This is a genomic window from Streptomyces sp. NPDC107575 (genome assembly GCF_055657265.1).
The window spans coordinates 225,675-339,316 of record NZ_JBVKBG010000006.1 but is presented as its reverse complement, the minus strand read 5'-3'; the positions used below and the strand labels follow the sequence as shown (position 1 = coordinate 339,316).

The following is a 113,642-nucleotide window of genomic DNA, read 5'->3' as shown; positions in this document are numbered from 1 at the left end:
CGGGCTCGTCCAGTACGCCCTGCAGATGCTGTACGAGCAGGGTGGCCACACCGGCACCTGGAACACCGGCCCCATCGACGCGCACGAGGGCGGCTCCACGCCCGCGATGGGCGTCGCCGCGACCACGGCGATGCAGCACCCCGGCGACTCGGGCACGGCCCAGCAGCCGATGCTGCGCCCGCCGGGCGGCGACGACGGCGGCTTCGACGGGAACGGCAACGGGGGCGGCGGAGGCGGCCGCGGCAAGCTGTGGATCGTCGCCGTGCTCGCGGTCATCGCGATCGCGGTGGGCGTCGCCTGGGCGCTCAGCAGCGGCGGCGACGGCGACAAGGACCCCGGCAACAAGAAGTCGCCGAGCGCCACCAAGTCCGAGAAGTCCTCGGAGCCGAGCAAGTCGGCCGACGACGACGCGTCGCAGGGCGCGACGGAGGAGCCGGGCACGAGCACGGGTGGCGACACCGGTTACACGCCGACGCAGGAGCCGACGACGACGAATCCGTCGCCGACGCAGTCGGAGGAGCCGACGGACGAGCCGACGGAGCCGACTCCGTCGAAGACCACGCAGCCGACCGACCCGACGGACGAGCCGACGGACGAGCCGACCGGTGAGCCGACCGGTGACCAGAGCGGGGGCGGCGGCACCGGCCAGCCCGCCACCGACGGCGGCGCCAACGGTGAGGTCACCGGCGGCGAGTAACCCGCCCGCCGCACCCCGGGGCTCCGCCCCGGACCCCGCTGCTCAAACGCCGCAGGGGCTTGAATCGCTCGACCCGCCCCGCAGCTCGTGCACCGTCACGAACTGCGGGGCGACGCGCAGGTGGACCGGGTCGAAGGGCTCGCCGTCCGCGGTGTGCGGGGCCGGCCCGAAGAGTTCCAGCTCGGCCGGGGTCGGCTCGATCTGCTCACAGGTGCCGACGCACTGCACCGACCACTGGCCCTCGTCCTCGGGGCGCTCCTGCCCCAGGTTGTCCGCCCCGTAGGCGACGACGCTGCCGATGCACGCCTCGTGGTAGCCGAAACCGCGGTGCATGCGCAGCAGCAGCCGGCCGTCGGCCACGACGTGGCGGGCGGAGGCGAGGAAGGGCAGGGCGCGCATGCTGGTCGCGACGCGGCCGTAGGGCACGCTGGCGAGCAGTTCGAAGGCGCGGTCCTGGTCCTGCGGGTCCTTCTGCGCATCGGAGGGCATGTCCACCACTGTGCGCCGCGGACGCCCCCGGGAAACAGAGGAGCCCGCCCCCAGGGACCCGTGACATAGGTCCTGTGCGGGCGGGCACCCGGGACGCTCCCGGGGGAGCCGTCAGTGCTTCTCGGCCTGCATACGGGCCACGTACGCGGCCGCCTGGGAGCGGCGCTCCATGCCGAGCTTCGAGAGCAGGCTGGAGACGTAGTTCTTGATCGTCTTCTCGGCGAGGTGCAGCCGCTCACCGATGACCCGGTTGGTCAGGCCCTCGCCGATCAGGTCGAGGATCTTGCGCTCCTGGTCGGTGAGGCCGGAGAGCTTGTCGTCGTCCTTGCGGCCGCCGTCGCGCAGCCGCTCAAGGACCCGGGCCGTGGCGACCGGGTCGAGCAGCGACTTGCCGGAGGCGACGTCCCGTACGGCGGTGAGCAGCTCATTGCCGCGGATCGCCTTCAGGACGTAGCCGGAGGCGCCGGCCATGATCGCGTCGAAGAGCGCCTCGTCGTCCGCGAACGACGTCAGCATCAGGCACTTGACCGACTCGTCCATGGAGCGGATCTCCCGGCACACCTCCACCCCGCTGCCGTCCGGCAGGCGCACGTCGAGCACCGCCACGTCCGGCCTGGTCGCGGGGATGCGCACCAGGGCGTCGGCGGCCGTTCCGGCCTCTCCGACCACCTCGATGTCGTCCTCGACCGACAGCAGCTCATGGACGCCGCGGCGGACCACCTCGTGGTCGTCGAGCAGAAATACATGGATTTTTCCGTCTTCGCGCACGGCCTCAGTCTCACACACGAACCTTGGCCGCGCCCTAGATGACCGTGGGGTGACCGGGATAACGTGCCGGTGTTCCGGCCCCCTGCCAGGCTTGGACCCAGGACTCGTCGCACAGCTGTGACCTGCGACGCTTCGTCTTCCCTCGCGATACTAGGAAATCCAACCAACGACTTACTTGGAAATCCAAGCAAAATCGCAGGTCAGATGGGGTTTCGCAGATGTGTGACCCACTGGGTAACGTGCTGGGTGAAGGGTGCTTGCCGGAGCACTTGTCACGCCTGTTGCCGGCACCTCGCACCCACCCCGTGCGTGGACGGATCAGGCGAGCCGAGCCGACTGGCCATCCGGCAATCCCGGGGCCGGACCGACGGAGGAGCACACGTGACCGTAGACAGTGCCGACAGCACTGCCGCAGCGCAGAAGGCACAGCCGCCGCGCAAGCGGGCCGCTGCGAAGAAGTCTGCGAAGAAGTCCCCCGGCAAGACCGCCGCAGCCAAGGCACCCGCGAAGCGGGTGACCAAGAAGGCCGCCGAGGCCGCCGCGCCGCAGAGCGACCTGGTGCAGCTGCTGACCCCCGAGGGCGAGCGGGTCGAGAACCCCGAGTACGACAAGTACGTCGCCGACATCACCGACGACGAGCTGCGCGCCCTGTACCGCGACATGGTCCTCACGCGCCGCTTCGACGCCGAGGCCACCGCCCTGCAGCGCCAGGGCGAGCTGGGCCTGTGGGCGTCGCTGCTCGGCCAGGAGGCGGCCCAGATCGGCTCGGGCCGGGCCACCCGTGAGGACGACTACGTCTTCCCGACCTACCGCGAGCACGGCGTGGCCTGGTGCCGCGGGGTCGACCCGACCAACCTGCTCGGCATGTTCCGCGGCGTGAACCACGGCGGCTGGGACCCGAACAGCAACAACTTCCACCTGTACACGATCGTCATCGGCTCGCAGACCCTGCACGCCACCGGCTACGCGATGGGCGTCGCCAAGGACGGCGTGGACAGCGCGGTGATCGCGTACTTCGGCGACGGCGCCTCCAGCCAGGGCGACGTCCTGGAGGCCTTCAACTTCGGGGCCGTCTACAACGCCCCGGTCGTGTTCTTCTGCCAGAACAACCAGTGGGCGATCTCCGAGCCCACCGAGCGCCAGATGCGCGTGCCGCTCTACCAGCGCGCGCAGGGTTTCGGCTTCCCGGGCGTGCGCGTGGACGGCAACGACGTGCTGGCCTGCCTCGCCGTGACCCGCTGGGCCCTCGACCGGGCCCGGCAGGGCGAGGGACCGGCGCTGATCGAGGCGTTCACGTACCGGATGGGCGCGCACACCACGTCCGACGACCCGTCGAAGTACCGGTCCGACGACGAGCGCGTGGCGTGGGAGGTGAAGGACCCGATCCTGCGCCTGCGCGCGTACCTGGAGTCCCGAACCGACACGGATGAGGGATTCTTCGCGGAACTCGACGCCGAGAGCGAGACGTTGGGCAAGCGAGTACGCGAGGTCGTACGGGCCATGCCGGACCCGGACCTCATGGCGATCTTCGAGAACGTGTACGCGGACGGGCACGCGCTGGTCGACGAGGAGCGCGCACAATTCGCCGCCTACCAGGCGTCGTTCGCTGACGGGGAGGCCTGACGATCATGGCGGTACAGAAGCTTCCGATCGCCAAGGCGATCAACGAGTCGCTGCGCACGGCGCTCGACAACGACCCGAAGGTCCTCGTCATGGGCGAGGACGTCGGCAAGCTCGGCGGCGTCTTCCGCGTCACCGACGGCCTGCAGAAGGACTTCGGCGAGGACCGGGTCATCGACACCCCGCTCGCCGAGTCCGGCATCGTCGGCACCGCGATCGGCCTCGCGCTGCGCGGCTACCGGCCCGTCGTGGAGATCCAGTTCGACGGATTCGTCTTCCCCGCGTACGACCAGATCGTCACGCAGCTCGCGAAGATGCACGCCCGCGCGCTCGGCAAGGTCAAGACGCCCGTCGTCATCCGCATCCCGTACGGCGGCGGCATCGGCGCGGTCGAGCACCACAGCGAGTCGCCCGAGACGCTGTTCGCGCACGTGCCGGGCCTCAAGGTGGTCAGCCCCTCCAACGCGTCGGACGCCTACTGGATGCTCCAGCAGGCCATCCAGAGCGACGACCCGGTGATCTTCTTCGAGCCCAAGCGCCGCTACTGGGACAAGGGCGAGGTCGACACCGAGGCGGTGCCCGGCGATCTGCACAAGGCCGCCGTCGCGCGCGAGGGCAGCGACCTGACGCTCGCCGCGTACGGCCCCATGGTGAAGGTCTGCCTGGAGGCGGCCGCGGCCGCCGAGGAGGAGGGCAAGTCCCTGGAGGTCCTCGACCTGCGCTCCATCTCGCCGATGGACTTCGACGCCGTGCAGAAGTCGGTGGAGAAGACCCGCCGCCTCGTCATCGTGCACGAGGCACCCGTCTTCCTCGGCTCCGGCGCGGAGCTGGCGGCCCGGATCACCGAGCGGTCCTTCTACCACCTGGAGGCGCCCGTGCTGCGGGTCGGCGGGTACCACGCGCCGTATCCGCCGGCGCGCCTGGAGGAGGAGTACCTGCCGGGGCTCGACCGGGTGCTCGATGCCGTCGACCGTTCGCTGGCGTACTGAGAGGGGGCTGAATCATGGCTCGTGAGTTCAAGATGCCCGACGTGGGCGAAGGCCTGACCGAGGCCGAGATCCTCAAGTGGTACGTGCAGCCGGGCGACTCCGTCGAGGACGGCCAGGTCGTCTGCGAGGTCGAGACCGCGAAGGCGGCCGTCGAGCTGCCGATCCCGTACGACGGGGTGGTCAAGGAGCTGCTCTTCCCCGAGGGGACGACGGTCGACGTCGGCCAGGTGATCATTTCGGTGGACGTGGCGGGGGACGAGCCCGCGCCGGCCGCTCCCGCGGCGGAGCCGCCGGCCGCTCCCGCGGCGGAGCCGCAGGCCGAGCCCGAGCCCGAGGCCGAGGCGCCGCAGGGCCGTCAGCCCGTGCTCGTCGGCTACGGGGTCGCCGAGTCCTCCACGAAGCGCCGCGCCCGCAAGGGCGCCGAGTCCGAGGCGGTGACCGCCACCAACGGCACGGCCACGGCCACCCTGACCCGGCCGCTCGCCAAGCCGCCCGTGCGCAAGCTCGCCAAGGACCTCGGCGTGGACCTCGCCGCCGTGATCCCGTCCGGCACCGACGGGATCATCACGCGCGAGGACGTGCACGCGGCCGTCGCGCCCGCGCCCCAGGCACCCGCGCCGGCCGTCGAGGCCACCGAGGTGACGGCCACCGCCACCGCCACCGCCTCGTACGACACCGTCCGCGAGACCCGGATCCCGATCAAGGGCGTCCGGAAGGCGACCGCGCAGGCGATGGTGAACTCGAAGTTCACGGCGCCGCACGTCACGGAGTTCGTGACCATCGACGTGACGCGCACGATGAAGCTGGTCGAGGAGCTCAAGGGCGACAAGGAGATGGCGGGCCTTCGGGTCAACCCGCTGCTGCTCATCTCCAAGGCCCTGCTCGTCGCGATCAAGCGCAACCCCGAGGTCAACGCGGCCTGGGACGAGGCCAACCAGGAGATCGTCCAGAAGCACTACGTGAATCTGGGCATCGCCGCGGCCACCCCGCGCGGCCTGATCGTCCCGAACATCAAGGACGCGCAGGCCAAGACCCTGCCCGAACTGGCGTCCGCGCTGGGCGAGCTGGTCTCCACGGCGCGCGAGGGCAAGACGTCCCCGGGCGCGATGCAGGGCGGGACCGTCACGATCACCAACGTGGGAGTGTTCGGCGTCGACACCGGTACGCCGATCCTGAACCCCGGTGAGTCGGCGATCCTCGCCGTCGGAGCGATCAAGCTTCAGCCGTGGGTCCACAAGGGCAAGGTCAAGCCGCGCCAGGTGACGACCCTGGCGCTCTCCTTCGACCACCGGTTGGTGGACGGGGAGCTGGGCTCCAAGGTGCTCGCCGACGTCGCGGCGATCCTGGAACGCCCGAAGCGGCTCATCACCTGGGCCTGATCGCAAGTCCCTCCGGCGACGGGGTTGCGGCCTGGGGCGCTGCCCCAGACCCCGCTCCTCAATCGCCGGAGGGGCTTCATATACCTGGACCTGCTTGGGCTACCTCTTGAACCCGTAATCCATGAGCTTCTTGGCGTCGGACGTCCGCGCACTGACGGACGTCGACTTCAGCACCGTCCCGATCACGGTCTTCCCGTTCCGCGTCGCCGCGAACACCAGGCAGTAGCCGGCCTGCGGCCCCGACCCGGTCTTGACGCCAATGGTGCCGGAGTACGTACCGAGCAGGTTGTTCGTGTTGGACCACGACATGTACCGGTAGCCGCCGGACTTCGTCGTGACCTTCTGCTTCGTCGACTTCGTCTTCACGACCGAGCGGAACGTCGAGTTCTTCATCGCCGAGGACGCGATCTTCGTCATGTCGCGCGGCGTCGAGTAGTTGGCGCCGTTGCCGATGCCGTCGAACGAGTCGAAGTGGGTGTTCTTCAGGCCCATGTCGGTCGCCGACTTGTTCATCTTGCCGATGAACGACTTCACGCGCGCCGAACGGGTCGAGCCCGAGCCGAACTTGTCCGCGAGCGCGTACGCCGCGTCGCAGCCCGAGGGCAGCATCAGGCCGTACAGCAGCTGGCGGACGGTGACCTTGTCGCCGACGATCAGGCGGGCCGACGACGCGGTGTTCTTGACGATGTAGTCGCTGTACGCCTTCTGGACCGTGACCTTGGAATCCAGGTTCAGGTTCTTCTGGGCCAGCACCACCTTGGCGGTCATGATCTTGGTGGTGGAACCGGTGGACCTGCGGGTGTCCGCGGCCTTCGTGTACAGGCTCGAACCCGTCCCGTTGTTCATGACGTAGCCACCCGCGGCGGCGATGCTCGGCTTGGCCGGTGCGGTGGCGGCCTGGGCGGTGGTGGTCAGCACACCGCTGGTGATCACGGCGCCGGCAAGGACGACGGCAGTGCCCGCTCTGCGAGTTTTCAAGACGAATGCTCCAAATGTCCCTGGAAACGGGCCCCTTGGGGACGGGGCCGCGCTGTGTGAGACACGTGAAGTGCTCGACTGGTTGCGCCCGGGGAGGGGTGAGGGGCATCCCGCATGATGGACGCCGGTCGGCTTGCGTACGTGTTGTATCTATGATGTGCGCATGCCTGCGACCGCCGCCGAGAAGCCCGTGACCGAGAAGCGCCCACCCGCCGCCGAACGCGTATACGACCACGTCAAGCGAGGTGTCCTGGAGCGCCGCTACGAGGGCGGGACGCTGCTCACCGAGGGCGAGCTCGCCGAGGCCGTGGGGGTCTCCCGCACACCTGTGCGCGAGGCGCTGCTCAAGCTGGAGGTCGAGGGGCTGCTCAAGCTCTACCCGAAGAAGGGCGCCCTGGTCCTGCCCGTCTCCGCGCAGGAGATCGCGGACGTCGTGGAGACCCGGCTGCTCGTCGAGGAACACGCGGTGCGCAAGGCCGTCCCCGCCCAGCCGCAGCTCATCGCGCGCCTGGAGGAGCTCCTGGAGGAGCAACGGGCGCAGGCAGCCGCCGGGCAGTTCACCGAGGCCGCCACCACCGACCGCTGCTTCCACGCGGAGATCGTCCGCAGCGGGGGCAACGAGATCCTCTCCCGCATCTACGACCAGCTGCGCGACCGGCAGCTGAGGATGGGCGTCGCCGTGATGCGCTCGCACCCCGACCGCATCGCGAAGACGCTCTCCGAGCACAGCGAGATCCTCGACGCCCTGCGGGCGGGGGACGAGGAGGCCGCCGTCGCCGTCGTGCGCCGGCACGTCAGCTGGGTGCGGAGCCTGGCGCGGGGTGACGAGCGATGAGTTCAGCCGCCTCCCCTTCCTCCCCCTCGATGTCCCTGCCCGGCGATCCGCCCGGCGGGCGGCGGGCCGTCGCCGTCTGGTCGATCGGCGTCGCCGTCTACTTCGTCGCCGTCATCTTCCGTACGTCGCTGGGTGTCGCGGGCCTCGACGCCGTCGAACGCTTCCACATCAACGCCTCGGCCCTGTCGACGTTCTCGATCCTCCAGCTGCTCGTGTACGCGGGCATGCAGATACCCGTCGGCCTGATGGTCGACCGGCTCGGCACCAAGAAGGTCCTGACGCTCGGCGTCGTCCTGTTCACGGTCGGACAGCTCGGCTTCGCGTTCTCCTCCTCGTACTCGATGGCGCTCGTGTCGCGCGCGCTGCTCGGCTGCGGCGACGCCATGACCTTCATCAGCGTGCTGCGGCTCGGCACGCGGTGGTTCCCGGCGCGGCGCGGACCGCTGGTCGCGCAGCTGGCGGGGCTCGTCGGCATGGCGGGCAACCTCGTCTCCACGCTGGTGCTCGCGCGGCTGCTGCACGGCATCGGGTGGACGGCGGCGTTCGCGGGCAGCGCGCTCGCGGGTGTCGTGGTGCTCGTGCTGATGCTGCTGTTCCTCAAGGACCACCCCGAGGGGTTCGAGCCCGCCCCGCCGTCCGGCACGCACAAGGGTGCCGCGTATGTGCGCGGGCAGATCGCGGCGACCTGGCGGGAGCCGGGGACGCGGCTCGGGCTCTGGGTGCACTTCTCGACGCAGTTCCCGGCGATGGTGTTCCTGCTGCTGTGGGGGCTGCCGTTCCTGGTGGAGGCGCAGGGGCTCTCGCGGGGCACGGCCGGTGAGCTGCTGACGCTCGTCGTCCTCTCGAACATGGTCGTCGGGCTGGTGTACGGGCAGATCGTGGCGCGGCACCACGCGGCGCGGCTGCCGCTCGCGCTCGGGACCGTGGCGACGACCGCGGTGATGTGGGCGATGCCGGTGGTGTGGCCGGGGCAGGCGCCGATGTGGCTGCTCGTGCTGATGTGCGTGGTGCTGGGCGCCTGCGGCCCCGCGTCGATGATCGGGTTCGACTTCGCGCGGCCGGCGAATCCGCCGGAGCGGCAGGGGACGGCGTCCGGGATCGTCAACATGGGCGGGTTCATCGCCTCGATGACGACGTTGCTGGCGGTCGGGGTGCTTCTCGATGCCACCGGCGACAACTACCGGGTGGCGTTCTCCGCGGTCTTCGTCCTGGAGGCACTCGGCGTGAGCCAGATCCTCCGGTTGCGCCGCCGCGCGGCCCGCGCCGAGCGTGAGCGCCTGGTGGCTTCCCGGGTGGCATCGGTACACGTCCCGGTGTGATCCGGCGGGGCTGGGGCCGTCGCCATGGGTGCGCGGCACCGGGGGCCGCCTTGCCCACCCTGCCTTCCCCAAGCTCTCCGACAAGCTCCGAGCAGGGGAGACCCCATTAGGCGGCAGATTGCCCAAGGCTCAGCCGACATCCTTGAGCCTCGCTCTCGGCGGGCACTTCGGGATCGGCGGCGGGTGGGCAAAATCAAGCCCCGCCGGCGCTTGAGGCGCGGGGTCCGGGGCGGAGCCCCGAGGCGTAAGGGCGGCGGGCCGGACCGTACGTCAGGGCGTGACCGGCAGCGCCGACAGGATCGCGGACGCGAGATCCGCGTCGCCGTCCGTCTTCACCCGATCCGCCACCGCATCCACCGCCACCCGCCCGCACGACAACCGCACATACGTCTCCCAGTCCAGCGCGATCGTCACCGCAGGACCGAGCGAGGGCGACCCGTCGATCGTGCCCCTGCCGTCCGCGTCCACCCGCACCGTGCGCAGGAACTCCACCGGCCCGTGCACATCGAGCACGACCGCCGAGTCCGCGGGAGCGCCCGCGTCCTTCGTGACGATCTTCGGAAGGATCGACAGGAGCAGGTCCCGGGTGACGTACGCGCCCGGGGAGTCGAGGTTGCCGGGCTTGCCGAGCGCCCAGCGCAGATCCTGCTCGTGCGCCCAGATGTCGAACGCCCGCCTGCGCATGGCGAATTCGAGGGTCTCCTCGATGCCGCGCGGACCGCGCACGATGGTGGAGGGATCGCGGGACTCGTTCCGCAGGTGCCTGTTCCGGCGGATGACCGTGTACTCCAGCTCGGAGACCATTTCGGGTGCCGTGTGGTGCCGGCGGATGTCGACCTGGACCTCTTGGTAGCGCTGCGACTCGGTCTGCACGTGGTAGAGGTCGCGGGGCAGCGTGTGGATGGGTCGCGGGTCGCCGAGCATCTCGCAGTCGACGCCGATCACATGCGACACGAGGTCGCGCACCGACCAGCCCGGGCACGGTGTGGCCCGGTTCCATTCCCCCTCGGCGAGCGGGGTGACCAGCTCGGATATCGCTTCCACGGAGTGGGTCCAGGCGTCGGCGTAGGTCTGAAGGCTGGGGTGGAGACTCACGGAAGGGGACCCCTCGAGCGGTGGTACACGGGCGTTTAGACAGTCGTCGGGCACGGGCGTGGGTGTCTTGAGAGGCTAAGTTACGCTGCCCGTAGGCACCCCGGCAGTGCTTTGGTGTGACGAACGCAGGGCTGTTGTTGACGTAGAGCCGACGGCTCGAATGCCAGGACGGTGGTAGTGTGCGCGCCTCGCTCATCCAGATCGCGGTAAATGACGACAAAGTGGCCGAGTCCGTCAACGCCCGCCGGGAGCGCGTGAGTTCACTGGTACGAGAAGAGGCGGGGCGCGCCGATCTCGTCGTGCTCCCCGAGCTGTGGACGACCGGGGCGTTCGCCTACGAACTGTTCTCCGAGGAGGCCGAGCCCCTGGAGGGCCCGACCTTCGAAGCGATGGCCAAGGCCGCGCGGGACGCGGGCGTCTGGCTGCACGCGGGTTCGATCCCGGAACGGGACCCTGAGGGCCCCCTCTACAACACGTCGCTCGTCTTCTCCCCCGACGGTGAACTCGCCGCCGCCTACCGGAAGATCCACCGGTTCGGCTTCGACAAGGGCGAGGCCGTGCTGATGGGGGCGGGCGATGAGCTGGTGACGGTGCGGCTTCCGGAGACGGTGGCGGGCGTGACCACGTGTTACGACCTGCGGTTCCCGGAGCTGTACCGGGGGTTGGTGGACCGGGGTGCGCAGACGTTGATCGTGTCGGCGGGGTGGCCGGAGCGGCGCCGCTCGCACTGGACGCTGCTCGCGCAGGCGCGGGCCGTGGAGAACCAGTCGTACGTTCTGGCGTGCGGAAGTGCCGGTACGCATGCGGGAGTTCCGCAGGCCGGGCACAGCGTCGTGGTGGACCCGTGGGGTGTGGTGCTCGGGGAGGCGGGGGCCGGGGAAGAGGTGCTGCGGGTGGAGTTCGATCCGGGGGAGGTCGAGGTCACCCGTGAGAAGTTCCCGGCGCTGAAGGACCGCCGACTGGGCCTCGCGGCGCCGACCGGTCGATAGCGGGCTGCACCGGGGGCTCTTGGGCGGTGCCGGGGTCGGCGCCGTCGTCCTGGTTGCGCGGCACCGGGGTGCCGCCTTGCCCACCCTGCCGCCCAAGGCGGCAGATTGCCCAAGGCGGGTGCGGTCGACCGTAACGGGTGGGCAAGATGAAGCCCCGCTCTTGGACGAGAGCCCGCGGGGTTCGGGGCGGAGCCCCGAGGCCGTAACGACGGTGCCGGTACACCAGCGGGGTCAGTCCACCACCCCCCGTTCCTTCTCCGCCAGGTGGATCACGCAGACCGCCACCGAGATCAGGAGCGCCGGATCCGCGTCCTCGCGGACCACGTTGACGCCGTAGGTGTCCCGTACCCGCAGCCACCGCCGCGAGATCTCGGCCAGCAGCTCACCCTCGTACTCGACCGCGAACTCCCGGTCCAGGATCTTGCCGCTGACATCGAGTTCCGTGCTGCCGTCGGCCAGCTGCACACGGTAGTGATTGCGCAGCAGGGACAGCCGCTTGCGCCTGATCCTGGCCAGCTCCTCGTCGCCGCGCTCGATCACCATCGTGTCGCGCAGCGCGAAGACCTTCTTGTGGATGTCGATGAGGACCTGCCCGTCGGGACCCTTGAGCTCGAAGGTGTCCCGCAGCCGCATCGCCTTGCCGTCGACGAGGAACGCCTTGCGGCCCTGCTCGTCCTCGATCCAGTAGTCCTCGCCGATCCCGAGGATCCGCTCTCTCACTTCGTAGCGCATACGTCCATGAGTGCCCGGAAGTCGGGAGGAGGACCCTCGCCGCGGCGACCGTCCGGGGCCGGATGGGGGAACGGCGGCTTCCGGGTGGCCCGAAAAGGCCCACGTAGAAAGCGAATTCAGTGGTACGTGCAACCGTTCGAGGGATTAATGGGTCGTATGAGGTGGACGTGACCTTACGACCAAAGGAACCGTATGTTGCGCGCACGACCCCACAGTGTCCGCAGGAACCGGATCGGCCTGCTGTCCGCGGCCCTCGTCGCGGGCGGCCTGACCGCCGTGTCACTGGCCCCGGCCCAGGCGGCCACGGGGGCGATCTCCACCGGAACCACCACCTCCAAGGCGGCCGCGGGGAAGGCCGACCCTGCCGAGGACTTCAACGGCGACGGCTACGCAGACCTCGTCACCGCCGCGCCCGGCGGCACGATCTCCGGCCAGGCGGGCGCCGGCTACGTCGCGGTGACGTACGGCTCGGCGAACGGGATCGACCCGGCCAACAAGAAGCTGATCTCCCGTTCCACCAGCGGGATCCCGGGCTCCGCCGCGGCCAAGGAGGCGTTCGGCCAGTACCTCACCAAGGGGGACCTGGACGGTGACGGCTACAGCGACCTCGTCATCGGCTCCAAGAGCAAGGACGCCGGCAGCGTCATCGTCTGGGGCTCCGCCTCGGGCCTGACCGGCGGCACGAAGATCGCCACGTACGGACGCTCGCCCCAGATCGGCGACTTCGACGGCGACGGCAAGGCCGACCTGGCCCTCCTCGCCGACATGGGCAGCTACGGCGACGACCCCGAACACCAGGGCGCCGCCCTGTGGAAGGGCCCCGTCTCCAAGGCCGGCGCCCCCGCCCAGAAGCTCGACTTCATGGACAAGTCCGAGTGGTGGGGCTACGGCCAGAACGACGAGACCTGCGTCGACGACGCGTCCGGCTGCGTGGACGGCCCCGACTCGACGACCGGACCCGTGTTCTTCAACGCCGTCGGCGACCTCAACGGCGACGGCCGCGACGACCTGGCCGTCCGCTCGTACAACGGCGACGGCATGTGGAACAACACCGTCCTGTACGGCAGCGGTTCGGGCTTCAAGCGCGGCTGGGCACCGGAGACCCAGGGGGAACTGGCCTCCGGTGACGTGAACGGCGACGGCATCGACGACCTGGTCGTCGGCTCCGACCCCGAGGAGTCCGACATCGGTGAGACGAACCAGAAGGTCACCGTGGCGTTCGGCACCAAGAACGGCCTCGACAACGATGCCACCCAGACCTTCGACCAGTCCCTGCCGGGCTTCTACGGCGCCCAGGAGGACGGCGACAAGCTCGGCTCCTGCGTCTCCGTGGCCGACGTGGACGGCGACGGCATGGCCGAGGTCGCCCTCGGCATCGCCGGCGAGGACTTCAGCGGCCTCAGCGACGCCGGCTCCGTCGCGCTGCTGCACGGCAGCGCGGACGGCGTGACCGGCGAGGGCTCCCAGGTGTTCAACCAGAACACCGCGGGCGTGCCGGGCGTCGCCGAGACGGACGACGCGTTCGGCTCGGGCTGCCGGCTGCTCGACACCAACGGTGACGGCAACCGCGACCTCGCCGTCTCCGCGACCGGCGAGAACGCCTCCTCCGGCGCCGTGTGGTCGTTCCCCGGAACCGCCACCGGCATCACCGCGACCGGCTCGACCGCCGTCAACCCGAAGGACCTCGGCGCCCCTGACGCCAAGGCCCTGTTCGGCAACCCGCTGCGGTAGCCCGACCACCGCACGGACCCGGTAGGGCCGCACCCTCGCAGGGGGTGCGGCCCTATCCCGCTTCAGGCGTCCGCAGCACCCGCGCCACCGGCCGCTCCCGGGCCACGACATGGCCCACCGAGATCCCCACGCACACCACCGTGAACAGCACGATCAGCCACGACAACAGCGTGAACACGAGCCCGAACGGGCCGAACTGCGCGAGCGAACGGTTCAGCACGCGCGGCATGTACAGATGCGAGGCCCACGACAGCGCGACCACACCCACCCCGGTGAGCAGCGCTCCCGGCAGCAGCGGCAGCCACGCCACCCGGCTCCCGAGCAGCAGGTGCTGCGTCCACCACCACAGCAGCACGCTCGACACGTACGACAGCACGATCCCCAGCCACGTCCCCGCACCGAAGCCGTCCCGCAGCACGCCCTGCGCGAGGATCGCCGCCGTCCACACGCCGAGCCACGCGAGCCACCGCCAGGCCACGAGCCGCAAGCCCGCGGGCGGCAGCCCCCATGACCGCTCGCACACCCGCTGCAAGGCCCGGCTGCACGCGGTCGCCGACAGCAGCGTGACGAGGACGCCCACGACGCCCGAGGTGTCGCGCGTACCGGAGTCGTTCGCCCCGTAGACCTGCTTGACCTGGTCGAGCGAGTCCCCGCTGAGCCCCATCGCGGTGCGCGAGGAGTCCAGCAGCTGCTGCCGCACGGCCGACGGCGCGAACGCGGCGACCACGAACAGCATCGGAATCGCCGTCAAAAACGCCTGCGCGGCCAGCCGCGTCGACGAGTCGAGCAACCGCACGGCCCCGAGCTGCCGCACCGTCCGCGTCACGAACGGCACCCGCTCCCGCACCCTCTCGACCTGCCCGTTGGCCCACTGCACGCCACGACCGACACGCCCGCTGCTCTCACTCATAACTGCCCAGCGTCGGCCACGAACCCGTTCGGCGCGCGCCTGCCACACCGGGCCGGGGGCTCTCGCTGCCGGGGCACGCCACGCGTGGCACGCTTGAACCATGAACGACTCCGCGCCCGCCCGCACCGCCCGCCGAGCCCGTGTCCGCGCCCCCGAGCTGGTCGGCAAGGGCGGCTGGCTGAACACGGGAGGCAGCGAGTACTCCCTCGCCGACCTGCGCGGACGCATCGTGATCTTGGATTTCTGGACCTTCTGCTGCATCAACTGCCTGCACGTCCTCGACGAGTTGCGGGAGCTGGAGGAGAAGCACCGGGACACCGTCGTGATCGTCGGGGTGCACTCGCCGAAGTTCGTGCACGAGGCCGAGCACGCGGCGGTCGTCGATGCCGTCGAGCGGTACGGGGTGGAGCACCCGGTGCTCGACGACCCCGAGCTCGCGACGTGGAAGCAGTACGCGGTCCGCGCCTGGCCCACGCTCGTCGTGATCGACCCCGAGGGGTATGTCGTCGCGCAGCACGCCGGTGAGGGGCACGCGCACGCGATCGAGGCGCTGGTCGGGGAGTTGGAGGCGGAGCACGCGGCGAAGGGGACGCTGCGGCGTGGTGAGGGGCCGTACGTGGCGCCCGAGCCGGTCGCGACCGATCTGCGGTTTCCCGGCAAGGCGGTCCTGCTGCCCTCGGGGAACTTCCTGGTCAGTGATACGACGCGGCATCAGTTGGTGGAGCTGGAGGCCGACGGGGAGAGCGTCGTGCGGCGGATCGGCAGCGGGGAGCGCGGCTTCGGGGCCGACTCCTTCAACGAGCCGCAGGGGCTCGCGCTGCTCGACGACGACACCGTCGTGGTCGCGGACACCGTCAATCACGCGCTGCGGGCGCTGGACCTCACCACGGGGACCGTCACCACTCTCGCCGGTACCGGAAAGCAGTGGTGGCAGGGGTCACCGACCAGCGGGCCCGCCCTCGACGTCGATCTGTCCTCCCCCTGGGACGTCGCCGTGTTCGGCGGCAAGGTGTGGATCGCCATGGCGGGTGTGCACCAGTTGTGGACGTACGACCCGCAGGCGCGGACGGTCGCCGTCGCGGCGGGGACGACGAATGAGGGGCTGGTGGACGGGCCGGGTGACGAGGCGTGGTTCGCGCAGCCTTCGGGTCTTGCCGTGTCGGCGGACGGGGTGCGGCTGTGGGTCGCCGATTCCGAGACCAGCGCGCTGCGGTACGTGGACGGGGACGGCGCCGTGCACACCGCCGTCGGCACCGGGCTCTTCGACTTCGGGCACCGCGACGGGGACGCCGGGCAGGCGCTGCTCCAGCATCCGTTGGGCGTCACCGCGCTGCCCGACGGCTCGGTCGCGGTATCGGACACGTACAACCATGCGCTGCGGCGCTACGACCCGGCGACGGGGCAGGTCAGCACGCTGGCCACCGATCTGCGGGAGCCGAGCGACGCGCTCGTCGTGGACGGGGACGTGGTCGTCGTCGAGTCCGCGCGGCACCGGCTGACGCGGCTCCGGCTGCCCGAGGAGGCCGTGCGCGTCGAGTCCGTGGCCCACCGCACGCAGCGCGCGGCGACCGAAGTGGCGGGTGGGCGCCTCCAGTTGGATGTGGTGTTCCAGGCCCCGGCCGGGCAGAAGCTCGACACGCGGTACGGGCCCTCGACCCGGCTGCTCGTTTCGTCGACGCCGCCCGAGCTGCTGGTGGCGGGGGAGGGCGCGGGCACGGATCTGGCCCGCGAGCTGACCCTGAACCCGGACGTCACGGAGGGCGTGCTGCACGTGTCGGCGATGGCCGCCTCGTGCGACGACGACCCCGAGAACGAGTACCCGGCCTGCCATGTGCATCAGCAGGACTGGGGCGTGCCGGTGCGGGTCGCCGAGGGCGGGGCGGAGCGGCTGCCGTTGGTGCTCGCGGGGATGGACGACAGGTCGTAGACGTCAGAAGTGCTTGTCGTGCTCGTCCTCGACGACGGTCGTGCCGCCGGGCGGCACGATGCGCCTGCGCCGTCCGACGCTGCGGAACACGAAGACCCCGATCAGGCCGACGATCATGAAGATCCAGCCGACCAGGTCGAGGTTGACGCTCTCCATGTGCCAGTCGGTCGCGAACGCGAGGATCGCGCCGACGGCGACCAGGATGATGCAACCTCCCAGACTCATGAGGTCCCTCCTCCTGTGGTGTGTGCGGAACTGAGTGAGGGGCCCGGGTACCCCCGAACCCCTCGTCCTCACACAGGAGTTCAGCCTTCCAGGAACGCCGTCAGCGCGTTCGCCAGCAGGTACGGGTCGTCGGCGCCGCACAGTTCGCGCACGCTGTGCATGGAGAGGATCGCGGTGCCGATGTCGACGGTCTTGATGCCGTGCCGGGCCGCGGTGATCGGGCCGATCGTGGTGCCGCACGGCATCGCGTTGTTCGACACGAACGACTGGAAGGGGACGCCCGCCTTCTCGCACGCGGCGGCGAACACCGCGCGGCCCGAACCGTCCGTGGCGTAGCGGTTGTTGACGTTCACCTTGAGGATCGGTCCGCCGTTGGCGCGCGGGTGGTGCGTCGGGTCGTGGCGCTCGCCGTAGTTGGGGTGCACGGCGTGGCCGGTGTCGGAGGAGAGGCAGATCGTGCCGGCGAAGGCGCGCGCCCGGTCCTCGTACGAACCGCCGCGTGCGAACACCGAGCGCTCCAGGACCGTGCCGAGCAGCGGGCCGTCGGCGCCGGTGTCGGACTGCGAGCCGTTCTCCTCGTGGTCGAAGGCGGCGAGCACGGGGATGTACGACAGGTTCTCCTGCTTGCTGACCTCGGCGAGGGCGGCGGTGCAGGCGTGCACGGACAGCAGGTTGTCCATGCGGGGCCCGGCGACGAGTTCCTTGTCGCGGCCCAGGTAGGAGGGGGCCTCGATGGCGTACGTCATGAGGTCCCAGCCGGTGATGTCGCCGCGGCCGAGCCCGTTCTCGTCCTCCAGGAAGGAGAGCAGGTCGCCCTCGTGGACGTCGCCGCCGAGGCCCCAGATGGGCTGCATGTGGCGCTGCTTGTCCAGCTTGAGGCCGTCCGAGCTGACCGATCGGTCCAGGTGGATGGCGAGCTGGGGGACGCGCAGCAGTGCGCGGTCGACGTTCACCAGGCGCTCGGTGCCGTCGCGCAGAGAGAGGCGGCCCGCGAGGCCGAGGTCGCGGTCGAGCCAGGAGTTGAGGAGCGGTCCGCCGTAGATCTCCACGGCGATCTGGCGCCAGCCGTTGCTCGCCATGTCGGGCTGCGGCTTCACGCGCAGGTTCGGGGAGTCGGTGTGCGCGCCGACGATCCGGAACGGCGTGTGGGCGCCGGCGCCCTCCGGCACGTACCAGGCGATGACGGCGCCGCCGCGGGTGACGAACTTTCCGCCGCTCGTCCCGTCCCAGGCGTCGGTCTCCGCGACCTGCTGGAAGCCCGCCTTCTCCAGGCGCGCGGCCACGTTGGCCACGGCGTGGTACGGCGTGGGGCTCGCCGCGAGGAAGGACATCAGGTCGTCGGTGTGCCCACGATCGAAGGGGCGGGAGGCGGTGTTCATGCGGTAAGGGTAGGCCAGGCCTTTCCGGGTGGCGCAGGTGCTTGGGGGCGCGGGGAACTGCGCGCGCAACCGTGAGTAGCCGCGTCGGCGGACGAGCTCCGGCCATGTGGCCAAAGGCAAAGGCCCGTCCGTCCCCACACGGGACGGACGGGCCTCACCACGACAGGGTCAGAAGGACGCCTCGTCGAGATCCATGATGTCGACGCCCGACTCGCTCGTCGTCTGGGCGAGCTTGCGCGCACCCGTCACACCCGGCAGGACGTTCGCGGCGAAGAACTTCGCGGCGGCGATCTTGCCCTGGTAGAACGCGACGTCCTTGCCGGAGGCGCCCGCTGCCAGCTTCTCGGCGGCGACGGCCGCGCCCTTGAGGAGCAGGTAGCCGACGACCACGTCACCGGAGGCCATCAGGAGGCGGGTCGTGTTGAGGCCCACCTTGTAGATGGACTTCACGTCCTGCTCGGTGGCGACCAGGTCGTTGATCATGAGGCCGACGATGGCCTCCAGCTCGCCGGCGGCCTTGCCGAGCGTCTCGCGGGCCGCGGTGAGCTCCTCGCCGCCGGACTCCACGGCGAGGAACTTCTTGATCTCCTCGGAGAGCGCGTTGAGCGCGGCGCCCTGGTTGCGGACGATCTTCCGGAAGAAGAAGTCCTGGCCCTGGATCGCCGTCGTGCCCTCGTAGAGGGTGTCGATCTTCGAGTCCCGGATGTACTGCTCGATCGGGTACTCCTGCAGGAAGCCGGAGCCGCCGAACGTCTGCAGCGACTGGGCGAGCTGCTCGTAGCCCTTCTCGGAGCCGTAGCCCTTGACGATGGGCAGGAGCAGGTCGTTGAGCGCGTGCTCGGCGGCCGCGTCCTCGCCCGCCGCCTCCTTGACCTGGATCGCGTCCTGCACGGAGGCCGTGTAGAGGACGAGCGTGCGCATGCCCTCCGCGTAGGCCTTCTGCGTCATGAGGGAGCGGCGCACGTCCGGGTGGTGCGTGATGGTGACCTTCGGCGCGGTCTTGTCCGTGCTGCGCGCGAGGTCGGAGCCCTGGACGCGCTCCTTGGCGTACTCGAGGGCGTTGAGGTAGCCCGTCGACAGCGTGGAGATCGCCTTCGTGCCGACCATCATGCGGGCGAACTCGATGATGCGGAACATCTGGCGGATGCCGTCGTGCTTGTCGCCGATCAGCCAGCCCTTGGCGGGGTGCTGGTCGCCGAAGGTCATCTCGCACGTGTTGGAGGCCTTGAGGCCCATCTTGTGCTCGACGTTGGTCGCGTACACGCCGTTGCGCTCGCCCAGCTCGCCGGTCTCCCAGTCGAACTCGAACTTCGGGACGAGGAACAGGGAGAGGCCCTTGGTGCCGGGGCCGTGGCCCTCGGGGCGGGCGAGGACGTAGTGGAGGATGTTCTCCGACATGTCGTGCTCACCGGACGTGATGAAGCGCTTCACGCCCTCGATGTGCCAGGAGCCGTCCGCCTGCTCGGTGGCCTTGGTGCGGCCGGCGCCGACGTCCGAACCGGCGTCCGGCTCGGTCAGGACCATCGTCGAGCCCCACTGCTTCTCGACGGCGATCTCGGCGGCCTTCTTCTGCCGCTCGTTGCCCTCCTCGAAGAGGATGCCGGCGAACGCCGGGCCGGAGGAGTACATCCAGATCGCCGGGTTGGCGCCCAGGATCAGCTCCGCGTGGGCCCAGATCAGGGAGCGCGGGGCGGTGGTGCCGCCGATCTCCTCGGGCAGGCCGAGGCGCCAGTACTCGGCGTCCATGAAGGCCTTGTAGGACTTCTTGAAGGAGGCCGGGACCGGAGCCGTGTTGGTCTCCGGGTCGAAGACCGGCGGGTTGCGGTCCGCGTCCGCGAAGGACTCCGCAAGGTCGTTCTCGGAGAGGCGGGCGACCTCTTCGAGGATGCTCTTGGCGGTGTCGACATCCATGTCCCCGAACGGGCCGGTGCCGTACAGCTTGTCGCGGTCGAGTACCTCGAAGAGGTTGAACTCGATGTCGCGGAGATTCGACTTGTAGTGCCCCATGGCGACGGCTCCGTGTCCTCGTACGCATACCAACTAGTAACCAACAGGATGCTACCCGTGGGTAATAAGAATCAACCCCCAGTGGGCCAACTGTGACGAACGCGGCGCCCCTGCCCTTGAGCGGCTCGGTAGCATTCCCTTCATGTACGGCTACGACCAGAGCCCGGGCGCCGGGCAGCAGTACGCGCCGCCGCAGGGCGGGTACGGGCAGCAGGCTCCGCCGCTGTATCCCGAGCCGTCGCCGCCCTCGCTGACGGACGCGGTCCGCGCGTTCACCACGGGCTCGATGTCCGCCGAGGACTTCCAGCAGATCTTCGCCTCGTCGAAGGTCTACTGCCCGCGCGGCGACAACCCGGGCTTCCTCGCGCTGCACAACACCCAGCAGCCGGTGATCCCGATGTTCAGCACCCTCAAGGAGCTGCGCAGATACGCGGGCAAGGAGTCCAAGTACTTCGTCATCACCGGCGCCGAGGTCATCGACCTGCTGCCCACCGGGTACGGCTTCGTGCTCGACATGGAGGGCGAGCACCGGATGGTCTTCGACGCGAAGGCGGTCGAGGAGATGGTCGACTTCGCGATGCGCCGCATGTATGGCTAGGCGCCATTGCTTCGCGGGCGGCTGACCAGCCTGCCTGCCGCCACTGGAGGCCCGGACGCACCCGCGTCCGGGCCTTTCGCATGCCCGGAACCGGGTCTCGGCGCTGCCGGGAATAGTCGGCGACTTGCAGGATGTTCACCGTTCAACTAAATTGATGGCAGACCCCGAGGAGGCCGCCATGCCCGCTGTGACCGTCGAGAACCCGCTGACCCTGCCCCGTGTGGCCGCGCCGGCGGACGCCGTGGCGCGCCCCGTGCTCGCTGTGACGACCGCGCCGAGCGGCTTCGAAGGGGAGGGATTCCCGGTGCGCCGCGCGTTCGCCGGGATCAACTACAAGCACCTCGACCCGTTCATCATGATGGACCAGATGGGTGAGGTGGAGTACGAGGCCGGCGAGCCCAAGGGCACCCCTTGGCACCCGCACCGCGGCTTCGAGACCGTCACGTACATCATCGACGGCACCTTCATCCACCAGGACTCGCACGGCGGTGGCGGCACCATCACCAACGGCGACACCCAGTGGATGACGGCCGGCTCGGGGCTGCTGCACATCGAGACGCCGCCGGAGTCGCTCGTCATGTCCGGCGGTCTGTTCCACGGCCTCCAGCTGTGGGTCAACCTGCCCGCCAAGGACAAGATGAAGAACCCGCGGTACCAGGACATCCGCGGCGGCCAGGTCAAGCTGCTCACGACCGCCGACGGCGGCGCGCTGCTCCGCGTCATCGCCGGTGAGCTGGACGGCAACGAGGGCCCCGGCATCACGCACACCCCGATCACGATGGTGCACGCCACCGTCCGCCCGGGCGCCGAGGCGACGCTGCCCTGGCGCGAGGACTACAACGGGCTGGTGTACGTGCTCGCGGGCAAGGGCTCCGTCGGCGCCGACCGGCGGCCCGTGCACACCGGGCAGACCGCCGTGTTCGGCGCGGGCTCGTCCCTGACCGTGCGCGCCGACGAGTCGCAGGACGCGAACACCCCCGACCTCGAAGTGGTCATCCTGGGCGGGCAGCCGATCCGTGAGCCGATGGCGCACTACGGCCCGTTCGTGATGAACAACAAGGCCGAACTGCAGCAGGCCTTCGACGACTTCCAGGCCGGACGCCTGGGCGTCATCCCCAGCAAGGAGCGGCTGCCGCACACCGGCTGATGCGCCGACAGATGGTGACGCCCCGTCACTCGGCCGGACCCGGCCGGGAGGCGGGGCGTTTCGCACACGTGATCAACTGGCGGGGTGCAGACCGGTAAGCCACTCCTCCCCGACCCCGCCCGCCGCCTCGCCGCCTGGTGCGTCGTCGTCCTGCTCGTCGTGGGCGTCGCCGCCGTCGGGATCGCGCTGGTCATCATCTTCCAGTCGGCCGTCACGCCCGTGCTGCTCGCGCTGCTCGGCACCGCGCTGCTCGGCCCGGTCTTCGAGTGGCTGACGAAGCTGAAGCTGCCGCGCGCGCTGGCCGCCATCCTCACCTGCGTCGCGCTCGTCGCCGTGGTCGGCGGCGCCGGCTACATCGTCGTCACCGCGCTGATCGACACCGGCGAGCAGATCGTCGACTCGCTCCGGCAGGCCGGCGACTGGCTCAGGGACCATGTGGGCATCGTCGGCGCCGACGACCTCGGCAACGTCGCCGACAACGCCAAGGACCAGGTCGGCAAGTGGGGCTCCAACCTGGCGGGCGGGGTGATCGCCGGGCTGTCCGCGCTCGGCTCGCTGCTCGCCACGAGCGTCCTCGCGCTGCTGCTCACCTTCTTCTTCCTGAAGGACTCCAACCGGGCCACGGGGCTCGCGCGCAGCATCGCCCCGCACCACGGCGAGATCCTGGAGGCCATGGGGCGCCGGGCCTTCGAGGCGATCTCCGGATTCATGCGCGGCACGACGTTCATCGCGCTCATCGACGCCATCTGCATCACGATCGGGCTGCTGATCCTTCAGGTGCCGGGCGCGGTCGGGCTCGGCGCGCTGGTCTTCGTCGGCGCGTACATCCCCTACCTGGGCGCGACGCTGTCCGGGGCCGTCGCCGTGCTCGTGGCGCTCGCCGACCGGGGGCTGATCATCGCCCTGTGGACGCTCGGGGTGATCCTCGCCGTGCAGCAGCTGGAGGGGCACATCCTGCAGCCGATGATCCAGTCGCGGACCGTCCAGATGCACCCCGCGATGGTGATGCTGGCGATCACGGCGGGAGCGGCGGTCGCGGGCATTCTCGGGATGCTGCTCGCCGTGCCGCTGGTGGCCGCCGCGTTCGGCGTCCTCGGGGAGCTGAGGAGGCGTTACGCGCCGGAGGACATGGGCGACGACCCGCCTTCTGTTTCACGTGAAACGGGTGACGGGGTGTCCGGGGCGGCCGGGTCCTCCGGGTCCTCCGGGTCCTCCGAGGCTCCCGGGCCCGCCGGGTCCCCCGAAGGTTCGTAGAGCTCGAACCAGATGCTCTTGCCCTCGCCCCGCGGGTCCACGCCCCAGCGGTCGGCGAGCAGCTCCATCAGCACCAGACCGCGCCCCGACGACGCCAGCTCGCCGGGGCGTCGCTTGTGCGGCAGGTCGTCGGAGGCGTCCGCGACCTCCACGCGCAGCCGACGGGGTTCGGCGCCGTGCCGGGTCATCTCGGCGACCAGGAGCGCGTCGCCGTCGGTGTGCACCAGGACGTTGGTGACCATCTCGGAGACGAGCAGCACCGCCGAGTCCATCTGATCCGGGTCGGCCCAGTCGTGCAGCAGCTCCCGCAGCTGCTGGCGGGCGGCCGCGATCCGCTCGGGTTCGGCCTGGGCGATGGTCATCGCGGTGCGCCGGGCGACGGTGGCGGCGGCCGACTGGGTGGTGCGGCGCAGCAGCAACAGCGCGATGTCGTCCTCGCGGCGGTCCGCGAGCGGCCCCGTGGTGTGGTGCGAGGAGGGGCCGTGCACCGCCTGCACCAGGGCGTCGGCCATCTCCTCCAGGCGCTCGCCCGGGCCGGACTCCAGGGCCGCCCGGATCCGCGACCAGCCGGTGTCCAGGTCGTGCCCGCCCGTCTCGATCAGCCCGTCCGTGCAGATGAGCAGCGTCTCGCCGGGTTCGAGGACGAGGCGGGTCGTCGGGTAGTCCGCGTCCGGGTCGACGCCGAGCGGCAGGCCGCCCGCGGTGGGGCGGACGAGGACGGTGCCGTCGGCCATCCGGATCGCGGGGTCCGGATGGCCGGCGCGGGCGATCTCCAGGACGCCGGTGGCCGGGTCGGCCTGGACGTACAGACAGGTCGCGAAGCGCGGGTCGGCCCCCGGCTCGTCGGTGTCGCCGATGCCGTGCAGGAAGCGGGAGGCGCGGGAGAGGACGGCGTCCGGCCTGTGCCCCTCGGAGGCGTACGCGCGCAGGGCCACCCGGAGCTGCCCCATCAGGCCCGCCGCGCGCACGTCGTGGCCCTGTACGTCGCCGATGACCAGGGCGATGCCGCCGCCCGGCAGCGGGATCATGTCGTACCAGTCGCCGCCGACCTGGAGGCCGCCGCCGGTCGGCACGTAGCGGGCGGCGACGGTCATGCCGGGGATCTCGGGGCCGATCGAGGGCAGCATCGTCTTCTGCAGGCCGTCGGTGAGCTCCCGCTCGGACTCGGCGACCCCGGCCCGGGAGAGGGCCTGCGCCAGCATCCGGGCGACCGTGGTGAGGACCGAGCGCTCGTCGGGCGTGAAGGACACCGGGTAGGTGAAGCCCGCCATCCACGCGCCGATCGTGTGGCCCGCGACGACCAGCGGCAGGAACGCCCACGACTTGCGCTCGAAGCGGGCGGCCAGCGGCCAGGCCGCCGGGTAGCGGGCGCGGTACTCCTCCGGCGAGGACAGATAGACGGCGCGGCCGGTGCGGACGACCTCGGCGCCCGGATAGTCCGTGCGCAGGTCCATGTCGGTGAACGGGGACTCGTCGCCGTCCTCCTGACCGTGGTGTCCGATGACGGTGAGCCGGTCGCCCGCGACACCGAACACCGCGAGGCCGTCCGGCGAGAACCCCGGCATGGAGAGCCCCGCGGCGACCCGCAGCACCTCCTCCGTGGACCCCGCCTCGGCGAGCGCCCGCCCCGCGTCCAGCAGGAAAGCCTCCCGCGAGCGCCGCCAGTCGCCGGTCACCGGGGTGCGCGACGCGGCCTCCGGCGGCGGCTCGGAGACCTCCTGGAGCGTGCCGATCAGCTCGTACGAGTCCTGGGCGTCGCCGTGCGCGATCGGCTTGGAGCGGCTGCGTACGGTGCGCAGCACACGGCCCTCGCCGTCCATGACGCGCAGCCGGGCCTCGGCGAGCGTGCCCTCGGCGACGGCGAGCTGCACGATGCCGTCTATCTCGTTCCAGTCGACCGGATGGAAACGGGCGCGGGCGGCGGCCTCCGTCAGGGTGACCGGCTCGCCCGCGGCGGCGGGCAGCCCGATCAGCCGGGCGGCCTCGGCGTCGAACGTGACGAGCCCCGCCCGGTTGTCCCATCGCCACAGCCCGGTGGCCAGAGCGGCGAGAACGTCCTCCACGGGAGGGAGGGGCTCACCAGTGCGCATTGCCCCACTGTAGAAAGAGGTGATCGCCGGGTGCCACCAGAGGCGCGGCCGGGCGGGGCCGACGGGCCGCCCGGAGCGGCCGCTGTGCCCGGTACGCTTGGGGGGATCCCGGTTGTCTCCCGGGGAACCCCAAGTGCAAAGGCTGGATGAACGACGATGCATCGGTACAGGTCCCACACCTGCGGCGAGCTCCGCGCCACTGACGTCGGGTCCGACGTCCGGCTGAGCGGCTGGCTGCACAATCGCCGAGACCTGGGCGGCATCCTCTTCATCGATCTGCGCGACCACTACGGCATCACGCAGCTCGTCGCCCGTCCGGGCACCAAGGCCGCCGAGGTCCTCGACAAGCTGACCAAGGAGACGGTCGTCCGCGTCGACGGCAAGGTCGTCTCCCGCGGCGCGGACAACGTGAACCCGGAGCTGCCCACCGGCGAGGTCGAGATCGAGGCCTCCGACGTCGAGGTGCTCGGCGGCGCCCAGCAGCTGCCGTTCCAGATCAACCAGGACGACGGGGTGGGCGAGGAGCGCCGCCTGGAGTACCGCTTCCTGGACCTGCGCCGCGAGCGCATGCACCGCAACATCATGCTGCGCAGCGAGGTCATCGCCTCGATCCGCTCGAAGATGGTCAACCTCGGCTTCAACGAGATGGCGACGCCGATCCTCGCCGCGACCTCCCCCGAGGGCGCCCGCGACTTCGTCGTCCCGTCCCGCCTGAACCCGGGCAAGTTCTACGCCCTCCCGCAGGCGCCGCAGCAGTTCAAGCAGCTGCTGATGATCTCGGGCTTCGACCGCTACTTCCAGATCGCGCCGTGCTTCCGCGACGAGGACGCGCGCGCGGACCGCTCGCCGGGCGAGTTCTACCAGCTCGACATCGAGATGAGCTTCGTCGAGCAGGAAGACGTCTTCCGCCCGATCGAGAAGCTCATGACGGAGATCTTCACCGAGTTCGGGAACGGCCGTGAGGTCACCAGCCCGTTCCCGCGGATCCCGTTCCGCGAGTCGATGCTGAAGTACGGCAACGACAAGCCGGACCTGCGCGCCAAGCTCGAACTCGTCGACATCACCGACGTGTTCGCGGACTCCGAGTTCAAGGCGTTCGCCGGCAAGCACGTGCGCGCGCTGCCCGTCCCGGACACCGCCTCGCAGTCCCGCAAGTTCTTCGACGGCCTCGGTGACTACGCGGTCGAGCAGGGCGCGAAGGGCCTCGCCTGGATCCGCGTCGGCGAGGACGGCACGTTCGCGGGCCCGATCGCCAAGTTCCTCACCGAGGAGAACGTCAAGGTCCTCACCGAGCGCCTCGGCCTCAAGGCCGGCCACGCCGTGTTCTTCGGCGCGGGCGAGTTCGACGACGTCTCGAAGATCATGGGCGCGGTCCGCGTCGAGGCCGCCAAGCGGGCGGGCCACTTCGAGGAGGGCGTCTTCCGCTTCTGCTGGATCGTCGACTTCCCGATGTACGAGAAGGACGAGGAGACCGGCAAGATCGACTTCTCCCACAACCCGTTCTCCATGCCGCAGGGCGGTATGCAGGACCTGGAGGAGAAGGACCCGCTCGACATCCTGGCCTGGCAGTACGACATCGTCTGCAACGGCACGGAGCTGTCCTCCGGCGCGATCCGGAACCACGAGCCGGAGATCATGCTCAAGGCCTTCGAGATCGCGGGCTACGACCGCGACACCGTCGAGGCCGAGTTCGCGGGCATGCTCCGCGCGTTCCGCTTCGGCGCCCCGCCGCACGGCGGGATCGCCCCGGGCGTCGACCGCATCGTCATGCTCCTCGCCGACGAGCCGAACATCCGGGAGACCATCTCCTTCCCGCTGAACGGCAACGCGCAGGACCTGATGATGGGCGCGCCCACCGAGCTGGACGAGTCGCGCCTGCGCGAACTCAACATCCAGCTGCGCAAGCCGGTCGAGAAGAAGTAGCGACCGCACCGCGACAACGCCGAAGGGCCCGGAACCGAGGATCGGTTCCGGGCCCTTCGGCCTTGTGCGTTACGCCTCCGGCTCGCCGCCGAAGCGCTCCTTGTAGGAGTCCAGGTCCTCGTCGGTGATCTTGGCGAAGAGGACCGGGGGGACCGTGAAGGGGGTGCCGGCGGGGACCGTCGTCAGGGACGAGGCCTCCTCGGGGGTGACCCAGCGGGCGTCGTCGCCGGGCAGGTCGAACGCGGCGCGCATCGCGGCGGCCGAGGCCGGGATGAAGGGCTCGGAGACCACCGCGTAGAGGCGGATGAGGTTCATCGCCGTGCGTAGCGTGAGGGCCGCGGCGTCCTTGTCGGTCTTGATCTCCAGCCAGGGGGCCTTCTCCTCCAGGTAGGAGTTGCCCGCCGACCACAGGGCGCGCAGCGCCGCCGCGGCCTTGCGGAACTGGAGGGCCTCCATCTGGGTCTCGTACTCGGCGAGGAGCGTGGAGATCTCCTCGCCCAGCTTGGCCTCGGCGTCGCCCGGGGTGCCGCCCTCGGGGACGTCGTCGCCGAAGCGCTTGCGGGAGAAGGACAGGACGCGGTTGACGAAGTTGCCGAGGGTGTCGGCCAGGTCCTTGTTGACCGTCGCCGCGAAGTGCTCCCAGGTGAACGACGAGTCGTCGGACTCGGGGGCGTTGGCGATCAGGAAGTAGCGCCAGTAGTCCGCCGGGAGGATCTCCAGGGCCTGGTCGGTGAAGACGCCGCGCTTCTGCGACGTGGAGAACTTGCCGCCGTAGTACGTCAGCCAGTTGAAGGCCTTGAGGTAGTCGACCTTCTTCCACGGCTCCCGGATGCCCATCTCCGTGGCCGGGAACATGACGCTGTGGAACGGGACGTTGTCCTTCGCCATGAACTCCGTGTACCGGACGTCGGAGGCGCCGGCCGGCTCGTACCACCACGACTTCCAGTCGCGGGTCTCACCGGCGGGGGCCTGGTCGGCCCACTCCTTCGTCGCGCCGATGTACTCGATCGGGGCGTCGAACCATACGTAGAAGACCTTGCCCTCGGCCGCCAGCTCCGGCCACGTGTCCGCCGGGACCGGGACGCCCCAGTCCAGGTCGCGGGTGATCGAGCGGTCGTTGAGCCCCTCGGTCAGCCACTTGCGGGCGATGGAGGAGGCGAGGTGCGGCCACTCGCCGGCGACCTCGTCGATCCACGCCTCGACCTCGACCTGGAGCTTCGACTGGAGCAGGAAGAGGTGCTTGGTCTCGCGGATCTCCAGGTCCGTGGAGCCGGAGATGGCGGAGCGCGGGTCGATCAGGTCCGTCGGGTCCAGGACGCGCGTGCAGTTCTCGCACTGGTCGCCGCGGGCCTTGTCGTAGCCGCAGTGCGGGCAGGTGCCCTCGACGTAGCGGTCCGGCAGGAAGCGCTCGTCGGCCGGGCTGTAGACCTGGCGGATGGCGCGCTCTTCGATGAACCCGTTCTCGTTCAGCTTGCGGGCGAAGTGCTGGGTGATCTCCGCGTTCTGCTCCGAGGAGCTGCGGCCGAAGTGGTCGAAGGCGAGACCGAACCCGTCGTAGACCGCCTTCTGCGCGTCGTGCGCCTGCGCGCAGAACTCGGCGACCGGGAGGCCCTGCTCCTTGGCCGCCAGCTCGGCGGGGGTGCCGTGCTCGTCCGTCGCGCAGATGTAGAGCACGTCGTGGCCGCGCTGGCGCAGGTAACGGGAGTACACGTCGGCCGGGAGCATGGACCCCACCATGTTGCCCAGGTGCTTGATCCCGTTGATGTACGGAAGGGCGCTGGTGATGAGGTGTCGAGCCATCGGGGGCTGCTCCCGGGTTGTGACGTGGGTGGAATCTAGAAATCGTAGCCGACATGGGGCGGCCGCCCGTGCGGTGTTTACTGCGCGGACGGCCATGGGGTATCGGGGCCCTGCTGAGCGGGGTTGCCGGGCGGGGTTACGGGCGCCAGGCCTCCAGGAGGCCCTTGTAGAGCTCCGCGTCCGTGAGTTCCAGCGGCGTCTCGCCCGCGTGGAAGACGGCGGTGTTCTCGGCCTTCAGCTTGCGGAGGTAGTCGAAGTTCTTCGAGTCCGGGTCGCCGAACGTCACGAACTGGAAGAAGAGCGGGTGCTTGGCCGCCTCCGCGAGGGCCTCGTTCGCCGGGCGCTGGGTGTCCGGGGGGCCGTCCGTCTGGAAGACGACCAGGGCCGGGGCGGTGGGGTCGTCCGACTTCTCGTGGTGGGCGACGACCTCTTCGATCGCGCGGTGGTAGCTGGTGCGGCCCATGCGGCCCGCCTCCGCGTGCCAGGCGTCGACCTTGCCCTCGTACGCGTCCAGGGTGAGGTCGCCGGTGGCGTCGATGTCCGTCGAGAAGATCACCGTGTGGACGGTGGGGGTCTTGCGGGCGTCGAGGTGGGCGGCGAGGGCGACGGTCTGCTCCGCGAGGGCGGCGGTCGAGCCGTTCTTGTAGTACGGGCGCATGGAGCCGGAGCGGTCCAGGACGAGGTAGACCGTGGCGCGGGTGCCGGTGAGGCCGTTCTTCTTCAGGGCCGTGCCGGCGGCGGAGTGGGCGGCGGTCAGGCCGGGGGCACGCGTCTTGACCTTGGCGGGGGTGTGGGCGGGCTTTCCGGTCTTCTCGGCCTGCGCCGGGGTCTTTGCCGCGACGGGGTCGACCTTCTCGGTCTTGTCGGCCTGCGCCGGGGTGCCGTCTTCGGGGGCCTGCGACGGGGCGGGCTCCGTTGCCTCGACGGGGTCGGCGCCCTTGTCCTCTTCGGCCTGCACCGGGGGCTGTGCCCACCCGTCCCGCCGTGCGGGACGCTTGCCCACAGCGGCGGCGGCCTGACCTTCGGCGTCGTCCGTGGGCTCGCCCGCGGCGGCGGCCTTGGGCTCGGCCGTCTCTTCGGCGGGCGCCGCGGCCTCGGTCTCCGCCGGTGCCTCCGCCTCGGGCGCGGTGGCAGCGGTCTCCTCAGCCTTCGGCTCGACCGGGGCCGACTTCTCGACCGGAGCCTGCTCCTCGACCGGAGCCTGCTCCTCGGCCGAGGCGGGGTTCTCAGCCGCGGCCTTCGGCTCAGCCGGAGCGGACTTCTCAGCCGGAGCGGACTCAGCCGCAGCCTTCGGCTCAACCGGAGTCAGCTCCTCAACCGAAGCGGACCCCTCAGCCTCAGCCTGCTCCTCGACCGGAGCTGACCCCTCAGAAGCAGCCGCGTCCTCAGCCTGAGCCGAGCCCTCAGCCGGAGCCTGTTCCTCAGCCGGAGCGGACTCTGCAACCGGAGCCGAGCCCTCGGCCGGAGTCGACCCCTCGGTCTGAGCCGAGCCCTCAGCCTGAGCCGACCGCTCAACCAGAGCCTGCTCCTCAGCCGAAGCGGACTCCGCAACCGGAGTCGCCCCCTCGGCCGGAGTCGCCCCCTCGGCCTCAGCCGAGCCCTCGGCCTGAGCCGAGTCCTCAGCAGCAGCCGAGTCCTCAGTCGCAGCCGAGCCCTCAACCGGCGCCGAGCCCTCAGCCGGCGCCGACCCCTCAGTCGCAGGCGGTTCCTCGGGCGCGGTCGGTGTCAACCGGTCCCCGCCCACCGGGGGTGACGGCTTGGGGACCGAGATGTTGTCGAAGGCGGCCGAGACCAGGTCGTCCGCTTCGCCCTTGGAGGGGGCGGGGACCGTGGTGGCGGGTGCCGGGTCCGCGGCGGCGGCGGTCTCGTCCTTTTTGCGCGGCCGCCCGAACGCGTTCCGCAGCCGATCCAGAATGCCCATGTGCGCAACCTCCCGCATGAGTTGTCCCCGACGTCCCTGGAACCCCTGGCCAGGACGGACACGTAAGGTTAGCCGCCGCAGGCCGTGATCTTGGGCAGGGTCGGGCCGTTCGACCGAGCGGACAACTGCCGCCCTTTCTGTGCGGTTTCAGTCGATCACGCCCGACTCCATGAGACGTGTCCGATACGCCGGTGACTGGTGTGCCGACTCCCAATAGGCCTCCCGCAGGGCCGGCAGCACCGCGTCCAGGACGGGTTCGGAGCGGGCCGCGAGGAGGAGCCGTACCGTCACCGGGTCGCCCTCAAGGGGGCGGATCGCCATGTCGGGGCGGGCGAGGGACGTCGGCTGGCAGAGCGTCACCACCTCGCCGGTCGCGACGAGGTTGGACGCGGTCAGGTAATCGCCGTGCAGGACGCGCGGGTTGAGCCCCGCCGAGCGGAACGCGCGGAGCAGGCCGTCCCATTCGCCGTCCACCGTCGGGTCGATCATCCAGCGGTCCTCCGCCAGGTCGGCGAGGCGGACGACCGGTCCGCGGGCCGCCGGATGGTCCGCCGGCAGCGATACGTACTGGGGTTCGCGGGCCAGGAGGACCTTGCAGGTCAGGGTCTCCGGGATGCGCAGGGGGCTGCCCTCCACCTCGTGGACGAACGCCACGTCGAGGTGGCCGTCGGCCACCAGGCGGAGCAGCGCGTGCGCCGAGACGTCCATGCGCAGCGACGGCTCGTGCGGCGAACTCGCGCGCAGCCGGCGCAGCCACCCCGGTATCGCGCGGCTGGCCGTGGAGCCGATGCGCAGCAGGCCGTCGACCGAGTCCCGCGCCATCGCGCGCGTCTCGTCGACCAGCGCGCGCAGGTCGTCCACCAGCGGCCGGGCCCGCGTGAGCAGGGTGCGGCCGAGCGGGGTGGGGCGGCAGCCGGTGCGTTCGCGGACGAACAGGTGGCCGCCGAGGTGGTCCTCGATGCGGCGCAGCTGTGTGCTGAGCGCGGGCTGGGTCATGCCCAGGTGCCGGGCCGCCTTGTGCAGGCTGCCGGTGTCCTCGATCGCGCACAGGACGCGCAGGTGCCGCACCTCCAGCTCCATGGGCGTCGAGCGTAGGCGGGTACCGTGCGCCGCACCAGGGTCAACCGTGTGGTGATAGCGCGGAGTTATCGCGTACTGGCATCTATCCCGTGCGTCTCTCCCGCCCCAGACTCTCACGCATGGACATGACACAACCCCCCACGGTCATCCGTCTGTTCGCCTGCGCCCTCGGCGCCGGCCTCACCGTCACCGCCCTCGCCGCGGGCCCGGCGGCCGCCCACCCGGCGCCCGAGTCCTCGTACGCGCGCTACGCCGGTTCCGCCGAGGAGTCCGCCGCCAACAAGGCGTTCTTCGACGCCGTCCTGAAGTCCGTCGCCGAGAAGCGGGCCGCGAACCCCGGTGCCGAGTCCGTCACCGTCTCGTACGACGCCTCGCAGGCCCCCACCTTCCAGCAGCAGATAGCGAGCAGCGCGTCGATCTGGAACTCGTCGGTGTCGAACGTGAAGCTCCAGGCCTCGTCCGGCGGTGGTGACTTCTCGTACCGCGAGGGGAACGACTCGCGCGGTTCGTACGCGTCGACCGACGGGCACGGCAGCGGCTACATCTTCCTGGACTACGCGCAGAACCAGGAGTACGACTCCACGCGCGTGACCGCGCACGAGACGGGCCATGTCCTCGGGCTCCCCGACCACTACGAGGGGCCGTGCAGCGAGCTGATGTCGGGCGGCGGCCCCGGCCCCTCGTGCACCAACCCGAACCCGGACGCGAACGAGAAGGCCCAGGTGGAATCCCTGTGGGCCAACGGGTTCGCGAAGGCCCTGCACAAGGCGGAGGCCGCGCTGCGGTAGGCGGTCCGACGGGCGGGGCGCGCGGCCCGGCCCCCACCTGCGACCTGACCGCAGCGGGCCGCCGTCTTCCGCAGACACCGGGCCACCGTCCGCCTCCCCATGGACGGTGGCCCGGTGCGGCGCGCGCGGCTCAGCCGTGCAGCGTCAGGTCCACCAGGAGCGCCCGGTGGTCGGTGTCCGCGAGGCGGATGAAGCGGGAGCCGTCCGCCGAGAAGTCGTCGGTCACCAGCACGTGGTCGATCTGCGTGCCCAGCGGGCCCGGCGCCCTCGACGGCCAGCTCGGCGTGCGGGCGTGGCCGGTGAGGCGGGCCGCGTCGCGCAGCCCTCCCGCGTCGAGGATCCGGCGGAACGCCGCGTGGTCCTGCGTCGCGTTGAAGTCCCCCGCCGTGATCCCGGGCCCTTCGCCGGCCCGCGCCGCGTCCGCGAGACGGCCGAGTTCCGCCCTCCACACGCCCACCTGGTCGGGCAACGGCGGCATGGGATGCGCCAGTTGGAGCCGGACCGCGTGACCGCGCACATCCGCGACGGCGGCGGGCATGCCCATCGTCCCGGCCACCGTCGGCGCCGCCTTCAGCGGGAACCTGCTCAGGATCGTCGAGCCCTCGGAGCCGTCCGCCGCGACCGCCTGCCGGTGCGGATAGCGGGTGCGCAGCGACTCGCGGTCGAGCGTGTCCCGGCAGGGCCGCCCGCACTCCTCGACGAACACGAGGTCGGGGCGGTGCCGGGTGACCGTGTCGATCAGGGCGTTCGTTCCGCGGCTGAACTGGACGTTGGACGTGAGCACCCGGACGCCGGACACGGGTGCGCCGTCCGGCTCGCTGTCCTGCCCGTACGGCTCCATGTACCAGGCGAGCGCGCCGAGTACGACGACGCCCCAGACCATTCCCGTACGCCAGCGGGACAGCAGAGCGAGGAGCAGCGCGGCGGCCGTCGGAGCGATCAGCCAGGGCAGGAACGCGAGGAGCTGCGGTACGGGCGTCAGCGCGTCGCGGTCCGCGGCCCGGCAGCCGACCACCGCGCTGACCGCCGCGAGCAGCAGCGCCGCCGCCCACGCCCCGGCCCGGTGCACACGGCGGCGCCCGGCGCCCCGCGGCTCGTACCGCGCGGCGCCGGGCGCCTCGTCCGTGATGTGCTGCTGCCTCTGGTCCAAGGCCCGGCCCCCGTCTCCGTACCGCTCTGTTCGGAGTCCTCCAGGTTAGCCGGGGTACGTGGCCGTCAGGCCGGTTTGGCGGCCCCGGGGTTGGGGGCGCGGCCGTGGTCGGAGGCGAGCGCCCAGATGACGAAGACGCCGATGCCGATGGAGATGACCGACCACACGGGCGCGTACGGCAGGAACAGGAAGTACTCGACGACGTAGAGCGCGCCGAAGCCGATGCCCGCGCCGCGCGCCCAGTCCATGCCCTTGAGCACGCCCCAGCCGGTGACCGCGACGAGCGCGCCGATGACGAGGTGGATCCAGCCCCACGTGGTGAGGTCGAAGGCGTAGACGTAGTCGCCGATCCGGCTGTAGACGTCGTCCTTGGCGATGGCCGCGATTCCGTTGAGGACGCCCAGGCAGCCGCTGACCAGCATCAGGACGCCCGCGAACAGGGTGCCGCCGGCCGCCCAGTCGGTGCGGGGGCCCTGGCCCCGGGTGGGGTCAGGGTCGGGGGTGCGGTGGTCCTTGGACCAGGCGGTCGTCGACCCGTTCTCCGGTGGTGTGTTCGTCATGCGGGCGCCTCCTCGTGTCACCGGAATGCTCGCGCCGCAGCAGCGAGGCGGCATTCCGTGCGCGGCCGAACGGGTGTCTGCCGAGCCACACCACGAGCGCCACCACCGCGCCCACGGCGACGATCACCCACGACGCGGTGCGCAGGGGCGAGGTCAGGGCGTCGTAGACCGCGGCCGTGGCCGCCTTGTTGGCGGCGTCCGAGATGTCTTCGAGCGTCAGCGCGCGGGCGAGCGGCAGCGCGATGAGCAGCGCGGCCGCGCCCAGGGCGGCGCCGAGGGCCGTCCACGCGAGCGCGCGGCGGCGGCGCACGGCGAGCGCGAGGCCGACGGCGGCGCACACCACGGCGGCCAACGGCAGCCACGGTCCGGCGAGTTGGAAGGCGTGGAAGCCCTTGCGCAGCCCGGCCAGGTCGCCGGCGGACAGCAGCGTGACCTCGGTGTGGGCGACCGGGATCCGCTCGGCGAACGGCACGCCGTCCGCCTCCAGCTGCTGCTTGACCTGCCGGGTGACGGGGGCGAGGTCGAGCGTGACGGGACCCGAGGTGCCCTCGTCGAGGGCCTGCTGCACGGCGTCGTGGGCGGCCCGGTTGGCGGTGTTCCAGGCGCCGCGGAAGGCGTCGGTGTCCGTGAACGAGACGACCGCGTCGTGCAGGTAGTCCTCGAGGACCGAGGAGAGCGCGCCCACGTCGAGGTTCTTCATGACCCCGGCGGTCACCGCGTCGGCGACCGCGTTCTGCACGTCCGGATCGCCGGCCAGCGGAGCCATCGCCGACACGTACCGGTCGCTGTCGCCGATCTCGTACTTCGCCCAAGTGGAGAGCGTGCCGAGCGGGACGAGCAGGCAGGCGAGGACGAGCAGGACGACGGAGGCGGTTCTTCGGGTCACCGTCCCAGGCAAGTCCCCGCCCGCGCGGCGCGCGAGCGGGGTGCGTGCAGACGGACTACCCGGCCGGCCCTACTTGCGGTTGTACAGCCGCATCGTGACGGGCCCGAACACGGCGACGAGCAGCGCCGCCCAGCCCAGCGACCACAGCACCTCGGCCGTCGGCCAGTCGCCCTCCATCAGGCCGCGCACGGCGGACGCGACGTGCGTGACGGGGTTGTTGTTGACGAAGGCCTGCAGCCAGCCCGGCATGGTCTCGGGCTTCACGAAGATGTCGCTGAGGAACGTCAGCGGGAAGATCACCATCATGCTGACGCCCATCACCGACTTCTCGGTGCGCAGCAGCAGCCCGAACATCGTCCAGATCCACGAGAACGCGAACGAGAAGACGAGCAGGACCGCGACGGCCGCGAGGACGCCGAGCACCCCGCCGTCCGGCCGGAACCCCATGACCAGGCCGACCGCGAGCATCACGACGGACGCGATCGTGTAGCGCAGGGCGTCGCCGAGGAGGTACCCGACCATGACGGACGGGCGCCAGATCGGCAGCGTACGGAAGCGGTCGAAGACGCCCTTCTCGATATCGGTGTTGACCGAGACGCCCGTGTACATCGTGATCATCACGACCGACATCACGAGGATGCCGGGCAGCAGGTACTGGATGTACTCGCCGGGGGAGCCGGCCAGGGCGCCGCCGAACAGGTACGTGTACATCAGCACCATCATCACCGGGAACGCCGTGACGTCGAAGAGCTGCTCCGGCACGTGCTTGATCTTGAGGATCGCGCGCCAGCCGAAGGTGAGCGAAGCGGACAGGGCGCTGGGCCGGGGCGGCCGCTCCTTGGCGATGAGCAGTTCGGCGAGGGACTCGGCGCTGACGGGGGCGAGTTCCTGCGCGTCGGTACTGGGGGTGGTGGCGGTGGTCATGCCGTCGCCTCCTCGGACGTCTGGTCGCGTACGGGGTTCTGGTCCTGGACGGGCCGGTCGGTGAGGGCCAGGAACACCTCGTCGAGGCTGGGCTGGCCGAGGGCGAAGGTGTCCACGGTGATGCGGGCGGCGGCCAGTTCGGCCAGTGCGCGGGAGGCCTGCTCGGCGGCGTCCCGGCCGCTCGCGGCGCCGCCGACGCGGGCGGTGAGCGCCACCGGGTCGGGCTCCAGGACCACCTGCGCGTCGAGCACGGTGTTCAACAGCCGCTCGGCGTCGGGGCGTTGGTGCGCGTCGCGCAGGCGTACGTGGACGGAGCCCGAGCCGACCGACGACTTCAGCTCGCCCTTGGTGCCCTCGGCGATCACCCGGCCCCTGTCGATGACGGCGATCCGGGACGCCAGCTGGTCGGCCTCGTCGAGGTACTGAGTGGTCAACAGGACGGTCGTACCCTGGGCGACGACCGCGCGGACGATCTCCCACACCTGGTTGCGGCTGCGCGGGTCGAGCCCCGTGGTCGGCTCGTCCAGGAACAGCAGGTCGGGGGTGTTGAGGATGGACGCGGCGATGTCGATACGGCGCCGCATGCCGCCCGAGTAGTTCTTCACCTGGCGGCCGGAGGCCTCCAACAGGCCGAAGGCGTCGAGGAGTTGGTCCGCCCTGGCGGCGGCGGACTTCTTTCCGTGGCCGGTCAGGCGGGCGAGCAGCACGAGGTTCTCGTGGCCCGTCAGGTCCTCGTCGACCGACGCGTACTGGCCGGTGAGGCTGACGCGGGAACGCACCGCGTCGGCCTCGCGCACCACGTCGTGGCCGAAGACGTGGGCCTCGCCCGCGTCGGGCCGCAGCAGCGTGGCGAGCATTTTCACGGCGGTGGTCTTGCCCGCGCCGTTCGGTCCGAGCACGCCGTAGACCGTGCCGGCCGGGACGGTCAGGTCGATGCCGTCGACGGCGCGGTTGTCGCCGAAGGTCTTGACGAGGCCCGCGGTCTCGATGGCCAGGCCGGTGGCGGTGGTGCTCATGTCGGATGCCCCTCTCGGTCACGTCACAGAGGCAGACCGGCCCCGCGCCCGGAATTCATCGGCGCTCCACGGCCCGCCGCGGCTCCGGTGGAGCACTGGGCCGAACGGGTGTTTCCTGGACGTGGGGGCGTGAAGATCTTGGGCTCACTTTGGGAGGCCGATCATGCGCCGAACCACTCCGGCCCTGGCTGCCGCCGGGCTTCTGGCGGGCGGTCTGCTCGCCGTCACCGCCGCGGCACCCGCCAGTGCGAACAGCGGCGACGTCGTCTGGGGGACGGTCGTCTCGCCGTCCGATCTCAATCTGCGCTCGGGTCCGAGCACCTCGTCGTCCGTCGTGTACCGGCTCGCGCCGGGCAGCCAGGACCGCATCGAGTGCGCCACCGATGGCTCGTCCGTGCACGGCACCACGACCTGGTACTGGTTCACGGGCGCCCGCGGCTGGGCCACGGCCGCGTACGTCGACACCGGCGGCCGTGCCGTGCCGAGCTGCACGTCCGGGGCGCCGTCCGACGGGCCGCGGCACGACCACGGTCATGACCACGGCCCGAGCAGCTTCTACTACCGCGAGTACCGGGAGTTCGGCGTCACGTTCTAGGACGCCGACCCGGTACAGGCCGCTAGAACGTACGTTCTATACGGGCGCGTACTCGCTCGCCGAGTAGTAGCGGTAGTACGTGCCCACGAACGTGGACGCCCCGATGACCAGGCCGAGCATGATCGACCAGAGGATCGCGGGGTCCGAGAGGCTGTGCAGGAAACCGATCGCGATGCCGGCGAACGCGCCCCAGGCCGAGGCCCGCGCGAGGAAGTGCCGGCCCGCCTGCTGCTTGGACCAGTGGTGGATGCCGAAGCAGAGCGCCGCCACGATGATGCCCGTGACGAAGCCGAGCGCGATGTTGCCCCCGGTGACCTCGCCGCCGAAGCGGTCGATGCTCGCCGCCCAGAACCCGTACGCGATGCCGGTCACGACGGGAACGACGACGGCCGCGCTCGTCGGAGAGATCGCCGCACCACTGGTGCTGCCGCCGGTACTGCCGCGTCCGGGTGCGGGTGCCGCATGCTGAGCCATGACGGGCTCCTTTCTGCCAGGCCCCCTCGGATGCCCCGAGTTTCGCGTCCTTCGTCTTCCATTGACCTCTCGTGGCCCGCCCTTCGCAACATGCGCGCGGTGCCGCACCGTGTTTCGCTGACCCCATGAACATCCTGCTCCTGGGCGCCACCGGCATGGTCGGCAGCCGTATCGCCGCCGAGGCACTGGGCCGCGGCCACAGCGTGACCGCCGTCAGCCGCTCCGGCGACACGCCCGTCGCCGGAGTCACGCCCGCGGCGGCGGACGTCCACGACGTGCAGCGGCTGACCGAACTCGCGGGCGGGCACGACGCCGTGGCCTCCGCCCTGTCCCCGCCCCGCGACGGCTCGGACCCGGTCAAGCCGTTCCTCGCGCTCAACCAGGCCGTGGTCGCCGGGGTGCGCGGGTCAGGCGTCGCACGCCTCGTGGTGGTCGGCGGGGCGGGCAGCCTGGAGGTCGCGCCCGGCGAGGCGCTCGTGGACCAGCCGGGATTCCCCGACGCGTACCGCGGCGAGGCGCTCGCGCACCGGGACGTGCTCGAGTTTCTGCGCACGGTCGACGACCTGGACTGGACGTACATCTCGCCGGCCGCGGAGATCGGCCCCGGCGAGCGCACCGAGGAGTTCCGGATCGGCGGCGACCGGCTGATGAAGGACGCGGACGGCGAGAGCCGGATCAGCGCCGAGGACTACGCGCTGGCCTTCGTCGACGAGATCGAGCGCGACGCGCACTCCAGGAAGCGCATGTCGGTGGCGTACTGAACCGCCGCCCCCCGAACGGCGGTGCCGGCGGGCTCCTTCTCCTTCGGCCGGTACGCGTACAGCTCGGCGTCCGCCTCGTCCCGGTACGGGGTGCGCTCCGCGGTCCTGCGGATCACGGTGATCGCGGCGTCGTCGCTCGGCGGCCCGTACCGGTGCGCGCGCAGATCCTCCGCGAGGCGGCCGAGGAGCGCCTCGGGCGGCTCCTGCGCGCCGTCCAGTGACACCAGGCGCGGCAGCCGCTCCCGTACGGGGTAGAAGGTGCCGCCCGCGTCGCGGCACTCGGTCACGCCGTCGGTGAAGAGCAGCAGCGTGTCCCCGACCCCGAAGGGCAGCCGGGCCACGCTCGGCGCCGCGGCGCCCAGCGTCCCCATGCCGAGGGGGAGCCCGGCCGGGAGCTCGGGGGTGTGCACGCGGCCGTCCGCGGTGACGACCAGCGGCGGCTCGTGCCCGAAGTTGACGACGTCGACGGTTTCGGGGGCCGTCGGCGGGAAGTGCAGCAGCAGGCCCGTGGAGAACGCGTCCGTGAGGCCCTCGCCGTCGGTGAGCCGGGTCCAGGCGCTGTAGCGCTGCATGGCGATCTCCAGGCGCCGGGCCACCTCCTCGATCCGCTCCTCGTGGTACGCCGCCTCCCGGAACGCGCCGAGCAGCCACGCCGAGGCGGACACCGCGGGCAGGCCCTTTCCGCTGACGTCGCCGAGCACGGCGCGCACCCCGTACGGCGAGGGCTGGAAGTCGTACCAGTCGCCGCCGACCCGGGCCGCGCGGGCGGCGGGCTGGTAGTAGTCGGCGATGCGCAGGTCCTCGAAGCGCTCGGGCAGGCCGCGCATCACCGCGCGCTGGGTGGCCTCGGCGATGTCCGTGAGGGCCTGGACGCGGGCCCGCTGCTCCTCCCTGCGGCGCGCGATCAGCACGCCGAGCAGGCCGCCGGTGCCGATCATCAGCGGCCCGAGCACGGCCCAGCTGCCGCCGGTCGGCAGCGGCGCGACGGCCTGCAGCCCGATGTAGACGCAGATCAGCAGCCCGGTGACGACAGCCGTGACGGTCACGGGCGCGAGCAGCGCCACCATGATCGGTACCAGGCCGAGCAGGGCGCGCGCCCGGAAGTCGGCGGGCGTCGCGACGTCGAGGGTGGTGATGATCAGCGCCATCACCGCGACGAGCAGCACGACGGCACGCCAACCGCCCGTGGGGCGGGAGTCGGAGGGTGCCGCGCCACGGATCGAGGAGTGGAAGCCGCTCGAGCCACGAGATGTCATCACGTCGAGAATGCGTGTCATTCGTCGTGCGGAGTAGGGACGAAGGTCCGTACGCCGGTGAGATCCGGGTCTCAGTGCACGGGGACGGTCACGAAGCGCGACGTCACGTGCAGGTCCGCCGCGATGCGCTCCGCGGTCGCGGTGAGCTCCGCCGCCCACTCGGCGTCGTCCCCGCGCCCCTGGTGCGCGGTGACGTCGAGCGCGGACACCACGCGGCCCGCCCGGTCCCGCACCGGCACGGCGACCGAGCGCAGCCCGGCCTCGGGCCCGTCGGCGACGGCGAGCTCCCCGCCGTCCCGCAGCAGCAGCCCGGCGGCCGTGTCCGCGGCGGGCAGCCGGGAGCCGACGCCGATGTCGACGCTCATGACGCGGCGCGGCGTCACCCGCGCGGTGCACCGCACGGCCGCGCCGTCCGGCACCGACAGGCCGACGGACTCGCCGAGCCGCTTCGACAGGGCCGCGAGGTGCGGTGCGGCGATGCGGGGGAGCGTGGTGCGGGACAGCGGCGCGCAGCCGAGGGCGAGGACGCGGGGCGTGAGGCGGTAGGCGCGGTCCTGGTGGGTGACGTAGCCGAGGTGTTCGTAGGTGATGAGGGCGCGGCGGGCCGTTGCACGGGCCAGGCCTGTGGCCTCGGCGATTTCGGTGAGCGTGAGGGCGGGGTGGGCGGCGTTGAAGGCTGTCAGCACGGTGAGGCCTCTGGCCAGCGACTGGATTGTTGCGGGTGACGTGTCCTCGGTCGCGGGGCTCTGCCCCGGGCCCCGCTGCTCAATCGCCGCAGGGGCTTGAATGTGTGGCTGATTTGCCAGCGCTGCTTCCATCTCGCGTACGGACTCTTTCAACGCTCCCCGAACCGCACCGGGCAGTTCCTTCGCCGTATGCCGGCTCGTGTGGCTGACCACGCTCAGGGCGCACACCACCGAACCGTCCGGGCCCCGCACGGGGACCGCCACCGCGACCAGGCCCGGTTCCACGAGCTGGTCGTCCACGGCCAGGGGAAGGTCGTCCCGGAACACCAGCCCCGGCGCGCACCCCTCCATCGGCAGCGCGTCTCCCACCCGGAAGCTGATGGACAGGGCGCGCCTGCGCAGCACCTGGTGGACGAAGCGGATGTCGGTGCCGTCGGGGACCGCGAGGGAGACGGATTCGTCGAGCTCGTCGGCCAGCGCGTCGGCGAGGGGGCCGAGGAGGCCCGGCACCCGCAGCGCGTCCAGGCAGGCGTTGGCGACGGCCATCAGGGGCGGGGCGAGCGCGGCGTCACGCCCGTCGAGGCGTACGAAGCCCAGGTGGGCGAGGGTCGCGCAGATCCGGTCGACCGTGGAGCGGGCCAGGCCCGTGGCCCGGGCGAGGTCGGCGAGCGCGAGCGTGCCGTCCCCCTGCTCGGCGGCCGTGAGGCACCGCAGCACGTCGAGGCCGCGCATCAGCGGGGCGACGGCCTCGGCGGGCGGCTGCGGGGTCACGGTCGTCGACGGCATGGTCGGCACGGTCGGCACTTCGAGCACGGGGCCACGGTAGGCGACCTCGGCGACCGCATGGACGACACGGGCGACTATCGGCCGAGCAGTTCGATGATCCGGTCGAGGGTGGCCGGGGCCAGATGCCGGCGCAGCGCCTCGACCACATCGTCCGGGGTGCCCCGGCTGTCGATCTTGATTACGCCGTAATCGCGGCCGCGCTTCTCCTTGCGGGCGGCCGGGACGGTCGCGGCGGCGTCCGGCTCGCCGGGGAGCACCTGCTCGTCCTTCGGGAGACGGGCGATCCGGCGGGCGTCCTCGATGGAGACGCGGCCGTCGGCGAGCGCCTCCTGGATGTCCTCGCGCAGCTTCATCAGCGACAGGCGCTGCGAGATGAAGCCCTGCGTCTTGCCGATCCGGGCGGCGACCTGGCGCTGCGAGTAGCCGTAGGAGGTGATCAGGCCCTGGATGGCCTGCGCCTGCTCCAGTTCCGTGAGGTCGTCGCGCTGCACGTTCTCGATCAGCGCGTCCTCGTCGGAGCGCGTCGCATCGTCCCTGACCAGGACCGGAACCTCGTCGAGGCCCGCCATCCTGGCCGCCGCGAGCCGCCGGTGGCCGTGCAGGACGACGTACGGGGCCTCGCCCACGGCCTCCTTGTGGTGCGGGCGCGCGGCGAGGAAGACGGCGGCGGAGACGACGCCGAGGGCCTGGAGGACGCCGCGTTCGCGGACCGTCTCGGCGAGGCCGTCGAGGTCGCGCAGCTCGTGGCGCGGGTTGTCCGGGTTCTCGGTGAGGTCGCCGATCGGGACCGTGAGCGGCTTGGTGTCGGGGCGTCTGCGCTGGGCCGGCGCCGCGGCCGAATCCTTCTCCGCGGCCTCCTTCTCGGCCGACAGCAGCGAGGAGAGATCGGTACGACGGCCCATCAGACGTTCACCTTCTTGCCGGCGGCGGAGCGGCCGGAGGTCTTCTTCGTACGGGTGGACTTCTTGCTGCGCGCCGGCGCCGGGATCGCCGCGAGGCCGACCTCCAGGGCGAGCCGGAAGAAGTCCTCCCGGGCCTGCAGGGCGACCCGGTTGGCGCCGTACTGCGTGACGACGAGGCCGTCCGCGCTGGCCCGCGTGTGCAGCTTGTAGTGGCGTACGACGGTGCGCGCGAGCGGCCAGTCCTGCGCCTCGACGAACTTGCGGGTCTGCGCCAGATCGGCCTTCCCGTCGCGCGGGTCCCAGTTGTTGATGACCACGCGGAAGGGCAGCCCGCGCGGCTTCACGACGCGCTCCACGGTGCGCTGCGTGGGCTGGAAGCCGAGCGGCTCCGGCTCGATGGGGACGATGACGTCGGTGGCGTTGGAGAGCACCGCGCGCAGGGCGTCGGCGGCGGCGCCCTTGCCGAGCGGGTCGTCGCCGTCGTCGTCCGCGAGGTCGAGCCAGCCCGGGGTGTCGACGAAGACGTGCTCGGCGGACGGGATCCGGGAGAGCGCGGCGAGCCCGGAGAGGTCGTCGTGGGCCTGCACGAAGTCGAAGGGGAGGCCGTCGCCGACCCGCTCCGACCACCACACGGCCGAGCCCTGCGGGTCGATGGAGACGGCGACGACGGGCGGGCGTTCGGCGTCGGGGGCGCCCGCGCCGAGCACGTCGGCGGTGACGGCCGCGAGGTTCACGGCGAGCGTGGACTTTCCCACGCCGCCCTTCTGATTGAGGATCACGTGTACGTGTGCCACGAAAACTCCCTAACTCCATGAACCGGAACATCCGGCGCATTTGGGGCGGTTGTCCGTGGTCACTCTGGCAGCGTGGGCGCCGCGGGGCGGGGTGTACACGCCGGGGAGCGCAGGCCGCGCAGCAGCAGGGGCGTCCCGAGCAGCAGCACTCCGGCGAGCGCGAGCGCCCCGCGCGTACCAATCAGTGCCGCGAACGCGCCCCACGTCAGCGTCAGTACGGCCGTCACGGCGCGCTGGGTGACCGTCCACGCGGACAGCACCCGCGCCACCCGGTCGTCGTCCGTCAGGCGCAGCCGCTCGGCCGCCATGACCGGGGCGAAGACGGCGCTGCACGTGATGAGGCCGAACTCCACGAGGACCACGACGAGCATCCCCGTGACACCCGGCCCCACGAACGCGAGGCCGATCGGCCAGCACGCCCGGGCCGTCCCGCTGACGAGGAGCACCCGCCGCTCCCCGTACCGCCTCACCAGCGGCCCGGTGAGCCGGGAGCCGGCGAGGCCGCCCAGGCACGGGACCCCGAACACCAGGCCGTACTGCCAGGGCGTCAGGCCCAGGTCGTCGAGGAGCAGCACCGCCATGAGCGGGGCGCCCACCATGATCAGGGCGTTCACCACGGTGTTGTTGAGGAACAGGGCGCGCAGCCGGGGACGCCCCCACAGGTGCCGCCAGCCCTCGGCGATGTCGGCGGCGCTGAACCGGCCGCCGTTCGCACCGCGCGCCGGGGTCGGCTCGGGGGCGCGGATCGCGCGCACGCCGACCGCCGACAGGACGTAGCTCACCGCGTCCAGGAGGACCGTCGTGAGCGGCCCGAACGCGCCGATGAGCGCGCCGCCGAGCGGCGGTCCGACGGCCGTGGCGGTCCACTGCGTCGACTCGAAGCGGGCGTTGGCCGCCAGCAGGCCCTCGTCCGGCACGAGCGCCTTGAGGTGGGCGCCGCTCGCCGCCCGGAACACGATGTCGGCGGCGGCCACCACCACGGAGACCAGGACGAGTTGGGCGAAGGTGAGCGCGTCGAGGACGTACGCGAGCGGCAGCGTGAGCAGGGCCGCGCAGCGCACCAGGTCCGCGAGGACCATCACCGGCCGCTTGCGCCGGAACTCGATCCACGGCCCGAGCGGCACCGCGAGCAGCGCGCCGACCGCGAGCCCGGCCGCCGCCAGGAACGACACCTTCGCGGCGCTGCTGTGCAGCACCAGGACGGCGATCAGCTGGAACGCGTCGAGCGCCAGCCACGAGCCGGCGGTGCTCACCGCGAAGGCGGCCCACAGCCACCCGAAATCCCGTCCGAGCCGCACGCCGCGTCCTCCCCGTCTCCGCCCACTGACCGGGAGATACAAGCCCCGGACGGCGCGCCGCGGCAAACAACCGGCACCCGCATCCGTACAACCAATGGTTGTATGGGCACCGTGCACCCCGTGGACCTCCAGAACGTACGCACCTTCGTCGCCGTCGCCGACGAGGGCCAGATCCAGATCGCCGCGGCCGAGCTCGGCATCACCCAGCAGGCCGCCTCCAAGCGCGTCGCCGCCCTGGAGCGGGAGCTCGGCGCGCGCCTGTTCACCCGCACCCCGCGCGGCGCCCGGCTCACCCTCGACGGCGAGACCTTCCTGCCGCACGCGCGGGAGCTGCTCGCGACCGCCGAGCGCGCCGCCGACTCCGTGCGCGGCGGCCGGCGCCCGCTGCGCGTCGACGTGCTCGGCGCCAACGTGATCACCAACGGCGTCGTGCAGGACTTCCACCAGGCCCACCCGCACCTCCCGCTCGACGTCGTCGCCCTCGGCCAAGGCGGCCCCGCCGCGCTCGCGTCCGTACGGGAAGGGGGCGTCGACGCCGCGTTCTGGACGCGCGCCGTGCCCCCGGACCGGCTGCCGCGCGAGGTGCGCAGCGCCCGCGTCATCGACGAGCCGGCCATCCTCGTCACCGGCGCGGCGCACCCCCTGGCGGACCGGGCCGAGGTCACCCCGGCCGAGCTGGCCGGGCACCGGATCTGGATGCCCGGCATGGCCAAGGGCAGCGAATGGGCCGCGTACTACGAGGAGTTGGAGCGCGCCTTCGGCCTCACCATCGACGTCGGCGGCACCACCTTCGGCGGCGGCCACCTGCTGCGGACGGTCGCGGCGGCGGACGACGTGGCGACCATCATGGGCACCCGCACCCCGCTCACCAGGCCCGCCGACATCGAGCTCCGCTTCATCCCCGTACGCCGTCCCACTCCGCTCTACCCGCTGTCGCTGCTGTGGCGGGACGACAACCGGCACCCCGGTCTCGCGGCGCTGCGGGCGTATCTGACGGACCGGTACGAGCGGCCGGAGGGAGCCGACTTCTGGACACCGGCCTGGGCGCGCTGACGGCGGCGGCGGTAGCCCACACGGCTGGCCACCACATGCGTGAGGCGGCGGGGGCCCGCAGGCTCGGAGCATGCGCATCCGTACACCGCTCGTCGCCGCCACCGTCGCCAGCCTCCTGCTCCTGACCGCCTGCGGGGACGACAGCAAGCCGGACCCCATGCGGAAGGACCAGTGGGCCCTCGACGCGATGAAACTTCCGGACGCCTGGGACACGTCGAAGGGCGACGACACGGTGATCGCCGTCGTCGACTCCGGCGTCGCCACCGACCATCCCGACCTCAAGGGCAGGCTCGTCGACGGCCACGACTTCGTCGACGGCGACGACGACCCCAAGGATCTCAACGGCCACGGCACGCACGTCTCCGGCATCGCCGCCGCCCACACCGACAACGGCGTCGGCGTCGCGGGCGGCGCGCCCGGCGCCAAGATCATGCCGGTGCGGGTGCTCGGCGCGAACGGCTCGGGATCCAACGGCAACATCACCAAGGGCATCGTCTGGGCCGCCGACCACGGCGCCGACGTCATCAACCTCTCGCTCGGCGAGGGCGTCCTGATGACGAAGCTGCTCCAGGGCGGCATCCTCAACCAGGCCATCCAGCACGCCCACGACAAGGGCGCGGTGGTCGTCGCCGCGGCGGGCAACGACGGCGCGGACACCCAGCCGTACAAGGTGCAGACGCCGGTCCTGGTCGTCGGCGCGAGCACCGAGAAGGGCACGGCGGCCGACTTCTCCAACTTCGGCGCGGAGCAGGCCGTCTCGGCCCCGGGCGAGGACATCCTCTCGACGCTGCCGACGTACACGACGAAGGAGACCCTGAAGGACACGTCCGGCTACGGGAAGCTCTCCGGCACGTCGATGGCGGCGCCCTACGTCTCCGCGCTCGCGGCGCTCCTGCACCACCAGGGGCTCGACCCCGACGAGATCATCTCCACGATCCGGGACACGGCCGTCAACCCGAAGAAGAACGACAAGCTGGGCCTCGGCATCGTGGACGCGGAGGCGGCGGTGAAGAAGGCGGACAAGGACTCGTAATTAGTCGGAGTCGGTCTTGCTCGCGCTCTCGTCCTGGCCGTTCCCGTTCCCATTGCGCCGGCGCATCTGGCGCATCCGGAACGCCGCGGCCAGGACGATGAGCCCGACGCCCGCCGCCACCACGGCGATCGCCCCGGACGACACCGACGTCACGTCGACCTCGAAGGTCATCTCCTCGCCCCACGGCTTGCCGTCGCTCGTCGTGTAGAGCTGGGCCGTCAGATGCGCCTTGCCGTTGGCCTTCGCGGTGACGTCGATCTGGGAGGTGTGGCTCGCCGAGCCCTCGGCCGACACGGAGATCTCGTCGTCGTTGACCTTGAGGCGCTCGGAGTCGCTCGACGTGACGCGCAGTTCGAGCCCGGAGACCTCCTGCTGCAGCGCGTTGTCGACCGTGACCGGGATCGAGGCGTCGCCCGACGTGACGGTGACGGTGGTCTTCGGCACCAGGCGCAGCGACGTCACCGACGTCGCCAGGAAGTCCGTCGTACGGTCCTGGAACGTCTGTTGTGCCGAGTCCTCCTCGACCCGCCAGGCCGTGGCCAGGGCGCGGGCCATCGCCGCGTGCACGGACTCCGTGGTGTCCTTCGGGTCGGCGAGCACCTTGCTGAGGGTCGCGAGCCGGTCCAGATCGCCCGCGGCGTCGGTCAGCTGCTCTCTGCTCAACTCGCTGTCGCGCAGCCGCGAGGGGTACGCGGACGGGGACCCGGCCTTCCCCTTCACCGGGTCGTCGTCGGCCGCGCGCAGGTCCTGGAGGTCGAGCCAGCCGTCATCGGTGCCGGAGTCGATGGCCGCACCGAGCGCGTCCGCCGCCGTGCCCGACAGATTGCGGGGCGGTACGAGGACGGGGCGGGCGTTCGCCTTCACGAGCGCGGTGATGTGCTCGACGGTGGCCTTCCCCGCGGTGTCGGGGCTCGCGGAGGCGCTCGGGCTCGGGGACGACGTGGAGTCGCCGGGCGAGGGGGAGGGCGAGGGCGATGCGGAAGCGGTGGGTTCGGGCGCCCGGTCCTTGAGGCGGCCGAGCGCGGCCGTGAGGTCGGCCTCGTAGGGCAGCGCCGTCATCGCGTCGTCGCCGCTGCCCAAGGTCACCGGTTCGGTGTCCGCGGGCGTGAGCCCCTGGCCCGAGGCGAGGACCCGCGTCACACCCAACTTGGCGCCGAGCGAGGTCACGTCGGAGTCGAGCGCGCCGTCGGCGGGCCAGCCGAGCCCGGAGCGGGTCTTGGCGTCGAGGATCCGGTCGACCCGCTTCTTCGCGTCGGCCGCGAGCCCGGACACGACCTCCGTGAGGTCGTCGGTGTCCGTGCCGGGGTGGTGGGCCAGAGAGGCGAGGTCCGTGTCGGCGTAGGGGAGGAGCCAGACCTCGCGGCCCTTCACGGCCTCCCTCAGCGCACTGAGCCAGGCGCGGGCCGCGCTCTGCCCCGTGCCCTCGGTGGTGTCCTGCGGGGAGGCGGAGTCGGCGTTCTTCGCGACGCGGTAGCCGGTCGACATCTCCTGCGCGGCGATCACCACGTCCGGGTCGAGCGCCCAGCTGACGTCGCGGCCCTTGCCCGCCTCGACGACCTCGCGCAGCCGGCCGCCGGGCGCGAACAGGCCGGCGAGCGAGTCGTCGTCGAAGACGGGCTTCGCGTTCGGGCCCGAGCCGAGGGCGGCGGCCGTCATGTGCGGGGTCGTGGTCACCGGCCAGACGACGGCGGTCGGCGCGGGGTCCTCCGCGGCGGTGGCCTCCGGCGTGGTGCCGGGGAGGGCCGTGGCCCCGACCACCATGGCGGTCAGGGCCCAGGCCCGTGCCGTCCCGTATCCCGCCATGTCGTCCTGCCTCCCGCTGGTGCCGATCGCTCTGAGGTAACACGGTGGGGGTGTCGGGGGCGGGGACCGTACCGGCTTGCGGCGCGTCGCTCACGCCTCGGGGCGCTGCCCCGGACCCCGCTGCTCAATCGGCGCAGTGGCTTGAAATGCCCCATCACCAAGGTCTCGAATGTCCCGTCCATCACAGGGCTCAAAAGTCTCGTCGTTGTCGCCCGATAGAGTCGGGCCGACGTTGACGTTCTTGACGCCCCCCACCTGAGGTAATCGGCCGTGACTCCCCCCGACCCCGCCATACCGGCCGTGACCGTCGTCGGAATCGGCGCGGACGGCTGGCCGGGACTGCCGGAGGCGTCCCGCGAGGTCCTCCGTACCGCGGACGTGGTCGTCGGCGGGCCCCGCCAGCTCGACCTGCTCCCGCCGGAGTGCGCGGGCGAACGCGTCCCCTGGCCCTCCCCGCTGCGGCCCGCCGTGCCCGGCCTCCTGGCGCGCCACGCGGGGCGTCGCGTCGCCGTCCTGGCCAGCGGGGACCCGATGTTCTACGGGATCGGCCGCACGCTCGTCGAAACCGTCGGCGCCGCCGCGCTGCACGTCCTGCCGCACCCGTCCTCCGTGTCGTACGCCTGCGCGCGCCTCGGGTGGTCCGTCGAGGAGACCGAGGTGGTCACGCTGGTGGGCCGCCCGGCCGACCGGCTCGCCGCCGCGCTGCACCACGGCCGCCGCGTCCTCGTCCTCTCGGCGGGCGCGGACACCCCCGCCGAGGTCGCGAAGCTGCTGACGGACCGGGGCTTCGGGCCGAGCCGCCTGACGGTCCTCGAACGCCTCGGCGCCGAGGAGGAGTCGTCGTACGAGGGGGTGGCCGAGGCCTGGACGCACGCCCCCGGTGACCCGCTGAACGTCATCGCCGTCGACTGCCGCCGCGCCCCCGACGCCCTGCGCCTCGGCGCGGCGCCGGGCCTGCCCGACGCCGCGTACGAGAACGACGGCCAGCTCACCAAGCGCCACGTGCGCGCCGCGACCCTCGCCGCGCTCGCCCCCGCGCCCGGCGAGCTGCTGTGGGACATCGGCGGCGGCTCCGGCTCGATCGGCATCGAGTGGCTGCGCACGCACCCGTCCTGCCGCGCGTACGCCGTGGAGCGCGACGGGGAACGCGCCGCCCGCATCGGCCGGAACGCGGCGCGGCTCGGGGTGCCGGGCCTGACCGTCGTGACCGGACCGGCCCCGGCAGCCCTCGCCGAACTCCCTTCCCCCGAAGCCGTGTTCATCGGTGGCGGCCTCACGGCCCCCGGACTGCTGGACGCTTGCTGGGCGGCGCTCGCGCCGGGCGGCCGCCTGGTGGCCAACACGGTCACCCTCGAATCCGAGGCGCTCCTCGCCGGCTGGTACCGGAGCCACGGCGGCGAACTGGTGAAGCTGTCCGTCGCGCACGCGGTGCCGGTCGGCGGCTTCACGGGGTGGCGGCAGGCGATGCCGGTCACGCAATGGTCCGTAACGAAGACAGAGGTAGGACAGGCATGACGGTCTATTTCATCGGGGCGGGCCCCGGCGCCGCCGACCTGATCACGGTCCGCGGCGCGCGCACGCTCGCGGACTGCCAGGTGTGCCTGTACGCGGGTTCGCTGGTCCCGGCCGAACTCCTCGCCGAATGCCCGCCGGACGCGCGGCTGATCGACACGGCCAACCTCGACCTCGACGCCATCGAGCGGGAGTTCGCGGCGGCCCACGAGGCCGGTCACGACGTGGCCCGGCTGCACTCCGGGGACCCGTCGGTGTTCTCCGCGGTGGCCGAGCAGATGCGGCGCCTGGACGCGCTCGGCATTCCGTACGAGGTGGTGCCCGGGGTGCCGGCGTTCGCGGCGGCGGCAGCGGCGCTGAAGCGCGAGCTGACGGTGCCCACGGTCGGCCAGACGGTCATCCTGACCCGGATCGCCCAGCAGGCCACGCCGATGCCTGCCGGCGAGGACTTGGCGACGCTCGGGGCGAGCGGGGCGCTGCTCGTCCTGCACCTGGGCGCGCGGTACGTGGACCGGATCGTCGACGACCTGCTCCCGCACTACGGCGCGGACTGCCCTGCGGCGGTCGTCGCCTACGCCAGCCGCGAGAACGAACTGGTGCTGCGCGGCACCCTCGCCGACATCGCGGACCAGGTGAAGGGGTCGGGCGTGCTGCGCACGGCCGTCATCATCGTGGGCCGCACGCTGGGCGCCTCCCAGTTCCGGGACAGCCACCTGTACTCGACGGAGCGCGACCGCGACTGCTCAGAGGTGTGACTCGGTCAGAGGCGCAGCCCGGGGGCGTATCGGGCGTTCAAAACCGGTCAAGATTGCCAAGGGGCCGTTTGGTGGAGGAATTCCCTCCGCTGTGCGATACATGATTATTTAGTCCGTTTCGCGAAGTGGACGCGCGACCGGCGCTCTTCCGGAAATGGTCTGGACCGAGGTCGTTGACGTGCCCTTTCGTGTGCACGGCGGCCTCGCCGGGGTGATCGCCGAGCGCCGGGCAGCCGGTTTCCGGCCACGGGGAAAGTGGATCTCGCTACCGGGGTGCCGGGGGAGTTAGGTTTCGGGCCGAGCCGCGGCGGTCGAAGCGATTCGAAGCGGTCGAACGTACCCAACTTCCCTTTTCCTTCGGTCAGTTGGAGACCGGACCGCGACCGCTGTCGGCTGCTTGTTTCGCGCATTCCAGACACCCTGAAAGGAAGTCCATGCGCCTCAGAAACCTGGCCGTCGCCTCGGCGGTCGCCCTGGCCGGCGTCGGTACGGCCCTCAGCACGTCCGGTACGGCCATGGCGGCGGAGTCCTGCACCAGCGGCTACGCCTGCCTGTACTACAACAGCAACTACTCCGGCGCCTTCTACCGGCAGTACTTCAACATCGCCAACTACTCGGGCTACTACTTCAGCGCGAGTGCCTCGGGCAGTGCGGGCGCCGGTCTCCCGGTCAAGAACAACACCGCCTCCGTCGACAACTGGGACTTCTACAACGGAATCCGCATCTACTACAACAGCAACTACACGGGTGTGTCCCAGTCGATCCCGGCCGGTGGTGCGGCGAACCTGAACACGTCGCTGAAGAACGACAACGCGTCGGGCAAGTTCTACTAGGCCGACCGCTCCGAGCGAGCTGAGCCAAGTCGAGCACATCGAGCAAGAGGTGCGCTGCCCAATGCAGCTGGGCAGCGCACCTCCGCGGCCGGAAGTCTAGCGAGTCCCCTCTTCGTCGAACCTCAAACAGGTCAAGGACGTTCACCATCATGCGCACCAGCAGCCTCCGCCTTCCCCTGGCCCTGCTCGGAGCGACGGTCGCCGTCGCGGTGCTGGCCGGATGCAGCGACGACGCGGACGGATCGGCGAACGCCTCGTCCGAGGGCGGCACGGGCACTCCCAAGGTCGCCTCCGTGCCGAAGCTGACGTCGGTCACGGACAAGTCGCTGCCCATCGACGCGTATCTGATGAGTGACGACCAGCTCGACAAGATGCAGCAGGCCGAGTTCACGCTGCGCGAGAGGTGCATGGAGCGTTTCGGCATCGCGTACCGGGTGCCCGCGGCGGAGCAGGCGTTCCGCCCGAAGAGCCGTACGCAGTTCCGGTACGGCGTGACGGACGCCGACGCCGTCGCCACCCACGGGTACAAGCCGGCCGGTTCGGAGAAGACGGCACGGCGGACCAAGCCGCAAGAGCTGAGCCGGACCGCCAACATGGTGCTGACCGGCACCGACGACCCGAACGTGAAGCCCGGGTCCAGCGCCGCGAAGGGCGGTCAGGACTACCAGGGCAAGAAGGTCCCCGCCGGTGGCTGCATCGGGGAGGCGCGGGCGAAGCTCGGCGCTTCCGGGGAGCAGTCCTACGGCGGCGACGCGACCGCCACCAAGGTCAACACCAACAGCTGGGCCAAGTCCTACGAGGACGAACGCGTCCGCGCCGTCTTCGCGAAGTGGTCGGCCTGCATGAAGAAGCAGGGCTACAGCTACGCCGACCCGATGAAGGCCGGGGACGACCCCGAATGGCAGAAGGCGGCCGTCGCCACCGCCAAGGAGCGCCGGGTCGCGGCGGCGGACGTCGCCTGCAAGGTCGAGAACAACGTCGTCGGGACCTGGTACACCGTCGAGGTCGCCTACCAGAACCAGATGATCGAGCAGGACGCGCAGGCCCTCGCAGAGGCGAAGAAGGCCAAGGAGAAGCAGCTCAAGCTGATGGCCGAGGTCTCGTAACGCCGGGGCGCTCCCGAGGCGTCAAGCAGTCGAAGAGCTCGTCCGGCCTGGAGAGGTGCCGTGTCCCAACCAGCACAACACGTAGGCCAGTTGACACCCGAGGAACCCCTCGCCACCGCGGACCGGGGCCTGTCGCGGAAGCGGAAGTGGGTGGCGGTCGTGGCCGCGGCGGCGGTGCTGCTGACCGGGGCCGGGATCGCCGCCTCGTTCGTCGTGAAGTCCCCTGCGCAGGCCGCGGCGGACGCGAAGGCGCCGGCCGAGGCCGTACTGACTGCTCCGGTGGAGAAGCGGGTGCTGAAGGACTCCGTGATCCTGCGGGGCACGGTGGTGGCCGGGCAGACCGTCGACGTGGCACCGGCAGGCGGCGGCACGGAGGGCACGACCGGTTCCGTGGTCACCAAGGCGCCCAGGCCGGTGGGCACGCGGGTCCGGGCGGGGCAGGTCCTGACCGAGATATCCGGCCGCCCGGTGTTCGCCCTCAAGGGCAGGGTGCCGGTCTACCGCGACCTCAAGCCGGGCTCCAAGGGCGCCGACGTGGCCCAACTCCAGCGCGCGCTCGCGGGGTTGGGGCACGCGACCGGAAGCGACGGCTCGGGGACGTTCGGGGCGGGGACCAAGAGCGCCCTCGCCGCGTTCTACGCGTCGATCGGCTACAGCCCGGTGTCCGCGCAGAGCGACGGCGCCGCGACGGTGCAGGCCGCGCAGGACGCCGTCACCACGGCCGACCGCGCGTGGGAGGACGCCAAGGACGCCCGGGACGAGCACGCCGACGACGAGACCCGCAAGGCCGTGGACCGGGCCGCGGAGGATCTCCAGCTGGCGCGCGACAGGCTGGAGCGCGCGCAGGTGGCGGCGGGGCCGATGCTGCCCGCATCGGAGGTCGTGTATCTGTCCGGCTTCCCCGCCCGCGTCGACAGCGTGAACGCGGTGCTCGGCTCGACGGCCACCGGCAAGGTGATGACGGTCTCCGCGGGCCGCCTCGCCGTCGACGGCTACCTCCAGGAGTCCCAGAAGGGCCTGGTCAGGGCCGGGCAGAAGGTGGAGATCCGCTCGGAGGCGACGGGGTTCACGACGAGCGCGTCGGTCCGCTCGGTGGCGGACACCATGGCCGCCGCGCAGGACGGTGCCGCGGGGCAGGGGGCCGACGCTGGTTCCGGCGAAGGCGCCGGTGCCGGATCGGGTTCGGGTTCCGGCGGCGACAGCGCGGCGCAGGGCTATCTGATGGTGGTCACCCCGGACAAGGCGCTGCCCGGCGACACGGTGGGGCAGGACGTCCGGCTGACCGTCGAGGCGGCGTCCACGAAGGGCGAGGCCCTGGTGGTGCCGGTGACGGCGGTCTCCTCGGCCGGCGACGGCAGCACCGTGGTGACGGTCCGTCAAAAAGGTGGTGCGCAGCGCCGGGTGGAGGTGCGCACGGGCACGTCGGGAGACGGATTCGTGGCGGTGACCCCGGCCGCCGGCGCACGGCTCGCCGAGGGCGACGAGGTGGTCACGGGAGTGAAGTCGGCCGCCACCGGGGCCGGGCGATGACGCCCGCCGGGCGGTCCGGCGCCCCCGTCATCGAGTTCCGTCAGGTGGGTCTCACCTACCCGGGCCCGCCGCCGGTACCGGCCTTCAGGCCCTGCGACATCCGTATCGAGGAGGGCGAGTTCGTCACGGTGATCGGCCCGTCCGGCTCCGGGAAGTCGACCTTCCTGAACATCGTGGGACTGCTCGACGCCCCCACCGAGGGCACGTACCTGCTCGACGGCATCGACATCGGCACGCTCAGGGACGGCGACCGCACCGCGCTGCGCGGCCGCCGCATCGGGTTCGTCTTCCAGTCCTTCCATCTGCTGCCGCACCGCAGCGCGTCCGAGAACGTCCTGCTCGCCATGGTCTACAACGGCACGCCGCGCGCCGAGCGCGCGGACCGCGCCCGGCAGGCACTGGAGCGGGTCGGCCTCGGACACCGCGTCGACTCCCTGCCCACCCGGCTGTCCGGCGGGGAACGCCAGCGCGTCGCGATCGCCCGCGCCCTGGTCTCCCGCCCCTCGCTGCTGCTCTGCGACGAGCCGACCGGCAACCTGGACAGCAGGAACGCGGAATCGGTCCTCGGCCTCCTCGAAGAGCTGCACGGAGCGGGGATGACGGTCCTGGTCATCACCCACGACCCCACCGTCGCCGCGCGGGGCGCCCGCACGGTCGCCATCCGCGACGGGGTCCTCCACGAGCAGGTGGCCGCCACGTGAACCACCGCAGACGGCGCGGACCCTCCGTACGGTGGCCGTGGCGCCGCTCGGGCGGACGCCGCGGCTCGGGTCCCGTCGCCCCCTCCGTCCTCGCCCCGCGCGACCTGCTGGGCGAGTCCGTCGCCGGCATGTTGCAGCGGCCCGCGCGCTCGGCGCTCACCGCGCTCGGCACGGTCCTCGGGGTGGGCACCTTCGTGGCGATCCTCGGCCTCACCGCCACCACGTCCTCCCAGATCGACGCGCGCTTCAACATCCTGACCGCGACCGAGGTCGACATCGAGGACATCGGCATCGAGCAGAACGAGTTCGTCCGCCTCGCGTTCCCGGGCGACTCCGACGCCCGCGTCGAGCGGCTGCCCGGCGTCGAACACGCGGGTGTCTACTGGACGGTCGACACCCGCGGCACCGACGCGACGATCCGCTCCTCGCCGGTCGGCGACGCCGCGTCGGGCGAACGCGCGGACATCGTCGCCGCCTCTCCCGGCGTCATCGAGGCGGCGGTCCCGCACGTGGCGCAGGGCCGGGTGTATGACGCCTACGCGGAGCGCACGGCGCAGCCCGTCGTCATGATCGGCGCCGGGATGGCCTCGCGGCTCGGCATCACGACGCTCGAGACGCACCCCGCGATCTTCATCGGCGACCAGCCGTTCACCGTGGTCGGCATCATCGACGACGTGAAGCGCAAGGCCGATCTGCTGCTTTCGGTCGTCGTCCCCCGTTCCACCGCGGTGAAGCTGTGGGGCGAACCCGGCGCGGGCGGCGCGAAGATGCTCATCGCCACGGAGATCGGCGCCGCGCAGCAGGTGGCGAAGGTGGCGCCGACCGCGCTGCGCCCCGACCACCCCGAGTACTTCAAGGCCGAGCCGCCACCGGACCCCAAGACGCTGCGTTCCCATGTGACCTCGGACCTTCAGCAGCTCTTCCTCCTGCTCGCCGCGATCTGCCTGGTCATCGGGGCCGTCGGCATCGCCAACACCACCCTGGTCGCCGTCCTCGAACGGACCGGTGAGATCGGGCTGCGGCGGGCGCTCGGTGCGCGGGGCGGCCACATCACGCTCCAATTCCTCGCCGAATCAGGGGCGTTGGGCGCGCTCGGCGGGCTGATCGGCACCAGTCTCGGCACCCTGACGGTGGTGGGTGTCGCCGTCGCGCGCGACTGGACGCCCGTGGTCCATCCGACGACGGTGGCGGCGGCCCCCGTCATCGGTCTGGTCACCGGCCTCGTGGCCGGTCTCTACCCGGCGTGGCGGGCCTCCCGCATCCAGCCGGCGGAGGCGTTGCGCCGCTAGTTCGGGCGGGCGCGTAACGCGACGGCAGGCCCGCGGCGTCATGACTGATGTGGGAGCGGACGCGCTGTCGGGAGAGGGAGACCCATGGGTGGATCAGCTCGTAGGGATGCGGAGATCGAGTCCTTCATGCGAGCCGTGAGCCCGCGCCTCTTCCGGTCCGCCCTTCTCGTCTGCGGCGACTGGCATCTGGCCGAGGACCTGGTGCAGACGACCCTGGGCAAGGTCTTCGTGTCCTGGGGGAGGGTCCGCAAGGCGGACAGTCCACAGGCGTACGTGCGCACGATGCTGATGCGCACCTACCTCTCGCATGTCCGGCTGCATCGGACGTACGAGAAGCCCGTGGACCGGATGCCGGACAACCCGTCCGCCTCCCACGATCCCGCCCTGCGGATCGCCCTGGCCGGGGCCCTGGCGCAGCTGACGCCGAAGGACCGGGCCGTGGTCGTGCTGCGCTACTGGGAGGACCGCAGCGTCGCCCAGGCGGCGGCTGACCTGGGGATGAGCGCGGGCAGCGTGCGGATCCGCAGCATGCGTGCGCTGGCGCAGCTCCGCGCGTCGCTGGGCGGCGAGTACGACGCTCTCGTCAGTCACTGATCACCGATCACTGAGGGGAAGGGACCGATCGGCCATGAACTCGCCGATGAACTCACCCATGAACTCACCCATGAACGGGGAAGAGCAGGAGTTCGCGCCCCGCGTGGGGCGGCTCCTTGAGACGTACGGCCGTGAACTCCCGCCCCCCGGAACGGACTTGGTGGCGGGCGGACTGGCCAGGGGGCGACGGATGAGGCGGCGCAGGCGGGCCCTGTGGGCCTCCGCGGGACTGACCGTCGCGGTGGGGCTCACCGCGGGGGCGCTGACGGGCGTGATCCTGCCGGGCGGCGGCGACGGAACGTCCGTGGCCCGGGGCTCCGACCCGGTCGTCACCCTCCCCGACTTCTCGCCGGCCGCCGCGCGGATCTCCGCGCCCGCCGGAAAGGAGGCCCTCACCGGGAAGGCGTCCGTGGCCGTCCTCGAGTCGCTGCTGCCCGGTGACCCCGCCACCGGCGGCTACCAGTGGTGGGACGGTCCGGCGGGCAAGGAGCGGGCAGCGAACGCGGGCGGGCGGCTGCTCGTCACCGGCGAGGGCGGCGGGACGGAGGTGACGGTGAGCGTGGAGGGCGGCTTCCAGCTCGTCACGGTCGACGCGCTGACCAAGGACGCCGCGCGCAAGAACGCGGAAAGCGGGACCGGGACCGGGAAACAGGACAAGAGCGGCGCCACCGCCCCGGACAAGTCGGCGGCGGCGAAGGAGGCGTCGAGGGGCTCGAAGGAGGCATCGGGGGACTCGGGGAAGGGCAAGGCACTCCACCCGGTCACCAAGGCTCAGCTCCGGACCTTCTACTCCTGCGAGGCCCGCCGGGAGAGCGGGGTGCGGCAGACGTCCTGCGACGTACGCAACCTCGCGGACGGCTCGGTGCGGATCAGTTACGAGGAGAGGTCGGGGAAGCTGGTCCGGCGCACCAGCGACGTGCTCCGCAAGGACGGCACCCGCGTCGTCGTCACCGCTTCCAACAGCGCGGACAGCAAGCACGGCCCGGCGGTCGCGGCGGCCCCGCCGCTCAGCGCCGCGCAGGTGGCGACCGTCGCCGCGAGCACGAAGTGGCAGCCGTGGGTGGACCCGTCCGTGAACGAGGACGCTCAGAGCCCGTCGTGACCGGCGGCGTCGCTGCGCCCCACCACGTTCCCCGCCCGGTCGATGCAGATGACGTCCACCGCGACCGGGGCGCCGCGCAGCACCGCGAGGGCCTCGTCGCGGGCCGTCGCCGCCACCAGGTCGCCCAGCGGGACGCCCACCGCCGTGCACAGTTGGAGGGCGGCGAGGCCGGTGTTGGCCTCGGCGATCTCCTGGGCGAGGGCCTCCGACGCACCGCCCCGGCGCGCCAGGTCCGCCAGGAAGGCCTTGTCGACCTGCGACCGCCCCGAGTGCAGATCCAGATGGCCCGCCGCCAGCTTGGACAGCTTGGCGAAGCCGCCGCAGATGGTCAGCCGGTCGACCGGATGGCGGCGGATGTACTTCAGGACCGCGCCCGCGAAATCGCCCATGTCGAGCAACGCGTCCTCGGGCAGCCCGTGTTCACGCACGACCGTCTTCTCGGACGTCGAGCCGGTGCAGCCCGCGACATGCGTACGCCCCGCGGCCCGCGCCACGTCCACGCCGCGCCGGATCGAGTCGATCCACGCCGAGCACGAGTACGGCACGACGATCCCCGTCGTGCCGAGCACCGACAGACCGCCGAGGATCCCGAGCCGCGGGTTCCAGGTCGAGCGGGCGATCTCCTCGCCGTGGTCGATGGAGAGGGTGACCTCCACGTCGCCGGGGGCCCCGTGCGCGGCCGCGACCTCCGCGATGTGCGTGCGGATCATCTCGCGCGGCACCGGATTGACGGCGGGCTCGCCGACCGGCAGCGGAAGCCCGGGCCGGGTGACCGTGCCGACGCCGGGACCGGCCTTGAACACCACTCCCTCGCCGGGCGGGAGGCGCCGCACAGTGGACCGTACGAGCGCGCCGTGCGTGACGTCCGGGTCGTCGCCCGCGTCCTTGACCACGCCCGCCGTCGCGGACTCCCCGTCGTGGGACTCGACGGCCAGGGCGAACGACGGCGTCTGGCCCCTCGGCAGCGTGATCGTCACGGGGTCGGGGAACGCGCCGGTCAGCAGCGCCGTGTACGCGGCCGTGGTCGCGGCGGTCGCGCAGGCACCGGTCGTCCAGCCGGGCCGCAGGCCGGTGTGCTTGAGTTGGGCCCCGCGCCCACCCTTCGCCGCTGTCTCACCGCTCATGGAGTTCCCCGATGCCGCACGTGTTGATTCTCGGCGGGACGACCGAGGCCCGGGGCCTGGCCGAGGCCCTGCACCCGCGGGTCCGCGTGACCAGCTCGCTCGCGGGGCGCGTCGCGGCGCCCCGGCTGCCGGCCGGTGAGGTGCGGATCGGTGGGTTCGGCGGAGCCGAAGGGATGGCGGACTGGATCCGCGAGCACGCGGTGTCTGCGGTCATCGATGCCACCCATCCCTTCGCCGAGACGATCAGTTTCAACGCGGCGCGGGCCGCCGCCACCGCCCATGTTCCCCTGCTCGCGCTGCGCCGGCCCGGCTGGGTGCCGGGTGCGGGCGACGACTGGCGGGAGGTCGGCTCCCTCGCGGAGGCCGCGGAGGCGGTACGGGGGGCGGGCCGGGTCTTCCTCACGACCGGCCGGATGGGCCTCGCCGCGTTCTCCCACGTCGACGACGCGCACTTCCTCGTACGGTCCGTGGACGCGCCGGAGCCGCCGTTCCCGCCGCGAATGGAGGTCCTGCTCGACCGGGGCCCGTTCACGCTGCCCGGCGAACGCGCCGTCCTCGCGGACCACGCCATCGACATCCTGGTGACCAAGGACAGCGGCGGCGCCGCGACCTCCCCGAAACTGGTCGCCGCACGCGAGGCATCCATCCCGGTGGTCGTGGTCCGCCGCCCCCCGGTCCCCGAGGGGGTCCCGGTGGCCAAGACCGTGGCCGAGGCCACCGAGTGGGCAGAATCAAGCCTCTGCGGCGATTGAGCAGCGGGGTCCGGGGCGGAGCCCCGTGGGCGTCACACGGTGTCGGGTTCCGGGTAGCGGCGTGGGGTCCACGTCACCGTGCGGCCGTCCGCACGGACGACCGCCTGGGTCTGGGACGAGCCGACGATCAGAAGCGTACGCATGTCGACGACCTCCGGATCCAGGTCCGCGAGCCGCACGACCCGGACCGACTCCTCCGGCCCGCCCACGTCCCGGGCGAGAACGACCGGCGTGTCCGGCAGGCGCAGTTCGAGGAGCAGCTCCCGTGCCTTGCCCACCTGCCACGTACGGCTGCGCGAACCGGGGTTGTAGAGGGCGAGCACCAGATCCGCCGCGGCAGCGGTCCGCAAGCGCTCCGCGATGACCTCCCACGGCTTGAGCCGGTCCGAGAGGGAGATCGTGGCGTAGTCGTGGCCGAGGGGCGCGCCCGCCTTCGCCGCGGCGGCGTTCGCCGCGGTCACCCCGGGCAGGACCCGCACCGGAATCCCCGCGTACCGCTCCTCCGACGCGACCTCGAGCACCGCCGTGGCCATCGCGAAGACCCCGGGGTCGCCCCCGGAGACCACCGCGACCCGGTGCCCGCGCCGCGCCAGGTCGAGCGCGAACTCGGCGCGCTCGGACTCGACCTTGTTGTCCGAACCGTGCCGCACCTGACCGGGACGCTGCGGCACGCGCGCGAGGTACGTCGTGTAGCCGACGAGGACGTCGGCGTTCGCCAGCGCCCCGCGCGACTCGGGCGTCAGCCAGGGCGCGCCCGCGGGACCCGTGCCGACGACCGCGACCTCGCCGCGCGCCGGGTCGGGGTCCGTGACCGGCTCCGCGTCGATCCGGGAGGGCAGCACGGCGACGGAGAAGTACGGCACGGAGGACGGGTCGATGTCGGCGAGCGCGCCCGTCCGCTCACCCTCCATGAAGGCCCGCTCGACATACCGGGCGTCGTCGAGGCGGCCCGAACTCTCGATCGCCGCCCGCACCTTGGTGAACGTACGCCCCAGCTTCATGACCACAGCGGAGTCCGCCGCGGCGATCCGCGCGGACAGCTCGTCCTCCGGCAGCGTGCCGGGTATGACGGTCAGCGTCTCCTTGTCCTCGCACAGCGGCTGCCCGAGCCGCGCGGCGGCGGCGCTGATGGACGTGACACCGGGGATGACGGTCGTCTCGAAGCGGTCGGCGAGCCGCTTGTGCATGTGCTGGTACGAGCCGTAGAACATCGGGTCGCCCTCGGCGAGCACGGCGACCGTGCGCCCGGCGTAGAGGTGCGCGGCGAGGGTGGCGGCCGCCTCCTCGTAGAAGTCGTCGAGCGCGCCCCGGTAGCCGCCGGGGTGGTCGGTCGTCTCGACGGTGAGCGGGTACATCAGCCGCTCCTCGATCTGCGTCTCGCGGATGTGCTCCGCGGCGATCGAGCGGGCGATGGAACGCCCGTGGCGCGCGCAGTGGTACGCGATGACGTCGGCGGAGGCGATCGCCTTCACGGCCGCGACCGTCATCAGATTCGGATCGCCGGGCCCGAGCCCGACGCCGTACAGCTTGCCCTGCTGGGAAGGGGAGTCGTTCATGCCCGGTCCTCCATGATCTCCGCCTCGGTCGCGAGGGCGTTCAGCGCGGCGGCGGTCATGGCGCTGCCGCCACGCCGGCCGCGTACGACGAGGTGTTCGAGGCCGAGTTCGTTCACGGCCAGGGCCTCCTTGGACTCGGCGGCTCCGACGAAGCCGACGGGTATGCCGAGCACGGCGGCGGGCTTCGGCGCGCCCTTCGCGATCATTTCCAGGAGGTGGAAGAGCGCGGTGGGCGCGTTGCCGATGGCGACGACGGCGCCGTCGAGGCGGTCGCGCCACAGTTCGAGGGCGGCGGCGCTGCGGGTGGTGCCCAACTCGCGGGCGAGGTCCGGGACTTCGGGCTCGCGCAGCGTGCAGATCACGTCGTTGTCGGCGGGGAGACGCTTGCGGGTGACGCCGCTCGCGACCATGTGGGCGTCGCACAGGATGGGCGCCCCGGCACGCAGCGCGGCCCGCGCGTTCGCCACGACGCCGGTCGACCAGCCGATGTCCTGTACGAGATCCACCTGGCCGCAGGCGTGGATCATGCGGACCGCCACCTGGGCGACGTCGGCGGGCAGCGCCGCGAGTCCGTCCGCGGCTTCCGCGCGGATCGTGGCAAAGGACTCGCGGTAGATCGCCGCGCCGTCCTTCTCGTAGTCGAACACGGTTGCTCTCAGCTCTCGGTGTGATGGGGGACGGTTGTCGTGTATCCGCCGTCGGGGCGGGCCACGACGTCGACGTACGGGCCCACGGGGTGGCCGCAGCGGCGTTCGCAGCCGGACCAGTAGGTGGGGAGGGTCGGGTGGGCGTCGTCGATGCGGGCGGCGGCGTCGCGGCGGACGTCGGCGTGGGACTTGGCGCAGCCGGGGTGTCCGATGCAGGTCGCGACGCGGTTCCACGGGGAGTCGGGGTCGACGACGAGGCCGACGCGGGTGAGGTCGTCCGCGTTCCCTCCGGGTACGACGACGCCTCGCCAGGGCGTCAGCCGGATCTCCTGGTCGGCGGTCGCGAGGAGCGCCGCCCACTGGTCGCCGCGCAGCGCCCCGAACGGCACGCCTACCGCGACGAACCCGTGGCTGGCGCCGTCGTCATCGGCGCGCGGCGCCGGGGGCCGCCTTGCCCACCCTGCCGCCCCAGGCGGCAGATTGCCCAAGGCTCGGTCGGCATCATCAAGCCCCGCCGGCGATTGAGGCGCGGGGTCCGGGGCGGAGCCCCGTGGCGTCAACAACAAGTGGGTGGACAGGCGACGGGTCAACTCGTCCGCGGACTCGGCAAGTTCGGCCACCCGCCACACCCGCCCATCCGCCTCACGCGCAACCGCAACGAAAACCTCCGCCGCGGCGACCGCCGCAACCGCCGCCCCGCCGAACGGAACCCGGAACCGCGCGTCGCCGACGGACACCTCCGCGTCGCCCGACGGCACCCCACGAACCAGCACATCCGGGCGGAGGCCCGATACGTCCTCCCGCCCGTCGTCCAACCCGAACAGAAACCTCCCGGACAATTCCGGCGTGACGGAACTCGCACACAGCGCCGCGTCGAGCCCGGTCAACCACTCCCGCACATCCACGAACCCGCGGCCGTCGAGCCCGGACAACGGTGAAGCCACCACGTTCCGCACCCGCTCGTGCGCCGCCGACGGCAGCAGCCCCGCCGCCCCAAGGCGGTCCGCGAGCTCACCCCCGCACCCGTCGCGCAAACCCCGCAACTGCACATTGCCCCGCGAGGTGAGATGCAGCATCCCGTCCCCGAGTCGCTCCGCCGCCTCGCCGAGCGCCCGCGCCTGCACCAGGTCCAGCACCCCGCCGGGGATCCGCACCCGCGCGAGAAACCCGTCATCGGCGCTATGCAGACGCAAAGCACCGGGGCAGGCGTCGCCCGGTCCTGAGGGCGGCACGGATATGGGGGAGGGGGACATGCCGGGGAGCATACCTAGGGACTGATTCCACCACCCCGTACCAGGTCGTCGCCCGGCACCGTACGATGCTCGGTGGCTGCCCGTACCCGGTCGGCCGTCGCCGGCGACGGCGACAGGGGAGGAAGCCCGGTGCGAATCCGGCGCGGTCCCGCCACTGTGAACTCTCCACCCGGAGAGCGAGCCAGGAACTCCCTGCATCAACGACCACCCGGGGCGCGGACACCCCGAGGAAGGCCAGACGACGCATGCCTCAGCAGCTCCTGCTCCTGTCGACGTCGGACACCGACCTGCTCAGCGCGCGTGCGGCCAACGCCGCAGGCGCCCCGGTCGCGTACCGCTTCGAGAACCCCTCCCGCATCGATGTGGAGACGGACCTGCCGGGCCTCCTCGAAGGCGTGGACCTGGTGGTCGTGCGCCTCCTCGGCGGCGTCCGCGCCTGGCAGGACGGCATCGACCGGCTGACCGCCGCCGGGCTTCCGCTGGTCGTCCTCACCGGTGAACAGGCCCCCGACGCCCAGCTGATGGCCTCCTCGACCGTCCCGGTCGGCATCGCGGCCGAGGCCCACAAGTACCTGGCGCACGGCGGCCCGGCCAACCTCGACCACTTGGCCCGCTTCCTCTCCGACACGGTGCTGCTGACCGGACACGGCTTCGAGCCGCCGGTCGCCGCGCCGACCTGGGGCGAGCTGGAGCGCGCGGACTCGGTGCGGCACGACGGCGCCCCCACGGTCGCCGTGCTGTACTACCGCGCCCACCACATGAGCGGGAACACGTCGTTCGTGCACGCCCTCTGCGACGAGATCGAGCGCGCGGGCGCCCGGCCGCTCCCGCTGTACGTCGCCTCCCTCCGCGCGCCCGAGCCGGAGCTGATCGACGCCCTGCGCCCCGTCGACGCGATCGTCACGACGGTCCTCGCGGCGGGCGGCACCCGCCCGGCCGAGGCGAGCGCCGGCGGCGACGACGAGTCGTGGGACGCGGGCGCGCTCACGCAGCTCGACGTGCCGATCCTCCAGGCCCTGTGCCTGACCTCCTCCCGTGCCGACTGGGAGGAGAACGACGAGGGCGTCTCGCCGCTGGACGCCGCGAGCCAGATCGCGGTGCCCGAGTTCGACGGCCGCCTCATCACCGTCCCGTTCTCCTTCAAGGAGCTCGACGAGGACGGGCTCCCGGCGTACGTCGCCGACCCCGAGCGCGCGGCCCGCGTCGCCGGGATCGCCGTGCGGCACGCCCGCCTCAGGCACATCCCCGCGCAGGACAAGAAGCTCGCGCTCGTCCTGTCCGCCTACCCGACGAAGCACTCGCGCATCGGCAACGCGGTGGGCCTCGACACCCCCGCCTCCGCGGTCGCGCTGCTGCGCCGACTCCTCGACGAGGGCTACGACTTCGGGGACCGGGCCGAGATCCCCGGGCTCGCCTCCGGCGACGGCGACGAGCTGATCCGCGCGCTCATCGACGCGGGCGGCCACGACCAGGAGTGGCTGACCGAGGAGCAGCTCGCGAAGAACCCGGTCCGCATCCCGGCCGCCGACTACAAGCGCTGGTACGCGACGCTGCCGCAGGAGCTGCGGGAGAGCGTCGAGCGGCACTGGGGCCCGGCGCCCGGCGAGATGTTCGTGGACCGTTCGCGCAATCCCGAGGGCGACATCGTCCTCGCGGCGCTGCGGCGCGGCAATCTGCTCATCCTCATCCAGCCGCCGCGCGGCTTCGGCGAGAACCCGATCGCGATCTACCACGACCCCGATCTCCCGCCGTCCCACCACTACTTGGCGGCGTACCGCTGGATCGCGGCGTCCTCAGGCGACGGCGGGTTCGGCGCGGACGCGATGATCCACCTCGGCAAGCACGGCAACCTGGAGTGGCTGCCGGGCAAGAACGCGGGGCTCTCGGCGGCGTGCGGCCCGGACGCCGCGCTCGGTGACCTCCCGCTCATCTACCCGTTCCTGGTCAACGACCCGGGCGAGGGCACGCAGGCCAAGCGGCGCGTGCACGCCACGCTCATCGACCACCTGGTGCCGCCGATGGCCCGCGCGGACTCCTACGGCGACATCGCCCGCCTCGAGCAACTCCTCGACGAATACGCCCAGATCAGCTCGATGGACCCGGCGAAGCTGCCGGCCATCCGGGCCCAGATCTGGACGCTGATCCAGGCGGCGAAGCTCGACCACGACCTGGGCCTCGAGGCCCGGCCCGACGACGACGGCTTCGACGACTTCCTCCTGCACGTCGACGGGTGGCTGTGCGAGGTCAAGGACGCGCAGATCCGCGACGGCCTGCACGTCTTGGGCTCCGCCCCGGCCGGGGCGGACCGGGTCAACCTGGTCCTGGCGATCCTGCGGGCCCGCCAGATCTGGGGCGGGTCCCAGGCGCTTCCGGGTCTGCGGGAGGCGTTGGGCCTGGACGAATCCGCGGCGACCCGTACGTCTGCCGACGACGCGGAGGCCGCGGCCCGCGCCCTCGTCGAGGCGATGGAAGCGGCGGACTGGGACCCGGCGGCGGTACCGGACGTTCTCGCCACGTCCGCCCCCACGCCACGGGGCTCCGCCCCGGACCCCGCGGGCTCTCGTCCAAGTGCGGGGCTTGATGGTGTTGCGGCAATCCTGGAGTTCGCGGCTCGCGAGGTGGTTCCCCGGCTGAGCGCCACCACCGACGAGCTCACCAACGCCGTCCGTGCCCTCAACGGCAACTTCGTGCCGGCGGGCCCGTCCGGGTCCCCGCTGCGCGGACTCGTCAACGTGCTGCCGACCGGGCGGAACTTCTACTCCGTCGACCCGAAGGCCGTCCCGAGCCGCCTCGCCTGGGAGACCGGACAGGCCCTCGCCGACAGCCTCCTCACCCGGTACAAGGACGACAACGGCGCGTACCCCACCTCCGTGGGCCTCTCCCTGTGGGGAACCAGCGCCATGCGCACCGCAGGCGACGACATCGCGGAGGCCCTCGCCCTCCTCGGCATCCGCCCCGTCTGGGACGACGCCTCGCGCCGCGTCACCGGCCTGGAGCCGATCCCGTACGAGGAGCTGAACCGCCCCCGCGTCGACGTCACCCTCCGGATCTCCGGCTTCTTCCGCGACGCGTTCCCGCACACCATCGGCCTGCTCGACGACGCGGTGTGCCTCGCCGCGTCGCTCGACGAACCGGCCGAGATCAACCACGTACGGGCCCACACCCAGGCCGACCTCGCCGAGCACGGCGACGAGCGCCGGGCCACGACCCGTATCTTCGGCTCGCGCCCGGGCACGTACGGCGCCGGTCTCCTCCAGCTGATCGACTCCAAGGACTGGCGCACCGACGCCGACCTCGCCGAGGTCTACACGGTGTGGGGCGGTTACGCGTACGGCCGCGGCCTGGAGGGCAGGTCGGCCCGCACCGAGATGGAGACCGCCTACAAGCGGATCGCCGTCGCCGCCAAGAACACCGACACCCGCGAGCACGACATCGCGGACTCCGACGACTACTTCCAGTACCACGGCGGCATGGTCGCCACCGTGCGCGCGCTGCGCGGGACCGCCCCCGAGGCGTACATCGGCGACTCCACACGCCCGGAGACGGTCAAGACCCGCACCCTCGTCGAGGAGACGTCCCGCGTCTTCCGGGCCCGCGTCGTGAACCCCAAGTGGATCGAGGCGATGCGCCGCCACGGCTACAAGGGCGCCTTCGAACTCGCCGCGACGGTGGACTACTTGTTCGGCTACGACGCCACGACCGGCGTCATCGCCGACTGGATGTACGACAAGTTGACCGAGACGTACGTCCTCGACGAGACGAACCGCCAGTTCCTCTCCGAGAACAACCCGTGGGCCCTGCACGGAATCGCCGAGCGGTTGCTCGAAGCCGAGTCGCGCGGCATGTGGGAGAAGCCGGACCCGCAGACGCTGGAGGCCCTCCGCCAGGTGTACCTGGAGACGGAGGGCGACCTGGAGTCCGACGAGTAACCGTCCGTCAGGTTCTCAGCGTCACGCCGAAGCTGCGGCCGTACGCGTGGTGCGTGTCGACGTCGAGCCGGGTTCCGCCCGGCACGGCGGTGACGCGCACCGCGTCGTCGCCGTCGGCCTTGCGCAGTGCCCGGCCGCGCACCACGACCGTGACGGTGTCCCGTTCGGTCGTCGGGTCGGACACCGCGACCATGACCTCACGTCCCCGTCGGCGTACGAGGACGGACGCGGGCCCGTCGACGTCGAGCCCGGCCACCCGGTGCGCGCCGCCGGTGAAGGTGTTCGCGGCGGTGAGCCCGAGCCCGTCGTGGCGGACGGCCTGCGTCCTCGTCGTGTTGGTGAGCACCCGCGCACCGTCGTACGACCGCACCGCCGCCTCCGACGCGTTCGGCAGCAGCGCGTACGCGAAGGAGACCGGCTTCGCCCCGGCCGCCTGCTCGACCGTCAGCGAGAACACCTGCTTCGTGACCGCCGTGTCGGGGTTGGTGACGCGCACGACACGGCGGCTGCGGGTCACGGTGTCGAGCCGCGCCTTCGCCTCGGGCCCGGCAAGCCGTACGTAGCCGACCGCCGCGTCCCGCGTCGCGTCCGCCCAGCGCACCCAGCCGTCGCCCTCGGCCACGGTCACCGCGTCGCCCGCGGGGGCCACGCGCGCGTCGAGGGTCGTCGTCACGGCCCGCCCGCCGCCGGGGGCGTCCCCGACCCCGGCCGCGAGCACCACGATCTCGTCGTCGAGCAGGAACCACGACTTCGTCGCCCGCGCACTGCGGTACGCCACGAAGTCGTCCGGCAGCAGCCCCGCCCGCTTGTCCCGCCACGGCACGTCGTCGGACGCGACCCAGCCGACGGCCCCGTACGTACCGTCCAGCACGGCCCCGCCCGAGTAGGCCTGCGTGGCGGTCGGGAAGTACACGTACTTGTTCTGCGACTCGGACGACGCGGTGAAGTTCAGCGGGTGGTCCGGGTTGTCGTAGAAGAGCTTGCCGTCGTACAACTCCGGCACTGTTCCCCGGTGTTCGACGGGCGCCGTCACTCCCGCGAGCCCGTACGGGGAGACGGTGGTGAAGTAGTCGACGCCGAAGGACTGGGTCTGGTCCTGCCCGGCCAGATACAGATGGTGCGCGCCGTCGCCCTGGAACCAGGGCATCAGGTTCTCGCCGCTCATGTACTCGTACTTGCTGATGCGCGACGAGCTGCGGGAGAGCGTGAAGGCGTACCCCGGGCGGCGGTGCACCGTGCGGTCCATGGCGTTGAAGGCGACGGAGCGGGCGGCCGGGTTGAGGTCGGCGGGGCGGACGCCGGAGTCCGCGAGGATGTCGGCGTACCGGACGATGCTGAGCGGCGAGACGAACGTCGTCGGGTCGAGGTTCGCCTTCGACGTGGCGCGGATGTGCTTCACGTACGCCTTGAGGTCGTTCGCCGTGTCCCCGCTCGACAGGGACGCGAGATCGACGACGGCCTCGACGATCGTGGCGGAGTCGGCGTACCCGCTGCCCGTCCGTGACACGGCCCGCCCCTTCACCGCCTCCATCATCCAGCCCTCGAAGATCAGCGGCGCGAACCCGTCGCGCACCCACTTCTGCACGGTGGGGACGAGCTCCTCGCCGTGGGCGAACCCCGTCCCGTCGAGCAGCTTCAGCGTCTGGACGACCCGCGTGAGCAGGCCCTTTCCGTACGAGCCCGTGTACGCGACGGAGGAGTGCTGGATGAACGATCCGTCGGCGTAGTGGCCGTCCGTCACGCCGTGCTGGAGGTGGTACGGGTCGACCGTCGCGAAGACCGTCAGCTGGTCGGTGAGGGCCTTGCGGATGCGGTCCTCGTCGCCGGTGAGGGCGCCCTGGAGGATGCGGTTGGTGGTGATGTCGGCGAGGTTCGCGCCGGTGTGGAAACGCGAGTCGAGGTCGACGTCGCCGTCCTTGCCGTTGCGCAAGTACGCGTCCATGGAGGCGATGTACGTGGCCGTCAGCTCGGCGGGCGCCGCGTCCCCGAGCAGCACCAGTGTGCGGCTGACGTGCTGGGAGACGCCTATCTCCCAGGTGAACCAGTTGCCGTAATAGCCCTTGGACTGGTCGCCGTAGTACCGCTCGTGCAGCCACTTCAACGCGTCGACGACACGGGTGCGGACGGCCGAACTCCCGTACAAATCACCGGAGATGCCGGGCGTGGTGGTCGCGAGCGCGATCTCGTACACCCGCTGGTACGTGGTGTTGAGGTTCGGGTCGCTGGTGCCGAGCGGCAGGCCCTTGAACAGTTCGCCGTCGCCGGAGGCGGCATCCATCGCCGCGAGGTTCGTGCGGGCGGCCTTCTCGATCGCGGCGAGCTTGCCGGTGGTCTCCTGGCGCCCGTTGGACTCGGCGTTCCCGGCGAACATCTCGGTCGCATTGGCCAGCAACCGGGCCGCCCCGTCCGCGAGTTGAGCCGCGCTCGCCCACTGCGTGGGCACGGCGGCGAGCACCCCGCTCGCGGCGAGGACACTCAGCAGACGTCTACGGGTGATCTCCATCGGTCGTCCGTCCCTCCGTCGTTCCCCCACGATCGGCACGCGCGGCCGGAGTCAAGCAGACGGGAAGATCCTGGGGAAGAGGCGGCGGTTCAGAACGCCAGATCCTCCCAGCCGATGCTCATGGCGAAGGGCTCGGGAAACTCGACACCGAGGCCGTCCGGCTCCCACTCGCCGACGGGCACGTACAGCGCGGGCCGCAACGGCTTGACGGAGAGCCCGGCCCGGTCGAGGGCGGCCAACCCGTACGCCCGCACCGCGGTGACGTCCCAGGATCCGCCGGAGTCGAGCTCGACCTCCCAGTACCAGGGGATGCCGCCCTCCGCGTACCGGTTCATCTTCCACTGCCTGCGCTTGGGGGTGTCCGAACCGGAGAGCACCTCGCCCATGAGCACGGTGTCTCCGACGAAGGTGTCGGCGCCGCGGGGCAGGCAACGGCGGACCAGGAAGTCGGGTGTGAGGAAGGTGGGCTTGTCGGCCGTGAAGAAGACGTTGGTCTCCGTCCCGACCTGCCAGCAGCGCCCCTCCTTGCCGCCGGTCTCGTCCCGCATGGCGTGGCGGGCGTTGGCCTCGAGCGCGTTGCGCATGCGCACGGCGAACTGCTGGTGCTCCATCGGGGGCGCTTGTTGTACACGACCCTGCCCTGCCACAGCTCGATGTCCTTGGCGATGTCGCCCGGAAGCTGCCCGAGCTCCTCCCAGGTCATGGTCTCGGGCAGATCGAATCCCGACGCCTCGGACGCGCTGATCGGCATGCCGTCTCCACGGTTCGTGTTCCGTTGCTCACGGTAGTCGCCGCGGGGTGGCCCCGCCGTCCCCGGAACGGGTGCTGTGTGCCTGACGCCTGATCAGGCCGAACGGGCGAAATATCTGATAGGCCGTCAATCGTTCGGTGTGCCATAACAGGCGCATAAAGAACAAAGCCTTAGCTTCGCCGTCATGTCCACGGTTGGAAGACTTTCGCGCACTCGCCCATGGGTCGTGCTGGCGGCAGTGCTCAGCCTGCTGTTCGGTTCACAGGCCCTCGCGGCGCCCTTCGCCGCTGCCGCCGACCCCATGAGCTCGGTCGGCATCACCAAGACCAACGATGCCGACGGGCCGCTGGAGCCCGGTGACGCGTTCACCTACACCATCAGCGGGCAGTGCTCCGGCCTGGACGTGGACTGCGTGAACTTCACGGTCACCGACACCCTGCCGGAAGGCCTGGAGGTGACCAGCCTTCCGAAGTCGGACAGCACCCGTGACGTCACCTACGACGAGTCGACGCGACAGCTGACGATCGTCTACAAGCAGCCGCTGCAGAACCCGGAGGGCGAGACCGGCCTGCGCGCGGGCCAGGCGGGCTCGGTGGAGATCGGGATGCGGGTGCCGGCCGACACGCAGCTGGAGGACGGCACCACCATCACCAACACCGCGAAGGCCGAGGCCGACAACGCGGACCCGAAGACCTCCGACTCCGACGTCACCATCTCCATCCCGCGGGTGGTCAAGCCGGTGACGACCAAGTCGTGGGAGGACGGCTCGGCGGTCGCGCTGTCCGGCGAAGAGTCCACGATCAAGCTGAACGTGCGCAACAGCTCCTCGTCCTCCGCCGAGGTCACCGAGCTGTCGGTGTCCGACGACACCGCGGAGACGTTCGAGTACTTCGACTTCACCGGGGCCAAGGTCACCGCCTACCCCAAGGGAGCCGACCAGGCGCACCTGGTGGTCACCACGGCCGACGGACAGCAGCACACCGGCGGCACCGTCACCGCGCCCACCGAAGACCTGCCGCTGCCCAGAGGCGTGGACCCGGGTGACGTGGTCGGCTTCGAGGTCGTCTTCACCAACAGCGACGGCGACCCGCTGCCGTACGACGAGAACGGCGGCAGCGTCGACGTCGGCATGAAGCTGCGGGACACCAAGCGCTCGGACGGCTCGCCGCTGAAGCCCACCGACAAGATCACGGTCAACAACTGCGCGACCCCGACGGCCAAGGAGGAGACGGCGGGCGACGTCGACGGCGACCAGGCCTGCGACACGTACGACATCCTCCCCGACACCCTGGTCCTGGAGACGGGCAAGAAGTACTACGCCGACACCAACGGCGACTTCTCCCACGGCTCCAACGAGCACGCGGTGATCGGCGAGAACTCGCCGGTCAGCACCGAGGTCGACCTGACGAACAAGTCGCCGTTCAAGGTGAAGACGCTGACGATCACCGAGCCGGACGCGAACACGTCCAGCGAGTTCGACAAGCTCGACGTCGACAAGGTGCGGCTGCGCTTCCCCGCGGGCGCCACCGAGGCGGAGCTGACCGTCACCTGCGAGGACGGGACCACCCGCAAGGAGACCTACACGGAGAACGCGACCTACGACGTTCCCGCGGACTGCAAGCAGGTCAAGAAGGTCGAGGTCGTCTACACCGGCGTCGACGCGGACGGCGACCCGTCCATCGCCGAGGGCGCCACCGCGGGACTCGACCTGCACGGCACCCTGACCGACGACGTCGACGCGGCGGACGTGGCCGACGGCGTCAGCAACTGTGCCGGCACGAAGGGCGACGCCGGCCGCAGCGACGGCAGCGGCACCGCCTCCGGCAGCGCGTGCGCCAACCTCGTCGTCGAGAACCCGAACGGCACCGGCAGCGGCGTCAAGACCGTCAGCCAGACCGACGTACCGCCGGGCCAGCCCATCGACATGCAGCTGAAGTTCACGAACACCGGCAACCTGCCGCTGAACGACGTGGTCATCACCGACCCGTCCGCCGACGCGGACGGCAAGCCCGGCAGCGCCAGCCCCTTCGACACGCTGGAGATCACCTCCGTCTCCGTCTCGCCGTCCGACGCGCCGGTCACCCTCCAGGTGTACGACCCGGACACCCAGAAGTGGGTCGACTACGACGGCGTGGACGCCGACGTGCTCGCGCGGGCCACCGGTGTGCGCGGCGTCTACAACGACACGATGGCGCCGGGCGACAGCGTCACCATCAAGGTCACCGGCGAGCGCCGCGAGGGCGTCGAGAACGGCGAGACGTTCCAGAACTGCTTCTCGGTCACGGCGAAGGACAGCCAGGGCGGTGACTTCAACGGCAGCGACTGCAAGACGCTCGAGACAGGGCCCGCCGCCGACGGCGCCTCGCTGAACAAGTCGATCTCCCCCGGCCAGCTCCCCGAGTACGTCGCCGGACTGCCCCGCCAGCACGCGGACATGGCGCTCACCGTCCGCAACACCGGCAACATGTCGGCCAAGTACCTGAAGATCACCGACCAGGACGACGACTTCTTCGACGCCGTCGACCTCGTCTCCATCAAGTCCAACCAGATGCCGGCCGGGGCCAACCGCGTACAGATCGACGCGTACGTGGACGGGAAGTGGGTCAACGGCACCCCGTCCGCCGACGCCGCCCTGCCGTCCGGCGTGAACGCCGCCGACGTCACCGGCATCCGCGCCACGTACTCCTCGACGAGCACCACCAACGACGGCTACGTGATCAAGCCGGAGTGCACCGACAACAGCTGCTCCGGCATCCTCACCCTCGACATCAGCCCGCGGCCCGCCTCGCGCAGCACCGGCAAGCCGATCCCCGACCACCTGGAGGACACCGCCACCGGCCAGTTCCTCACCAAGGTCGAGGACGAGGACAAGCCCCGGGACATCGACCCGGTCAAGGCCACCCTCGACCTGGTCAAGGGCGACCCCAAGCTCGACGTCGACAAGACCCCGGACACCGTGCTCTCCCCGGGCGAGGACGCACCCTTCTATCTGAAGGTCACCAACACCGGTACGGCCAACGTCCCGAACCTGGTCGTCAAGGACGACCTCCCCGAGGGCATCGCGTTCGACGACACCTTCGCGGGTGACGGCGGCGAGCCGTACAAGATCATCGACAAGAAGGAGCCGGCCGGGACCGTCGCCATCCCGACGCCCGTCTTCTCCCGGACCACCGACGGGGACAGGACCTCCGGGCTGACCTGGGACTTCTCCAAGGACGACGACGGCAAGGCGTGGAACTTCCCGCCCGGCGGCAGCTTCACCATCGAGATCCACGTGAAGCTGGAAGCCGGCATCCGCGCCGACGAGACCGTCACCAACACCATGGGCGCCACCTCGTCCGACCCGGACCTGGCCTGCGAGGACGCGAGCGAGGCGGAGGAGGACGGCGCGATGTTCGGCTCCGGCCTGTACTGCGTCGACGACGCGAAACTGACGGCCAAGTCCGGCGCCGCGTTCAGCGCCCGCAAGTGGGTCTCGGGCAATGACGACCTCGGCTGGTACAACACCAAGACCAAGAAGACGGTCCCCGTGGGCGACGACTCGTGCCTGATGGCGACCGACTCCACCGGCCGCCGGTACACCGCCAACCCGTGCATCGCCCTGGTCAACCCCGGTGACCAGTACCACTACTTGATGCGGCTGCGGAACTCGGGCACCGAGGACGGCACCAACATGCGGATCATCGACCGGTTCCCGGTCCAGGGCGACAAGGGTGTCGTCCTCGACCAGGACCGCCAGACGGCCTGGGACAAGCGGCCCACGCTCGCCTCCGAGCCGAAGCTCGACGGCACCAGCCCCGGCGAGATGACCACCAAGTACGAGAACGACGAACCGCTGTGCACCGACGACCTGGACATGGGCGGCGCCGGTTCCGGCGCGGACCAGTGCCCCTCGGACACCTGGGACGACGCCTACAGCAACAAGGCCGTCGGCGCCGACATGGACCTGACGTTCCCGAAGCCGCTGGAGCCCGGTGGCACCGTCGACATCACCTACGCGATGAACACCCCGCTCGACGTCGAGCACAACGGTGACCCGACCATCGCCTGGAACTCCTACGCCCACAACGAGACCACCGACCGCGCGGGCTCCCCGCGCGTCCTGCAGAAGAACGAGCCGATCAAGGTCGGAGTCGCCCTCTCCTACGGCGAGTTGAGGCTCGTCAAGCGGCTCGGCAAGCACCCCGACGCGGCGACCGGCCTGCTGAGCAAGGTGCCGTACCCGTACCACGTCACCTGCACCATCCACCCGCAGGGCAGACTGCCGCGCGTGGTCCTGGACGAGGACTACCGGGTGTCCGTGGACAAGCCGGTGAACGTCGAGGGCATCCCCGCGGGCGCCGAGTGCAGGATCTGGGAGACCTCCGCGAGGGGCGGCCAGACCGAGCACACCAAGGACAACCCGGTCGAGGTCACCATCAAGCCCAACACCGGGACCGAGATCGCCCAGTCCGCCCGCATCACCAACACCTACGAGTTCGGCGCGCTCCAGCTCTCCAAGGAGATCGAGGGCGACGCGGCGGACTACGCCGACGACGGCCGCACCTACAGCGTCGACGTCTCCTGCACCCTTCCGAACGCCGCGGGCGAACCGAGCGACCGGATCCTGCACAAGACGTACGAGGTGAAGAACGGCGAGCCCGTCACCATCAAGCCGCTGCCGGTGAACACCCGCTGCTGGGCCGAGGAGGTGGGAACCGGGGGCGCGGCCAAGGCGACCGTCGACCACGGATCCGCAGACAACCCGGCCGTGATCACGGCGGGCGACGCGCCCGCACAGGCGTCGATCAAGGTGACCAACACCTTCCCGGCGGCCGAACTCACCGTCACCAAGCACGTGGTGAACGGCGGCGCGGGCCCGTACGACTTCTCGCTGGCCTGCACCACCGACCAGGGCGACGTGGCCCTGTCCCCGGACGACAGCTCCTTCGAGCTGAAGGACGGGGAGGACCGCACGATCAGCGTCCCGGAGGGCTCCACCTGCACCGTGACGGAGACGAACGTACCCACCGGTGACACGGTGACGTACGAGGCCTCCGACGACGGCACCGACGGCGAGGTCCAGGTGAACGACGCGGCCGCGGTCGACGTCACCAACACCTTCCCGAAGGGCGGCGGCGGCACCGACGGCGGCACCGGTGGCCACGACGACGGGGGCCACCTCGCCGACACCGGCTTCCGCGACTGGACGCTCCTGGGCGCTCTGCTCACGGTCCTCGCCCTCGCGGCCGGCTTCACGGTCCGCGCGATGTCCCGCAGGGGCCGCGGCTGACCTTGAGCGGCAGCACGACGGCGGCGGCCCCGGACGAGATCGACTCGTCCGGGGCCGCCGCCGTGTGCCGGTGTCGCGCTCAGGCGTCGCGGTTCGCCGGACCGGGCTTCGGCGGCGGGACGACCCTCGTGTCGAAGGAGCCGTCGACGATCGTCGCGGCGAACTCCGAAAGACGCAGCTGCCGGGAGCGCGCGTACCTGCGGAAGGCCTCGAAGGCCTCGTCCACCGACGCGCCCCAGCGCTCGGCGAGCACCCCCTTCGCCTGCTCGATCACCACGCGGCTGGTGAGCGCCCGCTCCACCTGGCTCTTCTCCAGATGCACCTGCTCCAGGGAGCGCTGCTGGAGCACGATGATCGTGGCGACGTCGGCCAGCGCCTGGGCGAGCGCGATGTCGTCGGTCCGCAGCGGCTCCGCGGACGTCTGGAAGAGGCTCAGCGCGCCGACGACCTGATCGCGCAGCCGCAGCGGCACCGCGTGCGTGGTGAGAAAACCGCTGGAGCGGGCCCGGGGCACGAACTGCCCCCAGTCCGCGGTGGCCAGGGGATCGGTCAGATCGACATTGGTGAGGGCGCGGGCGGAGCGGTGGGACTCCACGGACGGCCCCCGGTCGTATTGGAGCTCGAAGAGTTCGAGGGTCTTCGACCGCTCGTCGGACGCCGCGACGACCTGCAGCTGGCCGTGCACATCGGCGAGCATCACCCCGGCCGCCGAGACGTCGAGCAGTTCCACGCAGCGGGCCGTGAGCCGCTGCAGCATGTCGATGACGTCGAAGTCGTCGATGAGGGAGTCCGTCACCTCGACGAACACCTCCGCCAGCCGCCGCTCGCGAGCCATACCGCTCACTCCCTTCTGTCCTCGGGTGAGATGTCTCCGGGAGAGTCCGGCCCGCTCATGTCTCCTCCAGCGTCGTCGTCACGATCTTCCCCCTCGTGGTGGAACCGGATTCTTCGGGCCACCACATCGGCGGCCACCTCGTCGAGTGGTCGCCCGGTGCCGAACGCGTGCGCACGCAGCCGCAACAGGGCCTGGGCGACAGGCACTTCGAGCTGCACGCTGATCATCCCGGTCGCCTGATGCACGGCGGCGCGCCGGAGCCCGCTCGACCCGTCCACCGGGTGCCCGTTCAGGGCCGCGGAGGTGAGCGCCGCGGCGAGCGCGGTGGCGTCGGCGTACTGCTGCTCGGACAGAGGTTTGCCGTCGCACAAAACGGTGAGTACCCCGAGACGCACGGCACCAATGCCCAGCGGGAAGCAGTTCACGCCCAGCACACCGAGCTCCCTGGCCGACGGCAGCAGCACCGGCCAGCGCTCGGCCGGCACAAGGCCCAGATCGGGCTCGAGGACGGGTACCCCGCCGCGCAGCACGTCAGGCCCTGGCCCCTCGCCCAGCGTGAACTGAAGATCCTCGAACCGCCCGCTCAGCTCCGGGTGGCACCACAGCGGCTCGGCCCCCTGCCCCGCCTTCACCAGCAACGACACCGCCACCCCCGGCACCCCGAGGGCCCGCGCGCAGGCCGCGCCGGGATCACCCCCCTCACCCGACAGGCGCAGGGAGCGCAGCACTTCGGCCATGCCGTCACTGATCACCTGTCCCCGTTTCGTTTCACGGCTCGTACGTCGTGTCCATCGGCCAAGCGAAGAGTACTGGGGAGCCCGGATTCCGCGGCCGTTCCACGGCACAGGGTCGGTGTCTAGGCTGCCCGGGTGGACGACAGACCTCTGGAGACCGGGGCCCGCGGCCGGGCCGACGTACGTGCCGACGTACGTGTCGATGTGCATGCCGTGGTGCGGCGCCTCGCGGACGTGCTGGAGCCGCGGCCCGTGTGGTGCGGGCCGGACGACGCCGAGATCCACGACGTGGTCATCGCCGAACCGGGCGAGGCGCTCGACGGGGCGGCCGGAACCCTGGTGCTCGCGGTCGGCGCGCGGGAGGCCGAGGCCGTGGACATGGTCGCGGCGGCCGCCGGAGCGGGTGCGGGCGCGCTCGCGGTGCGGGTCGGCGACGACGGGCTGCCGCAGGCGGTGCGGGCGGCGGCGCAGCGCGCCGGGATCGCCGTCGTCGGGCTGCCGCGCGGGCTGCGCTGGGACCGCGCGGAGGCCGAGATCCGCGCCGTACTGGCAGCGCCCGCGGGGGAGTTCGCCCCGAGCCGCAGCGGAGACCTGTTCTCCCTCGCCCAGACCGTGGCCACGCTCACCCAGGGCCTGGTCAGCCTGGAGGACGGAGCCCACCGCGTCCTCGCGTACGCCGGACCCGTCGACGAGGCCGACGAACTGCGCCGCGCCACCATCCTCGGCCGCAGCTGCCCCGAGCCGTACCTGGCGCTGCTGCGCAGCCTCGGCGTCCACCAGCGGGTCCGGGCCGGCGACGAGGTCGTCACCGTCGACGAACAGCCGGACCTCGGCGCCCGCCGCCGCCTCGTGATCGGCGTCAACGCCGGGCGCCGCCCGCTCGGCACCATCTGGGTCCAGGAGGGCGCGCGGCCGCTCGCCGAAGGGGCGCCCCAGATGCTCCGCGGCGCCGCCCGGATCGCCGCCGTGCAACTCGTCGACCACTACTTCCAGGGCGACTCGGGCGCCCGCCTCGCCTCCCGCGAGGAGCTCAGCCACGGCCTGCTCACGGGCCGCTTCGACGCCGCCGCGCTCGCCGCCCACCTCGGCATCGACCCGGCGGCCGGGGCCGACGTCGTCGCGGTGGACCTGCGCGAACCCGGCGAGGGCGGCGACGCGGTGCGGGCCGACGCGCGGCGGGCGGAGGCGGCGGGGATCGTGTCCGTGCACGTGGCGGCACACCGGGAGAACGCGCTGGTGGCTCAGGCGTGCGGCCAGATCTACGCGGTACTGCCGACGCCCGCGGCGATGTCCTCCGCGGCGCCTTCGGAGGTGGCGCCCGGGGCGTCCTCCGCGGCGTACGAAGAAGAGGGGGCACTGGTCCGCTGGGCCGAGGAACTCGTGGCCACGCTGCGGCGCCTCACCGGCACCCGCGTCCAGGCTGTCCTCGCGGGCCGCGCGGAGCGCCTCGCCGACGTCCCGGCCGTCAAGCTCCGCGGCCACCGCGCCCTGCAACTCCTCGCCCGCACCCCCGGGACGACCGTCGGCACCCACACCCGCCTCGCCCCGGCGCTCCTGATCCGCGACACCCTGGAACTCCTCGAACGCTCCCCGCTCCGCTTCCCCGCGGTGGCCGCGCTCGTCGCCCGCGACCGCGACCAGGGCACCGACCTGGCCCGCTCCCTGCTCCTCTACCTCGACGCGTTCGGCGACGTCACCGCGGTCGCCAAGCGCCTCAACGTCCACCCCAACACCCTGCGTTACCGCGTCCGCCGGGCCGTGGCGCTGACCGGCCTCGACCTCGACGACCCCGAGCACCGGCTCGCCGCGACCCTCCAGCTCCGCCTGGACCTGGACGCGCGGGACCTCACCGACCCGGCGTTCCCCGGCGCCTGACCCGGAACCCTGTCGGGGCGGGCACTCAGGGACCCCGAGCACTGTCCGAGCGAACAAGGGGCGGGGCGCACGTACCGCCTTAGGTTCACACCCAGTTCGCGGTTCGCGGTTCAACCGCCTTCCGCGACGGAGTCCCTGACCCTCACCGCCCCTCCGGAGGCCGGCCCATGCCTTCATCCGCCTCGCCCGCCACCGCGGGCGGCACCGTCCCCGCCACCCCGCCGACCGGCATGCGCCGGATCGCCACGGCGAGCTTCATCGGCACGGCCATCGAGTTCTACGACTACTACATCTACGGAACCGCCGCCGCGCTCGTCCTCAACGAGGCGTTCTTCCCCGAACTCTCCGAAGCCGCGGGCACCTTGGCCACCCTGTCCACCTTCGCCGTCGGCTTCGCCGCCCGCCCTCTGGGCGCCGCGATCTTCGGCCACTTCGGCGACCGCGTCGGCCGCAAGGCCGTCCTGGTCGTCTCGCTCCTGATGATGGGCCTGTCCACGGGCCTCATCGGCCTGCTCCCCGGCTACGACACCCTCGGCGTCCTTGCCCCGATCCTCCTGGTCCTGCTCCGCCTGATCCAGGGCCTCGGCCTCGGCGGAGAGTGGGGCGGCGCGGCCCTCCTCGCCGTGGAACACGCCCCCAAGGGCAAACGCGGCCTGTACGCGGCGGCCCCCCAAATGGGCTCACCCGTCGGCTACTTCGCCGCCACCGTCACGTTCCTCCTGATGTCGTCGCTCCTGGACGACGCGGCCTTCGACAGCTGGGGCTGGCGCATCCCGTTCCTGCTGTCGTTCGTGCTGGTCGCGGTGGGCCTGGCCATCCGCCTCAAGATCTCCGAAACCCCGGCCTTCGCGAAGGTCACGGCGGAACACGAAACAGCGAAGGCCCCCCTCGCCGAGGCCTTCCGCAAGCACCCCAAGGAGATGCTGCTCGGCGCGGGCATGATCACCGTCGTCTACGTGATGTTCTACACGGCGGCCACGTACTGCATGACGTACACGACCGACGACCTCGGCATCCCCAAGAACGACATGCTGCTCCTGACCCTCGTCGCCGTCACGGTCCTCGGCATCTCCACCTACGCCGTCGCCCGCTGGTCGGACCGCGTCGGCCGCCGCAAACTCATCATCGGCGGCGCCGCGTTCGGCGTCGTCTGGGGTGCGGCCCTCTTCCCGCTCCTCGACACCGGCAACTATGTCCTCATCGCCGTCGCCCTGAGCGGGGCCCTGCTCTGCATGGGCATCATCTACGGCCCGGCGGGCGCCTACATGCCCGAACTCTTCGCGACCCGCCTGCGCTACTCCGGCGCCGGCTTCTCCTACAACCTCGGCGGCGTCCTCGGCGGCGCCGCGGCCCCCCTCGTCGTCACGGCCCTGGCCGAGACCTACAGCGCCTCGGTCGGCGGCTGGTTCATGAGCGGCATGGCCCTCCTCTCCCTCCTCTGCGCCCTCGCCCTCCCGGAAACCCGCACCCGCGACCTGGACACGATCTGAGCCCACGCACACGCCGAGCACACGAAAAAACCCCAGGCCCTCGGCCTGGGGTTTCACACTGGAGCGGGTGACGAGAATCGAACTCGCGCTCTAAGCTTGGGAAGCTTATGTTCTACCATTAAACTACACCCGCGCGGTACGGCCGTTGAAGCGATCCGTACTGGCGACACTGTACCCCATGCCGGGCCCCGGGCGCTGAAGCCCCGGGGCCCGGCTGCGTTGTGAGGGGTGGAAGTGACTGCGGGTGAAGGGAGTTGAAGCGTACGGTGGGGAGTCCGGCCGAGGACGATTCACCTCGGGGTGCCGCCTGGATTGGCGTCCCTTTCATCCCGTAATGTTGCTTTTCGTCGTCGGTCAGGAAACTGGCCCAATGGCTCCGTGGGGAAGGGACTCCGGGACTTGATGGACTCGATGGATCGCACCGTCGTCCGATGTGCCGAAGGGCACGTGTTCAGCACCGCTTCGTTCCCGATGCAGCAGGCGGACCGCCTCGGTCCCAGCCGGCTGATTCGGTGTCCGCGGTGCGCGCGACTTCGGCACGCCGTTCCTGTGGGACCGGACGAGCGGTAAGCGGCACCAGTGACAGTGGGCGCGGGCCCCGCCGATTGTGGCGGGCCCGCGCCCACTGCGTATCCTCGCTACGTGCTTCTCTCAGACAAGGACATCCGGGCCGAGATCGACGCCGGACGGGTGCGCATCGATCCCTACGACGAGTCGATGGTTCAGCCGTCGAGTATTGATGTGCGTCTCGACCGGTACTTCCGGGTGTTCGAGAACCACAAGTACCCGCACATCGACCCGAGCGTCGAGCAGTCGGAGCTGACGCGGATGGTGGTGCCGGAGGGCGACGAGCCCTTCATCCTGCACCCCGGTGAGTTCGTGCTCGCCTCGACGTACGAGGTCATCTCGCTGCCCGAGGACCTCGCCTCGCGCCTGGAGGGCAAGAGCTCGCTCGGCCGCCTCGGCCTCGTGACCCACTCCACGGCGGGCTTCATCGACCCCGGCTTCAGCGGCCACGTGACGCTGGAGCTGTCGAACCTCGCGACGCTCCCCATCAAGCTGTGGCCCGGCATGAAGATCGGCCAGCTGTGCATGTTCCGGCTGTCCTCACCCGCCGAGTTCCCGTACGGCAGCGAGCGCTACGGTTCGCGGTACCAGGGACAGCGCGGCCCGACGGCCTCCCGTTCCTTCCTCAACTTCCATCGGACCCAGGTGTGAGCAGCAGCGATATGAGCGACGTCAGCCCCGTGCGCGAGAACCTTACGTACGAGAAGTTCGGGGTCGCCATGCGCGAACTCGCGCAGACCATCGCGGACGACGGTTACCGGCCGGACATCATCCTGAGCATCGCGCGCGGCGGCGTCTTCGTCGCCGGCGGTCTCGGGTACGCGCTGGACGTGAAGAACATCCACCTCGTGAACGTGGAGTTCTACACGGGCGTCGGCACCACCCTTGAGATGCCGGTCATGCTCGCGCCGGTCCCCAACGCGATCGACTTCAGCGACAAGAAGGTCCTGATCACCGACGACGTCGCGGACACCGGCAAGACCCTGAAGCTGGTCCACGACTTCTGCCTCGACACCGTGGCGGAGGTCCGCTCGGCCGTGGTCTATGAGAAGTCCCACTCGCTCGTGAAGTGCGAGTACGTGTGGAAGCGCACCGACGAGTGGATCAACTTCCCGTGGAGTGTCGAGCCGCCCGTCGTGAAGCGCGAGGGCCAGGTCCTCGACGCCTGAGCGGTGTGACGAGCAACGAATGAGGGGCCCCGCGGGGCCCCTCATTTCGTGTGCCGGAAGGCGTTCGCCGGGAGGGCTAGAACGTGCCCAGCTTGATGATCGAGAGCAGCGCGATCAGCTGGATCGCCGAGGCCGCGAGCGCCTTCGGCCAGGGCAGGTCGTGGGACTTGGAGACCATCGTGGTCAGCAGGGCGCCCGCCGCGATCCAGGTCGCCCAGCCGATGAGCTGCACGAACATCGCGTCGCCGCCGAGGAACATGCCGAAGACCAGGCGCGGGGTGTCGGTGAGCGAGGCGATCAGCATGGACAGGCCGACCGTGGGCTGCCAGGCGCCGTCGCCGCCGAGCTGGCGGGCCAGGGTGTGGGTTACCACGCCGAGCACGAAGAAGCTGATCGTGATCGCGATGCCGGTCGTCAGGACGTAGGGGATCGCCGAGGACATCGTGGCGTTGATGACGTCCTCGCGGGCGCCGTCGAAGCCGAAGATCGCCAGGAGCCCGTAGAGGAACGTGACGATCAGGGCCGGGCCCCACATCGCGTAGTCCCGCATCTGGAGATACGTCGCCGAGGGGCGCAGGACGACTCCGGAGAGCAGCGGCTTCCAGTGCAGCCGGGGGCCGACCGGTCCGGCCGGGGCGGCGGCGCCCGCCTGGTAGGTGGAGCCCTGGCCGTACGCGTACGGGTCGTCGCCGGGGTTCACCGAGAAGGCCTGGGTGTGACCGGGGTTGTTCGCGGCGTACGGGTCGTGGGCCCGGGGCGCGTTCGGATCGCCGAAGTACTCCGGCTCCCCGTGCCCGCCGTTCGCCTGCGGCCACTGCTGCCGGTGCTGTTGTTGCTGCTGCCCGTACCCGTGCTGCTGCTGAGGGGGCCCGTACGGAGGGTGCCCCTGCGGCGCTTCGCGGTTGTCCCGGCCGCGTCCGTTCCTGAATCCAGCCACGTACTCGAACGTACCTGGTTTCCGTGAACGGAATGCCGGGCCCGGGTGTCGGGCCCGGCATTGCGGCTGACCTGTGACATCCCTTACGGGGGCCCTTAGGGGATGGCCGGATCAGTCGGCGAAGTTGACGCCGAGCTGGGGCTGGCCGCTGGCGGAGATGCCGAGCGTCGAGGTGTAGATGCCGGCGGAGGACGACAGGGTGCCGTCGGCGCGGGACTGCAGGGCGTAGACGGCGCCGTTGAAGCCGTTCTCGCCGTTGGCGCCCACCACGACGTCGCCCCGGCCGTCGCCGTCGAGGTCGTCGACGTGGACGTCGGAGCCGAACTGGTCGCTCTTCTCGCTGGAGTTGGGCACGCCCGGGGTGTTCTGGCTGAGGATCTTGGAGCCCGCGCCCGTGATGCCCGAGCCGTCCGCGGCTCCGTACAGGACGGTGACGGCGCCGGCGTCGGTCACGCCGTCGATGTTCTCGCCGTCGGCGCCGACGACGAGGTCGAGCCGGCCGTCGCCGTTGACGTCGCCGAGGTCGAGCTCGCCGCCGAAGCCGTCGCCCTTCTCGCCGCCGCCGGGGACGCCGGAGGTGTCCTGGTCGATGGTCTGGACGTCGGAGACGGCCGGGCCGCCCGCGCCGCCGTGGACGATCTTGACGGCGCCGCCCAGCTGGGCCCCGGGGACGCCGGTGTCCTCGTCCCAGGACAGGCCGGCGATGATGTCGCCGTATCCGTCGCCGTCGACGTCGCCGACGTCGGTGATGATGCCCGCGGGCAGCTTGACGGCGCCGGTGGACCGGACGCCGGAGTCGGTGCCGGCCAGGTAGAAGTTGGCGTTCCAGCCCTCGTCGGAGTCGGTCTCGAACCCGTCGACGATCAGGTCGTCCTTGGCGTCGCCGTTGACGTCGCCGGAGTGCATGTTCTTGACGCCGACCCAGTCGGCGCCGCTCTGGACGGGGGCGCTCAGCTTGTACGCGCCGCCCAGGGCGCCGCTGCGGGCGCCGCCGCGGATCACGTCGACCGTGGCGGAGTTGGGGCTGGCGACGGCCAGGTCGTCCTTGCCGTTGCCGTCGAAGTCGCCGGCCTCGAGGGAGGTGCCGAAGAAGTCGTGGGCGGAGGCCCGCGGGTCGGTGACCGTGGTGCCGCTGGTCAGGCCGGAGGCGGAGCCCCACAGGACGGCCACGGTGCCGCCGTCGGTGTCGCTGCCGACGTCCTCACCGGGTGCGCTGACGGCCAGGTCGTCGTAGCCGTCGCCGTCGAAGTCGCCGTACGCGGTGTCGTAGCCGAAGTTGTCCGTCTTCTCGGCGGAGCCGGGGACGCCGGCGGTGTTCTGGCTGATGGTGGCGTGCTTGCCGGTGCCGCCGTACAGGACGCTGACCTGGCCGGCCCCGGCGTACCCGGACACGTAGGAGGTCGGTGCGGAGACCGCGACGTCGGCGAGGCCGTCCCCGTTGAAGTCGGCGTCGGGCTGCGTGGCGCCCGGGGTGGCCGCGGTCGCGGTTCCCGCCGTGGCGACGAAGATCCCGCCGGTCAGCGCGGCCGCCGTGGCGGTGGCCATGGCGAGGCGGAGGCGCGTCGGGGACGGGGCGGGGTTACGTCTGTGCTTGGCCATTCGGTTGGCTCCTGCGGGAAGGGGACGCCTGGCGGGTGTCCCGTCAACGGGGTGCCGTTCGCGGGGCGTTCGCCGGGAGTTGACCCGGGCATGACGCCGCGTTCGGCTAACAGGAGACCGTTGGTGGGGCGGGAGGGTTGTACGGGGAAGCGGTTGGGTTTCTCGAGTCAGTCCGTGAAGTCGCGGGTGGTGAAGGAGGGGTGGCCGGACTTCGTCGGGGAGCCGGGGACGACGGTCACGCGGTCGGGGGCGGTCGACTGGAGGGCCGTGTCGATGCGGCCGTCGCCGTCGTAGTCCGCCGCGGCGATCGCGTGGCCCTTCGCCGGGAGGCGGTGGGGCCTGCCCGCGTGGACCAGGTACGTGGTGTCGGCGTCGGAGACGAGGATGTCGCGGCCTGCCGGGAGCAGGCGGTCGCCGGTGACGTCGAGCGTGCGCGTGCCCAGGCGTACGCCGTCCTTGGTGAGGACCGCCACCCCGAAGGGGCCCGCCACGGCTGCCGTGCCGGAGGGGTACGCGGCGCCCTTCGTGAAGCCCGCCGGGCCGCCCAGCGCGACCGAGGAGCGGGCCGTGCCCGCGTGGGCGCGGAGCAGGACGTCGTCGACGCCGTCGCCGTTGACGTCCGCGGCCGGGCCCGTCGGAACGTTTCCGCCGACCCGGGCGATGCCGACGTCCCCGCGCGGCGCGCCTCCCCGGGTGAACGGCCCCGGCAGGACGCTGAGCCGGCCGCCGCTCGCGTGCACCACCAGGTCGTCGCGGCCGTCGCCGTCGAAGTCCCCGCACACCGGCTGGTCGGGCCACTCGTTGCCGAACCGGGCCCGCGCGGGGATCTTCAGCGTGACGCCCTTGCCCGAGATGCCGGTGGGCGAGCCGAAGAGGATCTGGAGCGGGACGGGCGGCATGCCCTGGCCGTCGTACGGCGGGTCGGTGGAGACCACGAGGTCGGCGTAGCCGTCCCGGTCGAGGTCGCAGCTCGCCTCCGAGGCGAACGTCGCCGGGGCCTGCCCCTTGGTCCGCGCCGCGTACTTCGCCGGGGTCAGCAACTGGCGGGTCCCGGCGACGAGTCCGTGGCCCTTGCGCCCGTAGACGATGCCGATGCCGGGGTCGTCGCCGAGCCCGTCGTGCGCGAGGTCGTCGAGGACGAGGTCGGGGGCGCCGTCGCCGTTGAAGTCGCTCGGGACCTTGCTGCCCTTGCCGCGCGGGACGGGCAGCGGCGCGCTCCGGTGCGGTTTGCCCGCCACGGTCGCGGGGCGGCTGCCGGCGCCGTCGTCGTGGCTGCCGCACGCCGTGAGCGCGGCGGCGAGCAGCACCGCGCACAGCATCCCGCCGCTTCTTCGTATGTGATCCGACATCGACAACGCCCCCATCGACAAAGCCCCCGCCCGCCCCATGAGTTGACAACCACCCCATGATGGCAGGGCGGGGCACGGGACCGTCAGCGCAGGGACGTGCCGAACTCGATGCCCGCGCCGGGCAGGCCGAAGTCCGAGCCGTTGAACGAGGTCACGCCCGTCGTCGTCGGGTACGGCGACGAGCCCCGCAGCACCGTGACGGCGCCCGCGTCGGCGGCCGAGCCGATGTCCTCGCCGGACGCGGCGACGGACAGGTCCGCGCGGCCGCCCCCGTTGATGTCCTTCAGCCGTACGGTCGACCCGAAGCGGTCGCCCGGCTCCGCGACGCCCGGCACGCCTGCGGTGTCCTGGTGGTAGGAGCGGCCCGCGGTGATGTAGCCCTTGCCGCCCTTGAGGACGACGACGGAGCCGGTGCCCGTGACGCCGTCGACGGTCTCGCCGGGCGCGCCGACCGCGACGTCGTCGCAGCCGTCGCCGTCCACGTCGCCGACGGCCACGGACGCGCCGAACCGGTCCCCGGCCTCGCTCGCTCCCGGCACCCCGTCGCTGTCCTGGGTGACCTTGTCCATGCCCTCCATCTCGTCGGTGAAGATGGTGGATCCGCCGTAGAACACCCAGACGGAGTTGTCGTCGGCCTGGCCGGTGACGAGGTCCGGGTAGCCGTCGCAGTTCACGTCGCCGGTCGCGGCGGCCTCGGTGGTGGAGCCGGCGTACTGCCCGTCGATCCGCCCGGAGTAGTAGCCGATGTCGCCGGGCCCGCCGTCGACCCACCCCGTGTAGGGGCTGCCGTCGGCGTGCTTGCCGTAGAGGACGTAGGTGTACGTCTCGCCGACGCCGGGCCCCCGGAACTGGTCGGCGGTGAGGCCCTCCAGGGTCACGTCGGAGGGTACGAACTCGACCTCCGGGGCGTAGGCGTCCTCGGGCTTGTTGGAGTCGGAGTACCACCAGTACTTCTTGGCGCTGACGACGGCGAGCTGCGCGTGGTCGTCGCCGTCGAGGTCGACGAAGACGGCGCCCTCGCCGAAACGTTGATCGTCGGCGGAGGGCGCGTGGTAGACGGTGGCGCCCTTGGTGAAGCCGTTCGCGCCGCCCCACACGACGTTCAGGGAACCGCTCGCCCAGTCGGTGACCTGCTCGCCGGGGGCGCCGACGATCAGGTCGGCGTACCCGTCGCCGTTGACGTCGCCGCTGGTGACGTTCTCGCCGAACTCGTCCTCCTTCTCGGTGGTTCCGGGTACGCCGGAGGCCTCCTGCGTGATCGTGACGGCCTTGCCGGTGCTCACGCCGGAGGCCGAACCGAACGTCACCGTCACGGCGTTGGCCTTCGGCGTGCCGATGGCGAGGTCGCGGTACCCGTCGCCGTTGAAGTCGTCCTTGAGCGTGGTCGCGGCGGACGCGGTCCCCGCGAGGGGGAGGGTGAGGCCGCCCGCGGCGAGGGCGGCCACCCCTGCGGCGATGGCGAGTTTCTTGAGGCGCACGTCAACTCCAGCGTTGGGTGAGGCAGTTGTTACCGGTGGTCCGCTGGTGTGACGGCTGGGGACCGGTCAATGGTTGTACGCCGGCAACCGGTCCCTGTCGCCGGTCAGTCGTCGATCGCCGCCCCGAACCGCGCGTCCAGGGAGGGAGCGTTCAGCGCCCCCGCCCCGTACGTCCACGATCCGGCCGCCGTGACCCCGCCGGACCCGGCGGAGAACACCCACACCACGCCGTCGTTGGTGTTCTCGCCGGGCGCCGCCGCGAGGAGGCCGAACCTGCCGTCCTTGTTGGGGTCGGTGAAGGAGACCTGCCCGCCGAACTTGTCGCCCTTCTCGGCCGCGCCGGGCACGTCCGCCGAGTTCTGGTTGAAGTCCCGTACGTCGCTGGTCCGCAGGCCGAGGGTGGTCCCCCGCATCACCGTCACGGCGCCCGCGTCGGCGACCGTCCCGATGTCCTCGCCGGGCGCGCCGATCGCGACGTCGGCGTACCCGTCGCCGTTCGTGTCGCCGACGGACAGATCGGCGCCCCAGGCGTCGCCCTTCTCGGCGGTGCCGGGCACGCCGTCGGAGTCCTGCGTCCACCACTGCGGTTCCCCGGTGAGGCCCGAGGCGGAGCCGTAGTGGACGCCGACCATGCCGCCGGTCGTCCACGGGCCGCCGTCGTCGGGGCTGTTGGGCTCGCCGGTGACGAGGTCGTCCTTGCCGTCGCCGTTGACGTCCCCGGAGGCGGCGACCGGGCCGCCCCGCAGCGTGAGGTTCGGCAGCGGCTCGGCGTCGGAGGCCGTGCCGGGGATGACGTACGACCAGCCGTCGCCGGACTCGTCGCCGACGGAGAGGCCGGACACGACGAGGTCGGCGAAGCCGTTGGCGTCGTAGTCGCCGGTGGTCAGGGACTTGGGCTGGATGCCGGTCGGCGCGTCCAGGGTGGCGGCCCGTGCGGTGGCGGTCGGCGCCTTGCCCTTGGGGGCCTTGGCCTTCGGCGCCTTGGGCGCGAAGTCGGTCCGGGAGTCGCGGACCAGGTTCTTGCCCGCGCCGGCGGTGGATCTGGCGGCGGGCGCGGCCTCGTAGCGGAAGATCGCGAGGCCGACCGAGTCGAGGACGGCGAGCAGGTCGCCGTCGCCGCCGTCGGTGAACCGGGCGGCGGCGAGCGACTGGCCGAACTTGCCGCCGGTGGCGGGCTCGTCGGCCTCAAGGCCCGTGCTGGCGCTGCCGACCAGGCCCTTGGGCGTGCCCCACAGGACGACGCCGCCGCCCGAGTCGGTGACCGTCCCGAGGTCCTCGCCGGGCGAGCCGACGATCGCGTCGTCGTAGCCGTCGCCGTCGAGGTCCCCGGTGGCGACGGCCTGCCCGAACGCGTCGCCCTTCTCGGCGGCGCCCGGCACCCCGGTCGTGTTCTGGCTGATCACGGCGGAGCGGGACGTCCCCATCCCGGTCGAGGCGCCGTACTGGACGGTGACGAGCCCGGCCCCGGCCTGCCCGCCGACGGTGGCCCCGGGGGCGCCGACGAGCACGTCGTCGTAGCCGTCGCCGTTGAAGTCGGTGTTGCGGTCGTTGGCGCGGGTGCTTCCCGGTGTGCCCGCGTACGCGGCCGGGGCGGCGGCGATGTACGTACCGGCGAGAAGAAGGAACGTGGCCGCCGCGAGGGCGGCCGGACGGTTCTTGCGCACGTGCGGCTCCTTGGCTGAAGGAAGACCGGGCAGCGCGGGGGGATGACCGGAAAGGGCCCGTTCCTTGTCCGGCGCACCGTTTGACACGGGATCGGGCGCAAGGGTTGTACGGGACGCAACAAAAGAAGAGGGCACCCCGCCGGGCGGGGTGCCCTCAAGTGACGTACGCGGCCGGTTACTTCACCGGCTCGGGCTCCGGCGCGTCCTCGGTCCCCGCCTCGCCCGCCGGGTCGACCGGCGTCTTGACGGAGTCGAGCAGCAGCTGGGCCACGTCGACGACCTGGACGGACTCCTTGGCCTTGCCGTCGTTCTTCTTGCCGTTGACCGAGTCGGTCAGCATGACGAGGCAGAACGGGCAGGCGGTGGAGACGATGTCCGGGTTGAGCGAGAGGGCTTCATCGACGCGCTCGTTGTTGATGCGCTTGCCGATCCGCTCCTCCATCCACATCCGGGCACCACCGGCGCCGCAGCAGAAGCCGCGCTCCTTGTGGCGGTGCATCTCCTCGTTGCGGACGCCCGGGACGCTGGCGATGATCTCGCGCGGCGGGGAGTAGATCTTGTTGTGGCGGCCCAGGTAGCACGGGTCGTGGTACGTGATGATGCCCTCGACCGGGGTGACCGGCGTCAGCTTGCCCTCGTCGACGAGGTGCTGGAGCAGCTGCGTGTGGTGGATTACCTCGTAATCCCCGCCGATCTGCGGGTACTCCTTGCCGATCGTGTTGAGGCAGTGCGGGCAGGTCGCGACGATCTTCTTCGCGGTCCGGGGCTTCTTGGACTCCTCGGTGACCTTGCCGTCATCGTCGTACTCCTCGCCGAAGGCCATGTTCAGGGACATGACGTTCTCCTGGCCGAGCTGCTGGAACAGCGGCTCGTTGCCGAGGCGGCGGGCGGAGTCACCGGTGCACTTCTCGTCGCCGCCCATGATCGCGAACTTGACGCCCGCGATGTTGAGGAGCTCGGCGAAGGCCTTGGTGGTCTTCTTCGCGCGGTCCTCGAGGGCGCCGGCGCAGCCGACCCAGTACAGGTACTCGACCTCGGTGAGGTCCTCGATGTCCTTGCCGACGACCGGCACCTCGAAGTCGAGCTCCTTGAGCCACTCCAGGCGCTGCTTCTTCGCCAGGCCCCAGGGGTTGCCCTTCTTCTCCAGGTTCTTGAGCATCGTGCCCGCCTCGGACGGGAACGCGGACTCGATCATCACCTGGTAGCGGCGCATGTCGACGATGTGGTCGATGTGCTCGATGTCGACCGGGCACTGCTCGACGCAGGCGCCGCAGGTGGTGCAGGACCACAGGACGTCCGGGTCGATGACGCCGTTCTCTTCGTGCGTCCCGATCAGGGGGCGTTCGGCCTCCGCGAGGGCGGCGGCCGGAACGTCCTTGAGCTGCTCCTCGGTCGCCTTCTCATTGCCCTCCATGTCCTTGCCGCCACCGGCGAGCAGGTAGGGGGCCTTGGCGTGCGCGTGGTCGCGCAGCGACATGATGAGGAGCTTCGGGGAGAGCGGCTTGCCGGTGTTCCAGGCGGGGCACTGCGACTGGCAGCGGCCGCACTCGGTGCAGGTGGAGAAGTCCAGCAGGCCCTTCCAGGAGAACTGCTCGACCTGGGAGACGCCGAAGGTGTCGTCCTCGCCCGGGTCCTCGAAGTCGATCTCCTTGCCGCCCGAGGTCATCGGCAGCAGCGCGCCCAGCGAGACGTCGCCGTCGGCGTTGCGCTTGAACCAGATGTTCGGGAAGGCCAGGAAGCGGTGCCAGGCGACACCCATGTCGGTCTTCAGGGCGACCGTGATCATCCAGATGAACGAGGTCGCGATCTTCAGCCCGGCGAAGAAGTACGTGAGGTTCTGGAGCGTGGAGACGTCCAGGCCCGACAGTGCGTTCACCACGGGGTACGAGATGAAGAACGACGCCTCGTAGCTGTCGACGTGGTGCTGGGCGCCTTCGAGGGCGTGCAGCATGAAGATGCAGACGCCGACGATGAGGATGACGGCCTCGACGAAGTACGCCTGGCCGAAGTTCGAGCCCGCGAAGCGGGACTTGCGGCCCGGCTTGTTCGGCCTGCTGAGCTGGCGGATCACGATGAGGACGGCGATGCCGAGGACCGTCATCGTGCCGATGAACTCGACGAAGATGTTGTACGGGGCCCACTCGCCGATGATCGGCAGCAGCCAGTCGGCCTGGAACAACTGGCCGATGGCGTTGACGATCGTCAGCAGCAGCGAGAAGAAGCCCACCGCCACGAACCAGTGCGCGACGCCGACGATGCCCCACTTGTTCATGCGGGTGTGGCCGAGGAACTCCTTGGCCACGGTGACGGTGCGCTGCACGGGTTCATCGGTGCGAGTACCTGCGGGTACGTTCTGACCGAGCCGCATGAAGTTGTAGATCTGCAGGAGGGCACGGACGAACAGTGCCGCGCCGACCACGATCGTAACCAGCGACACGATGATCGCGGCGAGTTGCATTGGGGGCTCCTCGGGCCTGCGAGGGAAGTCTTCTCGGGGACGGTCATTACTAAGCGGTAACTTAGGTTGTCCGTCTGAGACTACCCACTTACCCGGACGCAATGTAGTCGCCGGGTTGGTGATCTGTGTCGCCCAGGTAACCCTCTGCGGGGCCATGCGGGGCGCCAAAGCGGATCGTGTTATTCGCCCCATATTTGGACATAACGGAATAACTTATGGGGATGAGCGCACCGTCGGCCACCGCACCCTCCACTTATCTGGTCACCGGAGGCGCGGGCTTCGTCGGCTCGCACCTCACCGATGCGCTGCTCGCCCAGGGACACACCGTCGTCGTCCTCGACGACCTCTCCACGGGCGACCGCGCCAACCTCGCCGCCGCCTGGCCCAGCCCCCGGCTCCGCTTCGTGCGCGGCTCGGCCCTCGACACCCGGCTCGTCGCCGAACTCGCGGGCCGCTGCGAGGTGGTGGTCCACCTGGCGACCGAGGGCGCGGGCCCCGTCGCCGAGGCCGCCCGGCGGCACGGCCGCCGACTGCTCGCGGTCGCGGGCGGCCGGGACCACGATGACCGGGGCCACGATGGCCGGGGCCACGATGAAGAAACGATCCTGGTCCGTCTTCAGCACACCGTCGGCCCTCGCCAGTCGTCCGCGTGCGGCGCCGTCGTACCGCGCCTCGCCGCACAGGCCGTCACGGGCCTCCCGCTCACCATCCACGGCGACGGCAACCGGCGGCTGCGCCTCACGCACGTCGCCGACACCGTCGACGCGCTGCTGCGACTGCTCGCCGAGCCGGCCGCGCCCGGGCGTGTCTTCGACGTCTGCGGCGCGCAGGAGACCGCCGTCGCCGACCTGGCGGGCGTCGTCGTCGAACGCTCCGGCTCCTCCTCCCCGCTCCGCTTCGTCCCGTACGAGGAGGTGGACGGGGAGTCGGACGCGGAGGCGCACGAGCCCGACCCCGGGCCACTGCGCGAACTCACCGGCTGGGAGCCCGCGTCGGGGCTCCTCGACATCGTGGACGCGGCCCTCGTCGACGCGGGCGCCGCGTTCGGCGTGGTCACGACCGCCGCGGCCGGGGTCTGACCATGAGGGTCGCGGTCGTCCACGGTTTCGGCGCCCCGGGCGGCGAGGACGAGGCCGTCCTCGACCAGGTCGCCGCGCTCACCCGCGCAGGGCACGAGGTGCGCCTCGTCTCCGCGAACGGCCGCGGCCGCGGCCCCCTCGCCACCCTGCGGGCGTTCGGCCCGGACGTCGTGCACGTCCACAACCTGTTCCCCGCCTTCGGCCGCGCCTGGGTCGCCGACTGGACGGGCCCCATGGTCGCCACCCTGCGGCACGGCCCGCACCGCGGCTCCCGGTTCGCGGCGCTCCAGTTCCCGTGGGCGGCGCGCGGCGGGCTGCGGCAGGATCCGCTGCTGCGGCGGGCCGACCGGCTCGTGGTCCTCTCGGAGGCGAGCCGGGACGCGTGCGCGCGCGCCGGGCTGCCCCGGGAGCGCCTCGACGTGGTGCCCGACTTCGTGCCGACCGTGGCGGAACCCGAGGCCGGGCCCGACGGGGCGGGTGACGCCTGGGTGTGCGTCGGGCGGCTCGCGCCGGAGCGGGGCGTGCTCGAACTGCTGCGCCGCTGGCCCGCAGGTGAGCGGCTCGATCTGGTCGGGGCCGGGCCGATGGAGGCGCGCTGCCGGGTGGCGGCGCCCGCGTCGGTGCGGCTGCGCGGGGCCCTGGGGCGGGGGGAGCTCAGGCGGGCGCTGCCGGGGTACCGGGGGCTCGTGCTGCCGGGGCGCGAGGCGCGCAGGGCGGTTCCGCTCGTGTACGCGGAGGCGCTCGCGGCGGGGCTGCCGGTGCTGGCCTTCGAGGGGGCCGGGACGTCGGCGGTGCCGCGTGCCGTACGGTCCGAGGGCACGGGTGTGGTCACCACCCCGGACGCGTACCTGCCCGACGCGCTGGACGTGGCCGCCAAGGTCTTCCCGACGCTGCGGGAGCACTGCCGCGCGGTGTACGCGAAGCGGTACGGGGAAGCCGTCTGGACCGAGCGCACCGAGTGCCTCTACGCCTCGCTCGTAGCGTAATCATCTCCGTACGAGCTTCGGACCTTTGTAAAAGCCCAGGTCAGACGCGTGCCTTCAGTGGTTTGCCGATAAGGGCAGGATAAAACTTGAGTGGGTGGGACTCAGGTCTGTTGACGCCGAGGGGGAGGGTGTTGCAGTCTTGAGCCAGTTCCACTCAAGTAGGTAGCTGGAGGAATCGAAATGGCACGTGCGGTCGGCATCGACCTGGGCACGACTAACTCCGTCGTCAGCGTTCTGGAGGGCGGTGAGCCCACCGTCATCGCGAACGCCGAGGGCGCCAGGACCACGCCGTCCGTCGTCGCTTTCGCGAAGAACGGCGAAGTTCTGGTCGGCGAGGTCGCCAAGCGCCAGGCGGTCACGAACGTGGACCGGACCATCCGCTCGGTGAAGCGCCACATGGGCACCGACTGGAAGATCGACCTGGACGGGAAGGACTTCAACCCGCAGCAGATCTCCGCGTTCATCCTGCAGAAGCTGAAGCGCGACGCGGAGTCCTACCTCGGCGAGAAGGTCACGGACGCGGTCATCACCGTCCCGGCCTACTTCAACGACTCCGAGCGGCAGGCGACGAAGGAAGCCGGCGAGATCGCGGGCATGAACGTCCTGCGCATCGTCAACGAGCCGACGTCCGCGGCCCTGGCCTACGGCCTGGACAAGGACGACCAGACCATCCTGGTCTTCGACCTCGGTGGCGGCACCTTCGACGTCTCGCTCCTGGAGATCGGCGACGGCGTCGTCGAGGTGAAGGCCACGAACGGCGACAACCAGCTCGGCGGTGACGACTGGGACCAGCGCGTCGTCGACTACCTGGTCAAGCAGTTCAACAACGGCCACGGCGTGGACCTGGGCAAGGACAAGATGGCGCTCCAGCGCCTGCGCGAGGCCGCCGAGAAGGCGAAGATCGAGCTGTCCTCCTCCACGGAGACCACGATCAACCTGCCGTACATCACGGCGTCCGCCGAGGGCCCGCTGCACCTGGACGAGAAGCTCACGCGCGCCCAGTTCCAGCAGCTCACGTCCGACCTTCTGGAGCGCTGCAAGACGCCGTTCCACAACGTCATCAAGGACGCGGGCATCAACCTCTCCGAGATCGACCACGTCGTTCTCGTCGGTGGCTCGACCCGTATGCCGGCCGTCGCCGAGCTGGTCAAGGAACTGACCGCGGGCAACGAGGCCAACAAGGGCGTCAACCCGGACGAGGTCGTCGCCATCGGCGCCGCCCTGCAGGCCGGTGTCCTCAAGGGCGAGGTCAAGGACGTCCTGCTCCTCGACGTCACCCCGCTGTCCCTCGGCATCGAGACCAAGGGCGGCATCATGACCAAGCTCATCGAGCGGAACACCACGATTCCGACGAAGCGCTCCGAGATCTTCACGACGGCCGAGGACAACCAGCCGTCGGTGCAGATCCAGGTCTACCAGGGCGAGCGCGAGATCGCGGCGTACAACAAGAAGCTCGGGATGTTCGAGCTGACCGGTCTGCCGCCGGCCCCGCGCGGTGTCCCGCAGGTCGAGGTCGCCTTCGACATCGACGCGAACGGCATCATGCACGTCACGGCCAAGGACCTCGGCACGGGCAAGGAGCAGAAGATGACCGTCACCGGTGGCTCCTCGCTGCCGAAGGACGAGGTCAACCGGATGCGCGAAGAGGCCGAGAAGTACGCGGACGAGGACCACGCCCGCCGCGAGGCCGCCGAGTCCCGCAACCAGGGCGAGCAGCTCGTCTACCAGACGGAGAAGTTCCTCAAGGACAACGAGGAGAAGGTTCCCGCCGAGGTCAAGACCGAGGTCGAGGAGGCCGTCACCGAGCTGAAGGAGAAGCTCAAGGGCGACGACTCGGCCGAGATCCGCACCGCCACCGAGAAGGTCGCCGCCGTCTCGCAGAAGCTGGGCCAGGCCATGTACGCCGACGCCCAGGCCGCGGGCGCCGAGGCCCCGGGCGCGGACGCCCCGCAGGGTGACGCCAAGGCCGACGACGACGTCGTGGACGCCGAGATCGTCGACGAGGACAAGGACCGCAAGGACGGTGCCGCGTGACGGAGGAGACCCCGGGCTTCAGCGAGAGCGAAGAGCCTGACGTCCCCTCCGGCGCCACCCCCGACGACGCCGAGTCGAAGGCCGCCACCTCGCCCGACAAGGGCGAGGGGGCGGCCCCGGCCGGGGACTCAGCCGCTTCCGCTTCGGATGTGGCCCTGACCGCGCAGCTGGACCAGGTGCGTACCGCGCTCAACGAGCGCACCGCGGACCTCCAGCGCCTTCAGGCCGAGTACCAGAACTACCGGCGCCGTGTGGAGCGGGACCGCGTCACGGTCAAGGAGATCGCCGTCGCGAACCTCCTGACCGAGCTGCTGCCCGTTCTCGACGACATCGGCCGTGCCCGTGAGCACGGCGAGCTCGTCGGCGGCTTCAAGTCGGTGGCCGAATCCCTGGAGACGGTCGCCGCGAAGATGGGCCTTCAGCAGTTCGGCAAGGAGGGCGAGCCCTTCGACCCGACCGTGCACGAGGCCCTGATGCACTCGTACGCGCCGGACGTCACCGAGACGACCTGCGTGGCGATCCTGCAGCCGGGTTACCGGATCGGCGAGCGCACCATCCGCCCCGCGCGGGTGGCCGTGGCCGAGCCGCAGCCGGGCGCGAAGGCGGACGAGGCAGCCGACAAGGATGCCGAGAAGGAGAACGGTGGCCCGGAAGAGGGCTGACGTCACACACACGGGTAAGGAGGGACGTCGAGGCCGATGAGCACCAAGGACTTCATCGAGAAGGACTACTACAAGGTCCTCGGCGTCCCCAAGGACGCCACCGACGCCGAGATCAAGAAGGCGTACCGCAAGCTCGCCCGCGAGAACCACCCCGACGCCAACAAGGGCAACGACAAGGCGGAGGAGCGCTTCAAGGAGATCTCCGAGGCGAACGACATCCTCGGTGACCCCAAGAAGCGCAAGGAGTACGACGAGGCGCGCGCCCTGTTCGGCAGCGGCGGGTTCCGGCCGGGACCCGGCGGCGCCGGCGGCAACGGCTCGTTCAACTTCGACCTGGGCGACCTCTTCGGAGGCGGCGCCCAGGGCCAGGGCGGTCCGGGCGGCTTCGGCGGCGGCATCGGCGATGTGTTCGGCGGCCTGTTCAACCGGGGCGGCGCGGGCGCGGGAACGCGTACGCAGCCGCGCCGGGGCCAGGACATCGAGTCCGAGGTGACGCTCAGCTTCACCGAGGCGGTCGACGGGGCGACGGTCCCGCTGCGGATGTCCTCCCAGGCCCCCTGCAAGGCGTGCTCCGGCACCGGCGACGCGAACGGCACACCGCGCGTGTGCCCGACCTGCGTCGGCACCGGACAGGTCTCGCGGGGCGGCGGTGGCGGCTTCTCCCTCACCGACCCGTGCGTGGACTGCAAGGGCCGCGGCCTGATCGCCGAGACCCCGTGCGACGCCTGCAAGGGCAGCGGGCGGGCCAAGTCCTCCCGCACCATGCAGGTCAGGATCCCCGCGGGGGTCTCCGACAGCCAGCGCATCAGGCTCCGCGGCAAGGGCGCTCCCGGTGAACGGGGCGGCCCCGCGGGCGATCTGTACGTCGTCGTGCACGTCGACGCGCACCCGGTCTTCGGCCGCAAGGGCGACAACCTCACGGTCACCGTCCCGGTGACCTTCACCGAGGCGTCGCTCGGCGGCGAGGTCAAGGTGCCCACGCTCGGCGGCCCGCCGGTCACCCTGAAGCTGCCCCCGGGCACGCCGAACGGGCGGACGATGCGGGCCCGCGGCAAGGGAGCCGTCCGCAAGGACGGCACGCGCGGAGACCTGTTGGTGACGGTCGAGGTGGCCGTCCCCAAGGACCTTTCGGAGGACGCCCGCTCGGCCCTCGAGTCGTACCGCAAGGCGACTGAGGACACCGACGTGCGGGCAGAACTGTTCCAGGCCGCGAAGGGAGCGTGAGTGTGATGGACGGGCAGCCGGGCCGACGGCGGGGCAACCCGTACGAACTGACCGACGAGACGCCGGTGTACGTCATCTCGGTGGCGGCACAGCTGTCCGGCCTGCACCCGCAGACCCTGCGCCAGTACGACCGGCTCGGCCTGGTCTCGCCCGACCGCACGGCCGGGCGCGGCCGGCGCTATTCGGCCCGCGACATCGAACTGCTGCGCACCGTCCAGCAGTTGTCGCAGGCCGAGGGCATCAACCTGGCCGGCATCAAGCGCATCATCGAGCTGGAGAACCAGGTCGCCGCGCTGCAGTCCCGCGTGGCCGAGCTCTCCTCGGCAGTGGAGAGCGCGGCCTCCGCGATCCAGCAGCGGGAGGCGGCGGTGCACGCCTCGTACCGCCGGGACCTCGTCCCGTACCAGGAGGTCCAGCAGACGAGCGCGCTGGTGGTGTGGCGGCCCAAGCGGTCGTCCGAGCAGTAGTCCGCACTCATGCGTGAAGGGCCCCGGAGGCGTTGTCTCCGGGGCCCTTTCGGATGCCGCAGGATGGAGCCATGACCGAGATCCGCACCCCCCGTCTCCTCCTGCGCCGCTGGAATCCCGACGACGACCTCGCCCCGCTCGCCGAGATCCAGGCCGACCCCGCCGTGATGCGCCGCGTCGGCGACGGCGCCCCGCGCTCCCTCGACGGGACCGCCGAGGACATCGAGCGCTGGGAGGAGGAGTGGGACGACGAGGGCTTCGGGGTCTTCGCCGTGGAGCTCCTCGGCTCCGGCGAGCTGGCGGGCGCCGTCGGCCTGTACGTGCCGGACGCCCCGCCGCGGGTGGCGGAGCAGATCGGCATCCAGTGGCGGCTCGGACGCCAGTTCTGGGGCCAGGGATACGCCTCGGAGGCGGCGCAGGCCACGCTGGAGTTCGCCCTCCAGGACCGCGGCATCGACCGGGTCGTCGCGGTCGTCGCGGAGGACGACGCCCCTTCGCTGAAGGTTGTCCACAAGCTGGGGATGACCTCGCTGCCCGGCGGGGCGGAGGACGGTCTGCGGGTGCACGCGATCGACCTGACCGAATTCGAGGCCTGAGGGGCCCGAGGGGCCTGGGCGGGCCGAGCGATCCGACCATACTGTGAAGCTCCTGTGGGGCTTGCGGGAAGGTGTCCGGTATTCGCCGTCTTCGGCTTCATGTGAAGAAGTAATGGACCCGTTTTCGTTGCGGTGTGGCTTCACCTCTTGACGGTCGGTGGGCGGGCGAGTTGGCTTTCGAGCCACCTCGGCCGCACCGTCGCGGCCACGTCAGGGAGGTATCCGCACATGAACCCGCGTATGCGTTGTGCCGCCATAACCGGCGCCGCATCCGTCCTGGTCGTCTCGCTCTCGGCCTGCGGTGGCGTGCTGCCCGGCGACGACAGCGAGCCGAGCGCGTCCACCAGCAAGGGGGACGACGTCAAGATCGGTCTGCTGCTCCCGGAGAAGGAGACCGCCCGCTACGAGAAGTTCGACCACCCCATCTTCGAGCGTCAGGTGGCGAAGCTGACGCACGGCAAGGGGGAGCTGGTCTACGCCAATGCGAAACAGGACGCCGCCCTCCAGCGCAAGCAGCTGCAGGAGATGATCGCCGCGAAGGTCGACACGATCGTCGTCGACGCCGTGGACTCCAAGGACATCGCCCCGGCGGTCCGCAGGGCCAAGGACGCGGGCATCCACGTCATCGCCTACGACCGGCTCGCCCAGGGACCCGTCGACGCCTACGTCGGCTTCGACAACGCGCTCGTCGGCCAGACCCAGGGCAAGGCGCTGATCACGGCCCTCGGCGGGGCCAAGGCCACCAAGCGCGACAAGGTCGTGATGGTCAACGGCTCGCCCAGCGACCCCAACGCCGCGGAGTTCAAGTCGGCCGCCCGCGCGGAACTCGGCAACGCCGTCACCGTCGCGAAGTCCTACGACACCGCGGGCTGGAAGCCGTCCAACGCCAAGGCCAACATGGAGCAGGCCATCAGCGCGCTCGGCGTCGACAGTATCGCCGGCGTGTACGTCGCGAACGACGGAATGGCCGGCGGCGTGATCGAGGCCTTGAAGGAGGTCGGCGTCCGCAAGATGCCGCCGATCACCGGGCAGGACGCCGAACTCGCCGCCGTGCAGCGGATCCTGACCGGCGAGCAGTACATGAGCGTCTACAAGCCGTACCCGGACGAGGCGCAGACCGCCGCCGAGATGGCGGTGCGGGTCTCGCAGGGCCGCGACATCGAGTTCGAGGCGCTGGCGATGGACCGCACCGACAGCCCCACCGACAAGCAGATCAGGACGGCGAGCGTCAGCGTCGTCGCGCTCACCAAGGACAACATCAAGAGCACCGTCGTCAAGGACAAGATCTTCAAGGTCTCGCAGATCTGCACGCCGAAGTACGTACAGGCGTGTGCGGAGGCCGGGTTGAAGTAGACCCTTCCGTACGGCGTGACCGGCTAGTCGGCGTCCTCCAGGATGCCCGACCGGCCGATCAGATAGCCCAGCTGCGCCCTGCTCTCGCTGCCCAGTGTCGCCGCGAGCTTCGCGATGTGCACGCGGACCGTGCGGATGTTCATGCCGAGCCGCTCCGCGATCACCGCGTCCGTGTGGCCCTCGATGAGCAGCGTCGCGATGGTGCGCTGGCGCGTCGTGACGCCGTCCGAGGCCGGCTCCTCGACCGCCGTCTGCGGGAACATCGGCGTGGCCAGCCGCCACAGACGCTCGAACGTGGTCGCCAGATAGGCGATCAGCGCCGGATGCCGCAGCTCCAGGGCCACCGTGCGGTCCTGGTTCGCGGGGATGAAGGCGACGGTGCGGTCCAGCATGATGAGGCGCTCGGTCACTTCGTCGAGGGTGCGGACCTGCACGTCACCGGATAGCTGCTCGAAGTGGGCGAGCACGGCCTGCGAGTGGCGTGACGTGTGCTGGTAGAGCGTGCGCATCCGGCAGCCACGGGCCAGCAGTTGCTGCTCCTTGGGCAGGGCCGAGGCGAGCAGGGGGGCCGGGCGGTGGCCGCCCGGCTGGATGGTGAGCAGCTCGGTCGACGAGGTGGACATGGCCTCGCCGATCGCGTCGTTGATGCGCTGGAAGCCGAGCAGGACGGTGATCATGGGGGCGTCCGGGACGGCCGCCCGCTCCGCGTCCAGGGCCATCAGCGGGGCGAAGGTCTCGGCCAGCTTCGCCTCCTGGCTGCGGCGCAGGGCGATGTTCTCCTCGACGGCCCGCAGCAGCCGGGGCAGCGCGATCGCGGGCGGGACCGGTCGCAGCCACCCGGGATCCCCGGTGTCCGGGCGGAGAAGCGCGTGCGCCTCGAGGCAGGGAACCGGCTCGGAGTCCGCGCGCGGCACGCGGCCTTCGCGCAGGGCGCGGGTGTAGAGCCGCATGCCTGCCTCGCACACCTCGCCGACGTCGTGCGCATGAGCCCTGAGGGTCACGACTCGCTCCCTCTGCTCGGTGCGGGGCTGCCTGTCTCGAGCATTCCGGACTGCGCGATGAGAAAGCCGAGTTGGGCCCGGCTTCCGCTGCCCAGGGCGGCCGCGAGTTTGGCTATGTGGGCGCGGCAGGTGCGTACGTTCATCCCGAGCCGGCGGGCTATCGCCTCGTCGACGTGGCCCTCGACCAGGAGTTTGGCTATGGAGCGCTGAACGCCCGTGATGCCGTCGGTCGGTGGCCCGTAGGGGGTCTCGTCGAGCAGCGGGACCGCGCGCTGCCAGAGCTGCTCGAAGACATTGGCCAGGTATTCGACCAGACCCGGGTGGCGCAACTCCAGGGCGGCCTGCCGGTCTTCGCGCGCGGGAATGAACGCGACCGAACGGTCGAAGATGATCAGCCGCTCGATGAGCTCCTCAAGGGTGCGTATGTCGACGTTCCCCTGGGCCAGGGCCTCCGCGTAGGCGAGAGTGCCGTGACTGTGCCGCGCCGTGTGCTGGTAGAGCGTGCGCATCGTGATGCCGCGATCGGTGATCTCCCTGCCCATCCGCAGGGCCTTGGTGAGCGTGTGCTCGTCCCGGCCCCCTCCGGGCTGCACGGTGAGCATCTCGGACTTGCACTCGGCGAGGGCCGCTTCGATGGCGGTGTTGATCCGCTCCTTGCCCTCGAGCACCGTGATGGAGTGGGTGGTCGGTTGCCGCTGGGCGCTGATGGCCAGGAATGGCTCGAAGACATCGGTGAGTTCGATCGCGAGAGCCCTTCTTTCCTGTATCTCGCGTTCGAGCGGATGCAGTCGTTGCGAGAGCGCCGCTGTCGGCGGAACCGGCCGGAGCCAGGCGGAGTCATCAGGATCGGGATGCAGGAGAGCGAAGTCCAACAGGCAGGGAGCCGAGGAGATTTCGCTGCGCGCGATGCGTCCTGAGCGCAGGGCTGTCGCGTACAAGTGCCTCCCGGCGTCGCAAAGCTCGGTCATGGCGTGTGGATGTGCCTGACTTGAGCCGGTATTGGGCATAGCTCCACCCCCCAGGGTCCTGAACGTGCAGGAACATGATGCATCGACCCTGTGGTGTTTGCGTGGCCGAATGAGCCATCGTCGTGGAGAGCCGGGGGAGAGAATCCATGAAAGCGAGGACGGGACCCGCTATGCGTAAGGGAATACTTCGCGCCGTTGTTGCCGGCGCTTTTTCCGCCGGGCTGGTCCTCGGCGCGATCGGGCCGATGGACGCCATCTGGAACTCCGCGCCCGCGGCCCAGGCGGACGCGATCTGGAACGTGGCGCCCACGACCGTCCAGGCACTTCCCGCCGATGCGATCTGGAACTCCGCGCCCACGGACACCGGCGCATGATCACCCCGCCCGACGACCGGTCGTTACGCCGGGAGATGGCGATCGCCTACCGGTCCGGTTGGCACACCATCGACCTCGTGACCGCGATTCCGAGCGACGGTGACTCCCTCATGGTCACCCTGTTCGGAGAGCCCATCATCGTGGTCCGCGAGGGCGACGACATCAGGGCCTACCGGTGTCTGCGCCGACCGCGCGGAGCCCCACAGCCGGTACGTACGGTCGTCCGATACGGAATGATCTTCGTCAACCTCGACCAGCGGGACCATGAACTGGTCGGCGAGGCGGGACCCGGGACCTCCCAGTCCCACCCACGCTCCACAGCCACCCCCCGCAGTGCCTGACGCGATGCCCCCGTCGTTGTAGATCGCGCAGGTGCTTCCCCCCTGCAGCGGCGTCACCGTGTACCTGACACGGTGACGCCGCTGCGGTCGTTCTACGCGTTCTCCCCGGGGTCCTTCGGCAGGTTCGCCGTCGCCCGGTCCACCGCGATCTCGATGACCACCCGGTCCGGGTTCGGCCGCGGCGACTTGTAGCGCTCGGCGTACCGGCGCTCCGCGTCCGCGACCTCCGCCGGCTCCGTGCGCACCGTCGCCGCGCCCTCCAGCGTCGCCCACCACCGGCCGTCGACCTGGCACACCGCGACCCGGCCCGAGCCCTCGACGACGTGCGCCGCCTTCCTGGTCCCCTTGCCCGTGATGACCCGGGCGACCCGCGCCTCCGCGTCGTACGTCACCCCGACCGGCACCACGTGCGGCGTGCCGTTCGCGCGCAGCGTCGTCAGCGTGCACAGATGCCGCTCCCGCCAGAAGTCGAGAAACGCGGAACCGGGGGCGTCGAGGTCGATGCGCTTGGCCATGAACGGGAACCTATCCCAGGGACCGGGGAACCCGTCCCGGAGGCCAGGGGCGCTGTCGCGACCCGCCTTGAGTGGAATAGACTCAACTTTGTGCACGTTGGACGAGTCAGAGTGAGTTTCCCCAGAACGTGGAGGAGAACAGGCACGTGGACGCCGAGCTGACGAACCGGAGCCGCGACGCGATCAACGCGGCGAGCAGCCGGGCCGTGTCCGGGGGCAACCCGGATCTGACCCCGGCCCACCTCCTCCTGGCCCTGCTGGAGGGCCAGGACAACGAGAACATCACCGACCTCCTGGCGGCCGTCGATGCCGACCAGGCACAGGTGCGGGCCGGCGCCGAGCGCGCCCTGGCCTCCCAGCCCAGCGTGACCGGATCCACCGTCGCGCCGCCCCAGCCCAACCGCGAACTCCTCGCCGTCATCGCCGACGCCTCCGAGCGCGCCAAGGACCTCGGCGACGAGTACCTCTCCACGGAACACCTGCTCATCGGCATCGCGGCCAAGGGCGGCGCCGCCGCCGACGTGCTCACACAGAACGGGGCCAGTGCGAAGAAGCTGGCCGAGGCATTCACCAAGAACAGGGGAGGGCGCCGGGTGACCACACCCGACCCCGAAGGGTCCTACAAGGCGCTGGAGAAGTTCGGCACCGACTTCACGGCCGCCGCCCGCGAGGGCAAGCTCGACCCGGTCATCGGCCGTGACCAGGAGATCCGCCGCGTCGTCCAGGTGCTGTCCCGCCGCACCAAGAACAACCCGGTGCTCATCGGCGAGCCCGGCGTCGGCAAGACCGCCGTCGTCGAGGGCCTCGCCCAGCGCATCGTCAAGGGCGACGTACCCGAGTCCCTCAAGGACAAGCGGCTCGTCTCGCTCGACCTCGGCGCGATGGTCGCCGGCGCCAAGTACCGCGGCGAGTTCGAGGAGCGCCTCAAGACCGTCCTCTCCGAGATCAAGGAGAGCGACGGCCAGATCATCACCTTCATCGACGAGCTGCACACGGTCGTCGGCGCGGGCGCCGGCGGCGACTCCGCCATGGACGCGGGCAACATGCTCAAGCCGATGCTCGCCCGCGGCGAACTCCGCATGGTCGGCGCCACGACCCTCGACGAGTACCGCGAGCGCATCGAGAAGGACCCGGCGCTGGAACGCCGCTTCCAGCAGGTCCTCGTCGCCGAGCCCTCCGTCGAGGACTCCATCGCCATCCTCCGCGGACTCAAGGGCCGCTACGAGGCGCACCACAAGGTGCAGATCAACGACAGCGCGCTGGTCGCCGCCTCCACCCTCTCCGACCGCTACATCACCTCCCGCTTCCTCCCCGACAAGGCCATCGACCTCGTCGACGAGGCGGCATCCCGACTGCGCATGGAGATCGACTCGTCCCCGGTCGAGATCGACGAACTCCAGCGCTCCGTCGACCGGTTGAAGATGGAGGAGATGGCCCTCGCCAAGGAGACCGACCCGGCCTCCCGCGACCGCCTCGACAAGCTCCGCCGCGACCTCGCCGACAAGGAGGAGGAGCTGCGCGGACTCACCGCACGCTGGGAGAAGGAGAAGCAGTCCCTCAACCGCGTCGGTGAACTGAAGGAGAAGCTCGACGAACTCCGCGGCCAGGCCGAACGCGCCCAGCGCGACGGCGACTTCGACACCGCGAGCAAGCTCCTCTACGGCGAGATCCCCACGCTCGAACGCGACCTGGAGGAAGCGTCCGAGGCCGAGGAAGAGGCGTCGAAGGACACGATGGTCAAGGAGGAGGTCGGCCCCGACGACATCGCCGACGTGGTCGCCTCCTGGACCGGCATCCCGGCGGGACGCCTCCTGGAGGGCGAGACCCAGAAACTCCTCCGCATGGAAGAGGAACTCGGCAAGCGCCTCATCGGCCAGACCGAAGCGGTCCGCGCGGTCTCCGACGCGGTCCGCCGCACCCGGGCAGGCATCGCCGACCCGGACCGCCCCACCGGCTCCTTCCTCTTCCTGGGCCCGACGGGCGTAGGAAAGACGGAACTCGCGAAAGCCTTGGCGGACTTCCTCTTCGACGACGAGCGGGCCATGATCCGCATCGACATGTCGGAGTACAGCGAGAAGCACAGCGTCGCCCGCCTGGTCGGCGCGCCTCCCGGCTACGTCGGCTACGAGGAGGGCGGCCAGCTCACGGAATCGGTCCGCCGCCGCCCGTACAGCGTGGTCCTCCTGGACGAGGTCGAAAAGGCCCACCCCGAGGTCTTCGACATCCTCCTCCAGGTCCTCGACGACGGCCGCCTCACCGACGGCCAGGGCCGCACGGTCGACTTCCGCAACACGATCCTGATCCTGACGTCGAACCTGGGCAGCCAGTACCTGGTCGAGCCCCTCACCTCGGCGGAGGAGAAGAAGCAACAGGTCCTGGAGGTCGTCCGCGCGTCCTTCAAGCCCGAATTCCTCAACCGCCTCGACGACCTCGTCGTCTTCTCGGCCCTCGACAAGGACGAGCTGCAGCGCATCGCGAACCTCCAGCTGAACCGCCTCGCGAAGCGCCTCGCCGACCGCCGCCTCACCCTGGACGTCTCCGACGCGGCCCTGTCCTGGCTGGCCGACGAGGGCAACGACCCGGCCTACGGCGCCCGCCCCCTGCGCCGCCTCATCCAAACCGCCATCGGCGACCGCCTCGCGAAGGAGATCCTCTCCGGCGAGGTCAAGGACGGCGACACGGTCCGCGTCGACACGTTCGACGACGGGCTGATCGTGGGGGCGGCGACGGGGAAGACGCTGTAGCGGACCGACCGTGACGGCTTTCGCGCGGCTCCCACCCCCCACCGGGGAGGGGGCCGCGCGAAGTCGTGTCCACGGAGGCTCCGCTGTCGCTCGTACGGGCGAAAGACGTGATGTTCGACTACACGTCGATGCGGATTCCCGCATGGTCGCGAGATCCGCTGCACTCCAAGGGGGAGTCCGCCGTGCGCCGTGTTCTCGCAGTCCAACGCATCAGCCGCGACACCGAATCGTCGTCCGCCCTTCTCCGCCAGGACGAGGAGCTCAGCGTGGCCCTGTGTGCCGGGGCGTACGAAGAAGTGGGCCGGGTCGTCGACTCGACCGTGTCCGGGGCGGTCAACCTGGACCAGAGGGCAAGCCTCGGCAAATGGTTGCGCGCACCCCTGGTCCACGAGTGGGACGCGCTCATGGTCACGAGCCAGGACCGCATCACGCGGGACGACATGCACTGGTGGCAGTTCGTCGATTGGGTGCTGAAGAACGGCAAGAGCGTCGTCGTGCTCGACGACCCCTCGTTCGACATCACCACCGAGGACGGCCGGATGGTGGCCGGGATCAAGGCGGCCCAGGCCGCCAAGTACCGGCGCGCCGTACAGGAGAAGCAGCTCGGCCGTACCGCCTACTTTCGTGACAACAAACTGTGGAACGGCGGGATCTGGCCGTACGGATACCGCGCCGTCGCCTTCGAGTTCAAGGGCGAACGCCGTAAGCACCTTGTCCCGGATCTCGTGACGGCACCGCTTGTACGGGAGGCGGTCGAACGCCTCGTCGGCGGTTCGTCCACGGTGTACGCCATCGTCCAGGACTGGAACGCGCGCGGTGTACCCACGGCCCGCGACCACCAGCGTCGAGTGCAGAACGCCGAGCGCCCCGAGCACGAGCGCAGGCCCGAGACCGGAGGTTTCTGGGCCGTCACGCCGCTGCGCAACATGCTTCGTTCAGAGGCGCTCATGGGGGTCATGATGCATCGGTCCCGGCCTGTCGTCGGAGCGGACGGGGCGGCGGTGCGGTGGGCCGATCCGCTCCTCACCCAAGAGGAGTTCACCGAGCTTCAGCGTGCTCTCACGACCGAGCACAGTGCCGTCATGTCGGCGGCGGTGTCGGCCGGACGGCAGTCGAGAACTCCACTGGCCGGCGTCGTTCGCTGCTTCTGCGGTGCGCCCATGCATGTGCGGACGCAGCGCAACAGGTTGAAGGGCGGCGGCACCTCCGCCCTTGAGTACTACAACTGCAGGACCACGGCGGACGGCCCGCGATGCGAACTGCCGGCGTCCTGGCGGGTGGCAGCGTTGCACGAACGCGTGGAACAGGACTTCCTGAACCGGCTTGGCGACCGGGACATCATGAAGCGCACGCTGGTGCCGGGGCGCGACCGGTCGGCGACGATCACCGAACTGCGGAAGGCGATCGACAACCTGGCCGCAGCGGTCGCGACCGCGGAGAGTCCGGCCGCCGTCGCGGCGCTGACCCGGAAGCTGGACGAGACGTCGAGAACCTTGGCGGTTCTGGAGCAGGAGCCTGTGATCCGGCCGCGCTGGATCGAAGAGGCCTGCGGCGAGACGTACGGGCAGCGGTGGCAGCGGCTCGACGGGTGGGCGAGCCGCGCCGAACTGCTCAGGGAAGCCGGGGTCACGTACTTCGTACGGGGGCAGCGGGCCGGCCAGGAGCTGTTCGGCCACCTGCCGGAACATCTCCTGTCCTCGGCCGAGCGCGACAGCGCCCCGACCCGTTTCACCGAAGAGCCCGAGGCGGGCGCGCGTGCCTTTCTCACGGGCCTGCGGGTGGAGCGGGGGCTGAGCGTGGAGCTGTGGCCGTTCCGGAGGGCGGATGGGGACGTCGCGCGGGAGTCGCTGGGCGCGTAACCGGCCCACATTTCAGAATCGGCCCAAAGATGCAAGGCTGGCACCGCCAAGGCATTGCACCGGGCACCCTTGGCCGCAAGGGACGGTCCGTACGATGGGCCGAAACCACAGTGTCAGGAGCAGGAATCTTGTCTATCGACCCGTCCTCGATTCCCAACTTCGGGGGACAGCCCGAGCCGCAGGAGGGCGCGGGACCGGCCGGTCCCGTAGTGCCCGACCAGGAGCTGGTCAAGCAGCTTCTGGAGCAGATGGAGCTCAAGTACGTCACCGACGAGGAGGGTGACCTCGCGGCGCCGTGGGAGGAGTTCCGTACGTACTTCATGTTCCGCGGCGAGGGTGACCAGCAGGTCTTCTCGGTGCGGACGTTCTACGACCGGCCGCACGGCATCGAGATCAAGCCGCAGCTGCTCGAGTCGATCGACGACTGGAACCGCCGCACCCTGTGGCCGAAGGTCTACAGCCACACGCACGACGACGGCACCGTTCGCCTCATCGGCGAGGCGCAGATGCTGATCGGCACCGGGGTCTCGCTCGAGCACTTCGTGTCGTCGACGGTCAGCTGGGTGCGCGCCGCGATCGAGTTCGACCGCTGGCTGGTGGAGCAGCTCGGCCTGGAGGCCGAGGTCGACTCCGCGGAGAAGCCGGAGGACGGCAACGACTCCGAGTGAGTCCTTGAGCCGTGCGCGGTGCGGCGTGAGAGCCCGGTCGAGCGACCGGGCTCTCGTCGTGTCTGCGCGTCGTGTCTACGAACCCGTCCGCGCGGGCTTCGGGTCGATGCGGAACAGTTCGCCGTCCACCTGGCCGATGAGGCCGTGGCGACCCTCGGTCATCAGCTCGGGGGCGATGCCGGCCTGCACCGGGCGCTCGGGCAGGTCGACCTTGCCGCGCCAGCGCACCGCGCCGTCGTCGAGGTCGAGGCCGACCATGTTCCCGGTCGGGTCGAGGAAGTAGGCGACCCGGTCGGTGAGGTTCACGGCGGCGGCGGAGGCCAGTTCGTACATGCCGGGGCCGGTCGGGTCCTTGCGGAGCCGGAGGCCGGTCGGGGTCGCCCACCGTTGTTTCCCGTCGGCGGCCGACCAGGCGAGGGCCGTGCCGTCCTTGCGGACCACGAGCATGACGCCGTCCGCGATCACGCCGCCGCGCGGCCCGTCGGCGCGGTGCCGCGTCACCTTTCCGGTGCCGGTGTCGACGCGGATGAGGTCGGTGGGGCCGGGATCGCCGAAGAACTTCTGCTTTCCGGCCGGGCTCGTGAGGAGCACGGTGTCGCCGTCCCTGCCGACGTAGGACGTCATGCCCTTGAGCGTCGCGACCGTGTGCGGACGGCCGGTCGCCGGGTCGAGGCGGACGACGGTGCTGCGCTGCGGCGCCTTCTCGCTGTCCGGCGAGCACATCAGATACGGGACGCCGCCGATCGCGGCCGCGGTGCAGTCGGCCTGCTTCCACTTGTGGGTCCACAGGGTGCCGCCGGTCCTCGGGTCGAGGGCCGCCGCGCTCTTGAACGTGGGGGTGTTGGCGAGGACGCCGCCGTCGAAGAGCACGGCGGAGTCCGCGTCGCGGCTGTCGTCGGCGAGCTTGTGCTTCCAGAGCACCTTGCGGCTGTCGAGGTCGATGGCGACGACGTCGGTGCCGGGGTTCGACGTTCCCGGGGCGTGGTCGGCGTAGGAGTAGAGGATTCCGTCGCGGACGCCGGTGACCGAGCCCGCCGGGGTGCCGCCGCCGTCGGGGTGCTGGGCCTTGCGCTGCCACACGACCTTGCCGGTGCGGGTGTCGACGCCGATGGCGTCGTAACCGGCGCCCCGGCAGTACACGGCGCCGGGGCCCGTGGCGCAGGCGTCCCATGTGGTCCTGCCGGGCAGCGTGGTCTGCCAGCGGAGTTTGCCCTCGCGGCTGACGTGGTTGGTCGGGGTCGGTGGCCGGTCGTCGCCGCCCGTGCCGGTGACGAGGACGGTGCCGAAGACGACGGCGGTGAGGCCGAGGGCGGCGCCGGTGACGCGCAGGGTGGTGCGGCGCCTGCGGCGGCGTACGAGGCGGTCGGCGAGGTCCGTGGGGGCGGTGGTGGTGCCGGGGGTCCACGCGTGCAGGACGTCCCGGAGGGTGCGGTCGAGCTGGTCGGCGTTCATGCGTGGGCTCCCTTCGGCGCCGTGCCGTTCGCGGGGCGGTCGGGATCGGTGGGCGCGGCGGGGTGCCGGGCGTCGAGTTCCGGCGCGAGTGCGCGCAGCCGGGCCAGGGAGCGGTGGGTGGTGCTGCGCACGGTGCCGACCGAGCAGCCGAGGGTGGCCGCCACCTCGCTCTCGGACAGGTCCTCGAAGTAGCGCAGGACGAGCATGGTGCGCTGGCGCGGGGTCAGCCGGGCGAGGGCTCCGGCCATGGTGATCCGCAGGTCGGCGTCGGCGGTGCCGTCCTCGGTGCCCTCTTCGCGCCACACCGTGCGCGAGGCGTCGAACGTGGGCTCGCGGTGCGGCCGGCGCAGTCGCCAGCGGCTGACCTGGTGCCGGTACATCACCTTGCGGACGTAACCCTCGGGGTCGTCGATGTGCCGCCAGCGACCCAGCGTCTTCATCAGCGCCGTCTGGACGAGGTCCTCGGCCTCGTGCCGGTCGCCGCCGGTGAGCAGGTTCGCCAGGCGGAGCAGGGTGCCCCACCTGGCGTCGACGAAGTCCCGGAATCTGAGCTGATCCTGCGGGTCCATTGGCCCTCCCGTTCTCTGACGCCCACAAGGACGCGCGGAGCACGGGACATCTATGCCTGCCGCGGCGGCCTTCTTCAATGGGCCGCCGGGAACCGGTTTACCGCGTACGCACCTTCGCGAGTCGCGCCGCCGCCTCGCTCAGGACCTCGTCCTGCTTGCAGAAGGCGAAGCGGACGAAGGGGGCGCCGGCGGTGCGGTCGTCGTAGAAGACGGCGTTGGGGACGGCGACGACGCCGCAGCGTTCGGGGAGGGCGCGGCAGAAGGCGAAGCCGTCGTCGAAGCCGAGGGGGCGGATGTCGGTGGTGATGAAGTAGGTGCCCTGGGGGCGGAAGACGGTGAAGCCGGCGTCCTCGAGGCCGGTGGCGAGGAGTTCGCGCTTGGCGGTCATGGTGGCGCGGAAGTCGGAGAAGTACGTGTCGGGGAGGGCGAGGGCCTCCGCGACGGCGTACTGGAAGGGGCCCGCGGAGACGTAGGTGAGGAACTGCTTCGCCGAGCGGACGGCCGTGACGAGCTCGGGGGTCGAGGTGATCCAGCCGACCTTCCAGCCGGTGAAGGAGAAGGTCTTGCCGGCGGAGCCGATGGTGACGGTGCGTTCGCGCATGCCGGGGAGCGTGGCGAGCGGGATGTGTTCGGCGTCGCCGTAGGTGAGGTGCTCGTAGACCTCGTCGGTGACGACCAGGAGGTCGCGTTCGACGGCGAGTTCGGCGATGGCGGTGAGTTCGGCGCGGCTGAGGACGGTGCCGGTGGGGTTGTGCGGGGTGTTGATGAGGAGGAGGCGGGTGCGGGGGGTGATCGCGTCGCGCAGCTCGTCGAGGTCGAGGCGGAACGAGCCTTCGTGGGGGCGGAGGGTGACCGGGACGCGGGTGCCGCCGGCCAGGGCGATGCTCGCCGCGTACGAGTCGTAGTAGGGCTCGAAGGCGATCACCTCGTCGCCGGGTTCGACGAGGGCGAGGAGGGAGGCGGCGATGGCCTCCGTGGCGCCGGCCGTGACCAGGACCTCGCGGTCGGGGTCGAACTCCATGCCGTAGCGGCGCTGCTGGTGGGCGGCGATCGCGGTGCGCAGTTCGGGGATGCCGGGGCCGGGCGGGTACTGGTTGCCGTGCCCTTCGCGCAGTGCTCGTACGGCGGCCTCGCGCACCTGCTCGGGGCCGTCGGTGTCGGGGAAGCCCTGGCCGAGGTTGATGGCGCCGGTCCGCACGGCGAGCGCGGACATCTCGGCGAAGATCGTGGTCCCGAACTCGGCGAGGCGGCGGTTGAGCAGGGGGCGTGCGCTGGAGGTCATGGCGGCCATCCTGCGCCGAACCTCTGGAGTTCCTCAACTCCTGCTTGGTGTGGTCCGGGCAGGGGCATTTCCCTGTCACGCCCGCACGGGGCGGCCCCTCGGGGGATACGGGGGAAGAGAAGGGAGGGCCGGTGATGAGCGTGTTCGTCATCGTGGTCTTCGTAGTGCTGGTTGTCGCCATCGTGCTCGGAACGGCGAAGGCGGGTGGCAGTGGACGGTCGCCCAGTACCTCGCTGAAGAAGAACCGGGCCGGCCGCAGCAGCAGCTGGTGGGCCGGTGGCGGCGCCGCGAGCGGCGGCGGCTCCTACGGGTGTTCCTCGTCCGGTGACTCCGGCGGCGGGCATCACGGCCACTCGTGCGGTGGCGGCTCCTCCTGTGGCGGGGGCGGCTCGTCGTGCGGTGGCGGTGGCGGGTGCGGTGGCGGCGGAAGCTGACGCACCTTGAACGGGCGTGCGGCCCGCGCGGAGGCGACTGACACGGGGCAGTCGGTCCGCGTGGGCCGCACGCTTGTCCGGTTGTGCCCTCGGAGGTTGTGCGCCGGGCGCGAATGGTGCTCGTTGAAGTTGAACAATTGAGCTGTGCTGCCCTCGGGGGGATGGAAACCCTCCGAAGTTGGGTAAAAACGCTGTGGCGGCGTCGCCCCCCATGATTCCCTTTAACCGTCAACGCAGCCCTCGTACTACGTAGTTATCGCGTTCTCGTGGGCACGAGCCGGCCCCTTTGATCCAGCCGGCCCCACCTCCCTTTGCGTGCTAGCGGAGCCGACCCATGCTCACGACCCTGAACACCGCCTATACCGATACGAGTGCGGCCGACCTGGCCTGGGCCCTCGGCCGGGAGCCGCTGCCCGCGCTCGCCACGCTCGACCTCGACATCGACGATGCCAGGCTTCAGCTGAGGCTGCTCGGCGCCTCTCACCAGGTGCTGCTCGAGGAGGAGCGCGGCACCTGTTCGGAGACCGTGGCGTGCATTCCCGGCAGCAGCACGCCGCTCCCGCTGGGCGTCGCGAAGCGCCTCGGCGACTGGGAGTACGAATTCGCGGCCCGCGTCGAGCATTTGACGGCGGGTCAATTCGCGGGCCGGGCGCAGGAGTTGCTCGCGCTCGTCGCCGACCACCCGAACGGGCTGGCCGGGGTCTTCCCCGGCAGCCCGCACGCCTTCACCGCGATGCTCGCCCAGCGGCACGAGGGGCAGGTGCACTGGCGCACCTGGCACGCCTACCCGCAGGACGGCCAGTTGGTCGCCACCCGTACGCGGGTGGGCGCGCGGATGCCGGTGGCCGCCGCGCTGTAGCGGCGCGAGCCCGGCTCGCGGCGGCGGGGCGGGTCGCGGGTATGCCTGCGGGGCCCCGGTTCCACACGTGTGGGTGACTGGACGGAGTCATGCGGTGACGTAGCGTGCCAGGGTGATCGAACCGCACCCGCCCGTGACGACCTCAGGCCCCAGGTCCCTGGGCG

At 71.2% G+C, this 113,642-nt stretch carries 94 protein-coding genes, 1 tRNA gene, 1 pseudogene and 1 riboswitch (2 of these 97 cut by a window edge); of the genes and pseudogenes, 50 read left to right on the top strand and 46 right to left on the bottom strand.

What is annotated here, in order from left to right; genetic code table 11:
- Window positions 1–697: the 3' end of a protein kinase domain-containing protein gene (locus ACZ7L4_RS30995; RefSeq protein ID WP_472107804.1), read on the top strand. Its footprint begins 890 nt before the window's first position; the window shows 697 of its 1,587 coding nt (coding positions 891–1,587); its start codon lies beyond the left edge, outside the window; its stop codon occupies window positions 695–697.
- Window positions 698–739: 42 nt separating this feature from the next.
- Here the strand turns inward: ACZ7L4_RS30995 and ACZ7L4_RS30990 are convergent, their stop codons facing one another.
- Window positions 740–1,186 (bottom strand): pyridoxamine 5'-phosphate oxidase family protein, encoded by a 447-nt coding sequence (locus ACZ7L4_RS30990; RefSeq protein WP_472107802.1) that lies wholly within the window; start codon window positions 1,184–1,186, stop codon window positions 740–742.
- A gap of 111 nt (window positions 1,187–1,297) precedes the next feature.
- Window positions 1,298–1,954, bottom strand: coding sequence for a response regulator (locus tag ACZ7L4_RS30985; protein WP_399228983.1), 657 nt, complete (start codon window positions 1,952–1,954; stop codon window positions 1,298–1,300).
- A gap of 381 nt (window positions 1,955–2,335) precedes the next feature.
- Between ACZ7L4_RS30985 and pdhA the strand changes: the two genes are divergently transcribed.
- The 3 genes from pdhA to ACZ7L4_RS30970 are packed head-to-tail and all read left to right on the top strand — an operon-like array spanning window position 2,336 to window position 5,942.
- Window positions 2,336–3,577 (top strand): pyruvate dehydrogenase (acetyl-transferring) E1 component subunit alpha, encoded by a 1,242-nt coding sequence (pdhA, locus tag ACZ7L4_RS30980; protein ID WP_472107801.1) that lies wholly within the window; start codon window positions 2,336–2,338, stop codon window positions 3,575–3,577.
- Window positions 3,578–3,582: 5 nt separating this feature from the next.
- Window positions 3,583–4,563, top strand: coding sequence for an alpha-ketoacid dehydrogenase subunit beta (locus tag ACZ7L4_RS30975; protein ID WP_472107800.1), 981 nt, complete (start codon window positions 3,583–3,585; stop codon window positions 4,561–4,563).
- A gap of 14 nt (window positions 4,564–4,577) precedes the next feature.
- On the top strand, window positions 4,578–5,942 hold the full coding sequence (locus tag ACZ7L4_RS30970; protein ID WP_472107799.1) for a dihydrolipoamide acetyltransferase family protein: 1,365 nt from the start codon (window positions 4,578–4,580) through the stop codon (window positions 5,940–5,942).
- A gap of 99 nt (window positions 5,943–6,041) precedes the next feature.
- On the opposite strand, the gene ACZ7L4_RS30965 is transcribed toward ACZ7L4_RS30970, so the two are convergent.
- Complete coding sequence (locus ACZ7L4_RS30965; protein ID WP_472107797.1) at window positions 6,042–6,920, bottom strand: D-alanyl-D-alanine carboxypeptidase family protein; 879 nt, start codon at window positions 6,918–6,920, stop codon at window positions 6,042–6,044.
- 163 nt (window positions 6,921–7,083) lie between these two features.
- Between ACZ7L4_RS30965 and ACZ7L4_RS30960 the strand changes: the two genes are divergently transcribed.
- On the top strand, window positions 7,084–7,755 hold the full coding sequence (locus ACZ7L4_RS30960) for a GntR family transcriptional regulator (protein WP_472107795.1): 672 nt from the start codon (window positions 7,084–7,086) through the stop codon (window positions 7,753–7,755).
- Entirely contained in the window at window positions 7,752–9,074 is a 1,323-nt protein-coding gene (locus tag ACZ7L4_RS30955; protein WP_472107794.1) for an MFS transporter, read from the top strand. The genes ACZ7L4_RS30960 and ACZ7L4_RS30955 overlap by 4 nt, the downstream gene beginning before the upstream one ends.
- A gap of 270 nt (window positions 9,075–9,344) precedes the next feature.
- On the opposite strand, the gene ACZ7L4_RS30950 is transcribed toward ACZ7L4_RS30955, so the two are convergent.
- Window positions 9,345–10,169, bottom strand: coding sequence for a maleylpyruvate isomerase family mycothiol-dependent enzyme (locus tag ACZ7L4_RS30950; RefSeq protein WP_472107793.1), 825 nt, complete (start codon window positions 10,167–10,169; stop codon window positions 9,345–9,347).
- A gap of 179 nt (window positions 10,170–10,348) precedes the next feature.
- Between ACZ7L4_RS30950 and ACZ7L4_RS30945 the strand changes: the two genes are divergently transcribed.
- Window positions 10,349–11,158 carry a carbon-nitrogen family hydrolase gene (locus ACZ7L4_RS30945; protein ID WP_472107791.1) on the top strand — a complete coding sequence of 270 codons (810 nt, stop codon included), beginning with the start codon at window positions 10,349–10,351 and terminating at the stop codon, window positions 11,156–11,158.
- A gap of 231 nt (window positions 11,159–11,389) precedes the next feature.
- Here ACZ7L4_RS30945 and ACZ7L4_RS30940 read toward each other — a convergent pair whose 3' ends face one another.
- Window positions 11,390–11,890: an LURP-one-related/scramblase family protein gene (locus ACZ7L4_RS30940; protein WP_422408300.1), complete on the bottom strand. Its 501-nt coding sequence runs from the start codon at window positions 11,888–11,890 to the stop codon at window positions 11,390–11,392.
- 192 nt (window positions 11,891–12,082) lie between these two features.
- On the opposite strand from ACZ7L4_RS30940, the gene ACZ7L4_RS30935 reads away from it, so the two are divergent.
- Window positions 12,083–13,621 (top strand): FG-GAP-like repeat-containing protein, encoded by a 1,539-nt coding sequence (locus ACZ7L4_RS30935; protein WP_472107790.1) that lies wholly within the window; start codon window positions 12,083–12,085, stop codon window positions 13,619–13,621.
- A gap of 52 nt (window positions 13,622–13,673) precedes the next feature.
- Here ACZ7L4_RS30935 and ACZ7L4_RS30930 read toward each other — a convergent pair whose 3' ends face one another.
- Window positions 13,674–14,531, bottom strand: a complete 858-nt coding sequence (locus tag ACZ7L4_RS30930; RefSeq protein ID WP_472107788.1) for a YhjD/YihY/BrkB family envelope integrity protein — start codon at window positions 14,529–14,531, stop codon at window positions 13,674–13,676.
- 100 nt (window positions 14,532–14,631) lie between these two features.
- Between ACZ7L4_RS30930 and ACZ7L4_RS30925 the strand changes: the two genes are divergently transcribed.
- On the top strand, window positions 14,632–16,458 hold the full coding sequence (locus ACZ7L4_RS30925) for an NHL domain-containing thioredoxin family protein (protein WP_472107786.1): 1,827 nt from the start codon (window positions 14,632–14,634) through the stop codon (window positions 16,456–16,458).
- A 3-nt stretch (window positions 16,459–16,461) separates the two neighbouring features.
- Here the strand turns inward: ACZ7L4_RS30925 and ACZ7L4_RS30920 are convergent, their stop codons facing one another.
- The 3 genes from ACZ7L4_RS30920 to ACZ7L4_RS30910 all read right to left on the bottom strand — a co-directional run bounded on the left by ACZ7L4_RS30920 (window position 16,462) and on the right by ACZ7L4_RS30910 (window position 20,069).
- A complete protein-coding gene (locus ACZ7L4_RS30920) occupies window positions 16,462–16,683 on the bottom strand; it encodes a DUF6458 family protein (RefSeq protein ID WP_422408294.1) in 222 nt (73 codons plus the stop codon).
- Between the two features lie 80 nt (window positions 16,684–16,763).
- Entirely contained in the window at window positions 16,764–18,062 is a 1,299-nt protein-coding gene (locus ACZ7L4_RS30915; protein ID WP_472107784.1) for a M18 family aminopeptidase, read from the bottom strand.
- 168 nt (window positions 18,063–18,230) lie between these two features.
- On the bottom strand, window positions 18,231–20,069 hold the full coding sequence (locus ACZ7L4_RS30910) for an acyl-CoA dehydrogenase (protein WP_472107782.1): 1,839 nt from the start codon (window positions 20,067–20,069) through the stop codon (window positions 18,231–18,233).
- 142 nt (window positions 20,070–20,211) lie between these two features.
- Between ACZ7L4_RS30910 and ACZ7L4_RS30905 the strand changes: the two genes are divergently transcribed.
- From ACZ7L4_RS30905 to ACZ7L4_RS30895, 3 genes and pseudogenes are all read left to right on the top strand, one after another.
- Window positions 20,212–20,667 carry an SseB family protein gene (locus ACZ7L4_RS30905; RefSeq protein ID WP_399229007.1) on the top strand — a complete coding sequence of 152 codons (456 nt, stop codon included), beginning with the start codon at window positions 20,212–20,214 and terminating at the stop codon, window positions 20,665–20,667.
- 178 nt (window positions 20,668–20,845) lie between these two features.
- Window positions 20,846–21,814: a pirin family protein gene (locus ACZ7L4_RS30900; protein WP_472107780.1), complete on the top strand. Its 969-nt coding sequence runs from the start codon at window positions 20,846–20,848 to the stop codon at window positions 21,812–21,814.
- Between the two features lie 84 nt (window positions 21,815–21,898).
- Window positions 21,899–22,990, top strand: a pseudogene (locus ACZ7L4_RS30895) (AI-2E family transporter); the annotation flags it as partial.
- Here ACZ7L4_RS30895 and ACZ7L4_RS30890 read toward each other — a convergent pair.
- Window positions 22,927–25,158 (bottom strand): ATP-binding SpoIIE family protein phosphatase, encoded by a 2,232-nt coding sequence (locus tag ACZ7L4_RS30890; RefSeq protein ID WP_472107778.1) that lies wholly within the window; start codon window positions 25,156–25,158, stop codon window positions 22,927–22,929. The pseudogene ACZ7L4_RS30895 and the gene ACZ7L4_RS30890 sit on opposite strands and share 64 nt — an antisense overlap.
- A gap of 156 nt (window positions 25,159–25,314) precedes the next feature.
- Here ACZ7L4_RS30890 and aspS point away from each other — a divergent pair, with 156 nt between their 5' ends.
- A complete protein-coding gene (aspS, locus tag ACZ7L4_RS30885) occupies window positions 25,315–27,081 on the top strand; it encodes an aspartate--tRNA ligase (protein WP_472107776.1) in 1,767 nt (588 codons plus the stop codon).
- 69 nt (window positions 27,082–27,150) lie between these two features.
- Here the strand turns inward: aspS and metG are convergent, their stop codons facing one another.
- The 3 genes from metG to ACZ7L4_RS30870 form a co-directional block, all read right to left on the bottom strand.
- Window positions 27,151–28,881, bottom strand: a complete 1,731-nt coding sequence (gene metG / locus ACZ7L4_RS30880) for a methionine--tRNA ligase (protein WP_472107774.1) — start codon at window positions 28,879–28,881, stop codon at window positions 27,151–27,153.
- A 136-nt stretch (window positions 28,882–29,017) separates the two neighbouring features.
- Window positions 29,018–30,802 (bottom strand): VWA domain-containing protein, encoded by a 1,785-nt coding sequence (locus ACZ7L4_RS30875; protein ID WP_472107772.1) that lies wholly within the window; start codon window positions 30,800–30,802, stop codon window positions 29,018–29,020.
- Window positions 30,803–30,949: 147 nt separating this feature from the next.
- A complete protein-coding gene (locus ACZ7L4_RS30870) occupies window positions 30,950–31,882 on the bottom strand; it encodes a LysR family transcriptional regulator (protein ID WP_472107770.1) in 933 nt (310 codons plus the stop codon).
- Between the two features lie 125 nt (window positions 31,883–32,007).
- Between ACZ7L4_RS30870 and snpA the strand changes: the two genes are divergently transcribed.
- Entirely contained in the window at window positions 32,008–32,670 is a 663-nt protein-coding gene (gene snpA, locus ACZ7L4_RS30865; RefSeq protein WP_472107768.1) for a snapalysin, read from the top strand.
- Window positions 32,671–32,800: 130 nt separating this feature from the next.
- Here snpA and ACZ7L4_RS30860 read toward each other — a convergent pair whose 3' ends face one another.
- From ACZ7L4_RS30860 to ACZ7L4_RS30840, 5 genes are all read right to left on the bottom strand, one after another.
- Window positions 32,801–33,799, bottom strand: a complete 999-nt coding sequence (locus ACZ7L4_RS30860) for an endonuclease/exonuclease/phosphatase family protein (protein ID WP_472108152.1) — start codon at window positions 33,797–33,799, stop codon at window positions 32,801–32,803.
- A gap of 86 nt (window positions 33,800–33,885) precedes the next feature.
- On the bottom strand, window positions 33,886–34,380 hold the full coding sequence (locus ACZ7L4_RS30855; RefSeq protein ID WP_472107766.1) for a DUF7144 family membrane protein: 495 nt from the start codon (window positions 34,378–34,380) through the stop codon (window positions 33,886–33,888).
- Window positions 34,310–35,266, bottom strand: coding sequence for a hypothetical protein (locus ACZ7L4_RS30850; RefSeq protein WP_472107764.1), 957 nt, complete (start codon window positions 35,264–35,266; stop codon window positions 34,310–34,312). The genes ACZ7L4_RS30855 and ACZ7L4_RS30850 overlap by 71 nt, the downstream gene beginning before the upstream one ends.
- Before the next feature lie 69 nt (window positions 35,267–35,335).
- The gene (locus ACZ7L4_RS30845) at window positions 35,336–36,190 is read right to left on the bottom strand and encodes an ABC transporter permease (protein ID WP_472107763.1); all 855 of its coding nucleotides are present in this window, start codon (window positions 36,188–36,190) and stop codon (window positions 35,336–35,338) included.
- Window positions 36,187–37,206 (bottom strand): ATP-binding cassette domain-containing protein, encoded by a 1,020-nt coding sequence (locus ACZ7L4_RS30840; protein WP_472107762.1) that lies wholly within the window; start codon window positions 37,204–37,206, stop codon window positions 36,187–36,189. Before ACZ7L4_RS30840 ends, ACZ7L4_RS30845 begins: the two co-directional genes overlap by 4 nt.
- A gap of 163 nt (window positions 37,207–37,369) precedes the next feature.
- On the opposite strand from ACZ7L4_RS30840, the gene ACZ7L4_RS30835 reads away from it, so the two are divergent.
- Window positions 37,370–37,801, top strand: coding sequence for an SH3 domain-containing protein (locus ACZ7L4_RS30835; protein ID WP_450816295.1), 432 nt, complete (start codon window positions 37,370–37,372; stop codon window positions 37,799–37,801).
- Between the two features lie 36 nt (window positions 37,802–37,837).
- Here the strand turns inward: ACZ7L4_RS30835 and ACZ7L4_RS30830 are convergent, their stop codons facing one another.
- Window positions 37,838–38,275 (bottom strand): hypothetical protein, encoded by a 438-nt coding sequence (locus tag ACZ7L4_RS30830; protein WP_472107760.1) that lies wholly within the window; start codon window positions 38,273–38,275, stop codon window positions 37,838–37,840.
- A 125-nt stretch (window positions 38,276–38,400) separates the two neighbouring features.
- On the opposite strand from ACZ7L4_RS30830, the gene ACZ7L4_RS30825 reads away from it, so the two are divergent.
- Complete coding sequence (locus ACZ7L4_RS30825) at window positions 38,401–39,036, top strand: NAD(P)-dependent oxidoreductase (protein WP_472107759.1); 636 nt, start codon at window positions 38,401–38,403, stop codon at window positions 39,034–39,036.
- On the opposite strand, the gene ACZ7L4_RS30820 is transcribed toward ACZ7L4_RS30825, so the two are convergent.
- From ACZ7L4_RS30820 to ACZ7L4_RS30800, 5 genes are all read right to left on the bottom strand, one after another.
- Window positions 38,964–40,292, bottom strand: a complete 1,329-nt coding sequence (locus ACZ7L4_RS30820; protein ID WP_472107757.1) for a PP2C family protein-serine/threonine phosphatase — start codon at window positions 40,290–40,292, stop codon at window positions 38,964–38,966. The two genes, ACZ7L4_RS30825 and ACZ7L4_RS30820, sit on opposite strands and share 73 nt — an antisense overlap.
- Before the next feature lie 71 nt (window positions 40,293–40,363).
- Window positions 40,364–41,764 carry an IclR family transcriptional regulator domain-containing protein gene (locus tag ACZ7L4_RS30815; protein ID WP_472108150.1) on the bottom strand — a complete coding sequence of 467 codons (1,401 nt, stop codon included), beginning with the start codon at window positions 41,762–41,764 and terminating at the stop codon, window positions 40,364–40,366.
- 74 nt (window positions 41,765–41,838) lie between these two features.
- Window positions 41,839–42,666 carry a ParB/RepB/Spo0J family partition protein gene (locus tag ACZ7L4_RS30810; RefSeq protein ID WP_472107756.1) on the bottom strand — a complete coding sequence of 276 codons (828 nt, stop codon included), beginning with the start codon at window positions 42,664–42,666 and terminating at the stop codon, window positions 41,839–41,841.
- The gene (locus ACZ7L4_RS30805) at window positions 42,666–43,460 is read right to left on the bottom strand and encodes a nucleotide-binding protein (protein WP_472107754.1); all 795 of its coding nucleotides are present in this window, start codon (window positions 43,458–43,460) and stop codon (window positions 42,666–42,668) included. Before ACZ7L4_RS30805 ends, ACZ7L4_RS30810 begins: the two co-directional genes overlap by 1 nt.
- A gap of 59 nt (window positions 43,461–43,519) precedes the next feature.
- On the bottom strand, window positions 43,520–44,758 hold the full coding sequence (locus ACZ7L4_RS30800; RefSeq protein WP_472107753.1) for an MFS transporter: 1,239 nt from the start codon (window positions 44,756–44,758) through the stop codon (window positions 43,520–43,522).
- Window positions 44,759–44,860: 102 nt separating this feature from the next.
- Between ACZ7L4_RS30800 and ACZ7L4_RS30795 the strand changes: the two genes are divergently transcribed.
- Window positions 44,861–45,811 carry a LysR family transcriptional regulator gene (locus ACZ7L4_RS30795; protein ID WP_472107752.1) on the top strand — a complete coding sequence of 317 codons (951 nt, stop codon included), beginning with the start codon at window positions 44,861–44,863 and terminating at the stop codon, window positions 45,809–45,811.
- Window positions 45,812–45,881: 70 nt separating this feature from the next.
- Window positions 45,882–46,844 (top strand): S8 family peptidase, encoded by a 963-nt coding sequence (locus ACZ7L4_RS30790; protein WP_472107751.1) that lies wholly within the window; start codon window positions 45,882–45,884, stop codon window positions 46,842–46,844.
- Here the strand turns inward: ACZ7L4_RS30790 and ACZ7L4_RS30785 are convergent, their stop codons facing one another.
- Window positions 46,845–48,647 carry a DUF6049 family protein gene (locus ACZ7L4_RS30785; RefSeq protein ID WP_472107749.1) on the bottom strand — a complete coding sequence of 601 codons (1,803 nt, stop codon included), beginning with the start codon at window positions 48,645–48,647 and terminating at the stop codon, window positions 46,845–46,847.
- A gap of 270 nt (window positions 48,648–48,917) precedes the next feature.
- Here ACZ7L4_RS30785 and cbiE point away from each other — a divergent pair, with 270 nt between their 5' ends.
- The 9 genes from cbiE to ACZ7L4_RS30740 all read left to right on the top strand — a co-directional run bounded on the left by cbiE (window position 48,918) and on the right by ACZ7L4_RS30740 (window position 58,069).
- On the top strand, window positions 48,918–50,162 hold the full coding sequence (gene cbiE, locus ACZ7L4_RS30780) for a precorrin-6y C5,15-methyltransferase (decarboxylating) subunit CbiE (RefSeq protein ID WP_472107748.1): 1,245 nt from the start codon (window positions 48,918–48,920) through the stop codon (window positions 50,160–50,162).
- Window positions 50,159–50,914 (top strand): precorrin-4 C(11)-methyltransferase, encoded by a 756-nt coding sequence (gene cobM / locus ACZ7L4_RS30775; RefSeq protein WP_472107746.1) that lies wholly within the window; start codon window positions 50,159–50,161, stop codon window positions 50,912–50,914. Before cbiE ends, cobM begins: the two co-directional genes overlap by 4 nt.
- A gap of 434 nt (window positions 50,915–51,348) precedes the next feature.
- Entirely contained in the window at window positions 51,349–51,747 is a 399-nt protein-coding gene (locus ACZ7L4_RS30770; protein WP_472107745.1) for a hypothetical protein, read from the top strand.
- 149 nt (window positions 51,748–51,896) lie between these two features.
- Window positions 51,897–52,853, top strand: a complete 957-nt coding sequence (locus ACZ7L4_RS30765) for a hypothetical protein (RefSeq protein WP_472107743.1) — start codon at window positions 51,897–51,899, stop codon at window positions 52,851–52,853.
- A 60-nt stretch (window positions 52,854–52,913) separates the two neighbouring features.
- Window positions 52,914–54,383 (top strand): efflux RND transporter periplasmic adaptor subunit, encoded by a 1,470-nt coding sequence (locus ACZ7L4_RS30760; protein ID WP_472107741.1) that lies wholly within the window; start codon window positions 52,914–52,916, stop codon window positions 54,381–54,383.
- Window positions 54,380–55,084: an ABC transporter ATP-binding protein gene (locus tag ACZ7L4_RS30755; protein WP_472107739.1), complete on the top strand. Its 705-nt coding sequence runs from the start codon at window positions 54,380–54,382 to the stop codon at window positions 55,082–55,084. Before ACZ7L4_RS30760 ends, ACZ7L4_RS30755 begins: the two co-directional genes overlap by 4 nt.
- On the top strand, window positions 55,081–56,373 hold the full coding sequence (locus tag ACZ7L4_RS30750) for an ABC transporter permease (protein WP_472107737.1): 1,293 nt from the start codon (window positions 55,081–55,083) through the stop codon (window positions 56,371–56,373). Before ACZ7L4_RS30755 ends, ACZ7L4_RS30750 begins: the two co-directional genes overlap by 4 nt.
- Window positions 56,374–56,457: 84 nt before the next feature.
- A complete protein-coding gene (locus ACZ7L4_RS30745) occupies window positions 56,458–56,967 on the top strand; it encodes a SigE family RNA polymerase sigma factor (protein WP_472107735.1) in 510 nt (169 codons plus the stop codon).
- Window positions 56,968–57,025: 58 nt separating this feature from the next.
- On the top strand, window positions 57,026–58,069 hold the full coding sequence (locus ACZ7L4_RS30740; RefSeq protein ID WP_472107733.1) for a hypothetical protein: 1,044 nt from the start codon (window positions 57,026–57,028) through the stop codon (window positions 58,067–58,069).
- Here ACZ7L4_RS30740 and ACZ7L4_RS30735 read toward each other — a convergent pair.
- On the bottom strand, window positions 58,054–59,193 hold the full coding sequence (locus ACZ7L4_RS30735) for a cobalt-precorrin-5B (C(1))-methyltransferase (RefSeq protein ID WP_472107731.1): 1,140 nt from the start codon (window positions 59,191–59,193) through the stop codon (window positions 58,054–58,056). The two genes, ACZ7L4_RS30740 and ACZ7L4_RS30735, sit on opposite strands and share 16 nt — an antisense overlap.
- Before the next feature lie 11 nt (window positions 59,194–59,204).
- Between ACZ7L4_RS30735 and ACZ7L4_RS30730 the strand changes: the two genes are divergently transcribed.
- A complete protein-coding gene (locus ACZ7L4_RS30730) occupies window positions 59,205–59,945 on the top strand; it encodes a cobalt-precorrin-6A reductase (protein ID WP_472107729.1) in 741 nt (246 codons plus the stop codon).
- Window positions 59,946–59,977: 32 nt separating this feature from the next.
- On the opposite strand, the gene cobJ is transcribed toward ACZ7L4_RS30730, so the two are convergent.
- The 3 genes from cobJ to cobG are packed head-to-tail and all read right to left on the bottom strand — an operon-like array spanning window position 59,978 to window position 63,401.
- Window positions 59,978–61,501 carry a precorrin-3B C(17)-methyltransferase gene (cobJ, locus tag ACZ7L4_RS30725; RefSeq protein ID WP_472107728.1) on the bottom strand — a complete coding sequence of 508 codons (1,524 nt, stop codon included), beginning with the start codon at window positions 61,499–61,501 and terminating at the stop codon, window positions 59,978–59,980.
- Complete coding sequence (locus ACZ7L4_RS30720) at window positions 61,498–62,148, bottom strand: precorrin-8X methylmutase (RefSeq protein WP_472107726.1); 651 nt, start codon at window positions 62,146–62,148, stop codon at window positions 61,498–61,500. Before ACZ7L4_RS30720 ends, cobJ begins: the two co-directional genes overlap by 4 nt.
- 8 nt (window positions 62,149–62,156) lie before the next feature.
- Entirely contained in the window at window positions 62,157–63,401 is a 1,245-nt protein-coding gene (gene cobG / locus ACZ7L4_RS30715) for a precorrin-3B synthase (RefSeq protein ID WP_472107724.1), read from the bottom strand.
- Window positions 63,402–63,498: 97 nt separating this feature from the next.
- A riboswitch (cobalamin riboswitch) is annotated at window positions 63,499–63,592 on the top strand.
- Between the two features lie 54 nt (window positions 63,593–63,646).
- On the opposite strand from cobG, the gene cobN reads away from it, so the two are divergent.
- Window positions 63,647–67,330: a cobaltochelatase subunit CobN gene (gene cobN / locus ACZ7L4_RS30710; RefSeq protein ID WP_472107722.1), complete on the top strand. Its 3,684-nt coding sequence runs from the start codon at window positions 63,647–63,649 to the stop codon at window positions 67,328–67,330.
- Window positions 67,331–67,337: 7 nt separating this feature from the next.
- Here the strand turns inward: cobN and ACZ7L4_RS30705 are convergent, their stop codons facing one another.
- Both ACZ7L4_RS30705 and ACZ7L4_RS30700 read right to left on the bottom strand, forming a co-directional pair.
- Complete coding sequence (locus tag ACZ7L4_RS30705; protein WP_472107720.1) at window positions 67,338–69,833, bottom strand: polysaccharide lyase family 8 super-sandwich domain-containing protein; 2,496 nt, start codon at window positions 69,831–69,833, stop codon at window positions 67,338–67,340.
- Between the two features lie 89 nt (window positions 69,834–69,922).
- Window positions 69,923–70,444, bottom strand: a complete 522-nt coding sequence (locus tag ACZ7L4_RS30700; RefSeq protein WP_472107719.1) for a hypothetical protein — start codon at window positions 70,442–70,444, stop codon at window positions 69,923–69,925.
- 324 nt (window positions 70,445–70,768) lie between these two features.
- Between ACZ7L4_RS30700 and ACZ7L4_RS30695 the strand changes: the two genes are divergently transcribed.
- A complete protein-coding gene (locus ACZ7L4_RS30695; protein ID WP_472107718.1) occupies window positions 70,769–75,856 on the top strand; it encodes a DUF5979 domain-containing protein in 5,088 nt (1,695 codons plus the stop codon).
- Window positions 75,857–75,935: 79 nt separating this feature from the next.
- On the opposite strand, the gene ACZ7L4_RS30690 is transcribed toward ACZ7L4_RS30695, so the two are convergent.
- Both ACZ7L4_RS30690 and ACZ7L4_RS30685 read right to left on the bottom strand, forming a co-directional pair.
- Window positions 75,936–76,691, bottom strand: a complete 756-nt coding sequence (locus ACZ7L4_RS30690) for an ANTAR domain-containing protein (protein WP_472107716.1) — start codon at window positions 76,689–76,691, stop codon at window positions 75,936–75,938.
- Between the two features lie 5 nt (window positions 76,692–76,696).
- A complete protein-coding gene (locus ACZ7L4_RS30685) occupies window positions 76,697–77,428 on the bottom strand; it encodes an ANTAR domain-containing protein (protein WP_472107715.1) in 732 nt (243 codons plus the stop codon).
- A gap of 132 nt (window positions 77,429–77,560) precedes the next feature.
- Between ACZ7L4_RS30685 and ACZ7L4_RS30680 the strand changes: the two genes are divergently transcribed.
- Together ACZ7L4_RS30680 and ACZ7L4_RS30675 are read left to right on the top strand one after the other, a co-directional pair.
- Window positions 77,561–79,300 carry a PucR family transcriptional regulator gene (locus tag ACZ7L4_RS30680; RefSeq protein ID WP_472107714.1) on the top strand — a complete coding sequence of 580 codons (1,740 nt, stop codon included), beginning with the start codon at window positions 77,561–77,563 and terminating at the stop codon, window positions 79,298–79,300.
- 167 nt (window positions 79,301–79,467) lie between these two features.
- Window positions 79,468–80,790, top strand: coding sequence for an MFS transporter (locus tag ACZ7L4_RS30675; protein WP_472107712.1), 1,323 nt, complete (start codon window positions 79,468–79,470; stop codon window positions 80,788–80,790).
- 59 nt (window positions 80,791–80,849) lie between these two features.
- Here ACZ7L4_RS30675 and ACZ7L4_RS30670 read toward each other — a convergent pair.
- Window positions 80,850–80,923, bottom strand: a tRNA-Gly gene (locus ACZ7L4_RS30670).
- 509 nt (window positions 80,924–81,432) lie between these two features.
- On the opposite strand from ACZ7L4_RS30670, the gene dcd reads away from it, so the two are divergent.
- Window positions 81,433–82,008: a dCTP deaminase gene (gene dcd / locus ACZ7L4_RS30665; protein WP_385763353.1), complete on the top strand. Its 576-nt coding sequence runs from the start codon at window positions 81,433–81,435 to the stop codon at window positions 82,006–82,008.
- 11 nt (window positions 82,009–82,019) lie between these two features.
- Window positions 82,020–82,526, top strand: coding sequence for a phosphoribosyltransferase (locus tag ACZ7L4_RS30660; RefSeq protein ID WP_399239854.1), 507 nt, complete (start codon window positions 82,020–82,022; stop codon window positions 82,524–82,526).
- A 76-nt stretch (window positions 82,527–82,602) separates the two neighbouring features.
- On the opposite strand, the gene ACZ7L4_RS30655 is transcribed toward ACZ7L4_RS30660, so the two are convergent.
- The 6 genes from ACZ7L4_RS30655 to ACZ7L4_RS30630 form a co-directional block, all read right to left on the bottom strand.
- Window positions 82,603–83,463, bottom strand: coding sequence for a Yip1 family protein (locus tag ACZ7L4_RS30655; RefSeq protein WP_472107710.1), 861 nt, complete (start codon window positions 83,461–83,463; stop codon window positions 82,603–82,605).
- 111 nt (window positions 83,464–83,574) lie between these two features.
- A complete protein-coding gene (locus ACZ7L4_RS30650) occupies window positions 83,575–85,062 on the bottom strand; it encodes an FG-GAP and VCBS repeat-containing protein (protein WP_472107709.1) in 1,488 nt (495 codons plus the stop codon).
- 167 nt (window positions 85,063–85,229) lie between these two features.
- Entirely contained in the window at window positions 85,230–86,411 is a 1,182-nt protein-coding gene (locus ACZ7L4_RS30645; RefSeq protein ID WP_472107708.1) for an FG-GAP repeat domain-containing protein, read from the bottom strand.
- Between the two features lie 83 nt (window positions 86,412–86,494).
- Window positions 86,495–87,889, bottom strand: coding sequence for an FG-GAP-like repeat-containing protein (locus tag ACZ7L4_RS30640; protein ID WP_472107707.1), 1,395 nt, complete (start codon window positions 87,887–87,889; stop codon window positions 86,495–86,497).
- Window positions 87,890–87,993: 104 nt separating this feature from the next.
- Window positions 87,994–89,553, bottom strand: coding sequence for an esterase (locus ACZ7L4_RS30635; RefSeq protein WP_472107705.1), 1,560 nt, complete (start codon window positions 89,551–89,553; stop codon window positions 87,994–87,996).
- Window positions 89,554–89,728: 175 nt separating this feature from the next.
- Window positions 89,729–92,011, bottom strand: a complete 2,283-nt coding sequence (locus ACZ7L4_RS30630; protein WP_472107704.1) for a (Fe-S)-binding protein — start codon at window positions 92,009–92,011, stop codon at window positions 89,729–89,731.
- Window positions 92,012–92,232: 221 nt separating this feature from the next.
- Here ACZ7L4_RS30630 and ACZ7L4_RS30625 point away from each other — a divergent pair, with 221 nt between their 5' ends.
- The 8 genes from ACZ7L4_RS30625 (at window position 92,233) to ACZ7L4_RS30590 (ending at window position 100,412) form a co-directional block, all read left to right on the top strand.
- On the top strand, window positions 92,233–93,090 hold the full coding sequence (locus ACZ7L4_RS30625; protein ID WP_472107703.1) for an NAD-dependent epimerase/dehydratase family protein: 858 nt from the start codon (window positions 92,233–92,235) through the stop codon (window positions 93,088–93,090).
- Window positions 93,091–93,092: 2 nt separating this feature from the next.
- The gene (locus ACZ7L4_RS30620; protein ID WP_472107702.1) at window positions 93,093–94,076 is read left to right on the top strand and encodes a glycosyltransferase family 4 protein; all 984 of its coding nucleotides are present in this window, start codon (window positions 93,093–93,095) and stop codon (window positions 94,074–94,076) included.
- A 180-nt stretch (window positions 94,077–94,256) separates the two neighbouring features.
- On the top strand, window positions 94,257–96,110 hold the full coding sequence (gene dnaK, locus ACZ7L4_RS30615; protein WP_472107700.1) for a molecular chaperone DnaK: 1,854 nt from the start codon (window positions 94,257–94,259) through the stop codon (window positions 96,108–96,110).
- Window positions 96,107–96,772 (top strand): nucleotide exchange factor GrpE, encoded by a 666-nt coding sequence (gene grpE, locus ACZ7L4_RS30610; protein ID WP_472107698.1) that lies wholly within the window; start codon window positions 96,107–96,109, stop codon window positions 96,770–96,772. The genes dnaK and grpE overlap by 4 nt, the downstream gene beginning before the upstream one ends.
- 36 nt (window positions 96,773–96,808) lie before the next feature.
- A complete protein-coding gene (gene dnaJ, locus ACZ7L4_RS30605; protein ID WP_472107696.1) occupies window positions 96,809–97,996 on the top strand; it encodes a molecular chaperone DnaJ in 1,188 nt (395 codons plus the stop codon).
- Between the two features lie 5 nt (window positions 97,997–98,001).
- Window positions 98,002–98,463, top strand: a complete 462-nt coding sequence (locus tag ACZ7L4_RS30600) for a heat shock protein transcriptional repressor HspR (protein ID WP_450816215.1) — start codon at window positions 98,002–98,004, stop codon at window positions 98,461–98,463.
- A gap of 71 nt (window positions 98,464–98,534) precedes the next feature.
- Window positions 98,535–99,059: a GNAT family N-acetyltransferase gene (locus tag ACZ7L4_RS30595; RefSeq protein ID WP_472107695.1), complete on the top strand. Its 525-nt coding sequence runs from the start codon at window positions 98,535–98,537 to the stop codon at window positions 99,057–99,059.
- Window positions 99,060–99,287: 228 nt separating this feature from the next.
- The gene (locus tag ACZ7L4_RS30590; protein ID WP_472107694.1) at window positions 99,288–100,412 is read left to right on the top strand and encodes a sugar ABC transporter substrate-binding protein; all 1,125 of its coding nucleotides are present in this window, start codon (window positions 99,288–99,290) and stop codon (window positions 100,410–100,412) included.
- A 23-nt stretch (window positions 100,413–100,435) separates the two neighbouring features.
- On the opposite strand, the gene ACZ7L4_RS30585 is transcribed toward ACZ7L4_RS30590, so the two are convergent.
- The gene (locus ACZ7L4_RS30585) at window positions 100,436–101,413 is read right to left on the bottom strand and encodes a helix-turn-helix transcriptional regulator (protein ID WP_472107692.1); all 978 of its coding nucleotides are present in this window, start codon (window positions 101,411–101,413) and stop codon (window positions 100,436–100,438) included.
- On the bottom strand, window positions 101,410–102,381 hold the full coding sequence (locus ACZ7L4_RS30580) for a helix-turn-helix transcriptional regulator (protein WP_472107691.1): 972 nt from the start codon (window positions 102,379–102,381) through the stop codon (window positions 101,410–101,412). Before ACZ7L4_RS30580 ends, ACZ7L4_RS30585 begins: the two co-directional genes overlap by 4 nt.
- A gap of 245 nt (window positions 102,382–102,626) precedes the next feature.
- On the opposite strand from ACZ7L4_RS30580, the gene ACZ7L4_RS30575 reads away from it, so the two are divergent.
- The gene (locus tag ACZ7L4_RS30575; protein ID WP_472107690.1) at window positions 102,627–102,755 is read left to right on the top strand and encodes a hypothetical protein; all 129 of its coding nucleotides are present in this window, start codon (window positions 102,627–102,629) and stop codon (window positions 102,753–102,755) included.
- Window positions 102,752–103,096, top strand: coding sequence for a hypothetical protein (locus tag ACZ7L4_RS30570; RefSeq protein ID WP_472107689.1), 345 nt, complete (start codon window positions 102,752–102,754; stop codon window positions 103,094–103,096). Before ACZ7L4_RS30575 ends, ACZ7L4_RS30570 begins: the two co-directional genes overlap by 4 nt.
- Window positions 103,097–103,188: 92 nt before the next feature.
- On the opposite strand, the gene ACZ7L4_RS30565 is transcribed toward ACZ7L4_RS30570, so the two are convergent.
- Window positions 103,189–103,611: a TIGR03618 family F420-dependent PPOX class oxidoreductase gene (locus ACZ7L4_RS30565; protein WP_472107688.1), complete on the bottom strand. Its 423-nt coding sequence runs from the start codon at window positions 103,609–103,611 to the stop codon at window positions 103,189–103,191.
- Between the two features lie 146 nt (window positions 103,612–103,757).
- On the opposite strand from ACZ7L4_RS30565, the gene clpB reads away from it, so the two are divergent.
- The 3 genes from clpB to ACZ7L4_RS30550 all read left to right on the top strand — a co-directional run bounded on the left by clpB (window position 103,758) and on the right by ACZ7L4_RS30550 (window position 108,882).
- Window positions 103,758–106,355, top strand: coding sequence for an ATP-dependent chaperone ClpB (clpB, locus tag ACZ7L4_RS30560; RefSeq protein WP_472107686.1), 2,598 nt, complete (start codon window positions 103,758–103,760; stop codon window positions 106,353–106,355).
- Between the two features lie 65 nt (window positions 106,356–106,420).
- A complete protein-coding gene (locus tag ACZ7L4_RS30555; RefSeq protein ID WP_472107685.1) occupies window positions 106,421–108,214 on the top strand; it encodes a recombinase family protein in 1,794 nt (597 codons plus the stop codon).
- Between the two features lie 128 nt (window positions 108,215–108,342).
- A complete protein-coding gene (locus ACZ7L4_RS30550; protein ID WP_422408208.1) occupies window positions 108,343–108,882 on the top strand; it encodes a YbjN domain-containing protein in 540 nt (179 codons plus the stop codon).
- Window positions 108,883–108,957: 75 nt separating this feature from the next.
- On the opposite strand, the gene ACZ7L4_RS30545 is transcribed toward ACZ7L4_RS30550, so the two are convergent.
- The 3 genes from ACZ7L4_RS30545 to ACZ7L4_RS30535 form a co-directional block, all read right to left on the bottom strand.
- Window positions 108,958–110,334 (bottom strand): outer membrane protein assembly factor BamB family protein, encoded by a 1,377-nt coding sequence (locus ACZ7L4_RS30545; protein ID WP_472107683.1) that lies wholly within the window; start codon window positions 110,332–110,334, stop codon window positions 108,958–108,960.
- A complete protein-coding gene (locus ACZ7L4_RS30540; protein ID WP_472107682.1) occupies window positions 110,331–110,903 on the bottom strand; it encodes a SigE family RNA polymerase sigma factor in 573 nt (190 codons plus the stop codon). The genes ACZ7L4_RS30545 and ACZ7L4_RS30540 overlap by 4 nt, the downstream gene beginning before the upstream one ends.
- Window positions 110,904–111,000: 97 nt before the next feature.
- Window positions 111,001–112,194 carry a pyridoxal phosphate-dependent aminotransferase gene (locus ACZ7L4_RS30535; protein WP_472107680.1) on the bottom strand — a complete coding sequence of 398 codons (1,194 nt, stop codon included), beginning with the start codon at window positions 112,192–112,194 and terminating at the stop codon, window positions 111,001–111,003.
- Window positions 112,195–112,319: 125 nt separating this feature from the next.
- On the opposite strand from ACZ7L4_RS30535, the gene ACZ7L4_RS30530 reads away from it, so the two are divergent.
- From ACZ7L4_RS30530 to ACZ7L4_RS30520, 3 genes are all read left to right on the top strand, one after another.
- The gene (locus ACZ7L4_RS30530; RefSeq protein WP_472107679.1) at window positions 112,320–112,619 is read left to right on the top strand and encodes a hypothetical protein; all 300 of its coding nucleotides are present in this window, start codon (window positions 112,320–112,322) and stop codon (window positions 112,617–112,619) included.
- Window positions 112,620–112,953: 334 nt separating this feature from the next.
- Window positions 112,954–113,478, top strand: coding sequence for a DUF2617 family protein (locus tag ACZ7L4_RS30525; RefSeq protein WP_399240066.1), 525 nt, complete (start codon window positions 112,954–112,956; stop codon window positions 113,476–113,478).
- Between the two features lie 112 nt (window positions 113,479–113,590).
- Window positions 113,591–113,642, top strand: the 5' end (the start) of a protein-coding gene (locus tag ACZ7L4_RS30520; RefSeq protein WP_472107677.1) for a polyamine aminopropyltransferase. The gene runs 1,472 nt beyond the window's last position; the window shows 52 of its 1,524 coding nt (coding positions 1–52); the start codon lies at window positions 113,591–113,593; its stop codon lies beyond the right edge, outside the window.

What these genes read in the sequence shown, in the direction of transcription:
- ACZ7L4_RS30870 (WP_472107770.1), bottom strand. Translation starts at nt 31,882, where the DNA reads ATGGAGCTGGAGGTGCGGCACCTGCGCGTCCTGTGCGCGATCGAGGAC.
- ACZ7L4_RS30735 (WP_472107731.1), bottom strand. Translation starts at nt 59,193, where the DNA reads ATGAGCGGTGAGACAGCGGCGAAGGGTGGGCGCGGGGCCCAACTCAAG.
- ACZ7L4_RS30600 (WP_450816215.1), top strand. Translation starts at nt 98,002, where the DNA reads ATGGACGGGCAGCCGGGCCGACGGCGGGGCAACCCGTACGAACTGACC.
- metG (WP_472107774.1), bottom strand. Translation starts at nt 28,881, where the DNA reads ATGGCTCGACACCTCATCACCAGCGCCCTTCCGTACATCAACGGGATC.
- ACZ7L4_RS30875 (WP_472107772.1), bottom strand. Translation starts at nt 30,802, where the DNA reads ATGGGCATTCTGGATCGGCTGCGGAACGCGTTCGGGCGGCCGCGCAAA.
- ACZ7L4_RS30630 (WP_472107704.1), bottom strand. Translation starts at nt 92,011, where the DNA reads ATGCAACTCGCCGCGATCATCGTGTCGCTGGTTACGATCGTGGTCGGC.
- ACZ7L4_RS30925 (WP_472107786.1), top strand. Translation starts at nt 14,632, where the DNA reads ATGAACGACTCCGCGCCCGCCCGCACCGCCCGCCGAGCCCGTGTCCGC.
- ACZ7L4_RS30955 (WP_472107794.1), top strand. Translation starts at nt 7,752, where the DNA reads ATGAGTTCAGCCGCCTCCCCTTCCTCCCCCTCGATGTCCCTGCCCGGC.
- ACZ7L4_RS30675 (WP_472107712.1), top strand. Translation starts at nt 79,468, where the DNA reads ATGCCTTCATCCGCCTCGCCCGCCACCGCGGGCGGCACCGTCCCCGCC.
- ACZ7L4_RS30620 (WP_472107702.1), top strand. Translation starts at nt 93,093, where the DNA reads ATGAGGGTCGCGGTCGTCCACGGTTTCGGCGCCCCGGGCGGCGAGGAC.
- ACZ7L4_RS30930 (WP_472107788.1), bottom strand. Translation starts at nt 14,531, where the DNA reads ATGAGTGAGAGCAGCGGGCGTGTCGGTCGTGGCGTGCAGTGGGCCAAC.
- ACZ7L4_RS30625 (WP_472107703.1), top strand. Translation starts at nt 92,233, where the DNA reads ATGAGCGCACCGTCGGCCACCGCACCCTCCACTTATCTGGTCACCGGA.
- ACZ7L4_RS30570 (WP_472107689.1), top strand. Translation starts at nt 102,752, where the DNA reads ATGATCACCCCGCCCGACGACCGGTCGTTACGCCGGGAGATGGCGATC.
- aspS (WP_472107776.1), top strand. Translation starts at nt 25,315, where the DNA reads ATGCATCGGTACAGGTCCCACACCTGCGGCGAGCTCCGCGCCACTGAC.
- ACZ7L4_RS30900 (WP_472107780.1), top strand. Translation starts at nt 20,846, where the DNA reads ATGCCCGCTGTGACCGTCGAGAACCCGCTGACCCTGCCCCGTGTGGCC.
- ACZ7L4_RS30705 (WP_472107720.1), bottom strand. Translation starts at nt 69,833, where the DNA reads ATGGAGATCACCCGTAGACGTCTGCTGAGTGTCCTCGCCGCGAGCGGG.
- ACZ7L4_RS30840 (WP_472107762.1), bottom strand. Translation starts at nt 37,206, where the DNA reads ATGAGCACCACCGCCACCGGCCTGGCCATCGAGACCGCGGGCCTCGTC.
- ACZ7L4_RS30695 (WP_472107718.1), top strand. Translation starts at nt 70,769, where the DNA reads ATGTCCACGGTTGGAAGACTTTCGCGCACTCGCCCATGGGTCGTGCTG.
- ACZ7L4_RS30910 (WP_472107782.1), bottom strand. Translation starts at nt 20,069, where the DNA reads ATGGGGCACTACAAGTCGAATCTCCGCGACATCGAGTTCAACCTCTTC.
- ACZ7L4_RS30770 (WP_472107745.1), top strand. Translation starts at nt 51,349, where the DNA reads ATGCGCCTCAGAAACCTGGCCGTCGCCTCGGCGGTCGCCCTGGCCGGC.
- ACZ7L4_RS30920 (WP_422408294.1), bottom strand. Translation starts at nt 16,683, where the DNA reads ATGAGTCTGGGAGGTTGCATCATCCTGGTCGCCGTCGGCGCGATCCTC.
- ACZ7L4_RS30830 (WP_472107760.1), bottom strand. Translation starts at nt 38,275, where the DNA reads ATGGCTCAGCATGCGGCACCCGCACCCGGACGCGGCAGTACCGGCGGC.
- ACZ7L4_RS30730 (WP_472107729.1), top strand. Translation starts at nt 59,205, where the DNA reads ATGCCGCACGTGTTGATTCTCGGCGGGACGACCGAGGCCCGGGGCCTG.
- cobG (WP_472107724.1), bottom strand. Translation starts at nt 63,401, where the DNA reads ATGTCCCCCTCCCCCATATCCGTGCCGCCCTCAGGACCGGGCGACGCC.
- ACZ7L4_RS30835 (WP_450816295.1), top strand. Translation starts at nt 37,370, where the DNA reads ATGCGCCGAACCACTCCGGCCCTGGCTGCCGCCGGGCTTCTGGCGGGC.
- ACZ7L4_RS30565 (WP_472107688.1), bottom strand. Translation starts at nt 103,611, where the DNA reads ATGGCCAAGCGCATCGACCTCGACGCCCCCGGTTCCGCGTTTCTCGAC.
- dnaK (WP_472107700.1), top strand. Translation starts at nt 94,257, where the DNA reads ATGGCACGTGCGGTCGGCATCGACCTGGGCACGACTAACTCCGTCGTC.
- ACZ7L4_RS30915 (WP_472107784.1), bottom strand. Translation starts at nt 18,062, where the DNA reads ATGAACACCGCCTCCCGCCCCTTCGATCGTGGGCACACCGACGACCTG.
- ACZ7L4_RS30975 (WP_472107800.1), top strand. Translation starts at nt 3,583, where the DNA reads ATGGCGGTACAGAAGCTTCCGATCGCCAAGGCGATCAACGAGTCGCTG.
- ACZ7L4_RS30575 (WP_472107690.1), top strand. Translation starts at nt 102,627, where the DNA reads ATGGACGCCATCTGGAACTCCGCGCCCGCGGCCCAGGCGGACGCGATC.
- ACZ7L4_RS30740 (WP_472107733.1), top strand. Translation starts at nt 57,026, where the DNA reads ATGAACTCACCCATGAACGGGGAAGAGCAGGAGTTCGCGCCCCGCGTG.
- ACZ7L4_RS30940 (WP_422408300.1), bottom strand. Translation starts at nt 11,890, where the DNA reads ATGCGCTACGAAGTGAGAGAGCGGATCCTCGGGATCGGCGAGGACTAC.
- snpA (WP_472107768.1), top strand. Translation starts at nt 32,008, where the DNA reads ATGACACAACCCCCCACGGTCATCCGTCTGTTCGCCTGCGCCCTCGGC.
- dnaJ (WP_472107696.1), top strand. Translation starts at nt 96,809, where the DNA reads ATGAGCACCAAGGACTTCATCGAGAAGGACTACTACAAGGTCCTCGGC.
- ACZ7L4_RS30855 (WP_472107766.1), bottom strand. Translation starts at nt 34,380, where the DNA reads ATGACGAACACACCACCGGAGAACGGGTCGACGACCGCCTGGTCCAAG.
- ACZ7L4_RS30685 (WP_472107715.1), bottom strand. Translation starts at nt 77,428, where the DNA reads ATGGCCGAAGTGCTGCGCTCCCTGCGCCTGTCGGGTGAGGGGGGTGAT.
- ACZ7L4_RS30820 (WP_472107757.1), bottom strand. Translation starts at nt 40,292, where the DNA reads ATGACATCTCGTGGCTCGAGCGGCTTCCACTCCTCGATCCGTGGCGCG.
- ACZ7L4_RS30815 (WP_472108150.1), bottom strand. Translation starts at nt 41,764, where the DNA reads ATGCCGTCGACGACCGTGACCCCGCAGCCGCCCGCCGAGGCCGTCGCC.
- ACZ7L4_RS30990 (WP_472107802.1), bottom strand. Translation starts at nt 1,186, where the DNA reads ATGCCCTCCGATGCGCAGAAGGACCCGCAGGACCAGGACCGCGCCTTC.
- cobN (WP_472107722.1), top strand. Translation starts at nt 63,647, where the DNA reads ATGCCTCAGCAGCTCCTGCTCCTGTCGACGTCGGACACCGACCTGCTC.
- ACZ7L4_RS30755 (WP_472107739.1), top strand. Translation starts at nt 54,380, where the DNA reads ATGACGCCCGCCGGGCGGTCCGGCGCCCCCGTCATCGAGTTCCGTCAG.
- ACZ7L4_RS30825 (WP_472107759.1), top strand. Translation starts at nt 38,401, where the DNA reads ATGAACATCCTGCTCCTGGGCGCCACCGGCATGGTCGGCAGCCGTATC.
- ACZ7L4_RS30690 (WP_472107716.1), bottom strand. Translation starts at nt 76,691, where the DNA reads ATGGCTCGCGAGCGGCGGCTGGCGGAGGTGTTCGTCGAGGTGACGGAC.
- ACZ7L4_RS30935 (WP_472107790.1), top strand. Translation starts at nt 12,083, where the DNA reads ATGTTGCGCGCACGACCCCACAGTGTCCGCAGGAACCGGATCGGCCTG.
- ACZ7L4_RS30650 (WP_472107709.1), bottom strand. Translation starts at nt 85,062, where the DNA reads ATGGCCAAGCACAGACGTAACCCCGCCCCGTCCCCGACGCGCCTCCGC.
- ACZ7L4_RS30700 (WP_472107719.1), bottom strand. Translation starts at nt 70,444, where the DNA reads ATGGAGCACCAGCAGTTCGCCGTGCGCATGCGCAACGCGCTCGAGGCC.
- ACZ7L4_RS30970 (WP_472107799.1), top strand. Translation starts at nt 4,578, where the DNA reads ATGGCTCGTGAGTTCAAGATGCCCGACGTGGGCGAAGGCCTGACCGAG.
- ACZ7L4_RS30660 (WP_399239854.1), top strand. Translation starts at nt 82,020, where the DNA reads ATGAGCGACGTCAGCCCCGTGCGCGAGAACCTTACGTACGAGAAGTTC.
- ACZ7L4_RS30525 (WP_399240066.1), top strand. Translation starts at nt 112,954, where the DNA reads ATGCTCACGACCCTGAACACCGCCTATACCGATACGAGTGCGGCCGAC.
- ACZ7L4_RS30960 (WP_472107795.1), top strand. Translation starts at nt 7,084, where the DNA reads ATGCCTGCGACCGCCGCCGAGAAGCCCGTGACCGAGAAGCGCCCACCC.
- ACZ7L4_RS30810 (WP_472107756.1), bottom strand. Translation starts at nt 42,666, where the DNA reads ATGGGCCGTCGTACCGATCTCTCCTCGCTGCTGTCGGCCGAGAAGGAG.
- ACZ7L4_RS30745 (WP_472107735.1), top strand. Translation starts at nt 56,458, where the DNA reads ATGGGTGGATCAGCTCGTAGGGATGCGGAGATCGAGTCCTTCATGCGA.
- ACZ7L4_RS30845 (WP_472107763.1), bottom strand. Translation starts at nt 36,190, where the DNA reads ATGACCACCGCCACCACCCCCAGTACCGACGCGCAGGAACTCGCCCCC.
- ACZ7L4_RS30795 (WP_472107752.1), top strand. Translation starts at nt 44,861, where the DNA reads ATGGGCACCGTGCACCCCGTGGACCTCCAGAACGTACGCACCTTCGTC.
- cobM (WP_472107746.1), top strand. Translation starts at nt 50,159, where the DNA reads ATGACGGTCTATTTCATCGGGGCGGGCCCCGGCGCCGCCGACCTGATC.
- ACZ7L4_RS30580 (WP_472107691.1), bottom strand. Translation starts at nt 102,381, where the DNA reads ATGACCGAGCTTTGCGACGCCGGGAGGCACTTGTACGCGACAGCCCTG.
- ACZ7L4_RS30595 (WP_472107695.1), top strand. Translation starts at nt 98,535, where the DNA reads ATGACCGAGATCCGCACCCCCCGTCTCCTCCTGCGCCGCTGGAATCCC.
- ACZ7L4_RS30645 (WP_472107708.1), bottom strand. Translation starts at nt 86,411, where the DNA reads ATGTCGGATCACATACGAAGAAGCGGCGGGATGCTGTGCGCGGTGCTG.
- ACZ7L4_RS30890 (WP_472107778.1), bottom strand. Translation starts at nt 25,158, where the DNA reads ATGCGCACTGGTGAGCCCCTCCCTCCCGTGGAGGACGTTCTCGCCGCT.
- ACZ7L4_RS30790 (WP_472107751.1), top strand. Translation starts at nt 45,882, where the DNA reads ATGCGCATCCGTACACCGCTCGTCGCCGCCACCGTCGCCAGCCTCCTG.
- ACZ7L4_RS30765 (WP_472107743.1), top strand. Translation starts at nt 51,897, where the DNA reads ATGCGCACCAGCAGCCTCCGCCTTCCCCTGGCCCTGCTCGGAGCGACG.
- ACZ7L4_RS30905 (WP_399229007.1), top strand. Translation starts at nt 20,212, where the DNA reads ATGTACGGCTACGACCAGAGCCCGGGCGCCGGGCAGCAGTACGCGCCG.
- ACZ7L4_RS30530 (WP_472107679.1), top strand. Translation starts at nt 112,320, where the DNA reads ATGAGCGTGTTCGTCATCGTGGTCTTCGTAGTGCTGGTTGTCGCCATC.
- cobJ (WP_472107728.1), bottom strand. Translation starts at nt 61,501, where the DNA reads ATGAACGACTCCCCTTCCCAGCAGGGCAAGCTGTACGGCGTCGGGCTC.
- ACZ7L4_RS30540 (WP_472107682.1), bottom strand. Translation starts at nt 110,903, where the DNA reads ATGGACCCGCAGGATCAGCTCAGATTCCGGGACTTCGTCGACGCCAGG.
- ACZ7L4_RS30545 (WP_472107683.1), bottom strand. Translation starts at nt 110,334, where the DNA reads ATGAACGCCGACCAGCTCGACCGCACCCTCCGGGACGTCCTGCACGCG.
- ACZ7L4_RS30785 (WP_472107749.1), bottom strand. Translation starts at nt 48,647, where the DNA reads ATGGCGGGATACGGGACGGCACGGGCCTGGGCCCTGACCGCCATGGTG.
- ACZ7L4_RS30590 (WP_472107694.1), top strand. Translation starts at nt 99,288, where the DNA reads ATGAACCCGCGTATGCGTTGTGCCGCCATAACCGGCGCCGCATCCGTC.
- ACZ7L4_RS30535 (WP_472107680.1), bottom strand. Translation starts at nt 112,194, where the DNA reads ATGGCCGCCATGACCTCCAGCGCACGCCCCCTGCTCAACCGCCGCCTC.